Origin of the sequence: Pseudomonas sp. B34(2017) (assembly GCF_002112915.1) — a bacterium.
In the GTDB taxonomy this organism is placed as follows: Bacteria; Pseudomonadota; Gammaproteobacteria; order Pseudomonadales; family Pseudomonadaceae; genus Aquipseudomonas; species Aquipseudomonas pharyngis.
This window is the reverse complement of the sequence record NZ_NEJA01000002.1, coordinates 1-115,343: the sequence shown is the minus strand read 5'-3', so window position 1 is coordinate 115,343 and position 115,343 is coordinate 1. Positions and strand designations below refer to the sequence as shown.

General features: G+C 59.6%; 100 protein-coding genes, 3 tRNA genes, 1 pseudogene and 1 riboswitch (1 of these 105 running past the window's edge). Of the genes and pseudogenes, 58 read left to right on the top strand and 46 right to left on the bottom strand.

Annotation, left to right across the window (positions count from 1 at the left end; genetic code table 11):
- From CAF80_RS06095 to pncA, 4 genes are all read left to right on the top strand, one after another.
- Window positions 1-107, top strand: the 3' end of a protein-coding gene (locus CAF80_RS06095; protein ID WP_085666984.1) for a tetratricopeptide repeat protein. It extends 427 nt beyond the left edge of the window; 107 of the gene's 534 nt are visible here — the last part of the coding sequence; the start codon falls outside the window, past its left edge; the stop codon is at window positions 105-107.
- Window positions 108-169: 62 nt separating this feature from the next.
- Complete coding sequence (locus CAF80_RS06090; protein ID WP_103385203.1) at window positions 170-655, top strand: sigma-70 family RNA polymerase sigma factor; 486 nt, start codon at window positions 170-172, stop codon at window positions 653-655.
- On the top strand, window positions 652-1,410 hold the full coding sequence (locus CAF80_RS06085; RefSeq protein WP_039768675.1) for an anti-sigma factor: 759 nt from the start codon (window positions 652-654) through the stop codon (window positions 1,408-1,410). Before CAF80_RS06090 ends, CAF80_RS06085 begins: the two co-directional genes overlap by 4 nt.
- 50 nt (window positions 1,411-1,460) lie before the next feature.
- The gene (gene pncA, locus CAF80_RS06080; protein WP_039768677.1) at window positions 1,461-2,087 is read left to right on the top strand and encodes a bifunctional nicotinamidase/pyrazinamidase; all 627 of its coding nucleotides are present in this window, start codon (window positions 1,461-1,463) and stop codon (window positions 2,085-2,087) included.
- A 142-nt stretch (window positions 2,088-2,229) separates the two neighbouring features.
- On the opposite strand, the gene CAF80_RS06075 is transcribed toward pncA, so the two are convergent.
- Complete coding sequence (locus CAF80_RS06075; protein ID WP_039768679.1) at window positions 2,230-3,531, bottom strand: ATP-binding protein; 1,302 nt, start codon at window positions 3,529-3,531, stop codon at window positions 2,230-2,232.
- Window positions 3,532-3,535: 4 nt separating this feature from the next.
- Entirely contained in the window at window positions 3,536-4,237 is a 702-nt protein-coding gene (locus CAF80_RS06070) for a response regulator transcription factor (protein ID WP_039768681.1), read from the bottom strand.
- 183 nt (window positions 4,238-4,420) lie between these two features.
- On the opposite strand from CAF80_RS06070, the gene CAF80_RS06065 reads away from it, so the two are divergent.
- The 4 genes from CAF80_RS06065 (at window position 4,421) to CAF80_RS06050 (ending at window position 10,135) form a co-directional block, all read left to right on the top strand.
- Entirely contained in the window at window positions 4,421-5,578 is a 1,158-nt protein-coding gene (locus tag CAF80_RS06065; protein ID WP_039768683.1) for an efflux RND transporter periplasmic adaptor subunit, read from the top strand.
- Between the two features lie 15 nt (window positions 5,579-5,593).
- On the top strand, window positions 5,594-8,692 hold the full coding sequence (locus CAF80_RS06060; protein ID WP_085666983.1) for an efflux RND transporter permease subunit: 3,099 nt from the start codon (window positions 5,594-5,596) through the stop codon (window positions 8,690-8,692).
- Between the two features lie 79 nt (window positions 8,693-8,771).
- Window positions 8,772-9,413 (top strand): DUF1345 domain-containing protein, encoded by a 642-nt coding sequence (locus tag CAF80_RS06055; RefSeq protein WP_039768687.1) that lies wholly within the window; start codon window positions 8,772-8,774, stop codon window positions 9,411-9,413.
- Window positions 9,414-9,706: 293 nt separating this feature from the next.
- Window positions 9,707-10,135, top strand: coding sequence for a hypothetical protein (locus tag CAF80_RS06050; RefSeq protein WP_074690491.1), 429 nt, complete (start codon window positions 9,707-9,709; stop codon window positions 10,133-10,135).
- 66 nt (window positions 10,136-10,201) lie between these two features.
- Here CAF80_RS06050 and CAF80_RS06045 read toward each other — a convergent pair whose 3' ends face one another.
- From CAF80_RS06045 to CAF80_RS06035, 3 genes are all read right to left on the bottom strand, one after another.
- A complete protein-coding gene (locus tag CAF80_RS06045) occupies window positions 10,202-12,748 on the bottom strand; it encodes an autotransporter outer membrane beta-barrel domain-containing protein (protein WP_074690490.1) in 2,547 nt (848 codons plus the stop codon).
- A 254-nt stretch (window positions 12,749-13,002) separates the two neighbouring features.
- Window positions 13,003-15,060 (bottom strand): hypothetical protein, encoded by a 2,058-nt coding sequence (locus tag CAF80_RS06040; RefSeq protein ID WP_085666982.1) that lies wholly within the window; start codon window positions 15,058-15,060, stop codon window positions 13,003-13,005.
- Between the two features lie 220 nt (window positions 15,061-15,280).
- Window positions 15,281-16,102: a hypothetical protein gene (locus tag CAF80_RS06035; RefSeq protein ID WP_074690488.1), complete on the bottom strand. Its 822-nt coding sequence runs from the start codon at window positions 16,100-16,102 to the stop codon at window positions 15,281-15,283.
- Window positions 16,103-16,342: 240 nt separating this feature from the next.
- Here CAF80_RS06035 and CAF80_RS06030 point away from each other — a divergent pair, with 240 nt between their 5' ends.
- The 5 genes from CAF80_RS06030 to CAF80_RS06010 all read left to right on the top strand — a co-directional run bounded on the left by CAF80_RS06030 (window position 16,343) and on the right by CAF80_RS06010 (window position 21,584).
- Complete coding sequence (locus CAF80_RS06030) at window positions 16,343-17,368, top strand: LacI family DNA-binding transcriptional regulator (protein WP_039768692.1); 1,026 nt, start codon at window positions 16,343-16,345, stop codon at window positions 17,366-17,368.
- 64 nt (window positions 17,369-17,432) lie between these two features.
- Window positions 17,433-18,215 (top strand): sugar phosphate isomerase/epimerase, encoded by a 783-nt coding sequence (locus CAF80_RS06025; RefSeq protein WP_085666981.1) that lies wholly within the window; start codon window positions 17,433-17,435, stop codon window positions 18,213-18,215.
- On the top strand, window positions 18,208-19,173 hold the full coding sequence (locus CAF80_RS06020; RefSeq protein WP_039768696.1) for a sugar kinase: 966 nt from the start codon (window positions 18,208-18,210) through the stop codon (window positions 19,171-19,173). The genes CAF80_RS06025 and CAF80_RS06020 overlap by 8 nt, the downstream gene beginning before the upstream one ends.
- A 122-nt stretch (window positions 19,174-19,295) precedes the next feature.
- Entirely contained in the window at window positions 19,296-20,594 is a 1,299-nt protein-coding gene (locus CAF80_RS06015) for an MFS transporter (RefSeq protein ID WP_085666980.1), read from the top strand.
- 21 nt (window positions 20,595-20,615) lie between these two features.
- Window positions 20,616-21,584, top strand: a complete 969-nt coding sequence (locus CAF80_RS06010; RefSeq protein ID WP_085667250.1) for a D-glycerate dehydrogenase — start codon at window positions 20,616-20,618, stop codon at window positions 21,582-21,584.
- Between the two features lie 125 nt (window positions 21,585-21,709).
- On the opposite strand, the gene CAF80_RS06005 is transcribed toward CAF80_RS06010, so the two are convergent.
- The gene (locus CAF80_RS06005) at window positions 21,710-22,897 is read right to left on the bottom strand and encodes a pyridoxal phosphate-dependent aminotransferase (protein ID WP_085666979.1); all 1,188 of its coding nucleotides are present in this window, start codon (window positions 22,895-22,897) and stop codon (window positions 21,710-21,712) included.
- Between the two features lie 241 nt (window positions 22,898-23,138).
- Here CAF80_RS06005 and CAF80_RS28500 point away from each other — a divergent pair, with 241 nt between their 5' ends.
- A complete protein-coding gene (locus tag CAF80_RS28500) occupies window positions 23,139-23,492 on the top strand; it encodes a hypothetical protein (protein WP_139831662.1) in 354 nt (117 codons plus the stop codon).
- A gap of 36 nt (window positions 23,493-23,528) precedes the next feature.
- Here CAF80_RS28500 and CAF80_RS05995 read toward each other — a convergent pair whose 3' ends face one another.
- From CAF80_RS05995 to CAF80_RS05985, 3 genes are all read right to left on the bottom strand, one after another.
- A complete protein-coding gene (locus CAF80_RS05995) occupies window positions 23,529-25,154 on the bottom strand; it encodes a methyl-accepting chemotaxis protein (RefSeq protein ID WP_085666977.1) in 1,626 nt (541 codons plus the stop codon).
- Window positions 25,155-25,376: 222 nt separating this feature from the next.
- Window positions 25,377-26,516 carry a glycerate kinase gene (locus CAF80_RS05990; RefSeq protein ID WP_085666976.1) on the bottom strand — a complete coding sequence of 380 codons (1,140 nt, stop codon included), beginning with the start codon at window positions 26,514-26,516 and terminating at the stop codon, window positions 25,377-25,379.
- 90 nt (window positions 26,517-26,606) lie between these two features.
- Window positions 26,607-27,731 (bottom strand): sugar diacid recognition domain-containing protein, encoded by a 1,125-nt coding sequence (locus CAF80_RS05985; protein WP_039768706.1) that lies wholly within the window; start codon window positions 27,729-27,731, stop codon window positions 26,607-26,609.
- Window positions 27,732-27,902: 171 nt separating this feature from the next.
- Between CAF80_RS05985 and CAF80_RS05980 the strand changes: the two genes are divergently transcribed.
- The gene (locus tag CAF80_RS05980; RefSeq protein WP_074690481.1) at window positions 27,903-29,213 is read left to right on the top strand and encodes an MFS transporter; all 1,311 of its coding nucleotides are present in this window, start codon (window positions 27,903-27,905) and stop codon (window positions 29,211-29,213) included.
- A 191-nt stretch (window positions 29,214-29,404) separates the two neighbouring features.
- On the opposite strand, the gene CAF80_RS05975 is transcribed toward CAF80_RS05980, so the two are convergent.
- Window positions 29,405-29,776, bottom strand: a complete 372-nt coding sequence (locus tag CAF80_RS05975; protein WP_039768710.1) for a DUF6124 family protein — start codon at window positions 29,774-29,776, stop codon at window positions 29,405-29,407.
- A gap of 478 nt (window positions 29,777-30,254) precedes the next feature.
- A complete protein-coding gene (locus tag CAF80_RS05970; protein WP_039768712.1) occupies window positions 30,255-30,617 on the bottom strand; it encodes a hypothetical protein in 363 nt (120 codons plus the stop codon).
- 97 nt (window positions 30,618-30,714) lie between these two features.
- On the opposite strand from CAF80_RS05970, the gene CAF80_RS05965 reads away from it, so the two are divergent.
- The 3 genes from CAF80_RS05965 (at window position 30,715) to rarD (ending at window position 33,718) form a co-directional block, all read left to right on the top strand.
- Window positions 30,715-31,614, top strand: a complete 900-nt coding sequence (locus CAF80_RS05965) for a LysR family transcriptional regulator (protein ID WP_074690480.1) — start codon at window positions 30,715-30,717, stop codon at window positions 31,612-31,614.
- Window positions 31,615-31,683: 69 nt separating this feature from the next.
- A complete protein-coding gene (locus tag CAF80_RS05960; RefSeq protein WP_039768715.1) occupies window positions 31,684-32,697 on the top strand; it encodes an aldo/keto reductase in 1,014 nt (337 codons plus the stop codon).
- 139 nt (window positions 32,698-32,836) lie between these two features.
- Entirely contained in the window at window positions 32,837-33,718 is an 882-nt protein-coding gene (gene rarD, locus CAF80_RS05955) for an EamA family transporter RarD (RefSeq protein ID WP_039768717.1), read from the top strand.
- Window positions 33,719-33,781: 63 nt separating this feature from the next.
- Here rarD and hppD read toward each other — a convergent pair whose 3' ends face one another.
- Window positions 33,782-34,858, bottom strand: coding sequence for a 4-hydroxyphenylpyruvate dioxygenase (gene hppD, locus CAF80_RS05950; RefSeq protein WP_007958955.1), 1,077 nt, complete (start codon window positions 34,856-34,858; stop codon window positions 33,782-33,784).
- 312 nt (window positions 34,859-35,170) lie between these two features.
- Between hppD and CAF80_RS29030 the strand changes: the two are divergent.
- From CAF80_RS29030 to CAF80_RS05935, 3 genes and pseudogenes are all read left to right on the top strand, one after another.
- Window positions 35,171-35,429: pseudogene (locus tag CAF80_RS29030) on the top strand (LysR family transcriptional regulator); the annotation flags it as partial.
- 106 nt (window positions 35,430-35,535) lie between these two features.
- On the top strand, window positions 35,536-37,071 hold the full coding sequence (locus CAF80_RS05940) for an EAL domain-containing protein (RefSeq protein WP_074690479.1): 1,536 nt from the start codon (window positions 35,536-35,538) through the stop codon (window positions 37,069-37,071).
- A 234-nt stretch (window positions 37,072-37,305) separates the two neighbouring features.
- Complete coding sequence (locus tag CAF80_RS05935; protein ID WP_039768722.1) at window positions 37,306-37,671, top strand: histone-like nucleoid-structuring protein, MvaT/MvaU family; 366 nt, start codon at window positions 37,306-37,308, stop codon at window positions 37,669-37,671.
- Between the two features lie 207 nt (window positions 37,672-37,878).
- On the opposite strand, the gene CAF80_RS05930 is transcribed toward CAF80_RS05935, so the two are convergent.
- On the bottom strand, window positions 37,879-38,397 hold the full coding sequence (locus CAF80_RS05930) for a DUF4946 domain-containing protein (RefSeq protein WP_039768724.1): 519 nt from the start codon (window positions 38,395-38,397) through the stop codon (window positions 37,879-37,881).
- A gap of 142 nt (window positions 38,398-38,539) precedes the next feature.
- Here CAF80_RS05930 and gloA point away from each other — a divergent pair, with 142 nt between their 5' ends.
- On the top strand, window positions 38,540-39,061 hold the full coding sequence (gene gloA / locus CAF80_RS05925) for a lactoylglutathione lyase (protein WP_039768726.1): 522 nt from the start codon (window positions 38,540-38,542) through the stop codon (window positions 39,059-39,061).
- A gap of 82 nt (window positions 39,062-39,143) precedes the next feature.
- On the opposite strand, the gene ahpF is transcribed toward gloA, so the two are convergent.
- From ahpF to CAF80_RS05910, 3 genes are all read right to left on the bottom strand, one after another.
- Window positions 39,144-40,706, bottom strand: coding sequence for an alkyl hydroperoxide reductase subunit F (ahpF, locus tag CAF80_RS05920; protein ID WP_039768727.1), 1,563 nt, complete (start codon window positions 40,704-40,706; stop codon window positions 39,144-39,146).
- A 130-nt stretch (window positions 40,707-40,836) separates the two neighbouring features.
- Window positions 40,837-41,400: an alkyl hydroperoxide reductase subunit C gene (gene ahpC / locus CAF80_RS05915; RefSeq protein ID WP_007958941.1), complete on the bottom strand. Its 564-nt coding sequence runs from the start codon at window positions 41,398-41,400 to the stop codon at window positions 40,837-40,839.
- 136 nt (window positions 41,401-41,536) lie between these two features.
- A complete protein-coding gene (locus CAF80_RS05910; protein ID WP_134333546.1) occupies window positions 41,537-42,475 on the bottom strand; it encodes a site-specific integrase in 939 nt (312 codons plus the stop codon).
- Between the two features lie 177 nt (window positions 42,476-42,652).
- Here CAF80_RS05910 and CAF80_RS05905 point away from each other — a divergent pair, with 177 nt between their 5' ends.
- Window positions 42,653-43,657, top strand: a complete 1,005-nt coding sequence (locus CAF80_RS05905) for a DNA-binding protein (RefSeq protein WP_039768731.1) — start codon at window positions 42,653-42,655, stop codon at window positions 43,655-43,657.
- Here CAF80_RS05905 and gorA read toward each other — a convergent pair.
- Window positions 43,654-45,012 carry a glutathione-disulfide reductase gene (gene gorA / locus CAF80_RS05900; RefSeq protein WP_074690474.1) on the bottom strand — a complete coding sequence of 453 codons (1,359 nt, stop codon included), beginning with the start codon at window positions 45,010-45,012 and terminating at the stop codon, window positions 43,654-43,656. The two genes, CAF80_RS05905 and gorA, sit on opposite strands and share 4 nt — an antisense overlap.
- A gap of 129 nt (window positions 45,013-45,141) precedes the next feature.
- On the bottom strand, window positions 45,142-45,981 hold the full coding sequence (gene galU / locus CAF80_RS05895) for a UTP--glucose-1-phosphate uridylyltransferase GalU (protein WP_039768735.1): 840 nt from the start codon (window positions 45,979-45,981) through the stop codon (window positions 45,142-45,144).
- A gap of 247 nt (window positions 45,982-46,228) precedes the next feature.
- On the opposite strand from galU, the gene CAF80_RS05890 reads away from it, so the two are divergent.
- Complete coding sequence (locus CAF80_RS05890) at window positions 46,229-46,417, top strand: hypothetical protein (RefSeq protein ID WP_039768737.1); 189 nt, start codon at window positions 46,229-46,231, stop codon at window positions 46,415-46,417.
- Between the two features lie 139 nt (window positions 46,418-46,556).
- The gene (locus tag CAF80_RS05885) at window positions 46,557-46,853 is read left to right on the top strand and encodes a hypothetical protein (protein ID WP_039768738.1); all 297 of its coding nucleotides are present in this window, start codon (window positions 46,557-46,559) and stop codon (window positions 46,851-46,853) included.
- A gap of 2 nt (window positions 46,854-46,855) precedes the next feature.
- Here the strand turns inward: CAF80_RS05885 and CAF80_RS05880 are convergent, their stop codons facing one another.
- The gene (locus CAF80_RS05880; protein WP_011334337.1) at window positions 46,856-47,086 is read right to left on the bottom strand and encodes a hypothetical protein; all 231 of its coding nucleotides are present in this window, start codon (window positions 47,084-47,086) and stop codon (window positions 46,856-46,858) included.
- 72 nt (window positions 47,087-47,158) lie between these two features.
- The gene (locus CAF80_RS05875; RefSeq protein WP_085667249.1) at window positions 47,159-47,515 is read right to left on the bottom strand and encodes a hypothetical protein; all 357 of its coding nucleotides are present in this window, start codon (window positions 47,513-47,515) and stop codon (window positions 47,159-47,161) included.
- 210 nt (window positions 47,516-47,725) lie between these two features.
- Here CAF80_RS05875 and CAF80_RS05870 point away from each other — a divergent pair, with 210 nt between their 5' ends.
- The 5 genes from CAF80_RS05870 to ada all read left to right on the top strand — a co-directional run bounded on the left by CAF80_RS05870 (window position 47,726) and on the right by ada (window position 50,868).
- A complete protein-coding gene (locus CAF80_RS05870; protein WP_039768744.1) occupies window positions 47,726-48,028 on the top strand; it encodes a DUF1883 domain-containing protein in 303 nt (100 codons plus the stop codon).
- Window positions 48,029-48,062: 34 nt separating this feature from the next.
- Window positions 48,063-48,233 (top strand): hypothetical protein, encoded by a 171-nt coding sequence (locus CAF80_RS28820; protein ID WP_092163880.1) that lies wholly within the window; start codon window positions 48,063-48,065, stop codon window positions 48,231-48,233.
- A 91-nt stretch (window positions 48,234-48,324) separates the two neighbouring features.
- A complete protein-coding gene (locus CAF80_RS05865) occupies window positions 48,325-49,038 on the top strand; it encodes a 2OG-Fe(II) oxygenase (RefSeq protein WP_085666974.1) in 714 nt (237 codons plus the stop codon).
- A gap of 5 nt (window positions 49,039-49,043) precedes the next feature.
- Window positions 49,044-49,706, top strand: coding sequence for a DNA oxidative demethylase AlkB (alkB, locus tag CAF80_RS05860; protein WP_039768748.1), 663 nt, complete (start codon window positions 49,044-49,046; stop codon window positions 49,704-49,706).
- Window positions 49,707-49,794: 88 nt separating this feature from the next.
- Complete coding sequence (gene ada, locus CAF80_RS05855; RefSeq protein WP_039768749.1) at window positions 49,795-50,868, top strand: bifunctional DNA-binding transcriptional regulator/O6-methylguanine-DNA methyltransferase Ada; 1,074 nt, start codon at window positions 49,795-49,797, stop codon at window positions 50,866-50,868.
- Here the strand turns inward: ada and CAF80_RS05850 are convergent, their stop codons facing one another.
- Window positions 50,869-51,852: an MDR family oxidoreductase gene (locus tag CAF80_RS05850; RefSeq protein ID WP_085666973.1), complete on the bottom strand. Its 984-nt coding sequence runs from the start codon at window positions 51,850-51,852 to the stop codon at window positions 50,869-50,871.
- Window positions 51,853-52,066: 214 nt separating this feature from the next.
- Between CAF80_RS05850 and CAF80_RS05845 the strand changes: the two genes are divergently transcribed.
- The 9 genes from CAF80_RS05845 to CAF80_RS05805 all read left to right on the top strand — a co-directional run bounded on the left by CAF80_RS05845 (window position 52,067) and on the right by CAF80_RS05805 (window position 59,723).
- Window positions 52,067-53,128: a nitronate monooxygenase family protein gene (locus tag CAF80_RS05845; protein WP_074690466.1), complete on the top strand. Its 1,062-nt coding sequence runs from the start codon at window positions 52,067-52,069 to the stop codon at window positions 53,126-53,128.
- A 174-nt stretch (window positions 53,129-53,302) separates the two neighbouring features.
- Window positions 53,303-54,058 (top strand): molybdate ABC transporter substrate-binding protein, encoded by a 756-nt coding sequence (gene modA / locus CAF80_RS05840; RefSeq protein ID WP_039768755.1) that lies wholly within the window; start codon window positions 53,303-53,305, stop codon window positions 54,056-54,058.
- On the top strand, window positions 54,059-54,739 hold the full coding sequence (gene modB / locus CAF80_RS05835; protein ID WP_074690464.1) for a molybdate ABC transporter permease subunit: 681 nt from the start codon (window positions 54,059-54,061) through the stop codon (window positions 54,737-54,739).
- A gap of 3 nt (window positions 54,740-54,742) precedes the next feature.
- Window positions 54,743-55,822 carry a molybdenum ABC transporter ATP-binding protein gene (gene modC, locus CAF80_RS05830; protein WP_074690462.1) on the top strand — a complete coding sequence of 360 codons (1,080 nt, stop codon included), beginning with the start codon at window positions 54,743-54,745 and terminating at the stop codon, window positions 55,820-55,822.
- A gap of 73 nt (window positions 55,823-55,895) precedes the next feature.
- Complete coding sequence (locus CAF80_RS05825) at window positions 55,896-56,933, top strand: DNA topoisomerase IB (RefSeq protein WP_085666972.1); 1,038 nt, start codon at window positions 55,896-55,898, stop codon at window positions 56,931-56,933.
- Window positions 56,934-57,078: 145 nt separating this feature from the next.
- Window positions 57,079-58,704: an ABC-F family ATP-binding cassette domain-containing protein gene (locus CAF80_RS05820; protein WP_085666971.1), complete on the top strand. Its 1,626-nt coding sequence runs from the start codon at window positions 57,079-57,081 to the stop codon at window positions 58,702-58,704.
- Window positions 58,705-58,775: 71 nt separating this feature from the next.
- Window positions 58,776-59,006 carry a hypothetical protein gene (locus CAF80_RS05815; RefSeq protein ID WP_039768766.1) on the top strand — a complete coding sequence of 77 codons (231 nt, stop codon included), beginning with the start codon at window positions 58,776-58,778 and terminating at the stop codon, window positions 59,004-59,006.
- A gap of 120 nt (window positions 59,007-59,126) precedes the next feature.
- The gene (locus CAF80_RS05810) at window positions 59,127-59,357 is read left to right on the top strand and encodes a hypothetical protein (RefSeq protein ID WP_039768768.1); all 231 of its coding nucleotides are present in this window, start codon (window positions 59,127-59,129) and stop codon (window positions 59,355-59,357) included.
- Between the two features lie 81 nt (window positions 59,358-59,438).
- Complete coding sequence (locus CAF80_RS05805; protein WP_085610429.1) at window positions 59,439-59,723, top strand: hypothetical protein; 285 nt, start codon at window positions 59,439-59,441, stop codon at window positions 59,721-59,723.
- A gap of 50 nt (window positions 59,724-59,773) precedes the next feature.
- Here CAF80_RS05805 and CAF80_RS05800 read toward each other — a convergent pair.
- From CAF80_RS05800 to CAF80_RS05770, 7 genes are all read right to left on the bottom strand, one after another.
- Window positions 59,774-59,860, bottom strand: a tRNA-Leu gene (locus tag CAF80_RS05800).
- Window positions 59,861-60,055: 195 nt separating this feature from the next.
- Window positions 60,056-60,129 (bottom strand) — tRNA-Cys (locus CAF80_RS05795).
- 47 nt (window positions 60,130-60,176) lie between these two features.
- Window positions 60,177-60,252: transfer RNA gene (locus CAF80_RS05790), tRNA-Gly, on the bottom strand.
- 60 nt (window positions 60,253-60,312) lie between these two features.
- Window positions 60,313-60,873, bottom strand: a complete 561-nt coding sequence (gene pgsA / locus CAF80_RS05785) for a CDP-diacylglycerol--glycerol-3-phosphate 3-phosphatidyltransferase (protein WP_007958898.1) — start codon at window positions 60,871-60,873, stop codon at window positions 60,313-60,315.
- A gap of 32 nt (window positions 60,874-60,905) precedes the next feature.
- Window positions 60,906-62,729, bottom strand: coding sequence for an excinuclease ABC subunit UvrC (uvrC, locus tag CAF80_RS05780; protein ID WP_039768773.1), 1,824 nt, complete (start codon window positions 62,727-62,729; stop codon window positions 60,906-60,908).
- Window positions 62,730-62,731: 2 nt separating this feature from the next.
- The gene (gene uvrY / locus CAF80_RS05775; RefSeq protein WP_032829778.1) at window positions 62,732-63,373 is read right to left on the bottom strand and encodes a UvrY/SirA/GacA family response regulator transcription factor; all 642 of its coding nucleotides are present in this window, start codon (window positions 63,371-63,373) and stop codon (window positions 62,732-62,734) included.
- Between the two features lie 127 nt (window positions 63,374-63,500).
- Window positions 63,501-63,944: an N-acetyltransferase gene (locus CAF80_RS05770; RefSeq protein WP_011334464.1), complete on the bottom strand. Its 444-nt coding sequence runs from the start codon at window positions 63,942-63,944 to the stop codon at window positions 63,501-63,503.
- 615 nt (window positions 63,945-64,559) lie between these two features.
- On the opposite strand from CAF80_RS05770, the gene CAF80_RS05765 reads away from it, so the two are divergent.
- Entirely contained in the window at window positions 64,560-65,636 is a 1,077-nt protein-coding gene (locus CAF80_RS05765; RefSeq protein WP_039768775.1) for a 3-deoxy-7-phosphoheptulonate synthase, read from the top strand.
- Between the two features lie 61 nt (window positions 65,637-65,697).
- Here the strand turns inward: CAF80_RS05765 and CAF80_RS05760 are convergent, their stop codons facing one another.
- Entirely contained in the window at window positions 65,698-66,810 is a 1,113-nt protein-coding gene (locus CAF80_RS05760; protein WP_254778421.1) for a hypothetical protein, read from the bottom strand.
- Window positions 66,811-67,150: 340 nt separating this feature from the next.
- Here CAF80_RS05760 and CAF80_RS05755 point away from each other — a divergent pair, with 340 nt between their 5' ends.
- The 10 genes from CAF80_RS05755 (at window position 67,151) to CAF80_RS05710 (ending at window position 79,993) form a co-directional block, all read left to right on the top strand.
- Window positions 67,151-68,020: a triacylglycerol lipase gene (locus CAF80_RS05755; protein ID WP_039768776.1), complete on the top strand. Its 870-nt coding sequence runs from the start codon at window positions 67,151-67,153 to the stop codon at window positions 68,018-68,020.
- Between the two features lie 96 nt (window positions 68,021-68,116).
- Complete coding sequence (locus CAF80_RS05750; protein ID WP_007952068.1) at window positions 68,117-68,398, top strand: peptidylprolyl isomerase; 282 nt, start codon at window positions 68,117-68,119, stop codon at window positions 68,396-68,398.
- Between the two features lie 134 nt (window positions 68,399-68,532).
- Complete coding sequence (locus CAF80_RS05745; protein WP_074690380.1) at window positions 68,533-70,401, top strand: extracellular solute-binding protein; 1,869 nt, start codon at window positions 68,533-68,535, stop codon at window positions 70,399-70,401.
- Entirely contained in the window at window positions 70,401-71,462 is a 1,062-nt protein-coding gene (locus tag CAF80_RS05740; protein WP_074690379.1) for a microcin C ABC transporter permease YejB, read from the top strand. Before CAF80_RS05745 ends, CAF80_RS05740 begins: the two co-directional genes overlap by 1 nt.
- Window positions 71,462-72,484, top strand: a complete 1,023-nt coding sequence (locus tag CAF80_RS05735) for an ABC transporter permease (protein ID WP_074690378.1) — start codon at window positions 71,462-71,464, stop codon at window positions 72,482-72,484. The genes CAF80_RS05740 and CAF80_RS05735 overlap by 1 nt, the downstream gene beginning before the upstream one ends.
- Before the next feature lie 13 nt (window positions 72,485-72,497).
- A complete protein-coding gene (locus tag CAF80_RS05730; protein WP_074690377.1) occupies window positions 72,498-74,072 on the top strand; it encodes an ABC transporter ATP-binding protein in 1,575 nt (524 codons plus the stop codon).
- A gap of 40 nt (window positions 74,073-74,112) precedes the next feature.
- The gene (locus tag CAF80_RS05725; protein WP_074690676.1) at window positions 74,113-75,528 is read left to right on the top strand and encodes a sigma-54-dependent Fis family transcriptional regulator; all 1,416 of its coding nucleotides are present in this window, start codon (window positions 74,113-74,115) and stop codon (window positions 75,526-75,528) included.
- 273 nt (window positions 75,529-75,801) lie between these two features.
- Window positions 75,802-77,193, top strand: a complete 1,392-nt coding sequence (locus CAF80_RS05720) for a GntP family permease (protein WP_074690376.1) — start codon at window positions 75,802-75,804, stop codon at window positions 77,191-77,193.
- 7 nt (window positions 77,194-77,200) lie between these two features.
- Window positions 77,201-77,974 (top strand): 3-hydroxybutyrate dehydrogenase, encoded by a 774-nt coding sequence (gene hbdH, locus CAF80_RS05715; RefSeq protein WP_007952053.1) that lies wholly within the window; start codon window positions 77,201-77,203, stop codon window positions 77,972-77,974.
- Between the two features lie 63 nt (window positions 77,975-78,037).
- Window positions 78,038-79,993 carry an acetoacetate--CoA ligase gene (locus CAF80_RS05710; RefSeq protein ID WP_074690374.1) on the top strand — a complete coding sequence of 652 codons (1,956 nt, stop codon included), beginning with the start codon at window positions 78,038-78,040 and terminating at the stop codon, window positions 79,991-79,993.
- Between the two features lie 38 nt (window positions 79,994-80,031).
- Here the strand turns inward: CAF80_RS05710 and CAF80_RS05705 are convergent, their stop codons facing one another.
- Window positions 80,032-83,799: a hypothetical protein gene (locus CAF80_RS05705; RefSeq protein WP_074690372.1), complete on the bottom strand. Its 3,768-nt coding sequence runs from the start codon at window positions 83,797-83,799 to the stop codon at window positions 80,032-80,034.
- Window positions 83,800-83,932: 133 nt separating this feature from the next.
- On the bottom strand, window positions 83,933-85,042 hold the full coding sequence (locus CAF80_RS05700; RefSeq protein ID WP_085666970.1) for a PilT/PilU family type 4a pilus ATPase: 1,110 nt from the start codon (window positions 85,040-85,042) through the stop codon (window positions 83,933-83,935).
- A 127-nt stretch (window positions 85,043-85,169) separates the two neighbouring features.
- Between CAF80_RS05700 and CAF80_RS05695 the strand changes: the two genes are divergently transcribed.
- Window positions 85,170-87,707 carry a PAS domain-containing sensor histidine kinase gene (locus tag CAF80_RS05695; RefSeq protein ID WP_074690370.1) on the top strand — a complete coding sequence of 846 codons (2,538 nt, stop codon included), beginning with the start codon at window positions 85,170-85,172 and terminating at the stop codon, window positions 87,705-87,707.
- 50 nt (window positions 87,708-87,757) lie between these two features.
- On the top strand, window positions 87,758-88,033 hold the full coding sequence (locus CAF80_RS05690) for a peptidylprolyl isomerase (protein WP_007952044.1): 276 nt from the start codon (window positions 87,758-87,760) through the stop codon (window positions 88,031-88,033).
- A gap of 49 nt (window positions 88,034-88,082) precedes the next feature.
- Here the strand turns inward: CAF80_RS05690 and CAF80_RS05685 are convergent, their stop codons facing one another.
- The 9 genes from CAF80_RS05685 to CAF80_RS05645 form a co-directional block, all read right to left on the bottom strand.
- Complete coding sequence (locus CAF80_RS05685) at window positions 88,083-89,018, bottom strand: sugar kinase (RefSeq protein WP_074690368.1); 936 nt, start codon at window positions 89,016-89,018, stop codon at window positions 88,083-88,085.
- Complete coding sequence (locus CAF80_RS05680) at window positions 89,018-90,238, bottom strand: amino acid deaminase (RefSeq protein WP_074690366.1); 1,221 nt, start codon at window positions 90,236-90,238, stop codon at window positions 89,018-89,020. Before CAF80_RS05680 ends, CAF80_RS05685 begins: the two co-directional genes overlap by 1 nt.
- A 39-nt stretch (window positions 90,239-90,277) precedes the next feature.
- Window positions 90,278-91,042, bottom strand: a complete 765-nt coding sequence (locus CAF80_RS05675) for an IclR family transcriptional regulator (RefSeq protein WP_039768792.1) — start codon at window positions 91,040-91,042, stop codon at window positions 90,278-90,280.
- 156 nt (window positions 91,043-91,198) lie between these two features.
- Complete coding sequence (locus CAF80_RS05670; protein WP_039768794.1) at window positions 91,199-91,588, bottom strand: RidA family protein; 390 nt, start codon at window positions 91,586-91,588, stop codon at window positions 91,199-91,201.
- 31 nt (window positions 91,589-91,619) lie between these two features.
- On the bottom strand, window positions 91,620-92,417 hold the full coding sequence (locus CAF80_RS05665; protein WP_011334480.1) for an amino acid ABC transporter ATP-binding protein: 798 nt from the start codon (window positions 92,415-92,417) through the stop codon (window positions 91,620-91,622).
- Window positions 92,414-93,076: an amino acid ABC transporter permease gene (locus CAF80_RS05660; protein ID WP_074690364.1), complete on the bottom strand. Its 663-nt coding sequence runs from the start codon at window positions 93,074-93,076 to the stop codon at window positions 92,414-92,416. The genes CAF80_RS05665 and CAF80_RS05660 overlap by 4 nt, the downstream gene beginning before the upstream one ends.
- A gap of 9 nt (window positions 93,077-93,085) precedes the next feature.
- On the bottom strand, window positions 93,086-93,748 hold the full coding sequence (locus CAF80_RS05655) for an amino acid ABC transporter permease (RefSeq protein WP_059405928.1): 663 nt from the start codon (window positions 93,746-93,748) through the stop codon (window positions 93,086-93,088).
- 51 nt (window positions 93,749-93,799) lie between these two features.
- Window positions 93,800-94,648, bottom strand: coding sequence for a transporter substrate-binding domain-containing protein (locus CAF80_RS05650; protein WP_039768800.1), 849 nt, complete (start codon window positions 94,646-94,648; stop codon window positions 93,800-93,802).
- Between the two features lie 273 nt (window positions 94,649-94,921).
- The gene (locus tag CAF80_RS05645) at window positions 94,922-95,068 is read right to left on the bottom strand and encodes a hypothetical protein (protein WP_172829487.1); all 147 of its coding nucleotides are present in this window, start codon (window positions 95,066-95,068) and stop codon (window positions 94,922-94,924) included.
- A 202-nt stretch (window positions 95,069-95,270) separates the two neighbouring features.
- Between CAF80_RS05645 and CAF80_RS05640 the strand changes: the two genes are divergently transcribed.
- The 6 genes from CAF80_RS05640 to CAF80_RS05615 all read left to right on the top strand — a co-directional run bounded on the left by CAF80_RS05640 (window position 95,271) and on the right by CAF80_RS05615 (window position 104,296).
- A complete protein-coding gene (locus tag CAF80_RS05640) occupies window positions 95,271-95,702 on the top strand; it encodes a co-chaperone YbbN (RefSeq protein ID WP_074690362.1) in 432 nt (143 codons plus the stop codon).
- A gap of 175 nt (window positions 95,703-95,877) precedes the next feature.
- Window positions 95,878-97,032 (top strand): non-hydrolyzing UDP-N-acetylglucosamine 2-epimerase, encoded by a 1,155-nt coding sequence (wecB, locus tag CAF80_RS05635; RefSeq protein WP_074690360.1) that lies wholly within the window; start codon window positions 95,878-95,880, stop codon window positions 97,030-97,032.
- Entirely contained in the window at window positions 97,029-99,203 is a 2,175-nt protein-coding gene (nrfB, locus tag CAF80_RS05630) for a cyclic di-3',5'-guanylate-activated glycosyltransferase NrfB (RefSeq protein WP_074690358.1), read from the top strand. The genes wecB and nrfB overlap by 4 nt, the downstream gene beginning before the upstream one ends.
- Window positions 99,200-102,358, top strand: a complete 3,159-nt coding sequence (locus CAF80_RS05625) for a phage receptor (protein WP_074690356.1) — start codon at window positions 99,200-99,202, stop codon at window positions 102,356-102,358. The genes nrfB and CAF80_RS05625 overlap by 4 nt, the downstream gene beginning before the upstream one ends.
- Window positions 102,358-103,236, top strand: coding sequence for a DUF4434 family protein (locus tag CAF80_RS05620; protein ID WP_074690354.1), 879 nt, complete (start codon window positions 102,358-102,360; stop codon window positions 103,234-103,236). The genes CAF80_RS05625 and CAF80_RS05620 overlap by 1 nt, the downstream gene beginning before the upstream one ends.
- Window positions 103,220-104,296 carry a GGDEF domain-containing protein gene (locus tag CAF80_RS05615; RefSeq protein ID WP_039768809.1) on the top strand — a complete coding sequence of 359 codons (1,077 nt, stop codon included), beginning with the start codon at window positions 103,220-103,222 and terminating at the stop codon, window positions 104,294-104,296. The genes CAF80_RS05620 and CAF80_RS05615 overlap by 17 nt, the downstream gene beginning before the upstream one ends.
- A gap of 5 nt (window positions 104,297-104,301) precedes the next feature.
- Here the strand turns inward: CAF80_RS05615 and CAF80_RS05610 are convergent, their stop codons facing one another.
- From CAF80_RS05610 to cobW, 6 genes are all read right to left on the bottom strand, one after another.
- A complete protein-coding gene (locus CAF80_RS05610) occupies window positions 104,302-105,858 on the bottom strand; it encodes a TerC family protein (protein ID WP_074690352.1) in 1,557 nt (518 codons plus the stop codon).
- A gap of 335 nt (window positions 105,859-106,193) precedes the next feature.
- The gene (locus CAF80_RS05605; RefSeq protein WP_085666969.1) at window positions 106,194-107,840 is read right to left on the bottom strand and encodes a phospholipase D-like domain-containing protein; all 1,647 of its coding nucleotides are present in this window, start codon (window positions 107,838-107,840) and stop codon (window positions 106,194-106,196) included.
- Between the two features lie 40 nt (window positions 107,841-107,880).
- Entirely contained in the window at window positions 107,881-108,444 is a 564-nt protein-coding gene (locus CAF80_RS05600) for a VWA domain-containing protein (RefSeq protein WP_085666968.1), read from the bottom strand.
- Between the two features lie 101 nt (window positions 108,445-108,545).
- Window positions 108,546-109,559, bottom strand: a complete 1,014-nt coding sequence (locus tag CAF80_RS05595) for an ATP-binding protein (protein ID WP_085666967.1) — start codon at window positions 109,557-109,559, stop codon at window positions 108,546-108,548.
- An 8-nt stretch (window positions 109,560-109,567) separates the two neighbouring features.
- Entirely contained in the window at window positions 109,568-113,335 is a 3,768-nt protein-coding gene (gene cobN, locus CAF80_RS05590; RefSeq protein ID WP_039768816.1) for a cobaltochelatase subunit CobN, read from the bottom strand.
- Window positions 113,336-113,338: 3 nt separating this feature from the next.
- The gene (cobW, locus tag CAF80_RS05585; protein WP_074690344.1) at window positions 113,339-114,406 is read right to left on the bottom strand and encodes a cobalamin biosynthesis protein CobW; all 1,068 of its coding nucleotides are present in this window, start codon (window positions 114,404-114,406) and stop codon (window positions 113,339-113,341) included.
- Window positions 114,407-114,504: 98 nt separating this feature from the next.
- Window positions 114,505-114,715: riboswitch (cobalamin riboswitch) on the bottom strand.
- Window positions 114,716-115,343 lie beyond the last annotated feature (628 nt).

Here is a 115,343-nt window from a genome sequence, read left to right as displayed (position 1 = left end):
TCGATCTGGCGCAGGAGCAGTTGCAGCACATCCAGAAGATCTGCGGCACGACCTGCGAGGAATACCGGGACCTGGCCGAAGCCATCAACGATTCATCGAAAACCTGACACGACACGCGGAGGCGAACATTTTCAGCGATCAGGCCTTCAGAGCCGAACTCGGGCAACACCTGGCGCGCCTGTGGCGTTACGGCTTGCTGCTGTCGCGCAATCGGCACGTGGCCGAGGATCTGGTGCAAGCCACCTGCGTGCGGGCGCTGGAGCGTTCGGGCCAGTACGTGGCCGGCACGCGCATGGATCGCTGGCTGCTGAGCATCCTGCATTCGATCTGGCTCAACGAAGTGCGCGCCCGCCGGGTGCGCCAGGGCCAAGGCGTGACGGAAGCCGACAGGCAGCTGACCTTCGATGGCGAATACGCCGCGCAGACTCATGTGATGGCCGCGCAGGTGATCCGCCGCGTCGATGCGCTGCCGGAAACTCAGCGTGAAACGGTGTATCTCGCTTACGTTGAAGGCCTGTCCTACCGCGAAGTCGCCGAGATCCTGCAAGTGCCGATCGGCACAGTCATGAGCCGCCTGGCCACCGCGCGCCTGAAACTGGCCGAATACCCGCCGCTGCAAGCGGTACCGAACACCCCCGCAGGAGACCGGCAATGAATACGCCTTCCGACGAGCAACTGGTGGCGTATCTGGACGATGAGCTGGACCGCGAACAGCGCAGTCAACTCGACAGCCTCATTGCCGACGATCCGCTGCTGAGCCTGCGGGTGCAATGGCTGAGCCGCAGCAACCTGCCGTTCAAGGCCGCCTATGACGAACTGGCGCAACAGGCGCCGCTCGACCGTTTGCAGGCCCGGCTCGATGCGGCACCGTCACCGCAGAAACCCGGTTTCAGCCGACGCTGGTTCATCGGCGCGGCGGCAGCGGGCGTGGCACTCGCGGGTGTCGCGGCGGACCGCTTGTTCCTGGCCTGGCAAACGCAGCAATCGCACAACTGGCGCGAGCTGGTGGGCGATTACATGGCGCTGTATGTGCCGCAGACCCTCGAACATCTGCCCACCGATGAAGCCTCGCAACAGGCGCAGTTGCGAGCCGTCGATGCGCGGCTGGGTGTAAGCCTGTCGCCGGCGAAACTCAAACTGCCCGGCGGGCAGTTCAAACGTGCGCAATTGCTTGAGTATGACGGTGTGCCGATTGCGCAGATGACCTGGCTCGATGCCAAACATGGCCCGCTGGCGCTGTGCGTCACGCGCACCAACAGCGGCAGCCAGCCGCTGGCCCATGAACGCCGTCACGGGATGAACGTGGTGTACTGGACCGAACGCGAACACGCCTGGATGCTGATCGGCCATCATCCGGCTTCCGAGCTGGAAGACATGGCGAAAATGTTTAAGACCAGGCTGAACGTTTAAAGAATTTTGTCACTATGCTGCTCGGGTGATTTTCCAGGAAGGATGGATTTATGCCGATTTCGCCACGCACAGCCCTGCTGGTCATCGACGTACAGAACGACTTCATTCCCGGCGGCCAACTGGCCGTGCCTGAAGGCGACCTGATCGTCCCGCTGATCAACCGTCTCGCCGAACACTTCAAGCAAGTGGTCATTGCCCAGGACTGGCACCCGGCCGGCCACACTTCGTTTGCCTCCAGCCATCCCGGCCGTCAGCCCTATGATGTGATTCAACTGCCGTATGGCGAGCAGACTCTTTGGCCGGATCACTGCATTCAGGGTTCACACGGTGCCGAGTTTCATTCAGGACTTGATCTGCCCCACGCACAATTGATCATCCGCAAGGGTTGCAACCCGGACATCGACAGTTATTCGGCGTTTCTGGAAGCGGATCGCGTCACGACTACGGGTCTGGCCGGTTATCTGAAGGAACGCGGGATCGACACGGTGTATATGGTCGGTCTCGCGCTGGATTTCTGTGTGATGTTCTCCGCGCTGGATGCGCGGGCGGCTGGGTTCAATGCGTTTGTGGTGCTGGATGCGTGCCGGGCGATTGATTTGAATGGCTCGCTGGCGACGGCGATCGAGCGGATGCAGGTGGCCGGGGTTGGATTGATCCAGTCCACTGAACTGCTTTGACCGACGTGCTGATCGTTCCCACGCTCCGCGTGGGAATGCATACGGTGACGCTCTGCGTCACAAAGGACGCGGAGCGTCCTGGGCGGCATTCCCACGCAGAGCGTGGGAACGATCAGCGCTCTGGGTGGGAACTCAGCGATCATCAGGTCGGGGTTGGCAGCCAGAGCCTGAACCGCGCCCCACCCAACGGCGAACTTTCCACCGTCAACGTCCCGCCCTGCGCTTCCAGCGCCCGCCGGCTGATCGCCAGTCCCAGGCCAAACCCGCCAGTGGCCCGATCACGGCTGCGGTCCAGTCGATAGAACGGCTCGAAAATCCGCTCCCGCTCATCTTCCGGAATGCCGATCCCATCGTCATCCACCCAGATCTCACAGCCCTTCGGGCAGACCTGCACGCCGATCTGAATGCGTTTTTCGCAGTAGCGCATGGCGTTGCGCAGCAAGTTCTGAATCGCCCGGGCTGTCAGGCGTGGATCGAGGGTGAAGCGCTCCAGCTGATTGTGCAGCAGCACATCGATGACGATTTCCGGGGATTCCAGCTCTTCGTCGACGCTGCCCAGAATGCTGTCGATGAACTCGTCCAGCGACACTTCGACCTGCTCCGGCAACTTCGCCGGATTCTGCAAACGGCTGTAGGACAGCAACTCCAGCACCAGCTCATCGAGTTCGCGGATGTGCGCGACCAGCCCTTGCAGGCGTTCGCGGCTGGCCTGCGGCAAGTCATCGGACAGCGCCAGCGCCAGGCCGAAGTCAAGGCGGGTCAGTGGCGTGCGCAGTTCGTGGGACACGGCGTTGAGCAGGTCCCGCTGCTGGTTGAGCAGGTTTTCGATGTCGCCGGCCATGGTGTCGAACACGTTGGCCAGACTGCCGATGTTGGAGCTCGGGCCGATTTGCGTGCGCTCGCTCAAATGGCCCTTGCCGAACCGTTCGGCCGTGCCTTTGAGGCGTTCCAGATCGCGCCAGTGCGGACGAAACCAGAGCAACAGGCACGCCAGCAGACTCGCGCCGATCAGCACGTTGATGCTCCAGTACAACAGGTTCACGTCCATCGGATCCGGCGGCACCACCATCTGCACCGCCATTTCGTCGTTCAGCGGCGTGACCGCCAGCGTGCGCCAACCCCAGTCGCCCACCCGCACCATGTTCTCACCACGCCGCAGCCGCTCTTGCTCGATGGCGGTGAAGCCAGGGTCATCAATACGGGCGAGCACGATGTGCAGCGGCTGGAAATCCTTGTCCATCGACGCCGCGAGTGCCGGCCACTGGTCCTGCGGCACCGCGCGAAACTGCTTGGTGATCAGCGATTGCAGGCCACGGGAGTAGTCGAGGTTGTAGGTGACGAAACGCTGCTTGAACGCCATCACCACCAGATCCGGCACCAGATAAATCGCCGCACTGTAGGAGACGATCGTCACCAGATAGAGGCGAAACAGGATTCTGAACATCGAATCAGCATTCCCACTCGGAACGGCTGAACAGATAACCCTTGCCCCACACGGTCTTGATCTTGCGCGCCTCGCCGGCGTGGTCGTCGAACTTGCGCCGCAACTTGGAAATCGCCACGTCCACCGAACGGTCGGTGCCGTTGAACTCGATGCCGCGCAGGCGTTGCAGGATCTGGTCGCGACTCAGCACTTCACCGGCATGACGGGCCAACACCACCAGCAGGTTGTATTCGCCGCTGGACAGTTCCACCGGTTGCTCGCGCCAGGTCACCGTGCGTTCCGACAGGTCGATGCACAGGTTGCCCATCAGGATCCGGTCGTTGGCGGTCATCGGTTCGCCGAGGCTGCTGCGGCGCAGCAAGGTGCGCACCCGCGCCAGCAGGACGCGCGGCTCACAGGGTTTGGTGACGTAATCGTCGGCACCCATTTCCAGGCCCAGCACCTGATCGTGGCTGTCGTCGCGGGCGGTGAGCATCAGGATCGGCAGCGTTGCCGAGTCGGCGCGCAGCAGGCGACAGACCTGCAAGCCGTCGAGGCCCGGCAGCATCAGATCGAGGATTACCAGGTCCGGCGGACTCAGCCGCGCCCGTTCGCGCACATGGTCGCCACGGCCGATCACGCTGACGGAGTAACCGTTGCGCTCCAGATAGCTGGAAATCAGTTCGGCGAGGGCGGTGTCGTCTTCGACCAGAAGAATGTTGGGCATTGAGGTGTCCAGAACAGGCGGTGGCGACTGCTATGTCGCAAAAAATTTCAAGGCCTGAAGGATATACGCCCTCGCCCGTCCCTGAGCAAAACCCTTACACAATTTCACACAGCACCTACAAAGCTTCACCGCTACCCTCGGCGACTGTCCGTAGGATGCGCAGATCAATATTGGGGGTTGTACATGTCGAAAAATCTGCTGGCCGGGCTCGGCCTGATCGCATTGGCGCTGATGCTGAGCGCCTGTGATAAATCCTCGAACGCCGAGGAACAGGCGCCGCCGGCCACCGTGCGGATCGAAACCCTTGAGGCGCGCCCCCTGTCGATCAGCAGCGAACTCAGCGGGCGGATTGCCGCGCCGCGCATTGCCGAAGTCCGCGCCCGGGTCGCCGGCGTGGTACTGCAACGTACCTACCGCGAAGGCAGCGACGTTAAAAAAGGCGACGTGCTGTTCCGCATTGATCCGGCGCCGTTCAAGGCTGACCTGGACAGCGCCGAAGCCGCGCTGCGCAAGGCCGAGGCCAACGCGTTCCAGGCAAAACTGCAGGAGCAGCGCTACGCCCAGTTGATCGACGACAAGGCCATCAGCGCTCAGGACTACGACAACGCCCGCGCCAATGCCCGGCAGACGGCCGCCGACGTTGCCGCCAACAAGGCTGCTGTCGAGCGGGCGAAGCTGAATCTGGGCTACGCCACCGTCACCGCGCCGATTTCCGGGCGTGTCGGCCGAGCCCTGGTGACCGAAGGCGCGCTGGTCGGCCAGAACGAAACCACGCCCATGGCACTGATCCAGCAACTGAACCCGATCCACGCCGACCTGACCCAGTCGACCCGCGAATTGAATGAACTGCGCCGGGCCTTCCGTTCCGGCCAGTTGCAGCAGGTTGGCCAGGATCAGGTCAAGGCCACGCTGATCCAGGACGACGGTAGCCTCTATCCGTTGCCGGGCAAACTGCTGTTCAGCGACATCACCGTCGATCCGGGCACCGGTCAGATCATCCTGCGCAGCGAGTTTCCCAACCCGGATCTCGATCTGCTGCCCGGCAGCTACGTTCGCGTGCGCCTGGAACAAGGCGTGATCCAGCACGGTCTCACCGTGCCGCAACGCGCGGTACAGCGTGACAGCGCCGGTGTGGCGCAAGTCCTGACTGTCGACGATCAGATGCGTGTTGCCCAGCAGCCGGTGCAGCTTGGCGCTGTGCAGAACGACCGCTGGATCGTCACCGGTGGCCTGAAGGCCGGCGACCGAATTGTCATCGAAGGCCTGCAACATGCCCGTCCGGGCGAAGTGGTGCAGATCGACGACACCCCTCTTCCACTTGCCCAGACCTCTGGTCAGTAAGCAGGACGCTCTTCTATGCCGCAGTTCTTTATCGACCGCCCGGTGTTCGCCTGGGTCGTCGCGTTGTTCATCCTGTTGGCCGGTGCGCTGGCCATCCCGCAATTGCCGGTGGCGCAATACCCCGACGTGGCTCCGCCGCAGATTGAAATCTATGCCGTATACCCCGGCGCCTCGGCGCAGACCGTCGACGAAAGCGTGGTCAGCCTGATCGAAGAAGAACTCAACGGCGCCGATCACCTGCTGTATTTCGAATCGCAGAGCAGCCTGGGTAGCGCCACGATCAAAGCCACTTTCCAGCCGGGCACCAACCCGGAACTGGCGCAGGTCGATGTGCAAAACCGTCTGAAAGTGGTCGAGTCGCGCCTGCCGCAAGCGGTCAATCAACAAGGCTTGCAGGTGGAAAAAGTCTCCGCCGGTTTCCTGCTGCTGATCACCCTCACCTCCAGCGACGGCAAACTCGACGACGTAGCGCTCAGCGATTACCTGGCGCGCAACGTGATGAACGAGATCAAGCGCATCGACGGCGTCGGCAAGGCCCAGTTGTACGGCGCCGAGCGGGCGATGCGGATCTGGGTCGATCCGCAGAAGCTGATCGGTTTCAACCTGACGCCGGCCGACGTCAACGCCGCCATCGTTGCGCAGAACGCTCAGGTTTCGGCCGGCAGCATCGGCGATCTGCCAAACCCGAGCACTCAGGAAATCACCGCGACGATTCTGGTCAAGGGTCAACTGTCGACGCCGGAAGAGTTTGCCGACATCGTGCTCAAGGCCAATCCGGACGGCTCCACCGTGCGCATCAAGGATGTGGCGCGGGTCGAAATCGGCAGCCAGGAATACCAGTTCGGCACCCGTCTGAACGGTAAACCTTCCACCGCCGTCGGCGTGCAACTGTCGCCGGGCGCCAACGCCCTCAGCACCGCGACCTTGATCCGGGCGAAGATGGATGAACTGTCGCGCTACTTCCCGGCGGGCGTGGAATACAAGATTCCTTACGACACGTCGCCATTCGTGAAGGTCTCGATCACCAAAGTGGTCTACACCCTCGGCGAGGCCATGCTGCTGGTATTTGCGGTGATGTTCCTGTTCCTGCAGAACATCCGCTACACCCTGATCCCGACGCTGGTGGTGCCCGTGGCACTGATGGGCACCTTCGCGACCATGCTTGCGCTGGGTTTCTCGATCAACGTGCTGACCATGTTCGGCATGGTGCTGGCCATCGGTATTCTGGTGGACGACGCCATCGTGGTGGTGGAGAACGTCGAACGGATCATGGCCACCGAAGGCCTGTCGCCGAAAGAAGCAACGCGCAAGGCGATGAGCCAGATCACCGGCGCGATCATCGGCATCACGCTGGTGCTGGTGGCGGTGTTCATTCCGATGGCGTTCATGCAAGGTTCGGTGGGCGTCATCTATCGCCAGTTCTCGTTGTCGATGGCCACCTCGATCCTGTTCTCGGCATTCCTCGCCCTGACCTTGACCCCGGCACTGTGCGCCACCTTGCTCAAGCCGATTGCCAAGGGCGAACACCACGAAAAAACCGGGTTCTTCGGCTGGTTCAACCGCCGTTTCGAGCAACTGACCGATCGCTATCAGGCCTGGGTTGGCTATGCGCTGAAACGCACCGGTCGTTATCTGCTGATCTATGGTGTGCTGCTGGTGGGTCTGGGCCTGTGCTTCGCGCGCCTGCCCTCCTCGTTCCTGCCGGTCGAGGATCAGGGTTACACCATCACCGACATTCAACTGCCACCCGGTGCGAGCAAGAACCGCACGGTGCAGGTGGTTGAGCAGATCGAAGCGCACAACGCCGGCGAACCGGGCGTGGGCGACAGCACTGTGATTCTCGGTTTCAGCTTCTCCGGCAGCGGGCAGAACGCCGCGCTGGCGTTCACCACGCTCAAGGACTGGTCGCAACGCGGCAGCGACGACTCGGCCAGTTCGATTGCCGACCGTGCCAACATCGCCCTCAGCCAGATCAAGGACGCCGTGGCCTTCGCCGTGCTGCCGCCGCCGGTGGATGGTCTCGGCACTTCCAGCGGTTTCGAGTTCCGCCTGCAGGATCGCGGTGGCCTGGGTTATGCGACTTTGATGGAGGCGCGCACCCAGTTGCTGGAAGCCGCCGAGAAAAGCCCGATCCTGATGAACGTGCGTGAAAGCGCACTGGCCGAAGCGCCACAAGTGCAACTGGAAGTGGACCGTAAACAGGCCAACGCGCTGGGCATTTCCTTCGCCGATGTCGGCAACGTGCTGTCCACCGCCATCGGCTCCTCGTACGTCAATGACTTCCCCAATCAGGGGCGGATGCAACGGGTTGTCGTGCAGGCTGAAGGCGATCGCCGTAGTCAGGTCGATGACCTGCTGAAGATGCACGTGCGCAACGACGCCGGGAAAATGGTGCCGCTGTCGGCGTTCGTCCGAGCCACATGGACCCAGGGCCCGGCACAACTGACCCGCTACAACGGCTACCCGGCAATCTCGATTTCCGGTGAGCCGAAACCTGGTCACAGCACCGGCGAAGCCATGGCGGAAATCGAACGTCTGGTGGCCCAGGGGCCGAAAGGTCTGGGTCAGGAATGGACTGGTCTGTCGTTGCAGGAGCGTTTGTCCGGCAGTCAGGCACCGATTCTGCTCGGGCTGTCGCTGCTGATCGTGTTCCTGTGTCTGGCGGCGTTGTACGAGAGCTGGTCGATTCCGACTTCCGTGCTACTCGTCGTACCGCTCGGTGTTCTCGGCGCGGTCCTGGCGGTGACCTTGCGCGGAATGCCCAACGACGTCTTCTTCAAGGTCGGCCTGATCACCATCATCGGCCTGTCGGCGAAGAACGCGATCCTGATCATCGAGTTTGCCAAGAGCCTGTATGACGAAGGTCATGACCTGATTGACGCCACGCTGCAAGCCGCGCGTCTGCGCTTGCGGCCGATTGTCATGACCTCGCTGGCGTTCATTCTGGGCGTGGTACCGCTGGCGATTGCCACGGGCGCAAGTTCGGCAAGTCAGCAGGCGATTGGCACCGGGGTGATTGGCGGGATGATTACCGCAACATTGGCGGTGATTTTCGTGCCGGTGTTTTTCGTGGTCGTGATCAAGCTTGTGCGCCGGTTCACCAAGCCTGATTGATAGAGCGCTCCCGGCGCGGTGGCCAGAGGTCGCCGCGCTGGGCTAAGGTGTCTGAACCGCCCTGGCCCATCGAGTCCCCATGCGCTTCCTCGCCCGCACCCACCCTCGCCTCTCCGCCGCCGCGTTATTCGGTCTTGCCGTCGGCCTGCTGATCCCTGCCGACTCGGTCATCAGCAAAATCCTTATCGGCTGGAACGCCGGCGTCTGGACCTATCTGCTCCTGATGTTCTGGCTGACAGCTCGCGCGAAAGCACCGGACGTCAGACGCATCGCCGAAGTCGAGGATGAAAATGCCGGGCTGGTGTTGTTCGTTGTGTGCATCGCGGCTCTGGCCAGCCTCGCCACCATCACCTTCGAACTGGCCGGCAGCAAGGACCTGGAAACCACTCGCAAACTCCTGCACTACGGATTCACCGCGCTGACGGTGATCGGTTCATGGTTGCTGATCGGGGTTATCTTCAGCGTCCACTACGCCCGGCTGTTTTACACCTGGGACGGCAAGGAGCCGGCGCTGCGCTTTGCCGAAGGCCTGACCACGCCCAACTATTGGGACTTTCTGTACTTCTCGTTCACCATCAGCGTTGCCGTGCAGACGGCGGATGTTGGCGTGGCCACGCGAGAGATACGCAAGATCGTGTTGGCGCAGTCGTTGATCGGGTTTGTATTCAATACGGCGATTCTGGGGTTTTCGATCAATATTGCGGCGGGGTTGTTTGGTTGACAAATTTTCCACGCTCAATCCACATGTGTATCTGGTGCAACTGCGCCTGGCCACGGCAAGGCGGACTCGACATGGGCCGGGGCACTGACCAGCGAACGCTCTTGTATAAAATCGGGGCACTTACCTTTTCTCTAAACCATTCAAAGAACGGAAAACAAGCACACTTTAACTTATCTGTAAACTGTCAACTCTGACAGTTTACAGCGGCGATATGATGAGTTCTGATAACTTATCCATAAACAGGACCCCGATCAGGTCTTTGGATACCTCACCCAGGCATAGAGGATTTTATTATGAGAACAAGTACTCAACTAAAACCCGTCGCACCGTATTTTATCGGCAACATTGACAAGACACCCTTTGAAGCAAACCAAAGGGAGGTAAAGGACGCTAACCTTCCACCTCCATTTGATAATCACCTTATTTTTTCGGCCACTCAGCGCGAAGCCGATTTAAGCTATAGAGAAATCCGGATAATTTTACCGAAAACGCTTGAATACAAGACTTATTCGTTGACTGACTCTGAAACCCCGATTCGCTTTGAATATATCAATGATACTAACGCCGACATCAATGTTTACATAGGGATTGAAGGCACTATCACGCTTTTCGAATCCAGTGAGACCAATGCCGTGGCTGCTCAATTCGAGGTCAAAGTCGAGGATGACAACCACGATACACAATTAGAGACTGATGGTGAATTTGACATGTTGCTTCCATGACTTTTTACATGACAAAAAAACATCCCGACATTAGTCGGGATTTTTTTCGTCAACCAAAAGCGGTGATTAAAAGTTGTAGCTTACGCCTACACTGTAGTTCCAGTTCTGTTCAATGGTATTACCTTTACTTCCTCCCGCCTCGCCATAGACCTGCCAGTTTTTCTGGGCGGGCACCCAGTTCACCCCCACTGTATATTCAAGGCTGGTACTGGAAGGGTCACTGTTAAAGTCATCATTATTGACCTTTACATCGTTACTTTTTACAAATTCGTGCCCCATCGCCAAGCGTACCCTTGGTTGCAGCTTGCTGGCGTTGTCCAGAGTGATCTCACGGCCGATGGTCATCCCCACTTTACCCAACAGCGAGTGCGCCGCACCGGCATCAACTTCCAGACCATTGTCCAACCGGTATTGCTTTGCCTGGACCGCGCCAAGGCCTACCTGAGCAAAGGGTTCAATAAAGTCACCGTTATCAAACCGAATGAGCTTGCCCACTTCCACTGTTGCACTTAAACCCAGATTTTTATAGTTGCCTTTGCTGCGAGTGCCGTCACTCATTGTGACGTTGGCCTGGTTATCAAACTGGTTGACCTTGCCCACCACGTCCACATACATGCCGCTCGCTACATCAAGCAACGTGCCATAGACACCCGCATTGAGGCTGTCGACTGTCGCCGTGGAACCATTTTTGAGGTCTATATCAGTGCGCCCCGACCCTACAAACGCCCCGACAAGCCATTGCTGACCGCCCAGTTGCGCTTGAGTATCGGCACCCAGCGAGAAGCCACGCTGGTTCTGGGTGAAACCTCCACCATAAGCGTTGGAAACGTTGTACTGGCTGCCATAAGTGCGCATCCACACACTATTGCTCAACTTTTTCATCGAGGTATCGCTTCTTGCCAAAGGCGATGTATCTCCACTACTACTGCTCAGACGACGATCGCCCAGACGGCTATTGAGCGAGGTCATCTCTCCATACAGGATGCTTCGTGTACTGCCGGCAATCGCCAATACCGTATTCGTCGAGGTACTGACAGTCTGATTGGGTTTAAGGAACAGCCCTTCACCCTCCCTCAACAATCCATAAGTGCGTGAGCCTGCATCGACCAGCCCATTACCATTCAACGCGAAGCTCGCATCGCCACCTGCAACGTTGCCGATTTTCACCAAATCGGGAGTCGTCGGATTGGTGCCACTCGCTGTCACCTGAAGTTTATGCTCACCGCTGGCACCTTTTGTAACATTCAGGAAATCGGTACGCTCGGTATTCAGGTCGGCGTGCATGACGAAGGTGCCCTTGCCCGACACATTCTCCACATCCAGTTGGTGGAAAGAGCCTGTATCCCCCAGGCGAACAATACCGTCTTCCAGCTCCAGACTTTGCACCGAGCTGTTGCCCGTGGTAACCCATTGGCCGGCATTTCTGATTTGGATATTCGCTGAATTTTCAATTTGGCCAGTCAGCGTTGCGCCATTATCCAGCGCGACCGTGCCAGCGGTATCGGTGACAACATCGCCTGTCATGCTGCCACCATGATTCAGTGACAGACTGATGACGTTGTTCACGTTCCCATTGAGTGCAGCACCATTATCGATCGTGACCGCAGCGCCACTACCGGCTTGGGCAAGTACATCTCCGGTCATGGTGCTTCGAGTATCGAGCGTGACCTGAGCGACATTTTGCAGATTACCGGCCAGTGATGCGCCATTTTGAAAACGGGTCCGAGCGGCGCTGCCGGAGTCGACCACTACATCCCCCACGAGCGCACTGTTATCAACGGTGAGCCCGACGGTTGCCCCGTTTTTTACTTCAAGCACATTGCCGTTGCCCGCCACCAATGTGGAATCATTGAGCACATGAATATCGGCCTTTGCACCTTGCAAATTCAACAAGTCGGTAGAGATCGCGGGGCCCGTTCGACCTTCAATCCGCGAATCATCAAGCACTACCGTTGACGTTTCCCCGCGACTGGGTTCGCTCCCAATGTGCAGACCGACGTCGCCACCGCTGATGAAGCTATTTTTCGCCGAGAGTGAGCCATTCAGGAGTCTGACCCCGTCCGACGTCGTGCCAGTTGCGCTGATGGTGCTTTCAATCAACTCGAGTACGCCAAGACCGTTGACCTGCGCCCCCACACTCGAAGCCGTCACGGTGCTGTCAACCAACTTTACGCTGGAGCCGGATTGATCCTGAATATTGCGTGTCAACATCAACCCCACAGCGTTACTCGTTATAGTGCTGTTCGTGATCTCCGCGCTGCTGCTGGCAAGGTTGATCGCTGCGCCAGTACCCGATGTGTTTGCAACCGTCCCCCCAATCATGTTCATGACCGACAATCGCTCAAGAGCAATCTGTTTGTTACTTCCCCCATTGACTTCCAGCTTCGCTCCAACCGCCCCAATATTATCTGTATCCGCACCGTTGGAAATCAGCTCGGAGCCTGGGTTCAGTGTCCAGGATTCAATCGGGTCGGTGCTATCAATCGTCTCACTTTGTCCAGGATTTAATACACCGGCGTGAGAAACCGAGACAGATAGCATCAGCAGCGCAAAGGAAGGAATTGCCCGGCTATTGCCAAAAATATCGAATTTGAAAGGTGGCGTGGTACGCATGCGAGTAGCCCTTAGTAATATCCTGTGCCAAAGCAGAAGTAGTTCGAATCCGGCGCCGGATAACAAATATGGAAAGCGCGCCGAAGACTACAGATGTAACCGCTACGTCTCTGTAGGACTAATCCTAAAGTGTCGACAGATAAGTCTTCAGAACACTCATCTCTGGTGGTTTTCGTCGCAAGAGCTCGTATGTAAAATCACACCCAATCAACATGAACCTCGTTCGCCATGTTGATTGGGTGTCCAGCCACTAATTAACCGTCACTGCCCGCCCCCAAGTCTTCACAGTATTCGAGACTACTATTACGTACTCTGACCGGATGCATTTCCTTGGGTGACTCAAACGTTGTTTCACCCAGTTTTATCTCGTACCAAATTTGCGCGTAATAAAAGGTGACCGGATTCGTTGCTGGCGTCTCCAGTTGAATCGTCTTGAACAGCTCGTAGTCCATATCGAAGACGAGATCGCCCCCTCCTGCCGGCATATTTTTTGTTTCCTTGAACGTTGCGCCGGTGATCGGCGTTACCGGAACTTTCTCTTTCCAACCCTCCATCCTCATAGTGACAGGCCTGTTTGGTGGTAGATCGCGATGACCGCCCGGCGCCGACACTTTAAGTGGAGGTACGATAGTATTTCCTTCGTCTACAGTTCGAGGCACCATCGTTTTGCAGGTAATATACCGCTCACCACCCAGCTCAATGAATGGACCTTTATGCGGATCCAAGTCGATTTCAAATGTTTCGACCAGCACGTCAGTTCTGGGCAACTGCCGCATAATATTGGGATTGCCAGGGTATTCAATGGTGTAGTGAGCCTTGATGTTTCCTGGCTCGACAGGTGAAATCTCCGAGTAATCAACATCTATAAAGACAGCGGTATCAGTATTTTTCATTAGTATCGATCCTACTGGCTTGTCGTCCCAGTAGTACGTGATTAACGCATCCCTCAGTAGATCCGGCAGACCTGTCCACCTGGTAGCGGTGAAGCGTACAGGATGATTAATATCCTCCGTGGTCAGATGGTTCTTGTTGCCAGCACCCTCGCGCCCATTAACTACGACCGGAAGCAGATTATCGTTGTCCAGTTCGGGTAACGTATCAGGAGGTATTCCCGGGAACACAAAGTAGACGAATATCGACGTTGGCGGCTCATCTATTGGAGTGTTCGCTCCACGTTTCAACGAGTAAGAAATTTCTACAGTCTTCTCATCTGTAGCGCCTTTCGTCACTTCGTCCAGAATATCGTAGGTAAGTTCCATTTTGAACGGACCGGGGCTCGCGCCTAACTCTTCGCTCCCCAGCACTACCTCTTTGTCGCCCTTGACTTTTACGGTGATAAGGTCTTTCGGATCGCCGTTTTCCGGATAATCGATCTCGGCAAAGATTTTTGTGCCGACAGGCAAAAAAGTACCGAGACTGATCGCTTCCGTATGGCTAGGGCCCGCCGCTGGTACCCTGAGTTGCTTGAGCAGTGGGGGCGGCAAAAATGCGATCGGCAGCAAGGGGATGCCTGAGATAACAGAGTCCTGCGATTTGTTCCTCGGTGCGTCATGCCACATATAGCGATGGTATAAGCTTCCGTTTGGAAGTTTCCTCAGCTCATCGAGACTGATCGTGAACTCTCCCAGCAGAGGATCCGACGAGGGTTTGACCACACCTCGGTAAATGGCGGGCATGGTTGTGGTCGTGCCCGATCTGTTATCGACACAAAAGGTAACTTCGTCATTGTCCACACGGTTGGCGTAGTCTATTGCAACGTTAACCACCAGTCCCCTAGGATTTTTGTCGGCCCACTCTTCGTCAATCCTCTCCCCTCCAGCCACATCCAGATTGGCAAATGTCGCGAAAGGCGGTGCGCTTCTGCTGAAGGGTTTTTTTACATAATAGGGAGCATTCTTGTCGACAAAGAACTCAACCGGGGTCGAGCTATCTTCAATGTTAAGCCCATCGATGATATGGAAGCGGGCGTAATACGGCGTTGGCCCAGGAATGTCCGGGTCATCCGGAATCAGGCTATTGGGTACCGGGATATCCACCGGAAAGAAGCCTGCAAAGTCCTCTGGTATATCTATCTTTCCAAGTTCTTTTTCAGGTTGCCCAACCCTATTCCCTTTTACCATTGCTATACCGCCACCAAACAGTCCATCTTTGAGTTCCATTAACCTCATTCGGATAGCGGGTTTATTCAACTCTTCCAACAGGATTCTGCCATCGCCTTCAATCTGACCGACGATTGTCGGCGGGTCAGCAAATGGCCCAGTTCGCGTTGATTTACGAGGCCCGCCATTCTCCGCATTTTCTTTAGCAGTCATTTTAATATTCTCCTCTGTGCATTAAGCCAAATGGCCTGATCTGCTCCATCAGTCTGACAGCTACACAACAACTTCCTGATGAAAAGCAACGTTAAAAGCAGATTGAATCAACAATCATAAACTCGCCCCTTAAGTTATTACCCTTTGTTATTCGAAACACACACCTGCGCCAAAACCTTGCGCCTGCGCGGCCACCCTGAAAATCACTTGGCGAGAGCCGTCATGAATAACAGTACGTACTACCAGAAAGAATTCTATCTATCTTTGCCACGGCAAGACGAGATTTTCCAATCACCCTGCCGGCCCTGGTAATGGTATAGATCGCAACAAGCGAGTCTTCATCAATTAATGGCTTTATGCAGGGAGCAAAAGAAACAGATTGAGAAAATCCGTTTTCAATCTCTTGATCATTCAAAAACCTAGTCAGCGTTTCTGCCGACTCCGGAACGATGTGTTCTCCATTTTCCCCGGGGGATCCGTTAAGTGTTCGATAACCCTGTAATTTGAGGGAAAATTGATCACCGGGACGAGCCCATGGCTGCTTCGGAATATCTATAACGATGCCTGATGTCAATGCAGGATCGGTTTCACAATTGTAGTACCCGTACTTCGTCAGATTGGTAAAAATGGCTTCCGCAAGTATCTTTTCAGGCTCTTGAGTATGATCGATGATCAGTGGTTTGCGGGGTGATGGATCCGGCATACCGAAGGCAGTTATGATGTAATAAAGCAGTGCAGTACCGTTAACTGCCATCCGTGATGGAGGGATTGTTACTTCGATCTCCGGCGGAACGATCCCCGTCGGGAATCGCCGCTCAAACAGGAGTTCCTCATTTCCGTCCTGAAGCCAAAACACTTCAAGATGATCATCAAATGACGTTTCTTCCCAGCGTTGAATTCGGGCTGTGGTGCCGCTAATCAGAAGCGGCAAGGGAATAAATCCATCAGGTTCTGTAACACCATCCACGGTGATCTCAGCCGCCAATGGTGCTTCCGTTTGGGACGCAAGTTTTTCTTCACTCGATTGAGTACTCAAAGACATCTGGAATTCCTCCACACGTTTGAAGTTCTTCGTCCCTCGTTAACGATTAGGCAACGGCGGTCTCTCATTGGCTACTGTCAGATCTAACAGGTTTAGATACCGTTCGTCGGATTATGGTGGCTGTTCAGGCAATTATCGGTTTCCGCCGACTTGACGTAGCGCTTACATTTGACGCTTCATGAAACCGGTTTCAGCACTACATTGCTAACGCTTTAATTCCAATAACAAGGTCGCCATGACGTGAACGATTTCTCCGCCGCCCAGCGCAGCCGCGTCACCATGCTCGATGTCGCCGAATACGCAGGCGTGTCCAAGGCCAGCGTCTCGCGCTTCATTGGTGACGACCGCGCCCTGCTCTCGGATGCCATCGCCCAGCGCATCGAGCAGGCAATTGCCGAACTCGGCTATCGCCCCAATCAAATGGCCCGCGGCCTGAAACGCGGCCGCACGCGCCTGATCGGCATGCTGGTGGCCGATATCCGCAACCCTTATTCGATTGCCGTGATGCACGGCGTGGAAACCGCCTGCCGCCGGCACGGTTACAGCCTGGTGGTGTGCAACACCGACCGCGATGACGAGCAGGAACGTCAGCACCTGGCGCTACTGCGCTCCTACAACATCGAAGGGCTGATCGTGAACACCCTGGGCCATCATCGGGATGAGCTGGATGAGTTGAAGCGGGAAATGCCGCTGGTGCTGGTGGATCGCAAGGTCGACGGGCTCGACAGCGACATGGTTGGGTTGAACAACCCGCAAGCCGTCGAAATGGCGCTCGAACATCTGCAGCAGCGCGGCTATCGCGATGTGCTGCTGGTGACCGAAGCCTATGACGGTACCAGTTCGCGGATCGAGCGGGTCAGCAGTTTTCAGCAGCAGATTGGCCAGCGCAAAGACATGCGAGGCGCGGTACTGGAAACTGATTCGAGCCTTGTGAACGATCTTCAAACCTTTTTGAACACACCTGATAACGGCCCGAAAGCCCTGTTCTGCGCCAATGGCGTGGCGGCGCTGGCTTGCACCCTGGCGCTGCGCGAGATTGGCTGCCGGTTGTTCGAGGATGTCGGGCTGATCGCCCTGGATGATCTGGACTGGTATCCGTTGGTGGGCAGTGGGATTACTGCTCTTGCTCAACCGACGGAGGAGATTGGTGCGCGGGCGTTTGAGTGTTTGCTCAAGCGTTTGCGTGGGGATGATGAAGCGGCGCGTACGCTGGATTTTGCACCGATGCTGATCGAGCGCGGCTCAACGCTCAGCAAGGCGGAATAAGGCCCTGTGGGGCCACCAAAAAATTTTTGAACAAAAATGAAACCGGTTTCAGAGGTAGATAACAATGAATAAACCTGCCGTTTCCATCAGCCTGTCCAGCTACGGCGCCGACCTCGTTCGCCGTCGTGGCCAGGCTTCGTTCCTCGAAGTGCTGGCCGCTGCCGGCGCCAATCGCATCGAATGGCGTGAAGAGCTGCTGACCAACGAAGTCCCGGAACAACTCTCCACCGCCACGCAAGCTCAAGGCCTGCAAAGCATCTATTCCTCGCCGACCGAACTGTGGCTGGCCGGTCAGTCGCGGCCTAATCCCGAACTCATCACCGCGCTGCAGAACGCCGAAGCGTTTGGCTCGAAGTGGCTGAAGGTGTCGCTGGGTTTTTTCACCGACAACAACGATTTGCAGACGCTCGCGCAAATCCTTGCGCAAAGCCCTGTTCAACTGCTGGTAGAGAATGACCAGACCCTGCACGGTGGCCGCATCGAACCGTTCCAGCGCTTCTTCGCCGCCGTCGAGCAACACAACTTGCCAATCAAGATGACCTTCGACATCGGCAACTGGCAGTGGCAGGACCAGTCCGCCACCAGCGCCGCACGCTTGTTGGGCCGTCATGTCGGTTACGTGCATTGCAAAGCCGTGGCCCGCCGCGCCGACGGCAAACTGGTAGCGGTTCCACCTGCCGCCAGCGACCTGCATCTGTGGGAACAACTGCTGCGGCACATGGCCCAAGGGGTCATGCGCGCCGCCGAATACCCGTTGCAGGGCGATGACCTGGTGCAACTCACCACCGAACACGTCGCCGCCCTCTCCCGCCTCGGCCAATCCCGTCTGGAGACTGCTCATGTCTGAGATCGATATTCTGTCGTTCGGCGAAACCATGGCCATGTTTGTCGCCGAACAGAGCGGTGATCTGGCCTCGGTCGAGCAGTTTCACAAACGGATTGCCGGGGCCGACAGCAATGTCGCCATCGGTTTGTCACGGCTGGGTTTCAAGGTGGCCTGGCTGAGCCGGGTCGGTGCCGATTCGCTGGGACGATTTGTCGTCGAAACCCTGGCTCGCGAAGGGCTGGATTGCAGCCATGTCGAAGTGGACAACGCGCACCCGACCGGTTTCCAGCTCAAGTCACGCAACGATGACGGCAGCGATCCGACGGTCGAGTATTTCCGTCGTGGCTCGGCGGCCAGTCATCTGTCATCGCAGTCGATCAACCCGACGTTATTAAGCGCCCGACACCTGCACGCCACTGGCATTCCGCCGGCGCTGTCCGCATCGGCCCAGGAAATGTCCCGTGAACTGATGACCCGCATGCGCAACGCCGGGCGCAGTGTGTCGTTCGACCCGAACCTGCGCCCGAGCCTGTGGGCCAGCGAACGGGAGATGATCACCGAGATCAACCGCCTCGCCGCCCTCGCCCACTGGGTGTTGCCGGGGTTGAGTGAAGGTCGCTTGCTGACCGGTTTTGAAGATCCGGCGGATATCGCGGCGTTTTATCTCGATCAGGGTGCCGAAGCCGTGGCGATCAAGCTCGGGCCGCAGGGTGCGTATTACCGCACGCATCTGGATCAGGGGTTTGTCGCCGGGGTGCCGGTCCAGACCGTGGTCGATACGGTCGGCGCCGGGGATGGTTTTGCGGTCGGGATGATCAGTGCCCTGCTGGAGCACCAGAGTTTTCCCGAGGCCGTCAGACGCGCCAACTGGATTGGCAGTCGCGCGGTGCAGAGCCGTGGCGATATGGAGGGTTTGCCGACCCGATCCGAACTTCTAGCTCATCGTTCCCACGCTCCTGCGTGGGAATGCAGCCCGTGACGCTCTGCGTCACATGGGACGCGGAGCGTCCCCGGAGGCATTCCCACGCAGAGCGTGGGAACGAGCAACATCCAATCAATTGAACCTGCTGCGACAAAAACAACAAGCTCAGGAGCAAGACCATGAAAACCGTAACCCTCGCCACCCGCCGCTGGTGGTACATCATGCCGATCGTGTTCATCACCTACAGCCTGGCGTACCTGGACCGCGCCAATTACGGATTCGCTGCTGCGTCCGGAATGGCTGAGGACCTGATGATCACCCCAGGCCTGTCTTCGATGCTCGGCGCGCTGTTCTTCCTCGGTTACTTTTTCTTCCAGGTGCCCGGCGCGATCTACGCGCAAAAGCACAGCGTGAAGAAGCTGATTTTCGTCAGCCTGATCCTCTGGGGCGGGCTCGCCACGCTGACCGGCGTGGTCTCCAACGCCTATTGGCTGATCGTCATCCGCTTCATGCTCGGTGTGGTCGAAGCGGCGGTGATGCCGGCGATGCTGGTGTACCTGTGCCATTGGTTCACCCGTGCCGAACGCTCGCGGGCCAATACCTTTCTGATCCTCGGCAACCCGGTAACCATGCTGTGGATGTCGGTGGTTTCAGGCTATCTGGTGCAGCATTTCAGCTGGCGCTGGATGTTCATCATCGAAGGTCTGCCGGCGGTGCTTTGGGCATTTATCTGGTGGAAACTGGCCGATGATCGTCCGGCCCAGGCCAAGTGGCTCAACGACCAGGAAAAGCACGATCTGGAAAGCGCACTGGCGGCCGAACAGGTCGGCATCAAAGCCGTTAAGAACTACGCCGAAGCCTTCCGTTCGCCGAAGGTGATCATTCTGGCGCTGCAATTCTTCTGCTGGAGCATCGGCGTCTACGGCTTCGTGCTGTGGCTGCCGTCGATCCTCAAGGCCGGCGCGCAGATGGACATGATCGAGGCCGGATGGCTGTCGGCCCTGCCTTATCTGGCGGCGGTGATCGGCATGCTGCTGGTGTCGTGGGGCTCGGACAAACTGCAAAAGCGCAAACGCTTTGTCTGGCCGCCGCTGCTGATTGCCTCGGTGGCGTTCTACGGCTCCTACGCTTTGGGCGCGGAGCATTTCTGGTGGTCGTACACGCTGCTGGTGATTGCCGGTGCCTGCATGTACGCGCCGTACGGGCCGTTCTTCGCCATCGTCCCGGAGATCCTGCCGGCCAACGTCGCCGGCGGCGCCATGGCGCTGATCAACAGCATGGGCGCCCTCGGTTCGTTCGGCGGATCGTATCTGGTCGGTTACCTGAACAGTTCCACCGGCTCGCCCGGTGCTTCGTACCTGTTGATGAGCGGCGCACTGATGCTCTCGGTGGTGCTGACCATTTTTCTCAAGCCCGGCGCGAGCGACCGGGTGACGGCCAAGCGTGTCGCACCGCGTCCGCTGCCGACCCATTCCTGAATTGAAAGAGAGATGACTGCGATGAAAAAGCAGGTTGTGTTGTACAAGAAACTGTCGCCGGCGCTGATGGCACGCCTTGAGGAACAGGTCGATGTGACGCTGATCGACAGCCTCGACGCCGATGGCCTGATGAAACTGCGCGACGCCCTGCCCGGTGCCCACGGCTTGCTCGGCGCGAGCCTGAAGCTGGACGCGGCCCTGCTCGATCTGGCACCGCAGCTGGAAGCGATTTCCAGCGTCTCGGTGGGCGTCGACAACTACGACATCGACTACCTGACCCGGCGCAAAATCCTGCTGACCAACACCCCGGACGTGCTCACCGAAACCACCGCCGACACCGGTTTCGCCCTGATCCTGGCCACCGCCCGGCGCGTGGTCGAACTGGCGAACATGGTGCGCGGCGGCCACTGGCACCGCAGCATCGGCCCGGCGCATTTCGGCACCGATGTGCATGGCAAGACCCTGGGCATCATCGGCATGGGGCGGATTGGCGAGGCGTTGGCGCAGCGGGGACATTTCGGGTTCGGGATGCCGGTGATCTATCACAGCCAGTCGCGCAAACCGGCGGTTGAAGAACGTTTCGATGCGCAGTACTGCAGTCTGGAGGATCTGTTGCGGCAGGCGGATTTCATCTGCCTGACCCTGCCGCTGACGGCGCAGACTGAAGGTTTGATTGGCGCCGAACAGTTTGCGTTGATGCGCCCGGACAGCATCTTCATCAACATTTCCCGGGGCAAGGTGGTGGATGAGGCCGCGCTGATCGACACCTTGCGCCATAACCGGATTCGCGCGGCGGGGCTGGATGTGTTCGAGCGTGAGCCGCTGAATCATGACTCGCCGTTGTTGCAGTTGAACAATTTGGTGGCGACACCGCACATGGGCTCGGCAACCCACGAAACGCGCGAGGCGATGGCGCGGTGTGCAGTGGAGAATCTGTTGGCGGCGTTGGCTGGGGAAAAACCCGCCAACCTGGTGAATCCTCTCCACTGATGATCGTTCCCACGCTCTGCGTGGGAATGCCTCAAGGGACGCTCCGCGTTCCAGCTCTGGAAGGGACGCGGAGCGTCCCGGGCTGCATTCCCACGCGGAGCGTGGGAACGATCAGGAGGAAACCCTCAGGCACTGCGCACTTGCAGAAGCTGCGCAGCACAAAGGGCAATCCGCGAACACGCATCCGCCAGTTTCACTCTATCCACCACCAGCCCGATGCGAATATGCCCCGCCGCACTGGGCCCGAACGCTTCCCCCGCCAGCACCGAAACCCCATACCCCTCCAGCAGCCGCTCGGCAAAGTCCTGCGCGCCGAGCCCGGTCTGGCGCACGTCGACCATTACAAACATCCCGCCATCCGGCTTGATCGGGTACAACCCCGGACACCCACGCAACCGCTCGCACACCAGATCCCGACGCAAGCGGTATTCCTCTCGCATCTGCGTCACTTCCGGCAGATCTTTCTCCAGCGCTATCTGCGCCGCTTTCTGCACAAAGTCCGGCAGACCAAACAGCATGCTCAGCGACAGATTCACCAGATGCTCGGCCAACGGCTTCGGCCCGATCATCCAGCCGATCCGCCACCCGGTCATCGCATGGGATTTGGATAGGCTGTTAATGGTCGCCGTGCGCTCGGCCATGCCCGGCAGGCTCGCCGGGCTGATGTGCTCGCCTTCGTATAACAATTCGCTGTAGACCTCGTCGCTGATCAACCACAAGTCATGACGAATGCACAGCGCTGCCAGCTCCTGCCAGATCAACAGCGACAGACTGGCGCCGGAAGGATTGTTGGGGCTGTTGAGCAGCATGGCGCGGGTTCGGGGCGTGATTATTGCCGCGACATCCGCCGGATCGACGCGAAAACCATTCTCCGGACGAACCGGCACAGGCACCACGGTTGCGCCGCAGGCACCGAACACGCCTTCGTAGGTCACGTACATCGGTTCGGCAACGATCACTTCATCGCCCGGATCCAGCAGACATTGCGCCACCGAATACACCGCGCATTGCGCGCCGGGCAGTACGATCACATGCTCGGCATTCACATTCTGGCCGCTGTTGCGTCGATGGCGCTCGGCGATCTGCTTGCGCAGCTCCAGCCGGCCGCGCACGTCGGAATAATGGGTATCGCCCGCCAGCAGGCTGTCGATGGCGCCGTGGATGATCGGCAGCGGCGTATCGAAATCCGGATCACCCACGGACAGCAGCAAGACATCAATGCCCTCGGCGCGCAGCTCCAGCGCTCGGTCGTGAATCCGCCAGGCCGCTGCTCCCTCCCCGGCGATTCGTTGGGTCAAGGCTGAATAGCGCATGTACGTCTCCTGATTGCGCGGTCTCCAGCCTTCACCCTAGGTCAAATCACAAAGCGCGCCACCATCGCGCTCCCTCCTTCCAGCCGATGCGATGAAACTCTTGGAAAACTAAACACTTTCGACCTCCGAATGCACTGATGTCTACTGTCAGAGTTGACAGTATCGAGGCACGCGGAAGAGTTTTAGTATCCGTGGCACCTATCTGAATCAAGGCATTTTTGAACGCCAAGGAGAAATTGATATGCAAGCCACCCCGCCAGCGCCAACACTTCCGCCTGATCTGGAAAATGGCCTCGTCGATACAAAGTATCTCGATGAACATAACGGAGAACTTATCGTCACCTTCAAGCATGACGGTACTGCCCCCCCACCCGATATTATCCAAGTTTATCTAGAAGCGACTGCTAACGTACCTTCCACCCCGGTGTACGCCGGTAAATTCAAAGACCCAGAGGAAATCAAGGTCCCTTTTTCAAAGGCTGTATTCAAAGAGAAAGGCAATGGAATTCGCTATTTTTACTACAATTGGATGTTCCCAGACGGGTCTCGAAGCCCGCTATCACGTGCTGCACGGGTAACGGTGCTAATTCCCTAAAACCAATCGTCGGGCTCGATATCCGAGCCCGTCATTTCAAATCACAAAGCGCGCCACCATCGCATTCAAATCCACCGCCAGGCGCGACAGTTCGTGGGTCGCGGCGCTGGTTTGATTCGCGCCGGCGGCCGATTGGGTGGCCAGGTCGCGAATGTTGACCAGGTTGCGATCGACCTCGCGGGACACCTGCGCCTGCTCTTCCGAGGCGCTGGCGATCACCAGGTTGCGCTCGTTGATCTGGTGAATCGATTGGGTGATCTGCTCCAGTGCAACACCGGCGGCGCGGGCCATTTCCAGGGTGGTCTGGGTGCGCTGGTTGCTTTGCTGCATCGACGAAACCGCTTCACCGGTTCCGTTCTGGATGCCGGCGACCATTTTTTCGATTTCCTGGGTCGATTGCGCAGTGCGATGGGCCAGTGCGCGAACTTCGTCCGCTACCACCGCGAATCCGCGCCCGGCTTCACCGGCACGGGCCGCTTCGATGGCGGCGTTGAGCGCCAGCAGGTTGGTCTGTTCGGCGATGGCGCGGATCACGTCCAGCACCTTGCCGATATCGCGGCCCTGTTCGGCCAGGCCTTCGATCATCTGTGCGGTGTTCTGCACGTCGTAGGTCATGGTCTGGATCGCGTCGACGGTTTTCACCACCTGATCGCGACCTTCACGGGCGGCGTGGGTCGACTGGTTCGAGGCTTCGGAGGTCGACACTGCGTTGCGTGCCACCTCTTCCACCGCAGCGGTCATTTCGTTGACGGCGGTGGCGGCCTGTTCGATTTCGTCGTTCTGCTGTTGCAGGCCACGGGACGCTTCTTCGGTCACGGCGCTGAGTTCTTCAGCAGCAGCGCCCAGTTGCGTGGCGGAGCCGGCGATCTGTTCGATGGTTTTGCGCAGGTTGGTCTGCATCGCCGCCAGCGCTTCAAGCAGGCGCGCCGGTTCGTCCTTGCCGTCGATTTCGATGGCTTTGGTCAGGTTGCCGCCAGCGATGGTTTGCGCGGCAGCGACGGCGCGGTTCAGCGGCGTGACGATGCTGCGGGTCAGCAGCCAGGCCAGCAATACGGTCAACAACGCGGCAATCACAGACACGGCGATGATGCCGGTAATGGCACTGTTGTAATACTCACCCGCCTGAGTGGAAGCGGTCTTCGCGTCGGCGGCGTTGATCGCGATCAGCTTGTTGAGTTGTTCGCCCATCTTGTCGGTGCCGTCCTTGATCTTCGTGTTGATCAGGGCGCGCATCTCGTCGAGCTTGTCCTGGCGCGACAGCTCCATCATCTGGTTCTGCGCTTGCACATAGTTGTCGAGAGTCGTCGAAAACTCCTGATATAACGCGCGTTCCTCCGGGCCGGCCGGCAGTACTGCGTAACTGGCCTGGGCAGCGCGCACCTTGTCCACCAGCACACCGATGCGGGTCTGGGCTTCCTGCAAACCGGCCGGTTCGCGGTTGACCAGAATGCGGAACGACAGAATACGCAGACGCAAGACGTTTTCCGTGACCACGGCGAGTTGGGTGACGCTTGGCAACTGCGTCGAGTCCATCTCCAGGGAAGCCTGACGGATGATCGACATGCGGTTGACGGCGAACACGCCAAGCACGATCACCAACAAGGCAATGAAGGCAAAACCGAGGAAGGCACGGGGCGCGATATTCAGATTACGCAGGGACATAGGAGGACTCTCGGATAGTTGAAACTACGAGCGTCCATGCCGTTATCACGGGCCCGTGGGCGGGCTTCGTTCCGGCGTCACTGTTCTGGAAAATCTTGTGTGCGCCTGATTTCTGTATCGGCCAGGCTTGAGGAAGTTTGCGGGGAAAGATGAAATATTTTTCACGGCGCTGCGGGTGTTTCAGCGCTGAAACACCCGTTGTTTCAAATGATGACTGACAGGTCAGGCCGGAGTTGCAATACGCCATACGCGAGCAATATCTGTTGCACGTTCACGCAACAGGCGCGGGGCTTCGGCGCAGGCCTGTTCCAGGGAAATCGGGCCGCTGGTGACCGCGAATGCAGCGTCAATGCCGTGATGGTAGAGCGCTTGATAGCCCTCACCGAGGGTGCCGGCGATGACGATCACGGGGACGCCGTGTTGCTTGGCGATCCGCGCCACGCCAAACGGGGTTTTGCCGCGCAGGGTCTGGGCATCGAAGCGCCCTTCTCCGGTAATCACCAGATCCGCGCCCTTCACAGCGTCGGCCAGACCGACCAGCTCGGCGACCACTTCGACACCGGCCTGGAATCGCGCACCGAGAAACGCCTTGGCGGCAAAGCCCAATCCACCTGCGGCACCGCTGCCCGGTTCATCCCGTACATCCTTGCCCAGCGCTTGCGCGCAGAGTTCGGCGAAGTGACCGAGGGCCTGATCCAGTTGTTGAACTTGCGCCGGTGATGCGCCCTTTTGTGGGCCAAAAATCGCCGAAGCGCCGTGGGGGCCGCACAGTGGATTGTTGACGTCAGCGGCGATGTCGAAACGGACGTGAGCCAGACGTGGGTCAAGTTCGCTCAGGTCCAGACGTGCGAGTTGCGCCAACGCCAGACCTCCCGGCACCAGCGATTGCCCTTGAGCATCCAGCAGTTTCACGCCCAACGCTTGCATGGCGCCGGCGCCACCGTCGTTGGTGGCACTGCCGCCGATGGCCAGAATGACTCGCTGCGCGCCGGCATCCAGCGCGGCGCGGATCAGCTCACCCGTGCCGAAGGTGCTGCTGATGCAGGCATCACGCTGCCCCGGCGGCACCAGTTGCAAGCCGCTGGCCTCGGCCATTTCGATGATTGCGGTGTGGTTATGCGGCAACCAGCCCCACGCAGCTTCAACTGCCGAACCCAACGGGCCACGCACGCGAGTGCGGCGCAATTCGCCTTCGCACGCGGCGAGAATCGATTCCACCGTGCCTTCGCCACCGTCGGCCATCGGGCACTTGACCAGCGTCGCCTGCGGCCAGACCTGCGCCAGGCCCAACGCAATGGCTTCTGCAACGCCTTGGGCACTCAGGCTGTCCTTGAACGAATCGGGGGCGATGACGATTTTCATGCGAATTCTCCAGTTCCAATGCCCTCATGCTGCCAGTCGCTTTGCCCGTTGACGCCTGTCCGCTGCACAAGTCGTGCAGGCGTTTATTGTTCATTTCGACAAATCGTCGGTCTGCGGCAGCAATTGCACACCCAGATACAGCGCCAGCATCCCGTCGAGCTTCAACGGATCGACCCCGCTCAACTCGGCAATCCGCTCCATCCGGTAACGCAGGCTGTTGCGGTGAATGCCCAAGGCATCCGCGCAAGCCTGGCTCTGCCCGTCGTGATCGCACCAGCTGCGCAGGGTCGCGAGCAACTGGCCGTTGCTGTCCTTGGCGATCACCTTGCGCAACGGTTTGAGCAGTTCATCCAGCGCATCATCGTTGCGATGGCGCCAGAGCATCACCGGCAAACGATAGCGATTGAGGGTCAGCAGCCGTGAGCGCGGCAGCACTTCGCGGCCATAGGCGAGCAAGTCGCCGACCCGCCGATAACAGCGGCGCAATCCGGCCAGACCATCGGCCTGCCCGCCCACTGCGATGCGCAGGATGTTCCAGCCCAGGCCATCGAGTTTTTCCAGCAGGCGATCATGCTCAACGTTCTGACTCGCCGGCCGGCACCAGAGCAGCGACGACTTGGCCGAACTCACGCACCAACTGTCCGGATAGCGCGACATCAACCAGGCACTCAGCGCCTCGACGGTTTGCCCCGGCCCGTGTTCCAGACCCAGCTCGAACAGATACGGCACTCGCGTCAGTTGCGGTTTGAGCCCGAGTTGCTGGGCCTCGTCGACCAGCCTTGGCGAATCTCCCGCCTCACTCAACAGCAACGCCAGCAAGTCATCGCAACGTTGCCGCCGCCATTGCTGTTCGGATTGCTGGTTGCGCTGGCCCACCAGCATTTCAGCGGTCATGCGCACCAGCTCGGCGTAAGTACGCAGTTGCTCCGGCTCGCCGGTGATGCCGAGTACGCCGATCAAACGCTGATCGAGCAGCAGCGGCAGATTGATCCCCGGCTGCACGCCTTTGAGATGCACCGCCGTCTGCGCGTCAATCTCCACCACCCGCCCGTTGGCCAGCACCAGTTGCGCGCCCTCGTGGCGGGTGTTGATGCGCTCCGGCTCGCCACTGCCGAGGATCAGCCCCTGGCTGTCCATGACGTTGACGTTGTACGGCAAAATGGCCATGGCCCGGTCGACGATGTCCTGGGCGAGGTCGTGATCGAGTTCGAACATAGGGGCTGGAATCCTTGAAAACAGGCGCGGACGGTTGTTCACCCGCACAGGGTCTGGCGGCAAACCCTGTGCTCAGGCACAAAGACAATCCGGCCAAAGGTGGCCGAGACTCTCAGGGCGATCAACGTTACCCTTTGCATCGCAAAAAATCATAATAAAGAGAGAGCCGCCATGTCGCAGAGCGCCGCTGCCGCCCAGACCATCGTTGACGATAAAAATGCCGTCTACAAACGCATCACCCTGCGTTTGATCCCCTTCATCTTCATCTGCTACCTGTTCAACTACCTCGACCGGGTCAACGTTGGATTTGCCAAACTGCAGATGCTCGACGCGCTGAAATTCAGCGAAACCGTGTACGGCCTCGGTGCCGGTATCTTCTTCATCGGATACGTGCTGTGCGGCGTACCGAGCAACCTGGCGCTGACCAAATTCGGGCCACGGCGCTGGATCGCGCTGATGATGATCACCTGGGGCACGCTGTCGACCTGCCTGCTGTTCGTCACCACGCCAACCCAGTTCTACACCCTGCGCCTGTTCACTGGCGCCGCCGAAGCCGGGTTCTTCCCGGGTGTTGTGCTCTATCTCTCGCAATGGTTCCCGACCTTCCGCCGTGGCCGGATCATGGCGCTGTTCATGTCGGCGATCCCGGTGTCCGGCCTGCTCGGCAGCCCGTTTTCCGGCTGGATCCTCAATCACTTCGCCGCCGGCCAGGGCGGTTTGGCCGGTTGGCAGTGGATGTTCCTGCTGCAAGGCATTCCGACTGTTGTGTTGGGCGCACTCGCCTACTTTCTGCTCAGCGACAACTTCGCCAACGCCAAGTGGCTGACCCCTTACGAGCGTTCGGTGCTGGAAGCGGACCAGGCCGAAGACCTGGCGAACAAACCGAAAACCACCTCCGATTCGCTGATCGCCGTTTTCAAGAACCCGGCCATCTGGGCGTTTGGCTTGATCTACTTCTGCATCCAGAGCGGCGTGTACGCGATCAACTTCTGGCTGCCGTCGATCATCAAGAACCTCGGCTTCAGCGACAACCTGGTGATTGGCTGGTTGAGTGCGATTCCGTATCTGTTGGCCGCCGTGTTCATGCTGGTAGTGGGTCGTTCGGCGGACTTGCGTAAAGAACGTCGCTGGCATTTGGTGGTGCCGATGTTGATGGGCGCTGTCGGCCTGCTGATCGCGGTGAACTTCGCGGCGAATCCGGCGATTGCGATCCTCGGCCTGACCATCGCGACCATGGGCGCGCTGACCGGTCTGCCGATGTTCTGGCCGGTGCCGACTGCCATGTTGAGCGCGGGTGCTGCGGCGGGTGGTCTGGCGTTGATCAACTCGATGGGGCAGATGGCCGGGTTCTTGAGCCCTTACCTTGTGGGTTGGGTCAAGGACAGCACCGGGTCGACGGATGCGGCGTTGTATCTGCTGGCGGGGGTGATTGTTGGCGGGAGTCTGCTGGCGTTGCGGATGACGCGGACGTTGCGGGCCTGATTATTGGCAGGCACACAAAAACGGCCCATCTCGGGCCGTTTCTCGTTTAGATCGTTTCCACGCTCTGCGTGGGAATGCCTCAAGGGACGCTCCGCGTTCCAGCTCTGGAAGGGACGCGGAGCGTCCCGGGCTGCATTCCCACGCGGACGGTTCGACGCCTCGACGTGGGAACGATCAGGCTAAGGATCTGGCTAGAGCGGTGTTTCTGGCTTCAACTCCAGATTATCCAGCGCCCGGTTCACCGCCAGTTCACTCAGCATGATCAGTTGCGAGATGCCCAGCAGCACATGCCGCTGCGAGCCGTCCACCAGCCCGGCGAAGTCAGTGGCCATGGTTTTGGCGCAAGTCAGGGTTTCAGAGGCATCGGCCAGCAGTTCTTCGCTGTCGATGCCGGGGGCGATGAGGTAGCGGGTGTTGGGTTTGAGCAGCGGTTTTCTGGGGAGCAGCGGATTGAGGTAGTGGTCGAGGGCGCGTTCGGCGGCTTCGTGGAATTTCTTGGAGTCGAGGGTTTCGTAGGGTGAGGTTGTATCGGTTTCGGGTGGGTTGGGTGTTGGTTTGATCACGTTTGAATCTCCAAATCAGAAAAATGGAGCCATCAAACTTCGCTACCAAACGAAGAGGTGGTGGCCATACACGGGTTGGTAGACCGGTGACTTGGAGAACCGGCGCGCTCGAAAACGCCCCACGCATGGCCACCATAAAAGCACGGACGGATGAGCGTCCGAATACGGTGAATTGCGCAACAAGTCAGATCCGGGCTACCAAACCCGATCGCTGCATTTCAGCGACGGGACAACGATAAAACCCGGCCCATAAGCGCACAAGCCGGCGGATTCTGGCGCAGTCGTAGGCAACGGCGCAAGGTTGTGTAGCCTGGGGTGCGTGTCTGAACGTGTCCTTTAAACACCCCTCTTAAACACCCCTACTCCGATCGTTCCCACGCTCCGCGTGGGAATGCAGCCCGGGACGCTCCGCGTCCCTTCCAAAGCCGAACGCGGAGCGTCCGTGGAGGCATTCCCACGCAGAGCGTGGGAACGAGCGTCACACACTGTTTTTTGCATCCAGCTCAAGCACCAACCCACCCGGCATCTGCACAAAAATCTGCCAGATCCCATCTTCCGGCACCTGCGCCACCTGATACGGCAACCCACTCCCCTGCACCCGCTTCAAAACCGCCGCCGCGTCTTCATCGGTGCGAAACGCAATATGACTCAACGCCGCCTCATCCAGCGCGGGCTGCTCAATCACATGCACCAACGCCTGCGCATCCTGATACAACCACCGCCCCGGAAACGGAAACGGCGGCCGGCGCCCCGGCGTCAGCCCCAGTAACCCACCAAAAGCGTCCTGCAGCGCCTGACCGTTAGCGGTATTGAAGGCCAGATGATCAAATGTCCACGTCATGTCTGTCTCCTGCGGTTATTCAGGATTCCAGTATCTGCGCTTGCCAATCCCGGAAAAATCCCGCAAAACGCCAAGGATCTTCAACGGATTTTTACTAATGAGCTCAATCCTCGATCTGGAAATCTTCGTCCGCACCGCCGACTCCGGCAGCATTTCCGCCGCCGCCCGGGCTCTGGAACTGACCCCGGCCGCCGCCAGCATCGCGCTGAAACGCCTGGAAACCCGCCTCGGCATCCGCCTGTTCGCCCGCTCGACCCGCAGCATGCGCCTGACCGAAGAGGGCCGACGCTATCTGGAAAGTGTGCGTCTGGCGCTGGCCACCCTGGCCGAAGGCGAGCAAGCGCTGAAGCAGCAAACCGAAGGCCTGAGCGGCGTGCTGCAACTGGCAGCGCCGTCGGATTTCGGGCGCAATGTGCTGTTGCCGTGGCTGGACGATTTCAAGCGCGAGCATCCGCACATTCAGCTGCAATTGCTGCTCAACGACCGGCATGCGGATCTCTTTCGCGAAACGGTGGACGTGGCGCTGCGCTTTGGCGTGCCAAGTGATTCGACGCTGGTGGCGTTGCCGATTCTGCCTGATCATCGCCGTGTGGCTTGCGCCAGCCCTGCGTATCTGGAACGGCACGGCACGCCGCAAAACCCTGCCGAATTGAGCAAGCACAGCGCCCTGCTCTATCTGCGCAACGGCCGGCCTTACAACACCTGGCGCTTCCATCGCGAAGACGAAACCGTCGAGGTCGAAGTACGCGGCGACTACCTCAGCGACGACGGCGAAGTCGCCCGCCGCTGGGCGCTTGCCGGGCACGGAATCGCCTACAAGGCCTGGCTCGACGTCGCCGAAGACGTGCGCGCCGGGCGGCTGCTGACGCTGTTCGATGACTGGCATGGCGAGAGCGTGCCGTTCAATCTGCTGTGCCCGCACCGGGTGCAGGTGTCGGAACGGGTCAAGGTGTTGCAGGCGTTTTTGCGCCAGCGCTGCGAGGCGTTGCGCCGATAAATTCACTTTGCCGCGCCGGGCGCTTCTGGTATTTGATGGAAGCTTTCCCACCGACAAAAGGATTTCGGCATGAGCTATCGCACACTGGGTCACTCGGGGTTGCAGGTTTCCACTCTCACCCTTGGCACGATGATGTTCGGCGAGCAGACCAGCGCGGAAGACTCGCTGCGCATCATCGACAAGGCCTGGGATCAGGGCATCAATTTCATCGACACGGCTGACGTCTACACCAATGGCCGCTCGGAAGAGATCGTCGGCGAGGCCATTGCCCGTCATCGGCATGAATGGGTGCTGGCGACCAAGGTCGGTTTCGGCCCGGTGGACGGCGTGCCGAACCGCAGCGGTCTGAGTCGCAAGCACATTTTCAATGGTCTGGAGGCCAGCCTGACCCGGCTCGGCACCGACTACCTCGACATCTATTACCTGCACCGCGAAGACCACAACACGCCGCTGGAGGTGACGATCTCGGCGATTGGCGATCTGATTCGTCAGGGCAAGATCCGTTATTGGGGCCTGTCGAACTACCGTGGCTGGCGGATTGCCGAGGTGATTCGAGTGGCGGACAAACTCGGCGTTGATCGCCCGATCATCAGCCAGCCGCTGTACAACATCGTCAACCGTCAGGCCGAAACCGAGCAGATCACCGCCGCCCAGACCTACGGCCTCGGCGTGGTGCCTTATAGCCCGCTGGCCCGTGGCGTGCTCAGCGGCAAGTACGCACCGGACGTAACCCCGGACGCCAACAGCCGCGCCGGGCGCCAGGACAAACGGATTCTGGAGACTGAATGGCGGGTGGAGTCGTTGCGCATTGCCCAGCAGATTCAGCAATACACCCAGGAGCGTGGGGTCGGGATTGTCGAGTTTGCGATTGCCTGGGTGCTGAACAACGGCGCGGTGACCTCGGCGATTGTCGGGCCGCGTACTGAAGATCAGTGGGATGCGTATACCAAGGCGCAGGCGGTGAAGATTACGGCCGAGGATGAGGCGTTTATCGACTCGCTGGTGACGCCGGGCCATGCGTCTACGCCGGGGTTTAATGATGTGAGCCATTTTGTGTCGGGGCGTAAACCGCATCAGGCTTAAGCACCTATGCTTCGACACAGGTTCCCGCTCTCACGGGACCTGTGTCGAATGTTGGAAATATTGATCACTCGGCCAATATTCACCACAAAAACCACGTATCCTGCGCGCCCCGTTTCACCATCATCCCCGCGAGGACAGTTTGTCTAAAGGCATCGCTCTATCGGTAACAGCCTCAACGCTGTTTGCCGTCATGTATTACTACACCTCGTTACTCACCCCGTTGAGCGGCGTGGAAATTTTCGGTTGGCGGATGCTGCTGACCGTGCCCTGCATGACCGTGTTCATGCTGGTGTCCGGCGAATGGCGGCGGGTGCTCGAGCTGCTGCGCCGGATCCCTGCGCTGCCGAAGTTGATCGGCAGCCTGATTCTTTCGTCAGCGCTGCTGGGCGTGCAGTTGTGGCTGTTCATGTGGGCGCCGCTCAATGGCTACAGCCTTGATGTGTCGCTGGGTTACTTCCTGCTGCCGTTGTCCATGGTCCTGACCGGACGCATCGCTTATGGCGAAAACCTGTCGTATCTGCAAAAAGTCGCGGTGTTTTTTGCCAGCCTCGGCGTGTTGAACGAGTTGTATCAGGTCGGCGGGTTTTCCTGGGCGACGCTGGTGGTGGTCGTTGGCTACCCCCTGTACTTCGTGCTGCGCAAATACCTCAAGACCGACAACCTTGGCGGCTTGTGGGTCGACATGACCCTGATGCTGCCGGTGGCGTACTGGTTCGTGCGCGGCGGTGAACAGGGTTTCGGCGTGTTCGATCAGTACCCGGCGCTGACGTGGCTGATACCGCTGCTCGGTCTGATCAGTGCCTCGGCGCTGGTGGTCTACATCATCGCCAGCCGTTTGTTGCCGTTCAGTCTGTTTGGTTTGTTGAGTTACGTTGAGCCGGTGTTGCTGCTCGGTGTTGCGCTGCTGCTGGGCGAAAGCATCAAGCCCGGCGAATGGCTGACCTACATCCCGATCTGGCTCGCGGTGGTGGTGCTGGTGTTTGAAGGGTTCAAGCACCTGATGCGCCAACGGCGCCCATAAGACGCGCAATAAAAAGCCCGGCCTGCACAATTGCAGGCCGGGCTTTTTTACATCTGATACGGATTACTCGGTAGCGAGTACGCCACGACGCACCTGGTCACGTTCGATCGATTCGAACAGTGCCTTGAAGTTGCCTTCACCGAAACCATCGTCGCCCTTGCGCTGGATGAATTCGAAGAACACCGGGCCCATCAGGGTTTCCGAGAAGATCTGCAGCAGCAGACGCTTGTCTTCTTTATCCGAGGCGCCGTCGAGCAGAATGCCGCGCGATTGCAACTGATCAACAGGCTCACCGTGGTTCGGCAGGCGGCCTTCGAGCATTTCGTAGTAGGTGTCCGGCGGCGCGGTCATGAAGCGCATGCCGATCTTCTTCAACTGATCCCAGGTCTTGACCAGGTCGTCGGTGAGGAACGCCACGTGCTGGATGCCTTCGCCGTTGAACTGCATCAGGAACTCTTCAATCTGCCCGGCCCCCTTCGACGACTCTTCGTTGAGCGGGATGCGGATCATGCCGTCCGGCGCGGTCATCGCTTTCGAGGTCAGGCCGGTGTATTCGCCCTTGATATCGAAGTAGCGGATTTCGCGGAAGTTGAACAGCTTCTCGTAGAAGTTCGCCCAGTAGGCCATGCGGCCCCGGTACACGTTGTGGGTCAGGTGGTCGATGATCTTCAGGCCGGCACCGACCGGGTTGCGGTCAACGCCTTCCAGAAACACGAAGTCGATGTCATAGATCGAGCTGCCTTCGCCGAAACGGTCGATCAGGTACAGCGGCGCGCCGCCAATGCCTTTGATCGCCGGCAGGTTCAGTTCCATCGGACCGGTTTCGATGTGGATTGGCTGAGCACCGAGTTCCAGAGCGCGGTTGTAGGCCTTCTGCGAATCCTTGACCCGGAACGCCATGCCGCAAACGGACGGGCCGTGTTCGGCCGCGAAGTACGAAGCAACGCTGTGGGGTTCGTTGTTGAGGATCAGGTTGATCGCGCCCTGGCGATACAGGTGCACGTTCTTGGAGCGGTGGGTCGCGACCTTGGTGAAGCCCATGATCTCGAAGATCGGCTCCAGGGTGCCAGGTGTCGGCGATGCGAACTCGATGAACTCGAAGCCCATCAGGCCCATTGGGTTTTCGTATAAATCTGCCATGGTTGGCGCCTCATCATTCTTATCAATTAACCAGAGTTATTTGTCAGTAATGCTGAGACCAGTGGGTGGCGCACAGGAGATGCCACGCACACTGCGGGCGAGGAAGTCACCGTAGATCAGTTGAAACCCGAATATCTTCATTGTCGACCCAAGGCTCTTGCGGGCGAGGCTTCTGCTGCCAGAAGACGATTATTATTGTATGCGTAACCCGATTCTACACAGCGTAAATAGGGTTGTCTGCCCTCTCTATAAAATCCGCTTTTTTCGGCCCGGTGCAAGGGGTTTGTTGCACAGCCAGATGCCCGCCAGAAAGTTCCGCGCCTATTCAACGCCGCCCGGCAGAGCCCGAACATTCGCTATCGCTACGCGCAGTTGCTCACACCCTCGATGCCGTTGGCCGGGGCGATGCGATGACCGTGGTAGCCTAAGGTTCGTTGCCTTCCGACCCAGCAAGCGACTGCTATCCCCTGCAGTCACTCGACAGGTGGGTCTGGCGGTGCTGGATCAACGTCAGGCCTCGCCCGCCACGCTGGCGTTCATTCAACTGGCAACTCGGCTGGATTACCGTTGAGCGGCGCGGGTGCCATTGGCCATCTATCATGGGCTCAGACCTTGGGCTTTGCGCGCACGCTTCTCCTGCAATCAAGAGCCCCACTCCATCGCGACAGGATGCGCCCATGCCACTGACCGTCAGGCCCCGCCGCAAGCGCAGCACCCGGATTATCGTGACATTGCTGTGTGGCCTGCTGCCGATCGTACTCGGCAGCGTCATTCTCTATATGCAGGCTGAACGCGCCCTCCAGCAGAGTTCGCAACACACCGCCGATGAAGCCTTGCGACAGTTCGAACTGATGCTCGACAACACTGCCCAGGCCGCCCGCGAACTGTTGCCTTTGGCCGGCCAGACCTGCGAAACCGTCAAACTGGCCTTGCGCGAACAAGTCACCCGTCGCCCGTTCGTGCGCTCGACCAATCTGGTATGGGACGACAATCTCTATTGCAGTTCGCTGTTCGGCGATTTCAAGGAAGCCGTGAATCCGGGCGACTACGCACAGGGCAAGTTGTGGCTCATGAACGGCAACCCGGTGACGCCCGACACCGCGCTGCTGGTGTATCGCCTGAGCGAGGGCCGCGGTGGCGCGCTGACCACGCTGGACGGCTACCACCTGAGCAACATTCTGCGCCTGATCGGCCGGCATACATTGTTGTTGCTGCAAGTCGGCAACAACTGGCTCTCCGCCGACGGCAAAGTGCATCAAGGCGTCCTGCCTGCATTGCCGGTTGCACAAAGTACCTTGCACTCATCGCACTATGCGTTCACGGTCACCGCCGCGTTTGCGGAAGGCGAGACCTGGCGCTACATGAAAGATGAATATCCGCCGCTGTTCAGCCTGCTGATTTTCTTTGGTGCGGTGTCCGGGGCCATCGGCTACATCGTGCAGAAGCGCTCCACGTCGCCAAGCCACGAAATGCTTCGGGCACTGGAGGCGGGAGAATTCATTCCCTACTTCCAACCGGTGGTGCACGGCGACAGCAAACGCTGGTCAGGTGCGGAAGTGCTGATGCGCTGGAACCATCCCAAGGAAGGGCTGGTGCGTCCGGACCTGTTCATACCCTTTGCCGAACATTCCGGGCTGATCGTGCCAATGACCCGCGCTTTGATGCAGCAAACGGCTGTCATCCTGGGGCCGCAGTCACCGACCTTCAAAGCGCCTTTCCACATTGGCATCAACATCACCGCCAGCCACTGCCACGATCTGGAACTGGTGGAGGATTGCCGTGAATTTTTGTCAGCTTTCCATCCCGGCAGCATCAGCCTGGTCCTGGAGCTGACCGAACGCGAGCTGATCGAACCATCCGACATCACCCAACAACTGTTCGCAGAGTTGCGTGCGATGGGGGTGAAGATCGCGATTGACGACTTTGGCACCGGCCATTCAAGCCTCGGCTACTTGAGAACCTTCAATGTCGACTTCCTCAAGATCGACCAGACATTCGTGGCCATGATCGATAAGGATGCCCTTTCCCGGCACATTCTGGACACCATCATCGAGCTTTCCACCAAGCTGGATCTGGGCATCGTGGCCGAAGGTGTGGAAACGCAAGCCCAATGTGATTATCTGGCCGCCCACCATGTCAACTTTCTGCAGGGCTACCTTTTCGGCAAGCCCATGCCGGCGGCCGACTTCATCGAAGCATTAACTCATCATTAACTTGTCTGGATAAATCCTGTCACGCCGACAGCCCGCACCAAATTGATACAAAACAGCGTTGTTGTTACATGAAGAAAAAGTCAGGATTTACTCTTGTCGCATTAACTACTACAATTTTTCTTACCTGTTGCAAGATGGGCAGGTGAGCCATTATCACCGAGTCGCTTCAAGGCTCTTGGCTTATAGCTTTGTTTGCGGTTGGTATCAGCCAAACACACTATTGGAGTAAAGATATTGTCCAGACTCGCTGAATTTCGTGCAGCTGAAAAGGCCCTTCAGGAACAGCTCAAGCAGCTGGAGTCGCTGAAGAATGATGCCGGGCTCAAGAAAGAAATCGAATTCGAAGAAAAGCTCCAGGGGCTGATGAAAACCTACGGCAAAGGCCTGAAAGACATCATCGCCATTCTCGATCCGAACCCGGCGAAATCCGGTCTGCAACTGACCGCCGCACCTAAAACCCGCCGCGCTCGAGTGGTCAAGGTCTATCAGAACCCGCACACTGGCGAACTGATCGAGACCAAGGGTGGCAACCATCGCGGCTTGAAAGCCTGGAAGGAAAAATACGGTGCAGCTACCGTTGATTCCTGGTTGCGCGGTTAATCTCTCGCAAACATGAAAGCCCTGCATATGCAGGGCTTTTTTTTGGACAATATTTAACAAATGAAACGATTTTTCTGGCGGGAAAGTTGTTTCTCAAACCGCTCCCGCACTGAAACTATGCTTCGGAATGTTGCCCCCAGCACCCAAGATTAACTTTATGTTTAATCAATTCAGGTATCTAACACCACGCCGACCACGAACAGACGACTAAAATTTCAAGCTGTTTCGCGCAGCCACTATGTCGTCGCCGCTGGCTTTATAAACCTCCGCCTGCCCGGCATACGAAAGTACGTACGCTTTATCTGCCTCGACCGCTGCAACCAATGTTTGCGACAACACATGGCGACCGTTTTCAGTCACCGTACAAGTGGTCTCAAGCGCTGTCAGCGAACCGAGCGTACTCGGATGAACCCTGTTGCAGACACTCTGATAACCGCTCTGGAAAAAGTCTTTCTGCACCGACTTGCGCATCTCCAGTAACACGCCCTGCAAGTTGACCTGGTGGCCACTTTCCACACGGGTCATCGTCAACTCCATCACCATCACCTGATTGCCATCGGCGTCAGTCTTCACTGCGCGCTGACGCGAGACCTCAGGCGAGGTTTCGGGCAGCGCCTCGACCTCCCAGCCGGCGGGCCAAGTGATGCTCGGCGCTTCGGCAAAGGCCGGCAGAGCAAGCAGGGAAAAACCCAGGAAAACGAACAGCGATTTGAACGGTCGGATCATTACCAGAGGCACTCGCGGATTGAGCCGTAAAGTCTGAGGCTCGCCCGCTCACAGGGCAAGCCCGCGCTTTCGGTTTGGCGATGCTGCCAGGCATGCGTATCATTGCGCCCATTCACTCGCCCCAATTTGTTACGGAGGGCTCATGAGCCTGCAAGAACTGAACACCTTCCCCGGCGTCACCGCCACCCCGGACAGCGCAACCCGCAACTTCGTGTTCAACCACACCATGCTGCGCGTCAAAGACATCACCAAGTCGCTGGATTTCTACACCCGCGTACTGGGTTTCTCGCTGGTAGAGAAGCGTGATTTCCCGGAAGCGGAATTCAGCCTGTACTTCCTCGCCCTGGTCGACAAATCGCAGATCCCGGCCGACGCCGCTGCCCGCACCGAGTGGATGAAGTCGATTCCCGGCATTCTGGAACTGACCCACAACCATGGCACCGAGAACGACGCAGAGTTCGCCTACCACAACGGCAACACCGACCCACGTGGTTTCGGTCACATCTGCATCTCGGTACCGGACATCGTCGCTGCCTGCGCGCGCTTTGAAGAACTGGGCTGCGACTTCCAGAAGCGCCTGACCGATGGCCGCATGAAGAGCCTGGCGTTCATCAAGGATCCGGATGGCTACTGGGTCGAGATCATTCAGCCGGCACCGCTGTAAAGCTGAAACGGGGTAGAAAGCACCCCACAAAGAAAAAACCCCATCATCGCTGATGGGGTTTTTTCTGTTTCAGGCCCGGGATTTACGCCGGAGCCGAAGTGCGGATCAAGTGATCAAAAGCGCTGAGAGAAGCCTTGGCACCCTCGCCCACCGCAATCACGATTTGCTTGTACGGCACGGTGGTCACGTCACCGGCGGCGAAGATACCGGGGATCGAGGTTTCACCGCGATTGTCGACGATGATCTCGCCGCGCGGCGACAGCTCGATGGTGCCTTTGAGCCAATCGGTGTTGGGCAGCAGACCGATCTGCACGAAGATCCCTTCCAGCTCGACCGTGCGCGACTCGTCAGTATTGCGATCCTTGTAGCGCAGACCGTTGACCTTCTGGCCATCGCCGGTGACTTCAGTGGTCAGCGCACTGGTGATCACGGTGACGTTCGGCAGGCTGTGCAGCTTGCGTTGCAATACGGCGTCGGCGCGCAGCTGTACGTCGAACTCCAGCAAGGTGACGTGAGACACGATACCGGCCAAGTCAATGGCCGCTTCGACGCCGGAGTTACCGCCGCCAATCACCGCCACACGCTTGCCTTTGAACAGCGGACCGTCACAGTGCGGGCAGTACGCCACGCCTTTGTTGCGGTATTCCTGCTCGCCCGGCACGTTCATTTCACGCCACCGCGCGCCGGTCGCCAGAATCACGCTCTTGGCCTTGAGGGTCGCGCCGCTGGCAAAGCGGACTTCATGCAGCTCGCCATTCTTGCCGGGGATCAGCTTGTCGGCGCGTTGCAGGTTCATGATGTCGACGTCGTACTGCTTGACGTGTTCTTCCAGCGCGGTCGCCAGTTTCGGGCCTTCGGTTTCCTGCACGGAAATGAAGTTCTCGATGGCCATGGTGTCCAGCACCTGACCGCCGAAGCGCTCGGCTGCAACACCGGTGCGAATGCCTTTACGTGCGGCGTAGATCGCCGCCGAAGCACCCGCCGGGCCACCGCCGACTACCAGCACATCAAAAGACTCTTTGGCGCTGATTTTCTCGGCCTGACGCACGATGGCGCCGGTGTCGAGTTTGGCGAGGATTTCTTCCAGGCCCATGCGGCCCTGGCCGAAGTTTTCGCCGTTCAGGTAAATGCTCGGCACAGCCATGATCTTGCGATCGTTGACTTCGTCCTGGAACAGCGCACCGTCGATGGCGACGTGGCGGATGTTCGGGTTCAGCACGGCCATCAGGTTCAGTGCCTGAACGACGTCCGGGCAGTTCTGGCAGGACAGCGAAAAATAAGTCTCGAAGTTGAACTCGCCCTTGAGCGAGCGGATCTGTTCGATCACTTCGACACTGGCCTTCGAAGGGTGGCCGCCGACTTGCAGCAGGGCCAGCACCAGCGAAGTGAATTCATGGCCCATCGGAATGCCGGCGAAACGCAGGCTGATGTCGGCACCGGGGCGGTTGATCGAGAACGACGGCTTGCGTGCATCGTCGCCGCTGTCGATCAAGGTAATTTGGTGCGAAAGACTGGCAACATCTTTCAGCAGGTCGAGCATTTCACGGGATTTCGCACCGTCGTCGAGTGAGGCAACGATCTCGATCGGCTGGGTGACCCGTTCCAGGTACGATTTCAACTGGGCTTTAAGATTGGCGTCCAACATACGGGCGATCTCCTGACTTTATTTGAGGCGAAAAAAAGCCCGAGCGAATCTCGCCCGGGCTTTTCTATTGGGCGGTGCAGCTTACTTGAGTAGGTGCGGAATCCCGCCCTGCATTGCGTTTGTCACAGACTTAGATCTTGCCGACCAGGTCCAGGGACGGAGCCAGAGTGGCCTCGCCTTCTTTCCACTTGGCCGGGCAAACTTCGCCTGGGTGAGCAGCGACGTACTGAGCAGCCTTGATTTTGCGCAGCAGCTCGGAAGCGTCACGGCCAACGCCGCCATCGTTCAGTTCAACGATTTTGATCTGGCCTTCAGGGTTGATCACGAAGGTGCCACGGTCAGCCAGACCTGCTTCTTCGATCAGCACGTCGAAGTTGCGGGAGATGACCTGAGTCGGGTCGCCGATCATGGTGTACTGGATTTTGCCGATGGCTGGCGAAGTGTTGTGCCAGGCAGCGTGAGCAAAGTGGGTGTCGGTCGAAACGCTGTAGATCTCTACGCCCAGCTTTTGGAAGGCGGCGTAGTTGTCAGCCAGGTCTTCGAGTTCGGTTGGGCAAACGAAAGTGAAGTCGGCCGGGTAGAAGAACACTACGGACCATTTGCCTTTCAGGTCAGCGTCCGAGACTTGTACGAAGTCGCCGTTTTTGAACGCGGTAGCTTTGAACGGTTTTACTTGGCTGTTGATGATAGGCATTGATGACTCTCCGTCAGGGTTGTGAATTCGATGGGTGAATCCTACCCAGTCACTCGACGGATGGCTCATTGGCAAACCTGATGCTGCTGATTTGTTTTCGCTATTAGCTGAGGATATTAATAGAAGAAAACGATATCTACGGCGACAGCGGCTTATCCGTAATCCGGGCCATCCCGTGAAAGGGGCTCGCTTCAACATAGCGCATGGCGGACTTCATATCCTTCCAGCCCACGTAACTCATCAACGATTTGAGATCCCAGCCGCTTTGATGGGCCCATGTCGCGAAGCCGCGGCGCAGAGAATGGCTGGTGTAGCGCTCGGCAGAGATTCCCGCGCGCTCCAGAGCCTGGCGCAACAAAGGGATCACACTGTTGGCGTGCAAGCCCTCTTCGCTCAGATTGCCCCACCGGTCGACGGCGCGAAACACCGGGCCCCGCACCAGCGCCGCTTCGGTGATCCATTCGATATAAGCCTGCACCGGGCACAACTTCAGCAGCGCCGGGGCCTGATAGGTCTGCCCGAGGTTTTCCCGATCGCCCTTACTGCGCGGCAGGTACAGGGTGATGCCGCTGCCGGCGTGCGCCTGCACGTGCTCGATCTGCACCCGACACAGCTCATCGCTGCGAAAGCCACGCCAGAAGCCCAGCAGGATCAACGCGCGGTCGCGGCAGGCTCGGAGCAGCACCGGCCGGTCCTGTTGCTCCCGGGCGCCTTTCATTTCCTGCTCAAGGCAGGCGACGGTCTGCTCAAGATCGCGCAGCTGGAGTGGCTCGGCCTGTTTTTCCTGCGCGGGATGCAGGGCGCGAATGCCCTTGAACACTTTGCGCACCACCGGCGACCTGGTGGGATCGGCGAAGCCCTGACTGTTATGCCACTGCGCCAACGCCGACAGACGCAACTTCAGCGTGTTGACCGACAGCACGCCGGCATGCGCCACCAGATACCGCGCGATGCTGTCCGCTGTCGCGGGCAGGAATCCGCCCCATACCGTTTCGAAATGCTCGACGGCCGCACGATAGCTGCGGCGAGTGTTGTCACGGGTGGCGGCTTGCAGATAGCGATCGATATCGCTCATGGGCTGATTTTCTCGTGGCGTACTGAGGTTTTTTGCGGAAACCGATTTTATGGGTTTCACATGGGGTAATACCAGTATATCCCGTCCGTTTATCAGCGCTTGTTTCACTTTATTTTCAACATGGTACACTGCGTACTTTAGTGGCATGTACCACAGTACGAAATGGTAGGAGCAGATATGGCCCGTGGCGGCGTTAATAAAGCAGTGGTCCAGATCGCGCGCGCAGCGATCCTCGCCCGTGGCGAACACCCCAGCATCGACGCAGTACGAATCGAACTTGGTAATACGGGTTCAAAAACCACGATTCATCGCTATCTGAAAGAGCTGGATGACGGCAGCGAACCGGCTGATCCTTCGGCAGAACCCATCGATGACGAGCTGCTGGCACTCGTTACGCGCCTTGCCCAACGCCTGAAAGAACAGGCACAGGAACCGATTGACCAGGCGCGCGAGCAGTACGAGCAACAGCGTCAGGCACTGGAGGACGAACTGAATCAGCTTCGTCAGGATCATGTGCAACTGGAGAAGAAGCACGACATTCAGACTGCCGCGCTGGCCAAGGAATCCGAAGCGCTGAGCGATACCCGCTCGATGTTGCAGACCGAACAGACCCGCAATGCCGGACTGAATCAGGCACTGGCAGACTTTGAATTGCGCCTGCAGGACAAGGACGAGCAGATCCGCTCGCTGGAAGAGAAGCACCTGCACGCCCGCGATGCGCTTGAGCACTACCGCAACGCCATCAAGGAACAGCGTGAGCAGGAGCAAAGCCGTCACGAAACTCAGGTTCAGCAGTTGCAGATGGAGTTGCGCCAGGCGCAGCAAAGCGCACTGGTACGCCAGGACGAGATCACTCAGTTGCACCGCGACAACGAACGTCTGCTGACCGAGAATCGCGGCACCGTACGCGAATTGAGCCTGATGCAGGATCAGCTCAAACAAAGCAATCAGCGTCAGGATCAACTGCTGGAGCAAGCGTCACGCGTCGACAGCGAACGCACCCTCCTCCAGGAACGCCTGCGCGTGGCTCTGCTGGAAAGCCAGACGCTCAAGCAGAACGTCGACGAGCAGTCGCAGCTCAATCAGTCATTGGAGAAGGAGTTGACCAAGGTTCAAGCCAGCTTGCGCCTGGCCACTGCCGTTGCGGCAGCGCCAGACGCAGCAGAACCGAAAAAGACTTAAGCGCCGACCGGCGTACGCATGGTGACAAACTCTTCGGCCGCCGTCGGGTGTACCCCGATGGTGTCGTCGAAGTCACGCTTGGTGGCGCCAGCCTTCAACGCGATCGCCAGACCCTGCACGATCTCGCCGGCATCCGGCCCGACCATGTGACAGCCCAGCACCTTGTCGGTTTTGCCATCGACTACCAGCTTCATCAGCGTGCGCTCCTGACTGTCAGTCAGGGTCAGCTTCATTGGCCGGAAGCGGCTTTCGTAGATCACGACGTCGTGACCCGCTTCCCGCGCTTCTTCTTCGGTCAGGCCGACAGTGCCGATGTTCGGCAGACTGAACACTGCCGTCGGGATCATCTTGTAATCCACCGGACGGTATTGCTCAGGCTTGAACAGACGCCGCGCCACCGCCATGCCTTCAGCCAGCGCCACCGGCGTCAATTGCACACGGCCGATGACATCGCCCAGCGCCAGAATCGACGGCTCGGTAGTTTGATATTGCTCGTCGACTTTGATGAAGCCTTTGTCGTCGAGCTGCACATCAGTGTTCTCCAGCCCCAGGTTGTCCAGCATCGGACGTCGGCCGGTGGCGTAGAACACGCAATCCGCTTCCAGTACGCGACCATCCTTCAGGATCGCCTTCAGGCTGCCATCCGGCTGCTTGTCGATGCGCGCAATGTCGGCATTGAATTGCAGATCCATACCGCGCTTGGTCAGCTCTTCTTTCAAATGGTTACGCACTGAACCGTCGAAACCGCGCAGGAACAGATCCCCGCGATACAGCAATGTCGTGTTGGCGCCCAGCCCATGGAAAATCCCGGCAAATTCGACGGCGATGTAGCCGCCGCCGACGACCAGCACGCGCTTGGGCAGTTCTTTGAGGAAGAACGCCTGGTTTGAGCTGATCGCATGTTCATGCCCAGGAATTTCGGGGATCTGCGGCCAGCCACCGGTGGCGATCAGAATATTCTTCGCAGTGTATCGCTCGCCATTGACCTCGACTTCGTGCGGGCCGACGATCTTCGCGTGGGCTTCATGCAGCGTCACGCCGCTGTTGACCAGCAGATTGCGATAAATGCCGTTCAGGCGATTGATCTCGCGATCCTTGTTGGCGATCAGCGTGGCCCAATCGAAATCCGCCTCGCCCAGGCTCCAGCCAAAACCCGAGGACTGTTCGAAGTCTTCGGCGAAATGCGCGCCATACACCAACAGTTTTTTCGGTACGCAACCGACGTTGACGCAGGTGCCGCCCAGATAACGGCTCTCGGCCACCGCCACTTTCGCACCGAACCCGGCAGCAAAACGCGCAGCCCGCACACCGCCGGAACCGGCACCAATCACATAAAGGTCAAAATCGTAGGCCATTTCTATCTCCTCGGCAGGCGATCAGCATACCCGCCGTCGTCCGTTGGGCAAGCACTCCTGCCGATATAGGGGCGGAAAATGAAAAAGCCACCCGAAGGTGGCTTTTTCGTACAGGCAGATCAGGCGCTATCAGTAAGCCTTGCCAGTCTTGTAGAAGTTTTCGAAGCAGAAGTTGGTTGCTTCGATATAGCCTTCAGCACCACCGCAGTCGAAGCGCTTGCCTTTGAACTTGTAAGCCATCACGCAGCCGTTCTGGGCTTGTTTCATCAGGGCGTCGGTGATCTGGATTTCACCGCCCTTGCCTGGCTCGGTCTGTTCGATCAGGTCGAAGATGTCCGGAGTCAGAATGTAACGACCAATGATCGCCAGGTTCGACGGTGCGTCTTCCGGCTTTGGCTTCTCGACCATGCTGTGTACGCGGTAGATGTCGTCGCGGATCATTTCGCCAGCGATCACGCCGTACTTGCTGGTTTCTTGCGGATCGACTTCCTGAATGGCGATGATCGAGCAGCGGAACTGCTTGTACAGCTTGACCATCTGGGTCAGTACGCCGTCACCGTCGAGGTTGACGCACAGGTCGTCCGCCAGCACTACGGCGAACGGTTCGTCGCCGATCAATGGGCGACCGGTCAGGATCGCGTGACCCAGGCCTTTCATTTCGGTCTGGCGGGTGTAGGAGAACGAGCACTCGTCCAGCAGCTTGCGGATACCGACCAGGTATTTTTCCTTGTCGGTGCCCTTGATCTGGTTTTCCAGCTCGTAGCTGATGTCGAAGTGGTCTTCCAGGGCGCGCTTGCCACGGCCGGTCACGATGGAAATTTCGTTCAGGCCAGCATCCAGAGCTTCTTCGACGCCGTACTGGATCAGTGGCTTGTTTACCACCGGCAGCATTTCTTTGGGCATGGCCTTCGTCGCTGGGAGGAAGCGAGTACCGTAACCGGCTGCTGGGAACAAGCATTTCTTGATCATATAAGTCCTTGAAAGGGCTGTGTGTACGAGTTTCGGCGCAGTCTAATCAGGCGGCGCGCACCTTACAATGCCCCGCACTGGCTAACCGATGTCAACATAGAGAAATAATCTGGCGGATAGTTCAATCCGCTCACAGAGGCTGCGCATTCAGCTTAGCCCAAAGATCTCGGAACGCCGCATCGACCTGCGCCCGTTCGCCCATTTACCGTTATCATGGCGCCTTTGAACCAGCCAACGAGGCCGCTAGATGTCCGCAGCAAAAATCATCAACGGGTACACCGTCGCCAAGGCTAAAGATGGCCAGTGGCATATCACTGCCACCAACGGCGAAGACGTGTCCGGCCCGTTGCCCACAGAGGCGATGGCGATTGAAGTCGCCGCGGTGCTCGATTACACGCCCGCAGCTCCGAAACGTCGCGGCAAGGAACAGGACTGATCGGTAACGACGAAGGCCGGCCCTGCCATTGCGCAGGGCTTTTTTTTGGCTGCGCGAAAAGAAGTGGCCAATCGCTATAACCTTTTCCTGCCGGCGCTGTCATAGCGTCTAGCCCCTCCTCCTCGAAGACGACATTGCCATGACCAACCGTTCCCTCATCAGTTTCCTGCCGCTGATTGCACTCGCCGCCCTGACCGGCTGCGCCACTTCACAGACCACTTACCTGAACAATGGCGAACAAGGGTTGAGCATCGATTGCTCCGGCGAGGCCAATTCCTGGGCCACCTGCTATGAAAAGGCTGACGCGTCCTGCGCCGGCACCGGTTATCGCATCGTCGGAACTGACGGCACACCGGCGCCCAAGGAAGACGACAAGACGCTGGGCGTCGACGTCGGCAACTACAAAACCCGCAGCGTGGTAGTGGTCTGCAAATAGCCTTACATGTGAATTTCGGCGAATTTGATCCCCAGCCCGCGCACGACCTCGATCAGGTCGTCGAGCCGGTTGAATGATTCGACTTCGTCGTTATCGTCGACCAGGAAGTAACTGCGCCCGGCGCTTTTCTTGAAAAACACGATCCACTCCCCCGGATTCGCCGGGTTCTGGATCACATGGGTAGCCGCAATGAGCCCCTCCTTGTGTCGCTCCCGCACCTGCTCTCTCTTCATTTACCGCTCCAGAAATGACAATGCCGCCACAGCAACGCTGTGACGGCATCAATGCTGACTGCTGACAGTCTATCAGCCGGAAATACAGGCCGTGGCGGCTTTGCGTACATCCCATGGACGCAGCGGCACGTTGGACATCCGCTCGTGCAGCTTGATGCTGCTGCCACCGGAGCGATCCTCGATGTCAAACACCGCCGCCGGACCCGATCCCAGCTTGCCCGGCACAATGACCCGAACCTCGTCCTTGTCCCGCTCTACCTGCAGGGCACCGCGGCTGCTGGACAGCTTTTCGGCCAGGCATTCAGCATATTCATGGGGCTTCTTGCCGGAAATGACGTTCATGGTCGGCAGTGTTTCATTGATTTCCGAAACACTTGCGCAACCACCCATTGCCAATGCCAACGGCAGAATCACCACACCCCACTTCATACAAAACCTCCAATAAAGACCCTCCGACAGCATGAATGCCGTTTTTCTCCGAGGCTCACTGCATTTAACCCACATCGAATCGTGAATTCTGTTTTTAATTGTCAAAGCGCTGCCCGACGGCCGGATAATAACCTGTCCGGGCTGATAAACTGCGCCAATCGACAATGCTATCGTTTTGATTTTGTAGAAAAAGCCCTTCTGGAGGCGCCCATGAAATTCATTCACCAGCGCGAGCACCTCAACGAAGACGACATCGTCGTCATTCAATGCTCGCAAACCTGCAACATCCGCTTGATGAACGACGCCAACTTCCGCAGCTTCAAAAATGGCGGGCGCCACACCTATCACGGCGGCGCCTTTGACACGTTTCCAGCCCGCATCACCGCACCCAGCACCGGTTTCTGGAACATCACCATCGACACCGTCAGCCGCCGGGCAATCAGCGTGACCCGCAAGCCGACCCTGACGCATTCGATCAAGATCATCCGCCGCTCCAGCTCCAAACTCAGCTGAGCGGTTCCGCCAACGCAGACAGGTAAGCATCAACGTGGCCCAAACGACCAAATACGTAATCAAGTACAAACTCAACGGTGAACGCCGCTTCGAGTTCGCCCAACTGGAAAACGGCACGCCGGAAGAAGCCAAGGCAGCACTGAATGCCCTGCACGGCCAGAGCGACGATGTGATCAGCGACATCAGCGTCAGCAAAGCCCTGTAAGCCCCGGATGACAATTTGACCGCAAGCGGCGGAGTGTTCCGGCCGGGTGGATGGCCCAGACTGATACCTGAATGTACGCCAAGGAATCAGCATGTCACCCTCACCCGCCTCCCCGCTCGATGCGCTCGACTGGATCGCCCTGGAGCGGCAACTGGATCAGGACGGTTGTGCCGTCATCCGCACGCTGCTGCGCCCGGAGACCTGCGATCGATTGAGTGCGCTTTACCCACAAAGCGAACCGTTCCGGTCCCAGGTGATCATGGCCCACCACGGTTTCGGACGCGGGGAATACAAATACCTGCGCTATCCGCTTCCATCCGTGGTGGAACGCCTGCGCAGCGCGCTTTACCCGCGACTCGTGCCTCTGGCCAACCGCTGGCAGGAGCGAATGGGGCTGCTGGAGCGTTTTCCAGCGCAACACAGCGAATTTCTCGAGCGCTGCCACGCCGCCGGTCAACTGCGACCTACCCCGCTCTTGCTGCAATACGGCCCGCAGGACTACAACTGTCTGCATCAGGATCTGTACGGCGAACATGTGTTTCCGCTGCAAGTGGCGATTCTTCTGTCAGAACCTGGCGAAGATTTCACCGGCGGTGAATTTGTCCTGACGGAACAACGTCCGAGAATGCAATCACGCCCTCTGGTGATGGACCTGAGAAAAGGCGACGCGCTGATCTTTGCCGTCAACCAGCGCCCGGTCAAAGGCGTGCGCGGCGACTATCGGGTGACCATGCGCCACGGTGTCAGCCGACTGCACAGCGGAAAACGGCATACTCTGGGCATCATCTTCCACGACGCGACCTGACGATCATGCAAACCACCTTCGATCTGTTCGCCGACACAGAATCCGAGCAGCCCCGGCGCGCCGAACAGATCGGCGAGCAATCCTGGGTGTTGCGCGGCTTTGCATTGCCGCGAATCGAGCAGTTGTTGCCGGCCCTGGAATCGATCATAGCCTGCGCTCCGTTGCGCCACATGATGACGCCCGGGGGCTTCAGCATGTCGGTGGCCACCAGCAGTTGCGGTGCACTGGGCTGGATCACCGATCGCAGCGGTTACCGCTATTCATCCGAAGATCCAGTGAGCCATCGACCCTGGCCGGCAATGCCCGAGGTGTTTCGTGAATTGGCACAGGCGGCGGCGAAAGGCGCCGGATTTTCCGACTTCATGCCGGATTCCTGCCTGATCAATCGTTATGTCCCAGGCGCGAAGATGTCGTTGCATCAGGACAAAGACGAAAATGCCTACGAAGCGCCGATCGTTTCGCTGTCATTGGGCTTGCCCGCGACGTTCCTGTTCGGCGGTTTCACGCGTGGCGACAGGAGCCAGAAAATCCCGCTACTGCACGGCGACATGGTGATCTGGGGCGGCGTCGACCGGCTGCGCTTTCACGGCATCCTGCCAATCAAGCCTGGCCGACACCCGCGCCTGGGAGAACAACGCTTCAACCTCACGTTTCGCGTCGCCGGATAATCCTGCAAAGTTTGACCGCAAGGCTCGGAGTGTTCCGGCCGGTGGCACTGGTTAACCTGAAATTCAACAGGTCAACGGACTCTCCATCATGAAAACGCTTACCACCTCGCTGAACACTGAAGACGATCCACGCTGGGCCGCAGTCGTGGCACGCGACGCTCGGGCGGACGGCCAGTTCGTCTATGCCGTGAAAACCACCGGCATCTATTGCCGCCCCAGCAGCCTGGCGCGCTTGCCGAAACCGCAGAACGTCGAGTTTTTCGACACCGCCGAGGATGCCGAGGCAGCGGGCTATCGTCCCAGCAAACGGGCGAGCAAGGATCAGACCGAAGTCGCCGCGCAACATGCTGCGACCGTCGCGGCAGCCTGTCGCCAGATCGAAGCGTCGGACAGCCTGCCGGCGCTCAACGATCTCGCCGAGACTGCCGGCCTGAGCGCCTTTCATTTTCATCGCGTGTTCAAAGCAGCAACGGGCCTGACGCCCAAAGGCTATGCCGCCGCGCATCGCTCGCGTCGGGTTCGTCAGCGTCTGGCGGACGGCGGCTCGGTGACCGACGCGTTGTATGACGCCGGTTTCAATTCCAACAGCCGTTTCTACGAGGCGGCCGATCAGGTGCTGGGCATGAAACCCGGCGACTTCCGGGCTGCCGGCCAGAACAACGACATCCGCTTCGCCGTCGGCCAATGCTCGCTCGGGGCTATTCTGGTGGCACAGAGTGAGCGCGGGATTTGCGCGATTCTGCTGGGGGACGATCCGCACCAATTGGTGTGCGACCTGCAGGACCAGTTTCGCCGGGCCAACCTGATCGGTGCCGATGCCGAGTTCGAACAACTGATCGCTCGCGTCGTCGGCTTCATCGAAGCGCCTGCCATCGGCCTCGACTTACCGCTGGATGTGCGCGGCACCGCGTTTCAGGAACGGGTGTGGCAGGCGCTGCGGGAAATACCGGTCGGCAGCACCGCCAGCTACGCGGACATCGCCCTGCGGATCGGCTCGCCAAAAGCCGTGCGCGCTGTGGCCCAGGCTTGCGGCGCCAACAGCCTGGCGGTAGCGATCCCCTGTCATCGCGTTGTGCGCAGTGACGGCAATCTGTCGGGCTACCGCTGGGGCGTGGAGCGCAAGCGCGAATTGCTCGAGCGTGAAGGCAAACCCCGACAGTAATCAGCGATTCACATCAACGACAACTCGCCCCCGGAGTTGCCCCGCCAGCAACTTCGGTGCCGCGTCGATAGCTTCGCCGAGGCCGATTTCATGACTGATCAGTGGCAACAGGGCAAAATCCAGGTCCTTCGCCAGACGATCCCAAGCCTCGATGCGGCGGGCCGTGGGCTGGGTCACGCTGTTGATCCCGGCCAGTGTCACGCCACGCAGAATGAACGGCGCCACCGACGCCGGGAAATCCATGCCCTGAGCCAGACCGCATGCAGCCACGGTGCCTTCGGCCCGAGTGCTGGCGCAGGCATTGGCGAGCGTGTGGCTGCCGACCGAATCGATGACGCCCGCCCAGCGCTCCTTGGCCAGCGGCTTGCCGGGTTCGGACAGGGTGGCGCGATCAATGATTTCGCTGGCACCCAGTTGTTTCAGGTATTCGTGTTCCGACACCCGACCGGTCGAAGCGACCACGCGGTAGCCAAGTTTGCTCAGCAACGCAATCGCAAAACTGCCGACGCCACCGTTGGCGCCGGTCACCAGCACTTCGCCCTGTTGCGCTGTCACACCGTTGCGCTCCAGCGCCATGACGCACAGCATCGCCGTATAACCCGCCGTGCCGATGGCCATGGCTTGCGCGGCGGTGAATGCCTTGGGCAGCGGAATCAGCCAGTCACCGTTCAGTCGCGCCTTCTGCGCGAGTCCGCCCCAGTGGCTTTCGCCGACGCCCCAGCCGTTGAGCAGCACCGCGTCGCCGACCTTGTAGTTCGGGTGCGAGCTGACTTCGACGGTGCCCGCCAGATCGATCCCCGGCACCATCGGAAACTTGCGCACCACCGGGCTGCTGCCGGTGATCGCCAGGCCGTCCTTGAAGTTCAGCGTGCTGTACGCGACGCGAACCGTCACATCGCCGTCCGGCAGCTGCTCATCACTGATCTCTTGCAGGTTGGCGCGATAACCGCTGTTGTCTTTATCGATCACAATGCCTTTAAACATGACTGCCTCTTACCGGTGAAATTCAGGATGTCGAGGCATTGGAATAGCACATTGCAACATTTTGCCCCACTCGACCTTTAGCCAATCGCGCCCCAACGCCGAGCCAAAGTCGGCTGTTCAAGCTACAAATCTGTGCTGGTCATGGGGTTGGCTTTGCGTTAAAAAACCGGCTGCTACCGTCCCTGCCCTGTTTTGTCGTCGGAGAAGCTATTCCATGAGCCAATGGCCTGATACCCGCATTCTTGACCTGTTCGGCATCGAACTGCCGATCATCCAGGGCCCCATGGCCGGAGCCACTAATTCATCCATGGTTATCGCAACTTGCAACGCCGGTGGCCTCGGTTCGATGCCGGCCGCGATGCTGACCATCGAGCAACTGCGCGAAGAACTGAAAACCATTCGCCAGGGCACGAACAAGCCGTTCAATGTCAACTTCTTCTGCCATCAGCCTCCGGCCGCCGATGAGCAAAAGGCCCGCGACTGGAAAAACCTGCTGGAACCCTACTATCGCGAACTGGGTGTCGATTTCGATGCGCCGACGCCGGTGTCCAACCGCGCGCCCTTCGATGCAGCCGCCTGCGAGGTGCTGGAAGAGTTTCGCCCTGAAGTGGTGAGCTTCCACTTCGGCCTGCCGGAAAAGTCCTTGCTGGATCGGGTCAAGGCCACTGGTGCGAAAATCATCTCTTCGGCAACCACCGTCGACGAAGCGATCTGGCTGGAGCAGAACGGTTGCGACGCGATCATCGCCATGGGTTACGAGGCCGGTGGCCATCGCGGGATGTTTCTCAGCGATGACCTGAGCAGTCAGGTCGGTACGTTTGCCCTGGTGCCGCAAGTGGTCGACGCGGTGAGCGTCCCGGTGATTGCGGCCGGTGCGATTGCCGATGCGCGCGGTGTGGCGGCAGCGTTCATGCTCGGCGCTTCGGCAGTTCAAGTCGGCACGGCGTATCTGTTTACTCCGGAAGCGAAAGTCAGCGCGTCGCACCACAAGGCTTTGCGTACCGCCAAGGAAAGCGAAACGGCGGTGACCAACCTCTTTACCGGACGCCCGGCGCGGGGGATTCTCAATCGGGTGATGCGCGAACTGGGCCCGATGTCGGACAAGCCCCCCGCTTTTCCGCTGGCTGGCGGTGCCTTGATGCCGCTGCGTGCGAAGGGCGAACCAGATTTCAGCAACCTCTGGGCCGGCCAGGCCTTCACACTCGGGAAAGACCTCGGCAGCGCTGAATTGACCCGACAACTGGCTGAAGGCGCACTGGCAAAACTGACGCGATGATGAACTCGATCGGGGGAGGAAACGTGGAGCCCTCACCCGATTTCAAAGGAGTGCTTTCCGTTTGGCGGCATTTCGCTATATATTTCGATATATAGCGCTTCACCTTTTCGCATCGGCGCAGTCTCTCCTTCGATAACGACTGCCCACTGCATTTGCCACCCACGGAGCCGTTACATGATCAATCGTGCCTCACGTTTTGCCCCTGCCCTGCTCGCGGTATTCGCCATCGGCGCGGCGCAGGCCGACGAAGTGCAAGTTGCCGTCGCGGCCAACTTTACCGCACCGATCCAGGCGATTGCCGCCGATTTCGAAAAAGACACCGGGCACAAACTGGTCGCAGCCTATGGCGCTACTGGCCAGTTCTACACCCAGATCAAGAACGGCGCGCCGTTCGAGGTATTCCTCTCGGCCGACGACACCACACCTGAAAAACTCGAGAAAGAAGGCGAAACCGTCAAAGGTTCGCGCTTCACCTACGCCATCGGCACCCTGGCGCTGTGGTCGGCCAAGGAAGGTTACGTCGACGCCAAAGGCGATGTCCTGAAGAAAAACCAATACCAGCACCTGTCCATCGCCAACCCGAAAGCCGCGCCTTACGGTCTGGCCGCCACCCAGGTGCTGGAAAAGCTGAAACTGACCGACGCCACCAAAGCCAAGATCGTCGAAGGCCAGAACATCACCCAGGCCTACCAGTTCGTGTCCACCGGCAACGCCGAGCTGGGCTTCGTCGCCCTGTCGCAGATCTACAAGGATGGCAAGGTCAGCAGCGGTTCGGCGTGGATCGTTCCGGCGAGCATGCACGACCCGATCAAGCAAGACGCGGTGATCCTCAACAAAGGCAAGGACAACGCCGCTGCCAAGGCGCTGGTTGATTACCTCAAAGGCGCGAAAGCCGCTGCGGTCATCAAGTCCTACGGTTATCAACTGTAAATGGCGCTGACGAGTGCCGATTTCGCGGCGATCTGGCTGACCCTGAAACTGGCGTCCCTGACCACCGCGATCTTGCTGGTCGTCGGTACGCCGATTGCCCTGTGGTTGTCGCGCAGCCGTTCCTGGTTGCGCGGTCCCATCGGCGCGATTGTCGCGCTGCCGTTGGTGCTGCCACCGACGGTCATTGGCTTCTATCTGTTGCTGGCGCTCGGCCCCAATGGCTTCATTGGCCATTTCACCCAGTGGCTGGGGCTTGGCACCTTGACCTTCAGCTTCATCGGCCTTGTGATCGGCTCTGTGCTCTATTCCATGCCGTTCGTGGTGCAGCCGTTGCAAAACGCCTTCTCCGCAATCGGTACTCGTCCTCTGGAAGTGGCGGCGACCTTGCGCGCCAATCCCTGGGACACTTTTTTCAGCGTGATTCTGCCCCTGGCTCGCCCCGGCTTCATCACTGCGGCAATCCTCGGCTTCGCCCACACCGTCGGAGAATTCGGTGTGGTGTTGATGATCGGCGGGAATATTCCCGACAAGACCCGGGTGGTTTCCGTACAGATCTACGACCACGTCGAAGCCATGGAGTACGCGCAGGCGCACTGGCTGGCCGGGGCGATGCTGGTGTTTTCGTTTCTGGTATTGCTGGCGCTGTATTCCAGCCGCAAAACCCGCACGGGCTGGAGCTGATCGATGATTGATGCACGCCTGAAACTGGCCTGGTCGGGCTTCAGCCTCGACGTTGATCTGCAGCTGCCCGGTCGCGGCGTGACGGCGCTGTTCGGTCAGTCCGGCTCGGGCAAGACCACGTGCCTGCGCTGCATTGCCGGGCTCGAACGCGCGCCGCAGGCCGTTATCCGCATCAATGACGAGGTCTGGCAGGACAGCGAAAAAGGCATCTTCGTGCCGCCACACAAACGTGCGGTCGGCTATGTGTTTCAAGAAGCCAGCCTGTTTGCGCATCTGTCGGTGCTGGCCAATCTGCAGTTCGGCCTCAAGCGCATTCCCAAGGCGCAGCGCCGGGTCGACATGACCCAAGCCACCGAATTGCTGGGCATCGGCCATTTGCTGGATCGTCACCCTCAGCATCTGTCCGGCGGTGAGCGTCAGCGTGTCGGCATCGCTCGCGCGCTGTTGACCAGCCCCAAATTGCTGCTGATGGATGAGCCTTTGGCGGCCCTCGACAGTCAGCGCAAAAGCGAAATCCTGCCCTACCTGCAACGCCTGCACGACGAACTGGAAATCCCGGTGCTGTATGTCAGCCACGCGCAGGACGAAGTGGCCAGGCTCGCCGATCATCTGGTGCTGCTCAGCGACGGCAAAGCGCTGGCCAGCGGTCCGATTGGCGAAACCCTGGCACGGCTCGACCTGCCCCTGGCCATGGACAACGACGCCGGCGTGATCATCGAAGGCCAGGTCAGCGACTACGATGCCGACTATCAATTGCTCACCCTGCAATTGCCGGACTCGCCTCTGAGCATTCGCGTGACCCACGCGCCGATGACGACGGGCCAGAGATTGCGCTGCAAGGTGCACGCGCGCGACATCAGCCTGACCCTGCAAAACAGCGAGTTCAGCAGCATCCTCAATCGACTGCCGGTTACAGTCGTCAGCGAGCAGCCGGCCGATAACGCCGCCCACGTGCTCATTCGTCTCGATGCAGGGGGCACACCGCTGCTGGCGCGCATCACACGCTACTCGCGGGACCAACTCGGCGTGCATCCGGGCCAGTCATTGTGGGCCCAGATCAAGGCCGTCGCGGTGCTGGCGTAAACCCGCGGGCACGACCGTCATGGCGTGCGGTCAATGGCTTTAACAGCCTGATTTGCCGCGAAGGAAGTCCGCCATGCCCGATACTGCGCTCACCGAGGTATTGCCTTCGGATCTGCATTACGTCGATGACACCCAGCCCGGTATTACCCGAAAAAAACTGCGCGGGAAATTCGCCTATTTCAATCCCGAGGGCCAGCGCATCACCGATCCCGACGAGATCAAACGCATCAATTCACTGGCCGTTCCACCGGCCTATGTCGACGTGTGGATCTGCGCCGACCCGCGCGGCCATCTGCAAGCCACCGGGCGCGATGCCCGTGGGCGCAAGCAATATCGCTATCACGCGCGCTGGCGCGAGGTGCGCGACGCGGACAAGTATTCGCGACTGCGTGAATTCGGTCTGGCGCTGCCCAAACTACGCAAACAGCTGGAAGCGCTGCTGGCATCGCCGGGCTTCAGCCGAGACAAAGTCATGGCGACCGTCATCACGCTGCTCGACGCCACCCTGATCCGCGTCGGCAACACGCAATACGCGCGGGACAATCGCTCCTATGGCCTGACCACCCTGCGCAGCCGGCATGTCGAGATCAACGGGAGTGCGATCCTGTTCCAGTTTCGCGGCAAGAGTGGCATCGAGCATCAGATCACAGTGAAGGACCGGCGCCTGGCGCGGATCATCAAGCGCTGCCTGGAATTACCGGGGCAGAACCTGTTTCAGTATCTGGATGAAAACGGCGAGCGACACACCGTCAGCTCTTCCGACGTCAACAGCTACCTGCAGACCCTGACCGGGGCGGATTTCACCGCCAAGGATTACCGGACCTGGGCCGGCAGCGCATTGGCGTTGGCAGTCCTGCGGGAGCTGCAATGGGAATCCGAGGCCGAAGCCAAGCGGCATGTGGTCGAGATGGTGAAGGGCGTCGCCCGCCAACTGGGCAACACGCCGGCGGTCTGTCGCAAGTGCTACATCCACCCGGCGGTGGTCGAGCACTTCATGCTCGGGGCCCTGGCCGAGTTGCCGAAACCACGCGTCCGCAAGGGGCTGCGCAAGGAAGAAGTCGCGCTGGCCCTGTTCCTTGAACGGATGGTCGAGAAGGCAGCTGCACCTTGAAGCCTTCGGCCATCTCGAATAGGCTACGCCCTCCTACCTCCCCGGGACGACCGCAGAAGTGAACAACTAAGCCCTCAAAAAAATGTAATCGCGACACGCCGCTCCTGGCGCTTGTCAATGCTCACGACATTTTTTGGAGGTGCCGATGACTCACGTCTCGCGTACGCCTGCTCTCGTCTCCCTGAATCAACTGGGTTTCCAGTTCGCCAATGGCGAGACGATTTTCACTGCACTGAATCTGAAATTCGATCACACCCCGACCGCCATTGTCGGACGCAACGGCGTTGGCAAAAGTGTACTGGCGCGCCTGATCGCCGGATTTTGGCAACCTACAAGCGGCAGCGTGACGCGCGCCGTGGCGACGACCTACGTGGCACAAACCTTTGTCGCGACAGCCGGCGAGACGGTCGCCGAGTCCACCGGCAGCGCCGCGATTCTTCAAGCGCTGGAGCGAATGAACCGGGGCTGCGGATCAGTCGAGGATTTCGACCTCATTGGCGAACAATGGGATCTGGCGGACCGCCTGCGCCGCTTGCTTGATGACGCCGGCCTGGCCGAAGTGGCCTTCACCGATCACACCGGCAACCTCAGTGGCGGCCAGCAAGCGCGCATCGCCCTGATTGGCGCGTTTTTGAGTCAGGCTCCGTTGCTGATCCTCGATGAGCCGACCAACCATCTGGATGCATCGGGACGGCAATGGCTGATGAATTCACTGGAGCGCTGGCACACCGGCTTGATCGTTGCCAGCCATGATCGGCAACTGCTCGACCGGATGCAGCGCATCGTCGAGCTGAGCGCGTCAGGGGCTATCGAATTCGGTGGCAATTACTCGGCGTTTCGTGAGCATCAGCGAATTCATCATGCAGCGGCGCAAGCACGTCTCGACCACGCCAGAAGCGAACGCCAGCGCGAGCGGATTCGATTACAGCGCGAGCACGACACGATACAACGCCACGCCGCCAACTCCCGTCGCAACGCCGAAACCGCCAACATTGCCAGTTTCGAATACGTGGCGATCAAGGGCGCCGCCCGGGAAATCATGGGGCATGTCCGGCAGGGCCATCAGGCCCGCAAGTCCGAACTGGATGCCCAGGTGCGCGAGGCTTACGCCAAGGTGCAACCCCAGGACAGCGTGCTGATCAACCTGCCCGGGAGCGCGGTGCCGAACAACCGCCAGATCTGCACGCTGGTTGATGCTCGGCTGCCCTGGCTGTCAAACGGCGCACTGAGCCTTACGATCCACGGCCCGATGCGGATCGCTGTCAGCGGTCCCAACGGCTGTGGCAAATCAACCTTGCTGAAGGTGCTCGCCGGGGAACTCGCACCCGTCGATGGAATCGCCACAACACACGTGCCCTTAGCATTCCTGGATCAGCGGTTGGCCCAACTGGACGATCAGCGTTCCATCACCGAACAGCTGATGATGCATGGAACTGCGCTGACCGAGGGCACCCTGCGCAGCTATCTCGCCAACTTGCAACTGGATGCGAGCCGCGCTACGGGCCTCTGTGCTTCTTTGAGCGGTGGCGAACGCTTGAAAGCGGCATTGGCAATGGCCTTGTGGCGATCGGATCCTGCGCAGCTATTGTTGCTGGATGAGCCGACCAATCATCTGGATCTGCCTTCCGTGGAAGCATTCGAGCGGGCATTGCAGACATTTCCGGGCGCAATTGTCGCCGTTTCCCACGATCAGGATTTCCTTGAGGCGTTGAATCCGACCCACCACCTGCGCTGGCAGCAGTCAGGCTGGCAACTGCACCCGACGAACTGACTTGTCTATTTTTTGCACGATTGTTCAGGGCTTCTATAGTTGATCTGGTAGGAATCAGCTGCGGTGACGCCATGGAAGACATATTTGTCGTGAAGCGCTGCAACAAGATTGTCATCCACGGCCGGCGCGCCGGAGAAACGCTCCATGAGCCCGCCGAAGCCTTGGGCTGGTATCGCATCTGCGACACGCGAACCGGTGGTTTCATCGGCGATGGTTTCGACCGGGAAGAGGACGCCCGCAAGGAATGTCATCGGCTCAACACCGCCAGCTCGCAAGTGACCGCCCCCGAGTCGTCGGGCTGATAGCTGTCATTTACGGGTCTATACTCAAACCAGCTGAAGGAGCAGCGCCCCAACGGCAGAGAGCTCGCGCTTGGCGAGCTTTTTGCTGCTACCGAGCGGATTAATGAACGGAGGTGTTCCATGTCCGAAAAAGAGTCCATCACCACTCTGCTGACCTTGCTCGAGGCTCGGGAGGCGCGTCTCGCGGCAGCTTGCAAAGAGATCGCCGACTGGGTCGATCATCAAGGCGGACACCCGACCGCTCTGCGCATCCGCGACCGGCTGAACGATATCGACAAGGACACTCCCCTCATTCGCAGTACCTTGTCGTCGCTTAAACCCATTGATCGGCCGCTACCACGCTTCAGATAGCTCTTCGTTCGCCTGGGGCAGGAAAGAACGCCCTTGGTCGTGAGAGGTCAAAACCTTTACACGTCACCAAGGAGACGTCCCATGGTCATTCATTTCAAAGTCGACGGGCATCTGGCCTGTGGGCACAAGGGCAACAACCTCTCCTCCAGCAGCGAACTCAATCGAGTGAAGTGCCGTAGCTGCCGCAATACCGATGCGTACAAGGATGCGCGTAAAAATCAGCGCAATGAGGCGCGGCGCGCGGCTCGCCAATCCTGGGCTGCACACACGGCGTCCGACTGGCGTTCCGAATGGATCGAGCGGTTGACGGCTATGGCCGGGCTTCAGCGTTTGCCTAGAGGATTTAGCGGGCAGGCGTTTGTCTGAGCACGAAAAAGGGCTTGCATGAGGTATGTCATGCAAGCCCTTGATATTCATGGTGCCCGAAGCCGGAATCGAACCGGCACGCCCTTACGAGCGGGGGATTTTAAGTCCCATGCGTCTACCAGTTTCGCCATTCGGGCGGCAGCGCGGTGTAGCTTTACTCTGATGACGATTCACAGTCCTGACAGGAACTGCACGTCGCCGGCAGAGGGGGAAATATATACATCACTTCCCGGTGAAGCAAGTTTGCAGTTGCCGTTTCAAAGACTAAATCTTTCCGTGCAATGCAAATAAAAAAGCTCCGTAAATCATGGATCTACGGAGCTTGTTTATAGTGGAGGCCGAGGTCGGAATCGAACCGGCGTAGGCGGATTTGCAATCCGCTGCATAACCATTTTGCTACTCGGCCTCAAAACATTTGCTGTCAGTAGCGCAACAACAAACGTTGTACAAACTTGGAGCGGGAAACGAGACTCGAACTCGCGACCCCGACCTTGGCAAGGTCGTGCTCTACCAACTGAGCTATTCCCGCTTGGTGTGGCGCATTCTATAGATTCCAGATGCCCCGTCAACCCTTTGATTCAAAAAAGTTTTATTTCTTTTCAACATCGGTCTTCAGATGTGGCCAGGCAGCACGAAGGTATTGAACCATCGACCACAGGGTCAGGCCTGCCGACACCATCAGCAACGCGTAACCGATGACAACCCAGAAACTGAAAACCTTGGGATTGGCCAGGAGAATCACCAGAGCAAGCATCTGCGCAGCAGTTTTCCACTTGCCCAGATTCGACACGGCCACATGGGCCCGGGCACCAAGTTCGGCCATCCACTCACGCAATGCCGAGACCACGATCTCGCGACCGATAATGACAGCTGCCGGCAGTGTGAGCCAAAGGTTGCCATGCTCTTGCACCAGCAAGACCAGTGCGACGGCGACCATGAGCTTGTCGGCTACCGGATCGAGAAACGCACCAAAAGGCGTGCTTTGCTCCAGGCGTCGCGCGAGATAGCCGTCCAGCCAGTCCGTCGCCGCCGCAAAGGCGAATACCGAACTTGAGGCCAGATAGCTCCATTGGTAAGGCAGATAAAACAGCAGAATGAAGATCGGGATGAGCAGGACGCGGAGAACGGTAATCAGATTAGGGATATTCATCGGCACAACTGGCTACGAGGTGAATGGGCATTCTACTCACTATGCAGGTTTGCATAAATCGACTCTGCTAGCTTTTTGCTGATCCCCGGTGCTTTGGCGATCTCTTCGATGCTTGCACGAGACAGCTCCTGCAATCCACCAAAATGTTTCAACAAGTCCCGCCGCCGGGTCGGCCCTACGCCAGCAACGCCTTCCAACGTTGACGTGCGGCGGGTCTTGCCGCGCCGTGCACGGTGGCCGGTGATCGCAAAGCGGTGGGCCTCGTCACGGATTTGCTGGATCAGGTGCAGTGCTGGCGAATCACCCCGCAAGGTGAACTCATGCGCCGCATCATTCAGATACAAAGTCTCGAAGCCCGCCTTGCGCGTGGCACCCTTCGCGACCCCCAGCAGAATCAGATCGGGGACAGCCAGCTCGTTGAGCACATCACGTGCCATCGACAGCTGCCCCTTGCCACCGTCCACCAACAGGATGTCCGGTAACTTGCCCTCGCCTTCCTTAAGTTTGCTGAAGCGTCGGGTCAGGGCCTGATGCATGGCGGCGTAATCGTCGCCAGCGGTCACACCTTCGATGTTGTAGCGGCGATAATCCGACTTGATCGCTCCTTCCGGCCCGAACACCACGCAGGAAGCAACCGTGGCTTCACCGCTGGAGTGGCTGATGTCATAGCACTCCAGCCGTTGTGGCGGCTCATCGAGGTTCAGCACTTCAGCCAATGCTTCGAAGCGTGCGGCAACGTGTTGACGGTTGGCCAACCTTGCGCCAAGCGCCTGCTCGGCATTGGTCACGGCCAACTGCTGCCAGCGAGCCCGTGTTCCCCGCACCCGATGACTGATGGTCAACTCACGTCCGCGTAGCGTGTGAATAGCCTCGATCAACGCAGGAAAGTCTTCGTGAACGACATTGACGATCAACTCGCTCGGCAAGTCGCGCTCCGGGCTGCTGATGAAGTATTGCCCCAGAAACGCAGCCATGACTTCGGCTACGTCCTCTTCGATCCCGACCTGGGGGAAGAAATTCTTGCTGCCAAGCACTCGCCCTCCCCGCACGCTGATCAGGTGAACACAAGCACCGCCCGGATTGACGAACGCGGCGATCACATCGATATCACCCGTTCCGCCTTCCATGCTCTGCTGATCCTGTACCCGACGCAGCAAGGCAATCTGGTCACGCAGTTCGGCGGCGCGTTCGAACTCGAGGTTGATTGCAGCCTCTTCCATCGCCGTAGACAGTTCATTGGTCAACGCATGGCTGCGTCCTTCGAGGAACATTACCGAGTGACGCACGTCCTCGGCGTACACCTCAGGCTCGACCAGCCCGACACAAGGCGCCTTGCAACGCTTGATCTGATATTGCAGGCACGGCCGGGTCCGGTTCTTGTAATAGCTGTCCTCGCACTGACGCACGAAGAACGTCTTCTGCAGAAGGCTGAGGCTTTCGCGAATCGCCCCGGCACTCGGATAGGGACCGAAATACTTGCCCTTGGCCTTCTTGGCCCCGCGATGAATGCTCAGGCGCGGGAATTGCCCGTCAGACAAAAAGACGTAAGGATAGGATTTATCGTCGCGCAACAGGATGTTGTACGGCGGCCTCCACTCCTTGATCAGAGTCTGCTCAAGCAGCAACGCCTCTGTCTCGTTGGACGTGATGGTGGTTTCGACCTGGGCGATACGCCCGACCAGTGCCGCCGTTTTCGGCGCCAGCCCCGTCTTGCGAAAGTAACTCGCCAGGCGTTTCTTCAGGTTCTTGGCTTTGCCTACGTACAACAGACGCGCGTCGCTGTCGAACATGCGATAAACGCCGGGGCGCCCGCTGACGGTCGATAAAAAAGCGCCCGAATCGAATGTTTCAGTCATGGTCAGAGGCTGGCATCAACCATGCCGTGACGGACTGCCAGAAGCGTCAGTTCGACATCGCTGCTGATCGAGAGCTTCTCGAAAATGCGGTAACGGTAGGTATTCACTGTTTTGGGCGACAGGCATAACTTGTCGGAAATGATCTGAACCTTCTGACAGCCGACAATCATCAGCGCAATCTGGATTTCCCGTTCCGACAACGCATCGAACGGTGAATCATTGGTCGGCTGAAAGGATTTGATTGCCAGTTGCTGGGCAATCTGCGGGCTGATATAGCGCTGGCCGGCGAACACCAGGCGAATGGCCTGAACCATTTCCGGCAACCCGGCGCCCTTGGTCAGATACCCCGCCGCACCGGCCTGCAACAAACGTGTAGGAAACGGATCTTCCTCACACACGGTGACTGCAACCACTTTGATGTCGGGATGACTTCGCAACAGTTTGCGCGTAGCTTCGAGGCCGCCGATGCCCGGCATCTTGACGTCCATCAGCACCACGTCGGGCTTCAACTCACGAGCCTTGATGAGGGATTCTTCCCCGGACTCGGCCTGGCCCACCACCTGCAGGCCATCGATGTCGGCCAGCATACGTGTAATGCCTGTACGAACGAGATCATGGTCATCGACCACTAGCACCCTAATCAAGCAGACACCTCGCGATATGGTCTTATTGGGATGCCGGACACCTTAGCAAAAAGTGCGGGGCAGACCTAGCGGCAAGCGACATATTAAAAGTTTCAATTCTTCATCGGGGGCTTGCCGGCTGTGGGTTTCAGAGCACAGGTGTACTGAAATCGAGCTGCATTCGCAGGAAACACTCATCCTCACCCTGCACCAACATTCCTTTTTTTCGATACAGGTTTTGCGCCGGATTGTTTTTGAACACCGTCAGGCGCAACGCCGGGCGACGCTCCAGCCGCGCCATCGCAACAACCTGATCGATCGCCCAGGATCCCGCGCCCTGGCCTTGAGCGCTTTCGACGATCTGCAATTCGCGGATGTACACGGCCCGAGCATCACGACTCAGACTGAAATAACCCGCCAATTCGCCTTCCTGAAGGATCAACCAGTTGTCGCGCCCGGCCCAGGCGACATCGAACGCCTCGTCCTGCCACAGCAAGTCATAGTGAATGTAGTAGCGGAGCATGTTTCGGCAAGTCAGCTCTCGCACAAACGACAGGTCGGCGGCCGTTGCCTGGCGCAATTCAAAACTCATTCCCGCCTCGATACGCGTCAAAAGCAGAGTGTGGCACACCCAGGCGAGCGCTCAACCCATAAAGTCCTTCTTGCTACTCCGATAGCATTTTCTGATTGCTGATGCGCAGCAGCCTCTAGTAAGCTCGGCGCATTCATCGGAGACAGCTCATGTTCAACGCCCTTTCACAGCTCCATACCAGCAGCGCCTCGCGCTCGGTTGCGGCTGCCCGGGTGAACGGTGCCTCGGCTCCAGCAAGCTTTTATTTTGGGTATTGGTTTAGCCACTGGCGCGCCTGATACCCAACCGGCGCCCATTTTAACGGGTCGCCTACCAGAGATTTCTCAACCCCCGGTCGGCCTCCCGACCGGGGGTTTTGTTTTTTCAGGCCCGAACTTTTTTCAGCAACACACCAGACACTTTGAGGATTCAACCAATGAACTACGCCACTTATTACCGTTACGACAGTTTTACCGCCTGGCGATTTACCAGCCTCCGCTCGGGACAGCCTGCCGCCTCCGATCGGTCACCCACAGGTGGCAAGCCAACACACGTAGCCAATCCGGCCAATTGTCGAACACCCCAGTAGGGTCGATTGAGCGGGAAGACCCCGCCGTCCGCCCAGGAATACCGAATATGAACTCGTCCGTTTCTGCTCTGCCACTGTCCACGTTGAACTCTGCCAACGAAGCGCTGACCCTGCGTCTGCCAAGTTCGCTGCAACTCAAGCAGCAATTGCCGCTCAGCAATGCCCTGAACAATCAAGTCGTTGCCCACCGCCAGGCGGTCCGAGCGATTCTCAATGGTGAAGATCAACGCCTTTTGGTGATCGTTGGTCCTTGCTCGATACACGACCCCGAATCCGCACTTGAATACGCCGGAAAACTCGCACAACTGGCCAGCGAAGTCCGTCAGGACATGCAGCTTGTCATGCGCGCCTACGTTGAAAAGCCTCGCACAACCGTCGGCTGGAAAGGTCTGGCATACGACCCTCATCTCGACGGCAGCGACGACATGGCTGCGGGCCTGACGCTATCGCGCGAACTGATGCTGGAAATGATCCGCCTCGGACTGCCGGTTGCCACTGAACTGCTGCAACCCATGGCCGCCGGATACTTCGACGACTTGCTGAGCTGGGTCGCCATCGGCGCCCGCACCACTGAATCTCAGATCCATCGTGAAATGGCCAGCGGGCTTGGCATGCCGGTCGGCTTCAAGAATGGAACCGATGGTGGTGTCGCCATTGCCGTCGATGCAATGCGTTCGGCAGCTCATCCCCACCGCCATTTCGGCGTGGACAGCCAGGGCCATCCGGCAATCATCCCGACTTTGGGCAACCCGGATACGCATCTGGTGTTGCGGGGTGGACATCAGGGGCCGAACTACGACCGTGAAAGCGTTTCCAGGATCAACAGCGAATTGAGCCGACTGAAAATCCCGAGCCGGATAATGGTCGACTGTAGCCACGCGAACAGCGGCAAGGACCCGCTTCGTCAGCCCGAAGTGTTCAATCATGTACTGGAGCAGCGTTTGCAGGGCGACCGCTCGCTGATCGGCATGATGCTTGAATCGCACCTGTTCGAAGGATGCCAGCCCTTGAGCGAGTCGCTTCGCTACGGGGTTTCGGTAACCGATGGCTGCCTCGGGTTCGATGCCACGAGACAATTGCTGCTGGATGCCGCCCACCGTATGCGCAAACAGACTTCGGTCTGATGATGAGCACCGCCCTCCGCCGAATTTCAAGCGGAGGGCGGGCTACGTTCGCAACGCTGGATCAAGCCTGTACGCGGACCAGAGTCACCGCAGACTCCTGACTCACATCATCCAGCCGTTCGACCGAGTAGGACAGTCGCACAACAGTGTTCACATGCTCTCGCCAGAACCGGTAAGGCACGATGAAAACCAACGGCTGCATGGCCATCCCCCCGATGATTTCCCGGTCGTCCCGATGGAAGAACGACTCTCCGTCACACTTGAGATAAACCAGCTCACCCTCCTCCACCTGCGCATCACTTACCATCACGCTGATGCCATCGGTGGCGTCATGCATATCAAGCACGCCGTCTTCCGCTTCAAGCACTCGGGGTGCCGGTAGCTCATCTCGTGCCAATGGGCCAATGCTGATCCGCGTAGCGCCTGACTCGCGAATGGCTCCGCTTTTCTGCTCTACACGGTAGTGAACCAACACCTCGCCCCCCATATGCGGAGCGATGAATTCGGGCGCGACTCCGAACACCAAGGGCTGACCGACAGCAAAGAACTCAACGATAAGAATGTCTCGAAATGATGCCTGCGGCGAAGGCCCCTGCCAGATCAACTCTACCCGGTCGCCTGCACTCATTCCGGCATAGGGTTGAAGGATGGCAGTCGTTCCGTCGGGTACGCGAGCCGGATCGAGACTGCCCCCGACGGCATCCTCCACGAGGACCGGTAACAGACTGTAGCGGACGTCTCCGACGTCCAGCAGCGTACGCATTGAAGAACCAGGCGCCGATCTCGTGACGCTGTTCAATGTCCAGAACACCTCCAGCGTGCCCCCGTCCAATGCTGCGATGTGAACGTCCCGCACGATCAAAACGACATCCTTGCCCAGCTGACTTTCACTGACGGATCTCGCAATGTCGTGCCGATACGGCAGGCCTTCTGTATCGAAACCATGCCAGCTCAACACGACCCTGTCACCGCATGCCATTCCAGGCCAGGGCGCAATCCGCACGACAACCTTGCTCAATGACGGATCAACGACAGCGCCGACAATCGAATCCAGTGTGGGCGCCGGCAACGGCAAAGCCCCTGCGCCCTCCCGACAGGGTCCGAACGACTGAACGCTGCCACCCTCCATCCCTGTCTCCTTTTCTTGCAAGACCGCTGCTTGTAAATCATTCATCAGTTGCCTCTCCATTCCCTGGAAATGACACGTCGCCTGAGCTCTGCGTCGAAGAGCTTCCATTTAAACCGCTTCACCACCGATCGGATGTCAGCTCCTTACTGTTCGAGCCATGGCCAAACGCACTAAAGGAAGTAGGTAAAAAAGGGAAAAGTACATTCGATGAGGCGGGAGCTGTCTGAATGTTCCGAAGCGGAGTTCATGCAGCAGTGAAAATTCATACACGCATTGATCCAGTTTCCAACGCATGACGGCGATTCTTCAGGCATCCCCAGCCTCATGACTGTTTTAGAGTGGCAAGCAGAAAACATCGACGATCATCTGCGATCAAGGACGAAAAATGCTACTAAATGCGACAACCAATCATCCCATTCTTTTGGTGCATGGCCTGTTCGGATTCGAGCGCATTGGCCCGTTCGAACTGTTCCACGACGTAAAACAGGCGCTCAAGGCTGCCGGCGCGCAGGTGTTTGTGCCCCATCTGTCGGTCATCCATGACAATGAAATACGCGGGGAGCAACTGCTCTCGCAAATCAACGCCGTGTTAAGGGGCACAGGCGCGGCCAAAGTCAACCTGATCGGCCACAGTCAAGGCGCACTCACGGCACGCTATGCTGCAGCGCTAGCCCCACACAACGTTGCGTCTGTTACGTCAGTCAGCGGGCCAAACCATGGCTCGGAACTGGCGGACTTCCTGCGCAAGGCGTTGATACCTGGAAGACTTCCGGAGGTCGTGGCACAGAATGTAGCGACCCGGTTTGCCGATTTTCTGTCACTGCTCAGCGGGCAAAAGGCATTGCCGCACAGCGCACTGGCTGCGCTGGGTGCCTTGACGACCGAGGGGGTCGGCAACTTCAACGACAAATACCCGCAGGGTCTGCCCGAGGTCTGGGGCGGTCACGGTGCAGAATGGGTGAATGGCGTTCGCTATTTTTCATGGAGCGGCGTCGTACCCGAACCCGAAGAGCCGTCGCTCGACCCTGTCCAGGACATCTGCTGCGCCCTCTCGGAATACTTCATTACAGAACTCGCCCAGAACGACGGACTTGTCGGTCGCTTCAGCTCTCACCTGGGCACCGTGATCCGCTCCGACTACTCCCTCGATCACCTGCATACTCTGCGGCGGGCAAGCGGGCAACACGCCATGGCTAACGACTCGATACGTCTCTATGTCGAGCACGCCTTGCGCCTTCAAGCCGCTGATCTATAGATGTCTCATCAGACCAGCGAACGGAACTTTGCCGAGAAATCGACCACTGAATCCGGTAGGCTCCACCCTTTATCGATTTGATTGGAGAATTTCCCCATGGCTAAAGCCACTGCCCGCCACATCCTGGTTTCCAGTGAAGCCAAGTGCAACGAACTCAAGGCCCAGATTGAAGGCGGTGCCGACTTCGCCGAAGTAGCCAAGGCCAATTCCACCTGCCCGTCCAGCCGTCAGGGCGGCGACCTGGGTTCGTTCGGTCCTGGCCAGATGGTCAAGGAATTCGACACCGTGGTATTCAGCGCACCGATCAACGTCGTGCAAGGCCCGGTGAAGACCCAGTTTGGCTATCACCTGCTGGAAGTCACCAGCCGTCAGGACTGATTTCAGCCCGACCTGCTGTGCAACGGCCCGCCTGATGGCGGGCCGTTTTGTTTTGGTTACACCGCACCGCTGGCGAACGGCGCGCCGCTCGCGTACAAATTGCGCTTATCGATTACCCGGCTTTAAGGCTGACAATGCGACTGGCTTTCCCGACATTGATGTTCACTGCCCTGATCCTGCTGCTTGGGATCACTGGTGTGGACGCCGCACCGCAGCATGCGATGACCGTCTATGGCGAACCGGCAAAGTACCCGCCCGGTTTCAGTCACTTCGATTACACCAACGCCCAGGCGCCCAAAGGCGGGACGATGCGCCGCTCGGCCATCGAGATAGGCCACTTCGATCATGTCCTGCCGTATATCGATAAAGGCATCGGCGTCAGCCAGATCGACGGCCTGCTGTATTCCCCGTTGGCCCAGCGCTCGCTCGACGAGCCCTACACCGTATACGGCCTCGTGGCGCAGAAAATGGAACGCTCGGATGACGGCCTGTCCCTGCGCTTCTTTATCAATCCAAAAGCCCGCTTCGCCGATGGCAAGCCGATCACCGCCGAAGACGTGCGCTACACCTATGATTTGCTGATGACCCAGGGCAGCCTGCGTTATCGCACCCAGTTCGCCGACGTCAAAGGCGTCGAAGTCGAAGCCCCGCTCACCGTGCGTTTCGACTTCAAGAGCAACGAAAACCGTACCCTGCCGCTGGACATCGCGACCCTGCCGGTATTTCCAGAACATTGGTGGAAGACCCGTGATTTCGCCGGCGGTGGAGGCTATGAGCCACCGCTGGGCAGCGGCCCGTATCGGGTCGGCAAAGTCGACTCCGGGCGCAGCATCACCTTTGAACGCAATCCAGACTGGTGGGGCAAGGACCTGCCGGTCAGCCGTGGCCTGTACAACTTCGATCACTTCAGCATCGAGTACTTCGGCGACACCGACGTTGCCCGCCAGGTCTTGCGCGGTGGCGCCTATGACTACAACCGTGAATTCTCCGCCACCGGCTACTCCATCGGTTACGACAGTCCGGCCCTGAGCGACGGGCGCCTGCAAAAGGCTCATCTGGCCACCGAGGCACCGCAGTCGGCCCAGGGTTTCGTGTTCAACCTGCAAAAGCCGATGTTCCAGGATCGCCGCGTTCGACAGGCCCTGGCCATGCTCTGGGATTTCGAATGGAGCAACCGGCAGATGATGCGCAACATGTACATTCGCCAGCAGAGTTACTTCTCCAACACCGACCTGGCCGCGCGCCAGCTGCCGGATGCCGCAGAGCTGAAGATTCTGGAACCCTTGCGCGGACAGATTCCCGACGAAGTGTTTACCCATGTTTTCGAAGCGCCGAAAACCGATGGCAGCGGCATTATCCGCGACAAACAACTGCAAGCACTGGAGCTACTGGAACAGGCCGGCTGGAAACCCGATGGCGACCAGTTGGTCAACGACCGTGGCGAGCCGTTGAGTTTTACGTTCCTGGTCAGCCAGAACGGCATGGACCGTCTGCTGCTGCCGTACAAGCGCACACTTAAACAGATCGGCATCAACCTCGACATCCGTCGCATCGACTCATCGCAATACGTCAACCGTCTGATGAGCCGCGACTACGACATGATCGTGACCGGTTACCCGGTCACCACCTCCCCCGGCGGCGAACTGTTGAACTACTTCGGTTCGGCATCGGCCAACGACCCGGGCGCCAACAATTACATGGTGCTGAAGAACCCGGCGGTCGACACCTTGATCAACGGCCTGATCCGCGCCTCGACCCAGGCCGACATGCTGCGTTACGCCCATGCACTGGATCGGGTGCTGCAATGGAACTACTACTGGATTCCCAACTACTACCCGCCGGGCACATCGACTGTGTGGTGGAACCGTTTCGGCATTCCCACCGTGCAGGCGAGCAATGACGAAGCGATCGAGAGCTGGTGGGAAATCAGCAGCACGCCGCTGACCAACCAGCAGATGACGGCCGAGAAAATCAGCCGTGGCAGACCCGGAGGGCCGCACTGATGTGGGCTTACATACTGCGGCGCCTGCTGCTGATCATTCCGACGTTGGTGATCATTCTGCTGGTCAACTTCGTGATCATCCAGGCCGCGCCAGGTGGTCCGGTTGAACAAGCCATCGCCCACTTGCAAGGCATTGGCGGCGCCAGCGTCGGCGGCGGGGCGAGCGAGACCATGAACGGCACGTCCCGCGCCAGCCGCGGCCTCGACCCGCAGTTGATCAAGGACATCGAAAAACAGTACGGCTTCGACAAACCGGCCCATGAACGCCTGTGGCTGATGCTCAAGAACTACGCGCAGCTGGATTTCGGCAAGAGCTTCTTCCGTGGTGCCACGGTCACCGACCTGATCCTGCAGAAAATGCCGGTGACCATTTCCCTCGGCCTGTGGGCGACGCTGATCACTTATCTGGTGTCGATCCCGCTGGGCATCCGCAAAGCCGTGCACCACGGCAGCCATTTCGATATCTGGAGCAGCACGGCGATCATCATCGGTTACGCCATGCCGGCGTTCCTGTTCGCGATGTTCCTGATTGTGGTGTTCGCCGGCGGCACCTCGCTGAACTGGTTCCCGGTGCGCGGGCTGGTGTCCGACAACTTCGAATCCCTGTCGACGCTGGGCAAGATCACCGACTACTTCTGGCACCTGGTGTTGCCGGTCACGGCACTGGTGATCGGCGGTTTCGCCACCCTGACCATTCTCACCAAGAACTCGTTCCTCAATGAGATCACCCGGCAATACGTGGTGACCGCGCGCGCCAAAGGCCTGAGCGAAAACCGGGTGCTCTATGGACATGTGTTTCGCAACGCGATGCTACTGGTGGTGTCGGGGATTCCCCAGGCGTTCATCAGCGTGTTCTTCGCCGGTTCGTTGCTGATCGAAGTGATCTTCTCCCTCGACGGCTTGGGGCGCATGAGTTACGAAGCGGCGGTGTCCCGTGATTATCCGGTGGTGTTCGGCTCGCTGTTCATCTTCACCCTGTTCGGCCTCCTGATAAAACTGATCGGCGACCTGTGCTACACGCTGGTCGACCCGCGCATCGACTTCGCCGCGAGGAATGCCTGATGTTCAAGCTCTCGCCTCTGGGCCGTCGCCGCTTCGAACGCTTCAAGAAAAATCGCCGGGGCTGGTGGTCGCTGTGGCTGTTCATCGGCCTGTTCCTGCTCAGCCTTGGCGGCGAACTGATCGCCAACGACAAGCCATTGGTCGTCAGTTATCAGGGCCAATGGTATTTCCCGGTGTTCAAACGCCACACCGAGCAGGAGTTCGGTGGACAACTGCCGTTCCAGGCCGATTACCGCAGCGATTACGTGCAGAAACTGATCCGCAAGGACGGTGGCTGGCTGCTGTTTCCACCAATTCCGTTCAGTGACGACACCCCGAACTACGACCTCAACAAACCGGCACCGAGCCCGCCGACTTCGATCAACTGGCTGGGCACCGACGATCAGGCGCGCGACGTCCTGGCCCGGGTGATCTTCGGTGCACGGGTGTCGATCCTGTTCGCCCTGATGCTGACGTTTGTCAGCGCCCTGATCGGCATCGCGGCCGGCGCCCTGCAGGGCTATTACGGGGGCTGGGTCGATCTGCTCGGCCAGCGTTTGCTGGAGGTCTGGTCGGGCTTGCCGGTGCTTTACCTGCTGATCATCCTTTCGGGATTCGTCGAGCCGAACTTCTGGTGGCTGCTGGGGATCATGGCGCTGTTTTCCTGGCTGGCGCTGGTGGACGTGGTCCGCGCCGAGTTTCTGCGCGGGCGCAACCTGGAGTACGTCAAGGCTGCCCGAGCTTTGGGCTTGAGCGATCGCAAGGTGATTGTCCGGCACATCCTGCCCAACGCGATGAACGCAACCCTGAGCTACCTGCCCTTCATTCTGACCGGGGCGATTTCGACCCTGACTGCGCTGGATTTCCTCGGCTTCGGCATGCCCGCCGGCAGCGCATCGCTGGGCGAGTTGATCGGTCAGGGCAAACAGAACCTGCAAGCGCCTTGGCTCGGGTTGACCGCGTTTTTCACCCTGGCGCTGATTCTTTCCCTGTTGGTATTCATCGGCGAAGCATTGCGCGATGCCTTTGACCCGCGCTCATGAACGGACCCTTGATATGACTGACAACCTGATCGAAATCCGTGATCTCAGCGTCGCCTTCCATGGCCAGACCGTGGTGCGCAACCTGTGCCTGGACATCCGCCCCGGCGAGTGCCTGGCACTGGTCGGCGAGTCGGGCTCGGGCAAGTCTGTGACGGCTCATTCGATCCTGCAATTGCTCCCTGAATGCGATGCCCGGACTACCGGCAGCATCCGTTATCGTGGGCAGGAACTGGTCGGCGCCGACCCAAAGACCCTGCGCGACCTGCGGGGCAACCGCATCGCCATGATTTTCCAGGAGCCGATGACCTCGCTCAATCCGTTGCACACGATTGAAAAGCAGATCGGCGAAACGCTGTTGCTGCACCGTGGCCTCGGTGGCAAAGAGGCTCAGGCACGGATCCTCGAACTGCTCGAACTGGTGGGCATCCAGAAACCGAAAGAACGGCTGAAGGCTTATCCGCATCAGCTGTCCGGTGGTCAACGCCAGCGGGTGATGATCGCGATGGCCCTGGCCTGCGAGCCCGAACTGCTGATCGCCGACGAGCCAACCACAGCCCTCGATGTGACCGTGCAGCGCAAGATCCTGTTGCTGCTCAAGTCCCTGCAACGGCGTCTGGGCATGTCGCTGCTGCTGATCAGCCACGACCTCAATCTGGTGCGCAGCATCGCCCAACGGGTGTGCGTGATGAAGGCCGGGGAAATCGTCGAGCAGGCGCCGTGCGAAACCCTGTTCACCGAACCGAAACACCCTTACAGCTGTGTGTTGCTCAACGCCGAACCGGAAGGCGAAGCGCTCCCGCGGGACGAACGCGAAAACGTGCTCGAAGTCGATAACCTGAGGGTGGATTTCACAGTCGGCGGCGGTTTGTTCCAGCGCAAGCAATACCTGCGCGCGGTGGACGGCATCAGCCTGAACATCCAGCGTGGCAAGACGCTGGGCATCGTCGGCGAGTCCGGTTCGGGCAAGTCGACCCTCGGTCAGGCGATCCTGCGGCTGCTCGACTCCAAGGGCAGCATTCGCTTCCAGGGCACGGCACTCGACGGCCTCGACCAGAAACAGATGCGGCCGTGGCGCCGGCAGATGCAGGTGGTGTTCCAGGATCCGTTCGGCAGCCTCAGCCCGCGCATGTCGGTGGCGCAGATCATCAGCGAAGGGCTGGAGGTGCATTGCCAGTCCACTGCCGACGAGTGCGACGACCAGGTGATCCGCGTGCTCAAGGAAGTGGGCCTCGACCCCGAAAGCCGTCATCGCTATCCCCATGAGTTCTCCGGTGGCCAGCGTCAGCGCATTGCCATCGCCCGGGCGCTGGTGCTCAAACCGGCGCTGATCCTGCTCGACGAGCCGACTTCGGCGCTGGATCGCACCGTGCAAAAACAGGTGGTCGCCCTGCTCCGCCAGCTTCAGGAAAAACATGGCCTGACGTATCTGTTCATCAGTCACGACCTGGCTGTGGTGCGGGCGCTGGCCCACGACATGATCGTGATCAAGGACGGCAAAGTGGTCGAAAGCGGCGCCAGCCATGATGTGTTCGATTCGCCGCAGCATCCCTATACCAAAGAGCTGTTGGCGGCGGCGCATCCTGGATAGGCATAATCGCGCCACCTGACTTCCGCCAATGGACGCCGCCATGAACACCACCGAAAGCCTCAAGGATTACCAACGGGTCCGCACGCTGGCGATCCGTTCGTTGTTCGAGATCATCGAGCAATCCAGTGAAGGCACGGTGATTGTCGATCGCGATGCGAACATCGTCTGGATGAACGAGCGCTACGCCCGGCGCTTCGGGCTCGACTCCGCCGCCGGCGCCATCGGCAAGCCTTGCGAAAGCGTGATCCCCGGCAGCCTGCTGCGCGAAGTGGTACGCACCGGGCGGCCGATTCTGCTGGACATGCAGGACACCCCGAAAGAACCGCTGGTGGTCATGCGCCTGCCGATCCATGACGACGCCGGCGCGGTGATCGGCGCCATCGGTTTTGCCCTGTTCGACGAACTGCGCACGCTGTCGCCGATGCTCAAGCGCTACCTGAGCATGCAGGAAGAACTGGCCTCCACCCGTTCGCTGCTGCGCGCCCGGCAGACCAAATACAACTTCGCCCACTTTATCGGCACCAGCGCTGCCAGTCTGGAAGTCAAACGCCGTGCCCGTCGCAGCGCCAGTGCTGAGTCACCGGTTCTGTTACTGGGCGAGACTGGCAGCGGCAAGGAGTTGCTGGCACAGGCCATCCACGGTGCTTCGCCACGGGCGCACAAGGCCTTCGTCAGCATCAACAGCGCGGCGATTCCCGAGGCACTGCTTGAAGCCGAGTTCTTCGGCACTGCGCCGGGTGCTTTCACCGGAGCCGACCGCAAGGGCCGCACCGGCAAGCTGCAGATCGCTCAGGGCGGGACACTGTTTCTCGACGAAATCGGCGACATGCCGCTGCCCTTGCAAAGCAAATTGCTGCGGGTGTTGCAGGAAAAGGAGTTCGAACCCGTCGGCTCCAACGAAGTGATCCAGAGCGATGTGCGGGTGATTGCCGCGACCTCGACGGATCTGGAAGCGGCAATCAAGCGCGGCGAGTTCCGCGCCGACTTGTATTACCGCCTCAACGTATTGCCGATTCAGGTACCGCCGCTGCGAGAACGGCTGGACGATCTGCCGGCGCTCAGTGAGGCGATTCTTGAGGAGTTGCGCAGTCAGCACGAGTTGAACCGTGAAGCGCTGGAGCTGTTGGGTCAGCATGCCTGGCCGGGGAATATCCGCGAGCTGCGCAACGTGCTGGAGCGGGCGGCGCTGCTCAGTGATGACTTGATGCTGACGGCGGATGACATTCGGGCGGCGATTGGCACGTTTACTCCGGTTGAGCGAACGCTGACGCCTCTGTCAGAGCCGGCAACCAACGAGACTTTCAGTCAGGCCCGCGAGCGGTTTGACCGACAGTTGATTCAATCGACCCTCGCGCAATGCGGGGGCAAGGTGATTGAAGCGGCTGAGCGGCTGGGGCTTGGGCGGTCGACGCTTTACAAGAAAATGATTGCGCTGGGGATCGCAGAGTCTCAATAAGGAGACACAACTCTCCAAATCAAGACAACATCCAAAGCATCGCGGACAAGCCCGCTCCCACAGGGGAATGCGTTCAACTGTGGGAGCGGGCTTGCCCGCGAAAGCGTCCTCTCAGTCATAGAAGTCTCCAAACCGAGACAAAACCCCGAAGACCGCCGCCAAAAACCAAACTAACTCCTTTTATTTCAACAACTTAACCATCTGGCACAAATCTCGCTATAGCACTCCCCACACCCGTTCCACCCACAAAAATAACAATCGAAGGAGCACACCATGAGTGTGATCATCGCCTTGGCGGCCCTCGCGCTGCTGATGCTCGCGGCCTACCGTGGCTACAGCGTTATCCTTTTTGCCCCGATTGCCGCCCTCGGCGCCGTCCTGCTCACCGACCCGTCTGCCGTCGCCCCTGCTTTCACCGGGGTGTTCATGGAGAAGATGGTCGGTTTCATCAAACTCTACTTTCCCGTATTCCTGCTCGGCGCGGTGTTCGGCAAGCTGATCGAACTCTCGGGTTTCTCCCGCTCGATCGTCGTGGCAGCGATTCGTCTGCTCGGCACACGCCAGGCAATGCTGGTGATCGTGCTGGTCTGCGCCCTGCTCACCTACGGCGGCGTTTCGCTGTTCGTCGTGGTGTTCGCGGTCTACCCGTTCGCAGCGGAAATGTTCCGCCAGAGCAACATCCCCAAGCGCCTGATCCCGGCAACCATCGCCCTCGGCGCGTTCTCCTTCACCATGGACGCCCTGCCCGGTACGCCGCAGATCCAGAACATCATTCCCAGCACCTTCTTCAACACCACCGCGTGGGCGGCGCCGTGGCTGGGTGTGATCGGCACGATTTTCGTGTTCTGCGCCGGCATGCTGTTCCTGCAGCGCCAACGCAACAAGGCGCAGCGTGCCGGTGAGGGCTACGGCACCGAACTGCGCAACGAACCGGAAACCGCCGAAGACCTGAAACTACCTAACCCGTGGATTGCCCTGTCGCCGCTGCTGGCGGTGGGGATCATGAACCTGCTGTTCACCCAATGGATTCCGCAGTGGTACGGCAAGACCCACAGCCTCGCGCTGCCTGGCATGACCGCGCCGGTCACCACCGAGATCGCCAAACTCACGGCGATCTGGGCGGTGCAGGCAGCCTTGCTGGTGGGCATTCTGATGGTGCTGGCGTTCGGTTTTAAAGCGATCAAAAGCAAGCTCGCCGAGGGCAGCAAAAGCGCAGTCAGCGGTGCGCTGCTGGCGGCAATGAACACTGCTTCGGAATACGGTTTCGGCGCCGTCATCGCCTCGTTGCCGGGTTTCCTGGTGCTGGCCGACTGGCTCAAGAGCATTCCCAATCCTCTGGTCAACGAAGCGATTACCGTGACCCTGCTGGCCGGCATCACCGGTTCTGCTTCGGGCGGCATGAGCATCGCGCTGGCAGCGATGTCCGAACAATTCATCAGCGCCGCCCACGCCGCCAACATTCCACTGGAAGTGCTGCACCGGGTGGCCGCGATGGCCAGCGGCGGCATGGACACCCTGCCGCACAACGGCGCGGTGATCACCCTGCTCGCCGTCACCGGCCTGACTCACCGTGAGGCCTACAAGGACATTTTCTGTATTACGCTGATCAAGACCCTGGCGGTTTTCGTGGTGATCGGCACTTTCTACGCCACTGGCATTGTGTGAGGTATTGATGACGACTCTTTCTGGCAAGACCGCACTGGTTACCGGTTCCACCAGCGGCATCGGACTGGGCATCGCCCTGACGCTGGCCAAGGCTGGCGCCAACCTGATCCTCAACGGCTTTGGCGACGCGTCGAAGGTGATCGCCGAAGTCGAACAGTTCGGCGGCAAGGTCGGCCATCACCCGGCAGACGTCAGCGACCCTGCGCAGATCGCCGACATGATCGCCTACGCCGAGCGCGAGTTCGGCGGCGTGGACATTCTGGTCAATAACGCCGGTATCCAGCACGTCGCGGCGGTGGAAGAGTTTCCGGTGGAGCGCTGGGATTCGATCATCGCCATCAACCTGTCGTCGGTGTTTCACAGCACCCGCCTCAGTCTGCCGGGCATGCGCGCCAAGGGGTGGGGACGGATCGTCAACATCGCCTCGGTGCACGGTCTGGTCGGGTCCACCGGCAAGGCCGCGTATGTAGCGGCCAAGCATGGCGTGATCGGCCTGACCAAGGTGGTCGGTCTGGAAACCGCCGCCAGCAATGTCACCTGCAACGCCATCTGCCCTGGTTGGGTGCTGACGCCACTGGTGCAAAAGCAGATCGACGATCGCGCGGCCAAAGGTGTCGACCCGCAGCAGGCGCAGCACGATCTGCTGGCCGAGAAACAGCCGTCGCTGGAGTTCGTCACCCCGGCACATCTGGGTGAGCTGGTGCTGTTTCTGTGCAGCGAGGCCGGCAGCCAGGTGCGTGGCGCGGCGTGGAATATCGATGGCGGATGGCTGGCGCAGTAAGCTTGCAACTGATCGCTCCCACATTGCAGTGGGAGCTTTCTGACCAACAATAAGAGGCAAACCATGTCCGACATTCTCTGGCAGCCCGATGCCAAACGCATTGCCCGGTCCCGCATGGACGGCTTTCGGCGCTTCATCAATCAGCGCCACCACCTGAAGCTCGACGACTACCCGGCCCTGCACCAATGGTCCGTCGACCAGCGCGAAGCGTTCTGGCAGGCGATCGTGGATTTCTTCGACATCAGTTTTCACACCCAGCCCGATGCTGTTCTGCGTGGAGGCATGAAAATGCCGGGGGCCGAATGGTTTCCCGGCGCCACGTTGAATTTCGCCGAGCATCTGCTGAGTAGACGCGACGATGCCATCGCCGTGATCGCTATCGGGGAAAATGGCCAGCGAGAACTGCTGACCTGGGGCGAACTGGCCCAGCAAGTCGCCGGGTTCCAGGCCAGCCTGCAAGCCTCTGGCGTTGTCGTTGGCGACCGGGTTGCCGCGTGCATGCCCAACACCTGGCAAACCCTGGTGGCGATGCTCGCGACCACCAGTCTCGGGGCAATCTGGTCATGCTCGTCGCCGGATTTCGGCACCCACGGCGTAATCGACCGCTTTGGCCAGATCGAACCGAAAGTACTCATCACCTGCGCCGGTTACCGTTACGCCGGCAAAGAGATCGACCAGACCGTCAAGATCAACGAAATCCTCGAACAGCTGCCGTCCTTGCAACAGCTGATCATCGTCCCTTACGCGCGCCCCCACGCCCATGTCACGGATTACCGGACGCCCGCCAACGTCACGCTGTGGAACGACTTCTATGAACCGGCCGATGAGCCGCAATTCGTCCCGGTGCCGTTCGATCATCCGCTGTACGTGCTGTATTCCAGCGGCACCACCGGCGTGCCGAAGTGCATCGTGCACAGCACCGGCGGCGTGCTGCTGCAACACGTCAAGGAGCACGGGCTGCATGTCGACCTGGGCCCCGGCGACCGGTTGTTCTACTACACCACCTGCGGCTGGATGATGTGGAACTGGCTGGTCTCGGCACTGGCGGTCGGCAGCGCGGTGGTGCTGTATGACGGTTCACCGTTTTATCCGGACAACGAGCGCTTGCTGGAGTTGCTGGACGACGAGCAGGTCAGCGTGTTCGGCACCAGCCCGAAATTCCTCGCGACTCTGGAAAGCAGCGGCATCAAGCCGCGCGAAAGCTACGACCTGAGCCACCTGAGAACCCTGCTTTGCACCGGCTCCGCGCTGTCGCCGCAGAGTTATGACTTCGTTTATCGCGACTTCAAACCGGACGTGTGCCTGTCATCGATGTCCGGCGGTACGGACATTGTGTCCTGCTTCGTCAACGGCAACCCGATGTCAGTGGTTCGCCGGGGCGAAATCATGGGCAAGAGCCTGGCGATGGCAGTGGAAGTGTGGAATGACGCGGGGCAACCGGTGATTGGCGAAAAGGGTGAGCTGGTGTGCACGCGACCATTCCCGGCGATGCCCATCGGACTCTGGAACGACCCCGATGGCGAGAAGCTGCGCAAATCCTATTTCAGTCAGTTCCCCGGCGTCTGGGCCCAGGGTGACTACGCCGAACAACTGCCTCACGGCGGGATGCTGATTCACGGCCGCTCCGACGCGGTGCTCAACCCCGGCGGCGTACGCATCGGCACGGCGGAAATCTACCGTCAGGTGGAAAAAGTCCCGGAGGTGCTGGACAGCGTCGCCATCGGTCAGCAGTGGCAGGATGATGTGCGTGTGGTGCTGTTCGTGCGCCTCAAGGAAGGCGTAGCGCTGGAGGAAGCGCTGCAACAGCAGATCCGCCAGGTGATCCGTGCCAACACCACACCACGCCATGTGCCGGCGAAGATCGTCGCGGTCACCGACATTCCGCGCACCATCAGCGGGAAAGTGGTTGAGCTGGCGGTTCGCAATGTCGTGCACGGTAAGCCCGTGAAAAACACCGATGCCCTGGCCAATCCCGAAGCGCTGGAGCAGTTTCGGGATCGGCCGGAGTTGACGACCTGACCGGGCGGCGGTTTTGAATCAACCGACAGCCAGCATGCTTACACTGGCTTGTTCAACGTGATGATCACCGGTTCGACAATTGGCTTGCCGCCACTGGTGTCGACCGCGCCGCCAATAATCGCCATATTGTCGTCAAACGTGATCTTGTTGGTGCAAACCTGACTCAGCAGCGACGTCGCCACAGCCAGAGAGTCGGCGTTTGCAAATGCCTTGGACGGAGGATGGCATTCCGTGCCTTCCTCCGATACAGGCAGACAACCCATGGCGATATTCAGCAACGGCGTTATATCGAGTCGCTGCCCCTCGTTACTTTCGAACTCTGCATCAGTGACATAGCCGACATCATCGGTTTGAGCGCTTGCATGGAACAGTTCATGAATCAGGTCATCGGCCACCACATCATGGTTGAAGCCCAGACCTGTGAAGTGACTGTTGAGATTTTTGGTATGGATTTCAACAAATGCAATATTTGATCCGCTACTGGACCCAGAACTTTTCCAGCGTTTGTAATTGTCCACGTCCAATGCGGCGAGCGTGGCGTCTTCCTTAAACCCATCGAGCACAATGTTACTCATCGAAAAACCGGCAAAGTCGAAGCGGATCAAGCGCAGATAGTTCACCAGGCGATCGGTGGCTACCGCTGAGGTGTCACCAAATAATGTCTTCATCACCAGGCTGCAATCTTTTTTGAAGTCATGTTGCTGGATTACATTGATGGCGTTATCTATTTTCGCTCGAGCGCGCGGCAGACTCTGCTCGACGAACTTGCGCGTGTAGCTCTCTGGCAGGGTTTTAGGGGAATAAGGCAACTGCACAGGCGCTCGATACGAAAAACCGTCCAGCGGCTTGCCCCAAAGGTCGCCGCGACGATTCAAGGCATACCATTTGCCATCTCTGCGCGCAGCCAGTACCGAAACGCTGTCGCTCGCGACACCACATGGCCGCCAGCTGCCAACTCCCACTTGCGTACCGGCGCTTTCGATCAGATCAAAGGAATGTCGGCGACCGCTGATCGTGTGAAGCTGCCTGTTCGCTCTCGTGATAATCTCATGCGTATTTTTATTGAATCGCAGCAGGCCTTTATGAACGAGCTTCCCACCGCTCTGCAGGCCCGAAGGCACACCGTCGAACGGATTGAAAAGGGAAATCGCCGAGGTAAAGGCCAACCTGGTGAAACGCGCCGCTTTTGACGTGTTGGAAATGGCCTTGGCTGAAATGCTCACCACTTTCGAAGCGGCTCCCGCCACCGTTCCCACCAGGCCAATGCCATCCATCAAACAACCGTAGATCCCGTCTACTACCTTGTCATGTTCGCCGGATGCAATGTCCTCAATACATTTTTTGAACGGCACCACCAGGTCGATGAAATAAGTGAGCAGTCGCTCACCCTCCTGTCGGGAAAGCTCAAGTGGCGTCGGTATGCGCACCAACTCTCTGAGTTCATGGGCATGCAGGAACGGACGGTGATCGACGATGAACCTGGCAATGCGCGCAACGTTCGGATCGTTGAAGCGCTGGTATAAACCCTGCCTGGGATTTGCAGAGGTATGGGGCTTGGGCAACTTACCAAAGTTATCGAGGATTGCCTGGCTGGTAGTGGTCGCAGGGTCCGGTGCCGCCGCATGGGTATAGCATTTCAAATTGAGTGGCAGTTCTTGCGGGTCAGTCAGCGTCACTTGAGTAGTCAGATCTGCCGGCCAACTCATTCGCGAACGCTGTTCGAGTTTTCGCTCGCGAATGATCCAATTACCCAGCGCGTCGTTTTTGCGGAATTCTCCACGCGAGGTGAACAGCTCATAGCAAATGAAGGCGTTGTCGTGAGAAGCGAACATCACCAAGCCAAAACGTCCGGTCGCAGCGTCTCTGGTTTGCTGGGTTTCTCTATCTTGCTCTATCTCCAAAGGGCCAGGCCCACGACGTTTAACGGTATAGATCGCTGATCCGCGCACCGTCAGAAAGTTTATCTGTGCATTCATGAATACATTCAGATCCGGTTCGGGCATCTGCGCCAACGCCAGTTTCACGGTGGACAACATGGCGCTGTTGAGTTCCGTCCGATACACCGCTAACTGACGATCCATCTCCTCGTCACAGGAAGTGAGCTTCAATAATTGTGGGTAGCGCGTGTACAGGCTGATACCCGAGGGGTTGTAATTGATGGCCGGTTTGGGGATCCCGTTTGTCACCAGACGCACAGTGCGCCTGTCCCACTTGCCAGTGACCAGATCGCCCGATTGATGCAGGTCGACCATGGACATGACTTGCTGCCCTCCCAGCTCGGAGAGGGCATTTTCGTCCAGGGTGTCACAGCCCGGTGCCGCGACTTTCAATGCCGCGCGGGCAATGGCTGCTCTGGAGGGTAATGGGGTCGAGAATGCACGGGCTATCTGGGCGAGTTGCTCCGAGTATTGTTCGAACGCATCGATCGCACGTCGAGTGGTGGCTTCCTCAGCTTGTTCAAGTTCAGTGCCTGTCACTACCTGGTTAAGCAGTGCCCAATCGACGATCGGGTCGATCACAGCCAGATCCCGTAAATGTTTTTGTGCTGCGCTGACCGGTTCGAGATCGGCGTAAGCCATGATCTGCGAATAGCTCAATACTCGCGACGCACCCGTTTTCACCGCCTCCACCAGTGCAACGGCACGACTGAGGTTGAGCCATGCAATCGATCCCAGGGTGACAGAGGACGGTGTATCACTGACCAGAAACTCCGGAGCCGTGCGCGCCAGGAGCAAGTGCGCAGCCAGGGGAGCCACCTGTCGATCTACCCATCCCTTGGCCGAAAGAAAATCGGCGAGTAGCTCACGTATTACCGATGGATGACGATCCATATCGTCCGGTGAATACAGAACAAATCCGCCAATGTTCCTGCGCTGATGGCTGTGGCCTATCGAGGGATCCAGATCAAGCAATATGGCGGTAGTCAAGAACTGCCGGAGAACGGCATCGGAGACAGGCAGTTGTTCGTTCTCGCCCACCCAGCCAAGTTCTTGCAGATACTTCCTGGCAGCAATCTGGGAGACGGGATAACTGACGTACTCGACAATGCGCTGAGCAGCGTTTTCATGGGAGACCTTGGCGCGTCCGGTGACGTTATAAAAAGCGGTCAGTAACTTGCTTTTCGTCATGACTTTGGCTTTGGCCCGGCGAATGGCCGAAAACTGTTCATCTGACAACGTTACCAGTGTCTGGCCTTCAGTTTGAAAATGTTCCCAGTAGTCTGCGGGTTCGTCTACTTGAGGATCAAACTTGAACAACGCAATGAGGTTGCTGACCTGCGCCTTGTTTTTCGGCACGTCGATTTCATGAAACTCAAACCACTGGTCAAGCGTAATAGCGAGATCGGTCCATATATAACCGCCTGCCGCCCGAGCCACATCTGAAATCAGCTTTATTTCTGAACGTACTTCCTCAGTGAATTCAAAGTGCCCTGCTGCAACCAGATCCACCCAACCTCTTTTTCCGACGTAGACTTCCATCTTGCCGTCGGCCGTAACGCGTAACAGACCGTCATGATCGCGAGCGTCCTCCCGAATAAGTGCCCCAAATACCGCACCTAACTCCTCTAGCTTGTTAAGCATGAGCATGCCGGGATTGTAAATCTGGAACAGCGACGAACCATCCTGCAATTCAACTTCATGCGCAAACCAGTCGATGATTTGATCATCGGAATACTTGTCCAGCGCAATTTCCAACTGTTCCAGGACAACGCGACGTTCATCGGCATCAGCCTTGGATGTTTTGTTCCACGCGGCAAGCGTAACGGCCGATGGCCGGAAGAACTTGTTCTTTTTAACGGTATCCAATTTACAACCTCATCAAGTTAAGAGCTTATTCGCTCAGCCGGACGAAGTTGTACTTAAACGAAAAAACAACGTCTAGTTTAAAACCATTAAATTCCGTTACCAACCCCCTTCACAAACTTGCGCACGCAAAAAACTATTCCATCAAATCCCACTTCCCGGACACTGAGCCTTGAGCATCATCCGCACCATCTGAAAGTTTAATTCGCAACTTCAAATTATTAATCGAGTCAGCGTTCTTCAAGGCTTCCCGTTCATTGATCACGCCTTCCGACACCAACGCAAACAACGCTGCGTCAAATGTTTGCATGCCAAGTTCCGTGGACTTTTCCATGATGGGTTTGAGTTTGTCCAACTCGCCGCCCTGTATCAGATCGGCGACGGTAGACGTGCCGAGCAGCACTTCGACCGCTGCTCTTCGCTGCCCCGCCACTGTACGCACCAACCGTTGCGAGATGCAGGCTTTCAAATTATTGCCCAGCGCCTGCAACAGCTGCGGCTTACGCTCTTCGGCAAACATATTGATGATCCGGTCCAGCGCCTGATTGGCGTTGTTGGCGTGCAATGTGGACAGCACCAAATGACCCGTTTCCGCGAACGCCAGTGCATGCTCCATGGTGTCGCGATCGCGGATCTCGCCGATCAGCACCACATCCGGCGCCTGGCGCAGGGTGTTCTTGAGCGCAGCATGAAAGCTGCGGGTGTCGACACCGACCTCACGCTGGTTGATGATCGAACGTTGATGTCGATGGATATATTCAATCGGATCTTCGATAGTGACGATATGCCCGCTGCCATGACGATTGCGATGGTCGATCAGGGCTGCCAGCGAGGTGGATTTGCCGGAGTCAGTAGCGCCGACGAACAGGATCAGCCCCTGCTTGAGCATCACCGTGTCCAGTAACACCGGTGGCAGGTTGAGGTCTTCGAATCGCGGTATATCGAGCTTGACGTTGCGGATCACGATCGACACGTCGTTGCGCTGCTTGAAGATATTGACCCGGAACCGGCCGATGCCAGTGCGGGAAATCGCCAGGTTCATTTCCAAGTCCCGGTCGAACTCCCGGCGCTGCTCGGCGTCCATCAGGGAGGCAGCGACAGTCGCTACTTCGCCGGGTTTGAAGGGCTGATCGCTCAAGGGCGTCAGTACCCCGTCGAACCGTGCACTGGGCGGCGCGCCCGTGGACAGGAACAGATCCGAACCGTGGCGGCTCGCCAGTTGTTTGAGCAATGCGTCGATTTCCATGGCCAAAAGCACCTGCGAAGCTTTCAATGAACTTAAGACCGTGCGTCGTGACGCGACGGGCCTTACAGCGTCTACCGCACTAGGATAGTAGACGCCGCCTCACCGACCGATGCTCAGGATTGATGTGATGAACGCTGTACCGAACACCAACGACGCCCAGGCATTGATTGCCCGAACCGATTGGAGCCGCAGCCCGCTGGGCGCCTCCGGCACCTGGCCACAGAGCTTGCGCACCGCGGTGGACATCGTGATTCACTCGCCGATGCCGATGCTGCTGTTGTGGGGTCCGCAACTGACCCAGATCTACAACAACGGCTTTGCGCTGCTGGCCGGCAGCAAGCATCCGCACGCTTTCGGACAGCCGGCACACCAGATATGGCCGGAACTTCGAGACTTTACCGACCCGATTTACAGCGCAGTCCTACAAGGCCAGGTGCGAACCTACAGCGAACGTCGCTTCACCTTGCAACGGGACGGCAAGGATTCCGACTTCTGGCTGGATTTGACCTACAGCCCGATCCGCGATGAAAGCGCGCAAGTGGCTGGCATTCTGGTCACCGCCATCGAAACCAACGAACGCCGACGCATCGCCCTGGAACTGCAGCAACGTTCCGAAGACAGCCTCAAGGCCCAGCGTCAAAGCGAAGAGCGCCTGCAACTGGCGCTGGCGGCCACCGATGCGGTCGGCACCTGGGATTGGGACATCGGCGAAGACCGCTTCATCGCCGATGCGCATTTCGCCCAGTTGCACGGTGTCGATCCGGCCCTGGCCGGTCAGTTGCCGATCAGCGAGTACCTGCACGGCGTGCACCCCGAAGACCGCGCAATGATCGCCCGCAGTATCAAGCATTGCATTACCCACGGCACCGAATACGCCGAGGAATATCGCCTGCTGCAAGCCAATGGGGAACTGCGCTGGGTGTTCGCGCGCGGGCGCTGCTACAAGGATCATCATGGCCGGCCGATGCGTTTTCTCGGCGCCGCGCTGGACCTGACCGAACGCAAGCACACCGAACAGGCACTGCGGCAAAGCCAGACCGAGCTGCAACTGATCATCAACGCCATGCCGATCCTGATCAGCTATGTCGACCACGAACAACGCTTTCGCCTGAACAACGCCGCGTACCTCGACTGGTACGGGCTCACGCCACAGGAGCTGTACGGTCGCACGATCCGCGAAGTGATCGGCGAAGAGGCTTATTTCCTGCGGGCACCGTACATCGCTGAAGCCCTCGCCGGTCGGCCCTGCTCGTTCAGCCTGTACACGCCACACCGCGACGGCAGCCAGCGGCATGCCTTGATGAATTACCTGCCGCGCCACGGTGCGGACGGTGCGGTGAACGGTTTCTACATCTTCGTGATCGACGAGACCGAACGCAAAAAGACCGAAGAAGCCCTGCGCAACCTCAACGAAACCCTTGAGGAACGTGTGAGCGCGCGCACCGAGCAACTGGCCCAGGCCAACCAGCGTTTGCAGAACGAGATGTTCGAACGCGAACGCGCCGAAGACGCCCTGCGTCACGCACAGAAAATGGAAGCGGTCGGCCAGCTCACCGGCGGCATCGCCCACGACTTCAACAACATGCTGACCGGCATCATCGGCAGCCTCGACCTGATGCAGCGCTACATCGCCAATGGCCGCGCCGATGAGATCGGCCGTTTCACCGACGCGGCGGTGTCCTCGGCCAACCGCGCAGCCGCGCTGACTCACCGCCTGCTGGCGTTCTCCCGACGTCAGTCGCTGGATCGCAAGACCATCGACGTCAATGAACTGATCCACTCGCTGGAAGACCTGATCCGCCGCACCAAGGGTGATCCGATCGAGCTCAAGTTGCGCCTCGCCGACAATGTCTGGTCCGTCAGTACGGATGTCAGCCAACTGGAAAACGCCCTGCTCAACCTGGTGATCAACGCCCGCGACGCCATGCCCGACGGCGGCGAGCTGTTGATCGAAACCGCCAACGTCTACCTCGACGGCAACGACATCACCACCCTCGAACCGGTCAAGGCCGGCGACTACTTGATGCTCGCGGTGAGCGACAACGGCACCGGCATGACGCCTTCGGTGCGCTCCAAGGCGTTCGATCCGTTCTTTACGACCAAACCCATCGGGCAAGGCACCGGGCTCGGGTTATCGATGATTTATGGCTTTGCCCAGCAATCGGGTGGACACGTCAGCCTCGACAGCCTGCCTGGCCAGGGTACCTGCGTGCGGCTGTACTTGCCGCGCCTCCACGCGCCGGAACCTGAGCAGCCATTGGCGGAAACGGTCAGCGAGACACCCACCCCCGCGACCGGCGAAAACGTGGTGGTGGTCGAGGACGATCCGGCGGTGCGCATGCTGGTCATGGATCTGCTCAAGGAGCTGGGTTATCGCGCCCATGAGGCCGAAGACGCCAAGAGTGCCCTGCCGCTGCTGGAGTCGGACATGCGGATTGACCTGCTGGTGACCGACGTCGGCCTGCCGGGCATGAACGGCCGGCAAATGGCTGAGATCGCCCGCCAGCATCGTCCGGGGCTCAAAGTATTGTTCATGACCGGTTACGCGCAGAAAGCCGCCGAACGCCAGGGCTTTCTGGAAGATGGCATGGACATGGTCGCCAAGCCGTTTTCCATCGAACAGCTGGCCGGCAAGATCCGCACGATGATCAGCCAAAATCCGTGACTTGAGGCATAATCCGCGCCCCGCCGTCACCCCGCTACAGGTATTGCACGATGAAAGCCCAAGCCCGCCATATTCTGGTGAAGACCGCCGAAGAGGCTGAAAAACTCAAACAACGCATCGCCAATGGTGAAGCGTTCGATGTGCTGGCGAAGAAGTTTTCGACCTGTCCGTCCGGCAAGCGCGGCGGCGATCTGGGTGAAGTGCGGCCGGGGCAGATGGTCGGTGCGATCGATGCGGTGATCTTCAAAAAGCCGCTGCGCACGGTGCACGGGCCGATCAAGAGCAAATTCGGGTATCACCTGGTGCAGGTGTTTTACCGCGATTGATCCAGTGCCCTGAAGGCGCGGCTTTCGGCAGCGCCTTCAGGAATCGGCATCAATCCCTGGGGATCAGCGCCCCAGGCACTTGAATGACCTGACTGGCCAAACGATGTCCCGCCTCCGCCGCCTGCGCAGGACTTGCGCCCGACAAGCGACTCGCCAGATACGCCGCACTGAACGAATCCCCCGCCGCCGTGGTGTCCACCACCTTTTCGACCTTCTGCGCCGGAACTTCAAACGCTTCCCCGTCGCAACGGATCAGACAGGCTTCAGCGCCGCGCTTGAGCACCACTTCCGGCGTGCCAATCTGCGCGTACGCGTCAAACACCGCGTCACAGTCCTCGAAATGGAACAGCGCCTGCTCGTCGTCCACCGTCAGCAATGCCAGATCGACATGGGGCAACACGCTGCGATACGCCGTCCGCGCCTCCTCCACCGATGCCCACAAACGCGGCCGATAGTTGTTGTCGAAGACGATTCGCGTATCACGCTGACGGGCTTCGATCAAGGTTTGAATCAGCTTTTCCCGACCCTGTGCGCCGAGTACCGCCAGCGTGATACCGCTGAAATACAACACGTCATAATCCGGCAGCGCCGCCAGAATCGGCGCAGCCGCCGGCGTGGTGAAGCAGTCGCGAACGGCGGCTTCGTTGCGCCAGTAAAGGAAGCGGCGCTCCCCGGCAGCGTCGGTCTGGATGCAATACAGGCCCGGCAGGCGACCGGGCAAACGCTGAACCAGATCCAAGCCAATGTTTTCATCGGCCCAACTGCGGCACATCGCATCACTGAAGCTGTCGTCACCCAGCGCCGTGACGTAATCGACCTGCGCCTTGTCGCCCATGGCGCGGGACAGATACACCGCCGTGTTCAGCGTGTCCCCGCCAAAGCTCTGTTGCAGGCTGCCATCGGCACGTTGCTGGAGTTCGATCATGCATTCGCCGATCAGGGCGATGCGCGGGGTGTTCGGACCCAACGGACTGAGCGTGTTCATCAGAAACAGGTTTCCATGGTTTCGATCACCGACAGCTGCTCGTCCACCAGCAGCCCTACGCGCCACTTGTCGAAGGTCAGGCACGGGTGCGAAGTGCCAAAGGAAATGATGTCGCCGACGCGCAATTCCACGCCGGGCGCCACGGTCATGAACGCGTGCTGGTCCATCACTGCCGTCACCTTGCAGGCGCCGACATCGTCGCCCACCGCTGGCAGCACACCGGCCTTGTAACGCAGCAAGGGCACCGGCATCCCGGCATCGAACGCCACGTCACGCTTGCCCAGGGCAATCACGGCAAAGCCAGGCTCGGGCATCGACTGCACGTGGGCCCAGACTTCCAGCGCCGGACGCAGCCCTTCGTGCAGGTCACTGCGACGATCGAGCACGCAGCACTGCGCCTCTTTATAAATGCCATGGTCGTGGGCCACGTAACTGCCGGGACGCAACACGCTGAGGAAACGCCCGCCAGCGTTCTGCGCCTCGAACGATTCGGCGATCAGGTCGTACCAGGCCGAACCCGACGCGGTGATGATCGGCTTGGCGATAGCGAACGCGCCGCTGTCCTGCAACTGCACCGCCAGGCGCACCAGCGAAGCCGCGAATTCACGAATGCCGGTGACAGCGTGATCGCCATGGATCACGCCTTCGTAACCTTCGATGCCGGTCAGGGCCAGCGCCGGTTGTGCAGCAATGGCCTTGGCCAGTTCGATGACTTCCTGCTCGCTGCGGCAACCGCAACGGCCACCGACCACGCCGTACTCGATCATCACGTTCAGCCGCACGCCACGCGACGCGAAGTAAGCGCCCAGATCGGCGACGTTGTCCCGGTGGTCGACCATGCAATAGAAATCGAAGCCCGAATCGGCCGCCAACAGATCGGCAATCAACGCCATGTTCGGCGTACCGACCAATTGGTTGGCCATCAGCACCCGGCGCACGCCGTGGGCGTATGCGGCGCGGGTCTGGGTGGCGCTGGCCAGGGTGATGCCCCACGCGCCGGCGTCGAGCTGACGACGAAACAACGCCGGGGTCATGCTGGTCTTGCCGTGGGGCGCGAGTTCGGCGCCGCTGTCGCTGACGAATTTCTGCATCCAGCGGATGTTGTGCTCCAGCGCTTCGCGGTGCAGCACCAGCGCCGGCAGGCTGATGTCACGCACCAGTTGTGCGCCGATGGCGGCATCGCCCTTTTCCACGGCAGCAGTGTTGTTGGCAGTCGTCATGGTCGAACTCCTCACAGTCGCGCCCGCAGGCAGGCGCGGTTATTCGTTGATTCGCCGGGCGAGGCTGTTGGCGCTCTCGATCAAGACCCGGCGATAGTCGTTGTAATTGTTCTTGGCATCGGCGCGCGGCGCGACGATGCACAGGGTGCAGATGGCCACGCCATTCGGGTCTTTGACCGGGGCGGCGAAGCAGTGGGTGAAGGTGTCGGCGACACTGTCGAAGGAGAAGAAACCGTCGATGCCGGCCTGACGGATTTCCGCCAGAAACGTCTCCATCGGCAGGCGTTCGCCATCCGGCAGGATGAAGTCGTCGGGGTCGATCAAGTCGCTGATCTGCTGGTCACTCAAGTGCGCCAGCAGCAGGCGTCCCGAGGCGGTCCACGGGATTGGCGCGTTTTCGCCAATATCGGAAGAAATGCGGAAATGCCGCTCGCCCTCCTTCATCAGTGCCACCGTGTATTTGCGCCCGTTAAGCAGGCACATCTGCGCGGTTTCCCGGGTCTGGCTGACGATCTCCTGCAGCGCGTGATCGGCCTCGCGACTGAGGTCGAAATGCCGCAAATGCGCCTGCCCGAGGAAGTACAGCTGACGACCGAGATAGACGTGACCATCCTTGCCCACCGGCTCCAGGATCCGCCGCTCGAGCAATGACGCCACCAGTTCGTAGACCGTGGATTTCGGGCTGCCGATGCCGTTGGCGATGTCGTTGGGGCGCAGTGGCTGGCCGATTTCCTTGAGGAAATCGAGGATATCGAACGCCCGGTCCAGACCGCGTGCCCGGCGCTTGATGGTGTCTTCGGTCATTTCTGTGGTTCCCATTCAAAGTGCCGGGAGTTTATCGCGAAAGATCGTTCCCATGCTCCGCGTGGGAATGCAGCCAGGGACGCTCTGCGTCCTTTGGAACGCGGAGCGTTCCTTGAGGCATTCCCACGCAGAGCGTGGGAACGATCCGCGTGCTGATCAGGCCTTTTTCTTGTACGCAATGCAGTCGATCTCGACCTTGCAGTCGACCATCATGCTCGCCTGCACACAGGCCCGGGCCGGTGCGTGTTCGGGCTTGAAGTACTCGCCGAAGACCTTGTTGAAACTGGTGAAATCCCGCGGATCGTCCAGCCACACGCCGGCACGTACCACGTCTTCCAGGCCATAACCGGCCTCTTCGAGAATCGCGATCAGGTTTTTCATGGTCTGGTGCGTCTGCTCGACGATGCCGCCCACAATGATCTCGCCATCCACCGCCGGCACCTGCCCGGAAACATGCAGCCAGCCATCGGCTTCAACGGCGCGGGCGAATGGACGCGGCTGGCCGCCAGCGGCGGTGCTGCCGGTGCCGTAACGAGTAATGCTCATGGGTGTTTCTCCTGATTGAAAAAGTGAAAAGTCAGAACCGCGTGCTTTTGAGAAATTCCGCCAGCCGCGGCGATTGAGGACGCTCGAACAGTTCCTTGGGAGGCCCCTGCTCTTCGATGCGCCCCTGATTCATGAAAACGATCTTGTCCGATACCTCGAAGGCAAAACGCATTTCGTGGGTCACCAGCAACATGGTCATACCGTCCTCGGCCAGGCCTTTGATCACGTTCAGCACTTCGCCGACCAGTTCCGGATCGAGGGCCGAGGTGACTTCGTCGAACAGCATCAGGCTCGGGTTCATCGCAATCGCCCGGGCAATCGCCACGCGCTGCTGCTGACCGCCGGACAACTGGCCGGGAAAGTGATTGCGCCGTTCCAGCAGACCGACCCGCTCCAGCCATTTTTCGGCCAGGGCCACGGCTTCGTCCTTGTGCATCTTTTTGACTTTGAGCAGGCCGAGCGTGACGTTCTGCAACGCGGTCAGGTGCGGGAACAGGTTGAATTGCTGAAACGCCATGCCGGTCATCGCCCGATGACGGGCAATGACTTTTTCCGGGTGGCGCACGCGTTTGCCGTTGAGTTCGTCATAGCCGATGGATTCGCCGTCGAGCAGGATCTGCCCGCCCTGGAATTCCTCAAGCATGTTCACGCAGCGCAACAGCGTGGTCTTGCCCGAGCCACTGGAGCCGATCAGCGTCACCACGTTGCCGCGCTGCATGCTCAGGTCGACGCCCTTGAGCACTTCGACCGCGCCGTATTGTTTGTGCAGGCCACGGATGTCCAGCAGGGGCTGACCGTTCTGGACGTTGGAAACTTGAGCTTGAGTCATGGCAGGGCCACCCGCTTTTCAATGTGCCGGCCGAGTAATTCGATGCCGTAGTTGATGACGAAGAACAGAAAACCGGCGAACAGGTAAAACTCCAGAGTCATGAACGTCCGGGCGATGATCTGCTGAGTGCTGAGCAACAGCTCGGCCACGCCGATCACCGACAGCAAGGTCGAGGCCTTGACGATTTCCGTGGACGAGTTGACCCAGGTCGGCAGGATCTGCCGCAGCGCCTGAGGCAACAGCACGTAGCCGAGGGATTGATAGAACGTCAGGCCGATGGCCTTGCCGGCTTCCATCTGCCCGCGTGGCAACGCCTGCAACGCACCGCGCACGATCTCGGCTACGTGGGAGCCGCAAAACAGCGTCAGCCCGAGGGCGCCGGCCTGAAATGCACTGATCTGCCAACCAAGCGCCGGCGCCATATAGAAGCAGGCCAGCACCAGCACGAACACCGGGGTACCGCGAATCAGGTCGACATAAAAGCGGAACGGCGCGCGCATCCAGAACTTGCCGTAAGTCAGCACCAGCCCGGCAAACACACCGATGACCGTGCCGAACAGAATCGCCAGCGCCGACACCTGCACGCTGGTCAGAAAGCCTTGCCACAAGGCTTCACGGGCAATCCACAACTCATGCAACCAATTGGGGGATTGGTACATCGCAGCCTCCTATCGGCGGATTGCCAGACGCTGCTCGAGATAACGCAGCAGCATGGCTATGAGGTAACAGGCCGCGACATACAACGCCGTGGTTACCAGCCAGGTTTCGATCACCCGGTAGCTCTCGACGTTGATCTTGCGCGCGTAATAGGTCAGCTCCGGCACCGCGATCGCGGCGGCCAGCGAGGTGTCCTTGAACAGCGAAATGAAGTTGTTCGACAGCGCCGGCAGCACGTTGCGCAACATCACCGGCACGGTGACGTAGGCTTTCACCTGCCACTCGCCCAGACCGATGGCCAGCCCGGCTTCGCGCTGGCCTTTGGGGATGCTCAACAAACCGCCGCGGAACACTTCGGTCAAGTACGCCCCGGCATACAGCGACAGCGTGATGATGAACGACGGGATCTTGTCCAGCCGAATCCCCAGGCTCGGCAACGCAAAATAGATCAACAGAATCAACACCAGAATCGGCGTGTTACGGATCACCGTCACATACACCGATGCCAGCACCCGCAAGGCGCGATGCTTGGACAGCAAGGCAAACGCCATCAGCAGGCCGATCACGCAGCCGATGGCGATCGACACCAGCGCCAGTTCGAGGCCCAGACCGAGCCCCGCCAGCAAGGTGTCGAAATCGCGCCACACGGCAGCAAAGTTCAACTGATAGTTCATGGTCGGCAGTACCTTGAGCGGGGCGCGTCAGAGCGCCCCACTCTCACGGGATCATTTGAATTCGACAGGGAAACCGATGGCGGGCGATGGCAGATCGACGCCGAACCATTGCTTGAACGAGGCGGCATAAGTCGGGAACTCGACGCCGGTCATGGCTTCATGCAGCGCGGTGTTGACGAAGTTCAGCCAGTCCTGATCGCCACGTTTGACGGCGCAGGCGTAGGTCTGCGGGCTCCAGGCGTACGTCGGGCTGCGGTAGCGGCCAGGGTTCTGCACCATCAGGTATTTGACCGAAGACTGGTCGGTGGCAGCGGCATCGGCGCGACCGGAGTTCACGGCCTGGTACATCAGATCGACGCTGTCGTACTGATCGACCTTGGCCTTGGGCAGCGCCTGATGCACCAATTCCTCGGCATACACGTTCTGCAATACGGCTACGGTCACGCCATCGCCCCCGGCCTGCAGGTCTTCGATTTCCTTGTACTTGCTGTTGTTCGGCAGCAGCAGGCCGACGCCTTCGCGGTAGTAAGGCAGAGTGAATGCCACTTGCTGCGCACGGCTGGCGGTGACAGTGATGAACTGACAGCTCATGTCGACCTTGTCGGTCAGCAGGTTGGGAATCCGCGCATCGGACGACTGCACCACGAACTCGACCTTGCTCGGGTCATTGAACAGCCCTTTTGCCACCATCCGCGCGATGTCGATATCAAAGCCCTGCAACTTGCCGTCCGCGCCCTGGAAGTGCCACGGCGCGTTGGTACTGCCGGTGCCCACAATCAGTTTTCCACGGGCCAGGACGCTGTCGAGCTTGCTGTCGGCCGCTTCGGCCATACCCATGACAGCGGAAGAAGCCGCGAGAACAAAAACACACGCTTTGAACAAGGAAGGTCGGCGATGCATGGCAAGCACTCCAGAGGATTGTTTATTCCGCTATACCGGAACACGGTTTGTTACTACGGAATAGACAGCAGAAAGTGTGCCACAGGATTCGCGGGGAATCTGCACCCGTTTGAAAATTCACAGGAATCAAAGAGATACGTAAAACGGAAAAATAGAGAAACAGCGAGAGCGCGGAGCGTGCGCTACCGTTGGCTACAACAATGCGGGTAACAGGTTCCCAGTCGGTGCACGGGTGATCGATTCAGGGGCAGCGTTTATCTCCGAGAACCTAGCTCAAAGGTCGTCTATCGAAACTTTTATGGTCGGATCATTTTCCCGCTCCTTGCAGAGAGCTATCAGCTCCAGATCCTCAAGGCGATTCATAAGTGCCTCATCGATTCGTACTACGGAAACTGCTTTCAAACCTGCATCGCTGCCCATCAGGAGCTCCTATGATAAATGCCTGAAAACGATACCAGCTGCCTTGCCTCCGCGGATCTGAGTCTTCTGAGGGAATGCTCTTGCATCAAAGTAGGACGAAATCATCCTTTGCAGGACCTACCTGTAATTTCTGACAGTAGACCGCCGTTTTGCCCTGCTTTAACGTCAAAGGCCTTCCAGATTCATTGTTCAGGAGGCTCCGATGACGACACCGACTCGATATTCAGCGTTGCCCCCGACGTACCGGAAAGTCTTGAAAGCCAGGCGCCTTGTTGTCCTGTATTTCTTCAACGAGCACTGCGGTGCCTGCGTGTCTTCCGGCCCCGTTTTTCTCGAGATCGCCAAGCCCTTTCGGCCCTGGATGGATATCTTCATGCTCGATACCGCACAGTCGTGTCGGCATCCGGATGTCAAGGGCACACCGACGGTGCTGTTCTACAAGGAAGGGGTTCTGGTCAAAATACTGAAAGGCATCGGTACAGAGGAATCCCTGCGTCACAACTTCACCCAACACCTCGGCAAAACCAGGCACTGCGCTGCACCACGCAAACCGAGCCATGACCTGAACTGGCTGCATCACACCCTCCGCACCCTCTGCACCGTCCACCGCGCAAAACGGTGGAACCTTTCCTGAAAGTGCCATCCAAGCGCCATCAGGCAGTTGCACCTTCGCTGCTATTGATCTGTAACAACTAGCCTCGAGACCGGATTGGACAAGCTCCCATCCGGCTGCTTTTCTTTATTTCTCAGAAAGAGAAGAGTGCTGCCGGCCCTCGGGTCGCAGCCTTGCTACGTCCCAGGAGGGGTCAATGTCCTTTAAAGTCATGATGGTTTTCGGCACCCGCCCGGAGGCCATCAAAATGGCTCCGCTGGCCCGGATTCTGCGTCAGGGGCCCGACATCACACTCAACATCTGCTCCACCGGTCAACATCGCGAGATGCTCACTCAAATGCTGGACGCGTTCGAACTGACGGTCGACGAAGACCTGCAAGTCATGACCCAAGGCCAGACCCTGAACGGTCTGTCGCAACATCTGCTCGCCCAGCTCGATCAGGCCTACGAGCGGGTCAAACCGGACATCGTGCTGGTCCACGGCGACACCACTACCAGCTTCATCGCCGCCCTCGCCGCCTTCAATCGTCAGCTGCCCATCGGTCACGTCGAAGCCGGTCTGCGTACCGGCAATCTGCGCGCGCCCTGGCCCGAGGAAGCGAATCGGCGCCTGACCGGCGTGATAACCGACCTGCATTTCCCGCCGACCTCCAAATCCGCTGCCAATCTGCTGCGCGAAGGCGTACCCGAAGACAACATTGAAATCACCGGCAACACTGTGATCGATGCCTTGCTGTGGATGCGCAAGCACCAGCAGGACATCGATTGGCATCCGCCCGCCGATTCGCCTCTGGCGGCAATTGATGACCAGCGCCGGATGATTCTGGTGACCAGCCATCGACGGGAAAATCTCGGCGACGGTTTCCGCAATATCTGCCAGGCCCTGGCCGAACTGGCCGAACAATACCCGGACGTGCAATTCGTTTATCCGGTGCACCTCAATCCGCTGGTGCAGGAGGTGGTGTACGGCATGCTCGCCGACAAACCGAACATCTATCTGGTGCCACCGCAGGACTATCCGAACTTCGTCTGGCTGATGGGCCGCGCGCACTTCATCCTGACCGACTCCGGCGGCGTCCAGGAGGAAGCGCCGGCAATCGGCAAACCGCTGCTGGTACTGCGCGACGTCACCGAACGGCCTTCCGTGCTCGAGAGCGGCACCATGCTGCTGGTGGGCACGGACAAGGCGCGCATCGTCAAGGAAGCCCGCCAACTGCTAGACGACCCGGACACTTACGCCCGCATGAGCCGCGTGCACTTCCCCTATGGCGACGGTCACGCCAGCGAACTGATCGCCACCCGCCTCCACGCCTGGCTGAGCGCACACTCGGCGGTGGGTAAAGGGGTATGAGTCTGGGTTGGGTCGATTTCTTCGCGTATGTGCTGTTCGGTCTCAAATATGTGGCGATTGCCCTCGCCCTGCTGATGTTCATCCTCGGCCTCGATGACCTGTTCATCGACCTCGTGTACTGGAGCCGCAAGTTCATCCGGCGCTGGCGGATCTACGAAAAATTCAAGCGCGCCGACGAGGAGCGCCTGTATTCGATTCCCGAGAAGCCGCTGGCAATCATGGTGCCAGCGTGGAACGAAGTCGGCGTGGTCGGCGAAATGGCGCGTCTGGCCGCCTCGACCATCGACTACGAGAACTATCAGATTTTCGTCGGCACCTACCCTAACGATGCCGACACCCAGGCCGATGTCGACGCGGTGTGCCAGCACTACCCCAACGTGCACAAAGTGGTTTGCGCCCGACCCGGCCCGACCAGCAAGGCCGACTGCCTGAACAACATCATCGACGCGATCCTGCGCTTCGAGAGCGAGGCGAAAATCCAGTTCGCCGGGTTCATCCTGCACGACGCCGAAGACGTGATTTCGCCGATGGAATTGCGCCTCTACAACTATCTGTTGCCGAACAAGGACCTGATCCAGATTCCGGTCTACCCCTACGCGCCGGAGTGGAAAGGCTTCACCGCCGGGCACTACGTCGATGAGTTCGCGGAAAACCACGGCAAAGACGTCATTGTTCGCGAAGCCCTCACCGGTCAAGTGCCCAGCGCCGGCGTCGGCACCTGCTTCAGCCGCAAGGCCATCAGCGCCCTGCTGGAAGACGGCGACGGTATTGCCTTCGATGTGCAGAGTCTCACCGAAGACTACGACATCGGCTTCCGGCTCAAGCAGAAAGGCATGAAATGCATCTTCGCCCGTTATTCGGTCAGCGATCCAAAACTGGCACTGGAGCAACCCTGGGTGTTCGGTATGAACCGCGAGTTCTCCCAGGTGATCTGCGTGCGCGAGCACTTTCCCCGCGACCTTCAACACGCGATCCGGCAGAAATCGCGGTGGATTGTCGGCATCGTGTTCCAGGGCACCAAGAACCTGGGCTGGAGCCGCAAGGGTCTGCTCAATTATTTCCTGTGGCGCGACCGTCGCGGGCTGATCGCCTATTTGCTGAGCTTTCTGGTGAACCTGCTGTTCCTGGTGCTGCTGGCGATGTGGGCGGTCACGATCATTTCCCCGGACTCGTGGCGTTATCCCTCGATCCTCGCGGACAGTTCGCTGCTCTCGGTGCTGCTGTGGCTCAACGGCCTGATGCTGCTCAACCGCCTGTTCCAGCGCGGCTGGTTTGTCACTCGTTACTACGGATTGGTTGAAGGTCTGCTGTCAGCGCCGCGCATGATGTGGAGCAACTTCGTCAACTTCTTCGCCAACCTGCGCGCCCTGCGTCAGGTGATGGAAATGGGCGATTCGCGACGCGTGGCCTGGGACAAGACCACCCACGAATTCCCGGCGCTGACCAAGGCCCAGCGCACTCCACTTGGCCATCGGCTGGTGGAAAAAGGCCTGCTTACCGAAGAGCAACTGGAAGCGGCGATCACCAGCCCGGTACGCCGGCGCCTCGGGCGCGAACTGCTTTTGCGTGAATACATCAACAGCACCCAACTTGTGCAAACCCTGGCCGAACAGCTTGATCTGGAATGGGCGCCACTCAATCCGTTCAAGCTCGACAAACGCCTGATCGATGCCGTACCGCGCCGGGTCGCTTCCCACTACGGCATTTTGCCGGTGGCCGAAGAAGGCGACACCCTGATTCTGGCCTCCGAAGGCCCGGTCAGCCAGGTCTCGCTGGGCGCCATCAGCCGTCAATTGAAACGCCCGGTGCGCAGCCGTCTCGCACCACAGGGCCGCGTCACATTGGGGATTCGCTACTGGTACGCCAGCCCCCGCCAGAATGAGGAAGTGCGTCATATGCTCGAAGTGCTTGAGCGCCATCAGGACGATGAGGCCCTGCTGGAACGGGTCAGTCGCCATCAAGTGCTGCTCGGCAATCTGTTGCAGGTGCGCGGCATGGTGCCGCCCACCCTGTTCAATCAGGCGCTGATCGACTTCGATGCCGAGAAGATGTCACTCGGTGAACACCTGATTTCTCGGGGCATGATTACCCAGGAAGTACTGGAACAGGCGCTGGCTGATCAGACCAGCGAACAGCAAGCTGCCTACCGCATTGTCCGGGAGGTCGCATGAAGCCTGTGCATCGTCAAACCTTGCTGATGGGCAGCCTGCTGCTGGGCCTGAGCACCACGTATCCGCTGCAAGCGGCACCACTGAGCGACTTTGAACAGTTCCGCAGCTATCCCTACATGGACCGCAGCTATCGCGAGGCGAAAAAGGGTAACTGGAAAGAAGTCGAACGCCTGATGCGCCACTTGCTGGAAAAGGTCCCGAAAAATGACGAGGCCCGGGCACTGCTGGTGGAGTCCCTGGCCAAGCAGCGTCGTTACAAGGAAGCGCTGCAAGCCTTGCCGGACAACAGCGAAGCGCTGCTCGACCTGCGCCTGACCTGGATCGAACAGGATCCTCCGACCAGCACGCAAGTGGAAAGCTGGATGGCCACCAGCAACCTGAATGACCGCGTGCGCCTTTGGCAGGCCTACAGCCTGAGCCTGGCCAAGTTCGGCGGCGCGGCCAAGGCCCACGACTGGCTGGCGCAACTGGCGCCCAAGGGCGATGACAATATCCTGCGTCTGGCCCGCGCCAACTGGTCGGAGCAACTGCGCGACTGGAGCGGCACCATCGACCAACTGGCACCGCTGGCCGCACGCAAACAACTGGACGCCGAAGGCTGGCAACGTCTGGCCAATGCCTACGTGCAACGCCTCGATGAAAAGCCGCTGCAGCAACTGCTGCAACAGGCGCCGAGTCCCGAAGCCGCGCGCAACATTCGCCTGGCGATGGTCGATCGCGCCATCGCCATGGGTCACGAGCAACAGGCCCAGCGCTGGATGCAGTCGCTGCCGGCCAGCGACCTCGCCGATCCGGCGCAACGACAGCGTCTGTGGGAACTGGCACGCAAGACCGAAGACGTGCCCACCGTGCAGCGTCTGAGCAACGATCTGCAACGTCCTTGCCTGGAAACCGCCGAATGGCTGTCGCGGCAGGATCCGGAAGCGGCGCTCAAGCAACTGCGCAATTGCACGCCAACGGACGACCCACAAACCTGGCTGGTACTCGCCCAGCGCCTGCAAGCCACGGATCTGTTGCAAAGCACCCGTCTGCCGGAGCCTTGGGACAGCCGTCGGCAAACGCAGGTGCTCGACATCTGGCAGGAGCAAGGTCGCAGCGCCGAGGTCAACGCGTGGCTGGCCGGTCAGCAACAGACGCCCGATATCGTCAAGCGCCGAGCCGAACTGACACAGCGCATGGGGCGAATGATCGAAGCGCAAACCCTGTGGGAACTGCATTACCGGCAAACCGACAATCTGTCCTCGCTGAATCAGGCCACCTATCTGGCAGTGAATGCGGGTGATCGCGCGCATGCCCAACAGTTGCTGGAATCCGCGTTCGATCGTCATGGCGGGCGTTTGCCGGCGACGGCGTTGCAGCGTCTGGCCGGTTTGTATGCCGCAGCGCCCTCCACGACTCCGGAGCAACAGCGACGCATGGCGCTCCTGCTCAACCGGGTGGACGGTGCCACGCGCGGCCAACTGCTCGCGCAACTCGCGGAGACCGGCCAGTGCGACGCCGTGCAGCATGCCATCGGCAGCCACCCGCAAGCGGCTGGCGATTACCGCGCGCTCGGTCGCTGCGCCATGCCTGATCGCCCGGGTGAGGCCGTCGTCTATTACCAGCAGGCTGAAAAACTCGGTGATCGCGGCAGTCGTCTGCCGCTGGCCTATGCCCTGGAAGCGGCCGGTGATTCTGCCGGTGCGCTGGCCATCTGGCGCAGCTTCCCGACCGCCGAACTCAGCGACAACGCGCGTCTGACAGCCAGTCGCAGCGCACTGAATGTCGGCGACAGCCAGACCGCAGAAACCTACTGGCAACAAAGCACCACTCGCGGCGCCAATGAGTGGGCCCTCGGCGCAGCCATCGCCGACGCACGGGGTGATCACGCCCAGGCACTGCAACGTCAGCGGCAGGCCCTGCAACAGGCTCCGGATGCCGGCCACTTCTACGCCGCATCGGTCACAGCGCAAAAGGCCGGGGACTTGCCGCAAAGCACTGCATGGCTGGCCGAAGCGGTACACCACGAGCCGAACAACCCGCGTTATCGCGCCGACTACGGCATGCGTCTGGCCGGTGCCGAAACCCGCGAAGAGCGCGCCACGGCGATTCCGTATCTGCAACAGGCGACCCGGGATTTCCCCGAGGATTACCGCCTCGGCGAAACCCTGGCCTGGCGCTACGACGAAGTGGAAGACAGCGCCTCCGCACGCAAGGAACTGCGCCGGGTGATCGATCTGGAGCAGAACCCGGTGGCGGCGGATGACGAAGACGGCAGCATGGAGGCCCGCCGTTATCGCCAGCGCCGCGCCCATGAAACCTTGTCCCGGCGTGACAGCCGGACGATTGCCAGCACCTGGTCGCCGGCCGGGATCTCCACCAACGACTTCGTGCGACCGGACGACAGCAAAGGTTCACGCCGTCGCTCGGATTCGCAGAATGTGCAACTGGCAATGTGGGACCACGCCCTGGGCGAAGAACCAAGCCGCGCCGGCAGCACGCTGTCGGTGTACGGACGTGTCTTGCTGGGCGGACAAGGTCGCTCCAGTTACGCCGAGTCCCTCGCCGCCGGTGTCGGCCTGCGCTACAAACCGTGGGGCACACAGAACATCAACTTCTACGGCGAGATCTACAAGCAGAGCCAGTTCGACGATGACGACAGTCACAGCCTGAGCCTCGGCCAGATGCTGGTGCCGGAAAAGCTGTTCGATCAGGTCAACGATCACCGCAAGGACGGCCACACCACCACTGATTACCTGCTGCGCGCCACCGCCTCATTCCTCGATCAGGGCCAGTACCGCAACGACTGGCGTGTCGACGAAAACGACTGGGACGAGCGTTTCCTGTACCTCGACGCCGCGTGGTGGACCAAGGCCGGCGATCACCAGTGGCTGTCGCGGTTCCAGCAAGGTCATGCATGGAAACTGCCGTTCAGCGGAGCCCAGACGATCATGCCTTACGGCTTCCTCGAATTTGCCAGCCAGGACCCGAGCAACGACTGGCGCCAGGACCTGCGCACCGGTGTCGGTCTGCGCTGGCAATGGTGGTACGACGAGGATCGCTACAACGCCTACCGTTCGAAACTGACGATTCGCACCGAATATCAACAGTCGCTGGGCGGCAATCTGTATGAAGGCGGCAACGGTGTGCTGCTGGGCGTGGAGTGGAATTTCTGATGGCTCGATGGATGCTGTGTTTGTGTTTGCTGATGAGCGCCACCGTCGCGAAGGCCGATGAGCGGCTGTTCTATCAGCCGCTGAATGTCGATGCCGGCCTGACGCAGGCGCAGTGGCAGAAGGTCTGGCAAGACACCGCGAAACAAGGCACGCGAACCGTGATCGTGCAGTGGACAGCCTATGGCGACTCGGACTTCGGCGGCGCCAATGGCTGGCTCGCCAACAGCTTGAAACTCGCTCAACGACAAGGTCTGCAACTGGTGCTCGGCCTGGCGATGGACCCGGCTTACTACAAGCGCATCGATGAACTGGACAGCGCCGGCCTCGGCGCCTACTGGCAGGCGCAACTGGGCCAGTCGCTCGCCCAGCAGCAGAAGCTGCGGCAGGACTGGAAGCTGCCGGTCAGCGGCTGGTATCTGCCGCTGGAACTGGATGACCTGCACTTTCTGGCGGCAGATCGACGGGCCACGCTTCAGCGTCAGTTGAAGGATTTCGCCACGAAGCTGGATGCGCCGCTGCATGTCAGCGCCTTCAGTGCCGGCAAGCTGGCTCCGGCGGTCAACGGCCAATGGCTGGGCGAATTGACGGCGGCGGGTGCGCAGGTCTGGTGGCAGGACGGCGCGGGCACCGGTCGTTTGTCACCGCTGGTGCGCAACGGTTACGCCAGTGCACTGCCCTGTTCCGTGGGGATCGTGCGCGAAGCCTTCCGGCAGGTCAGCCGCGAGGGCGAGCCCTTCCGTGCCGAACCGGCCAGCCCGGATGCGACCTCGACCGGCTGTCATCAGAACGCGGTGTTTTCCCTGCGCTATCGACCGTGGGGCTCGGTCATCCTCGACAACCAACGCAAGCATCCGGGCAGCAATGTACAAAACCATTGAAGACGAAGTCCTGAAGAAGACCGCACCCGCCGAACTGTGGAGCGAGTTCATCCAGCATGAATTCGAGCGGCTGCATTCGTTCTGCCTGTTGATCTACCTGGCGAGCATCGGCATCTGGCTCGCCTTCGACCTGATCGTCAGCTTCATCGGCAATCAGGGATTCACCTGGCGTTCGATGGTGTTCATCGCGGCCTTTGCGATTCTTGCTGTGGTGTTGATGTTCACCCGCAAGGCTCGACACTTCGACTGGCTGAACCTGACATTCGTGGTGATCATCACACTCGGCATCCGAATGGTGATCGACGGCCTGCCGCCGACCTTTCATGGCATCTGGCTGGTGCTCGCCGCAGCCACTACGTTGTACAGCGCCTCGGTACTGCCGCTCAGCCGCTGGTCGTTCTTCGGTGCCCAGGCCATCACCTGGCTGGTGCTCAATCCGTTCATGAACACCGGCATCGACCTGCTGGAACTCAAAGGCGTGATGACCATCGCCTACAGCGTTTTTCTCTGTGCTTTGACGATCTATACGTTTCTGAAGCTGCGCGAGGCCAAGCTCTACAACTACATCATGTCCAAGCTGTTGCTGGATCAGGCCTACAACGACACCCTCACCGAAATTCCCAACCGTCGCTCGTTCATGAGCCGCGCCGGAAAAACCCTGCAAGCCGTGCCTCGTGAGCACGACCATTACCTCGCGATGATCGACATCGACAACTTCAAGAAAGTGAATGACGTCTACGGCCATGACATCGGCGATGAAGTGCTCAAGCGCATCGCGGCGGACATCAAAACCGTGATGTCACGCTTCGAATACGCCCGACTGGGCGGCGAGGAGTTTGCGATCTACCTGGCCGGTGTGCGCCGCGAGGATGTCGAGGCGCTGGCCGGGGAATTGTGCCGGGTGGTGCGTGAGCAACCGACCCGGCACCCGGTGACCATCAGCATCGGTCTGGCCCGGGTCGAAGATGGCGACACCCTGAACCAGGCGCTGATCAAGGCTGACGAAGCACTGTATGAGTCAAAGCATACCGGCAAGGACCGCTACACTTTTCATCAATGAGCCCGTCAGGCCTCACGCACCAGTAACACCCGTGTCACACGACGTTCTTCGACCGCCATCACGGTCATGCCCCAGCCTTCATGCTCCAGTCGATCGCCCTTCATCGGCAGGCGATCCAGCAGGCTCATCACCAGTCCGGCCAAGGTCTGATAATCCTCGGTCGGCTCGGCGCGAAAACCGGTGTGCTCGCGGATGCGGGTCAGGTTCAGCGCACCATTGACGATAAACCCGCCCTGCTCCTCGACCACGTCGGGGCCGGCGATTTCACTGGCATCCGGCAGTTCACCGGCAATCGATTCGAGAATGTCGGTCATGGTCAACACCCCCACAAAGTCACCGAACTCGTTCACCACAAAGGCAATGTGGGTCGAGGCCGCACGCATTTGTTCCAGTGCGTTGAGGATCGAATAACTGTCCAGCAGATTGACGGTCTTGCGCGCCAGGTGTTCAAGGTTCGGCTCGTTGCCGGCCAGATACTCCTTGAGCAGTTCCTTCTTGTGCACGAAGCCCAGCGGCTCATCCACTGCGCCGTTACGAATCAGCGGCAAGCGCGAGTAGGACGAATGCATCAACCGCGTACGAATAGCCTCGGCGTCGTCCGCCAGATCAATGTGATCGACATCGGCGCGCACTGTCATCAAGGCGCGAATCGGTCGTTCGGCCAGTTGCAGCACACCACTGATCATCACCCGCTCGCGACGGTCGAACAGCTCCGCGCTCGGCGCTTCACCGTTGTCCAGCAAGTCGGAAATCTCCTCGCCGACCTCTTCCTCCGCCAGTTTGCGACCACCCAACAGACGCATCACCGCATGGGCCGTGCGCTCACGCATCGGGCGCAAGCCCTGCATCGAGCGCTTGCGACGAGCGCGGGCGGTCTGGTTGAAGATCTCGATCAGGATCGAGAAACCAATGGCCGCGTACAGATAACCTTTCGGTATGTGGAAACCCAGGCCTTCAGCGGTCAGGGCAAAACCGATCATCATCAGGAAGCCCAGACACAGCATGATCACCGTCGGGTGGGCGTTGACGAAGCGGGTCAGCGGCTTGCTGGCAACGATCATCACACCGATGGACACGACCACCGCGATCATCATCACCGCCAGTTCATCGACCATGCCCACGGCAGTAATCACCGCGTCCAGGGAGAACACCGCGTCGAGCACGACGATCTGCGCCACGATCGGCCAGAACAGCGCATAAGCGGTGTTGGTCGAGCGCTCGCCGATGTGGCCTTCCAGCCGTTCGTGCAATTCCATGGTCGCCTTGAACAACAGGAACACACCACCGAACAGCATGATCAGGTCACGGCCGGAGAAGCTCTTGCCGAACACCTCGAACAACGGTGCCGTGAGGGTGACCAGCCAGGAAATACTCGCCAGCAGGCCAAGACGCATGATCAGCGCCAGGCTCAAACCGATGATGCGTGCGCGGTCGCGCTGATGCGGCGGCAGTTTGTCCGCCAGAATCGCGATGAACACCAGGTTGTCGATACCCAGTACCAGTTCCAGCACGATCAGTGTCAACAAGCCCAGCCACGCCGTGGGATCCGCTAACCATTCCATAATCTGTCTCTATCTCTCGTCAGTGAATTCAGGCGGCCGGACACGGCAAAGTACGACGGGAAAGCTCGAAGGCTGCGCCAACAACGATAGTCGGTAGTCGGTAGACCGGATGTTGCGAGTGCGTCAAGACCGCGCGGTGGCGCGAGGGGAACAGGGTTCTTTGAATAGAACTGGGAGGCTCCGAGAGGGTGTTCATGCAAATCCTGAATGAAAAAAGGCCTTGAAGCGTACAGGCTCTGATGACTTTTCCTACAGCTGGAAATCATTTCAAAATCTGTACGCCGCCTGCCTATCGCCGCTCTCGTCAGCATCGGCAGCCAACGGATGCGCAAGGGCTAACGCCCGGAAAACCGCAGGCGAGACAACTGGCGCAGATCGCCCTCGACGTAGTAGTCGTTGGTCCAGCTGTCATCCGCCGCCAACGGCTGCACCTGCTTCAACGCCAGTTTTTTCGCGAAGTAGCGAAAACGGTAATGCTCGTAGAACCGCAGCAGTTCCAGGCCATAGCGATCCGCCAGATCGGTGTCGCCGCGAATGATCAGGTAGTTTTCGTCATTGCCGTTGCTGGCCGATGAACTGAGGTTGTGGCTGCCGCTGATGATGGTCGGGCTGTCGCTGGTGAAGTCGGTGACCACCGCTTTGGTGTGCACCAGCAGGTTGCCTTTCTGGCCTTTCATGTTTTCCCGCAACCAGCCTTCCAGCCCGGTGTTGAGCAACGCGGTGGCGGCGAATTCGGCAGTTCGGTCGGCGTGAAACCCGGTGATGCGGCTGACCGTGTTTTGCAGGCCGTAACGCAGGATGTCGTCGTGGGGCTGGCCGAGCAACGCGTTGAGAATCGCGTCGGGCAAGGCGAAGGCGGTGACGAACAGCAGGTCTTTTTTCGCCCCCTCGATGATATCGACGAACTCCCGCAGATCCGCGCCGCCGGTACGCGGGGAGAACCCGGCGAACAGGGGCTGCGCCGGGTTCATCGGGTTGTGTTGGGTGATCCAGTCGCGGGTGGCGCCGACGTCCGCTGGCTCGGTCCAGATCTGCTCGAAGGTTTTCAGGTAACTCGCGCTGACCGCCGCATCGTCCAGCACATGCACTACGTTGGCCTGGCGGTACACGCCATTGGCCGTGAAGTTGGTGCTGCCGCACAGCACCGCTTGCGGCTGGCGCTCACCGCCTCCGTCGAGGCGGCTGAGGACGATGAACTTGTTATGGAAAATGTTGTGAGTGACCCGCCCGCGCTTGCTGCTCGCCGGCAGTTTCGCAAGGCTTGCTTCGTTGATCGTCGTGTCTTCGTCGTCGGGCCGGGCGTGATACAGCACACGCACCTGAACACCTCGATCGAACGCCGCGTTCACCGTGTCGACGATGGCTTGCAACTGGTATTCGTAGATCGCGATGTCCAGTGCCCACTGGCCGTCGACTGCACGCTCGATAAAGCCTTGCAGACGCCCGAGCAGACCGTTCTCCAGCCACTGACGCGCCGCATCGGGCCAGGCTTCGATGGGCAGGTTTTTGTTGGCACTGATCTGTGCGTCGAGATCGGGGAATTTGCGCTGAAACGCCTGGCTCGCTGCCACGGCACGGTTGAAGATCACGCCCTGACTGGCAGGATGACCGTCATCAGAACGGATCGTCAGCTCCAGCGCTTCGCCGAGTTGCGGCGCATCCGGCGTGCCATACGCCAGGTGCACGCGATAGTGGATCGTCATGCCTGGATTGACCGCGTAATCGGCCCAGCGAAATTTCTGCAACGGCGCCTTATCGCTCGGCGTGGCGTGGAACTGCGCGAAGGTATGGGCCCTGCCGGGAAAGGTCAGGCTGTTGAACAGGAACAGCCACGGTTTGTCGCCCTGCTGCTTTTCGATGGCAAACCCCAGCAGGCCTTTGCGCCGCGGTTCGGCGAGGTCCATGGCGAGCAGCACGCCGTTGGTGCCGGCGTAGGCCTTGACGCGAAAATCGTCCTGCGGATTGGCGACCAGTACGCGCATGATTCACTCCTTGTGAATTGGCCTGAATGCAGCATAGCCCTCAGACCGACAATAACTCGTCGATATGCCGGTAATCCGCGTCCAGCGCTGTCGCCAATTGCCTTGCGCGCTTCAGGCGGATCGGCCCGCGCTCGATATCGATCAACAGGCCCGGACACGCGAGCGCCGGCAGTTGCGGCCAGTCTTTCAAACGGCCATCGGTGATCACCAGCAACCGTTGCTGTTCAGCGGGGAAACGCTTGCGCCGCACCGTCAGCCAATGCCCGGCTTCCGTCAGCGCTGCCAACAGAGGCGTGCCGCCTCCCGCACCCAATCCATCGAGCCACGCACGCAACCCGCTGGAAGCCTTCAGCCCTTGCACCTGCCATTTCGGCACGGCGCCGCTTGCGGTCAGCAACGCAAGGCGCGCGCGCTGCCGGTAAGCGTCATCGAACAGTTGTGCGAGCACGCCCTTGGCATCGCTCAGCGCCTGATGACGACGGGTCGAGGCCGAGGCATCGACGATCACCAGCCACAGTTCATGGGGCGTGCGGGTGCGCAGTTGAAACAGCAGATCCGCCCGGGTTTTCGGGCGGCCATTGAGCAAGGTTCCGGGCCAGTTCACCGAGCCACTGCGAGCGGCATGACGCTTGCCCTGGCGGCCGTTATCGAGGCGTCCGGCGCGGGGTCTGGCATTCGCCCCCGCGTCGGATCGGGGGCGAATGCCTAACGCTTTTTTTGTAGGTGTGGCGGCCAGGTAGGGACTTCGCGGCGTGCGCCGGTAGCCAGTGCCGGCGCCGGCATTTCTCCCCACTGGCCCTGCCCCTCGCTCGGCTCGGCGTTAGTGCCGGACGGCGATTGCGCCGGTGGCTGCGAGCTGGTCGAAGACTGTTCGCGACGACGATGACGCAATGCGAACTCAGCCACCGCATCGATATCCTGCTCGGCGATGGCGTCCGCACCGCGCCACGCCGCATGCGCCCGCGCGGCACGCAGCCAGACCAGATCGGCGCGCAAACCGTCGACGCCTGCCGCGAAGCAGCGCTCGGTGATCTGTGCCAGCGCCGCGTCATCCAGCGGGATGCCAGGTAAAACCTTGCGGGCGTTCTCGCAGCGCTGACGCAGAGCTTGCTGCTCAACCTCCCACTGCGCACAGAACGCCTGCGGATCGCTGTCGAAATCCAGTCGACGACGAATGATCTGACCGCGCTCGGCCGGCGCCGTGTGACCGCTCAGGGCGACGTTCAAACCAAAGCGATCCAGCAATTGCGGACGCAATTCACCCTCTTCCGGGTTCATCGTGCCGATCAATACGAACTTCGCCGAGTGCCGATGGGAAATGCCATCGCGCTCGATCAGGTTAGTGCCGCTGGCAGCCACATCGAGCAGCAAGTCCACCAGATGATCCGGCAGCAGATTCACTTCATCGACATACAACACGCCGCCGTCAGCCTTCGCCAGAACGCCGGGAGAAAACTGCGCACGACCGTCGCTCAACGCCGCGTCCAGATCCAGTGTGCCGACCAGTCGCTCTTCGGTGGCGCCCAACGGCAAGGTGACAAACTGACCACTGGCCAGCAGATCCGCCAGGCCCCGGGCGAGCGTCGACTTGGCCATGCCGCGCGGGCCTTCGATCAGCACGCCGCCGATCTTCGGGTCGATGGCCGTCAGGTACAGCGCCAGTTTCAGATCATCGGCGCCAACCACGGCGGAGAGCGGGAAATGCGAAATGTCGGTCATGTTCAGTCTTAGCTCTCTTCTTCTATGTCCAGCAGCAGGTTTTCCAGAGCTTCTTTGTAGGCGCCCGGTTCCTGCCACATCCCGCGCTGCTGCGCTTCGAGCATGCGTTCGGTCATGTCGCGCAGTGCGTGGGGATTATGCTCGCGCACGAACTCGCGGGTCGCCGGGTCCAGCAGATACGCATCGGCCAGCAAGGCGTACTGATGGTCGTCGATCAGTTGCGTGGTGGCGTCGAAGGCGAACAGGTTGTCGACCGTCGCCGCCAGTTCGAACGCGCCTTTATAGCCGTGGCGCTTGACCCCGTCGATCCATTTCGGATTCGCCGCCCTCGAGCGGATAACTCGGTTCAGTTCTTCCTTCAAGGTGCGGATCTTCGGCAGGTCCGGCTGACTGTGATCGCCGTGATAACTGGCCGCCGCTTCGCCGCGCAGGCTTTCCACGGCGGCGAGCATGCCGCCCTGGAACTGGTAATAGTCGTTGGAATCGAGCAGGTCATGCTCGCGGTTGTCCTGGTTTTGCAGCACGGCCTGCACCTGGCTCAGGCGCTGGACGAATTGCTCGCGGGCGGCAGTGCCTTCGTCGGAACCACCGTAAGCATAGGCGCCCCAGTTCAGGTAGACCTCGGCCAGATCTTCGCGGGTTTGCCACAGGCGACCATCGATGGCGCCCTGCACGCCCGCGCCATAGGCACCGGGCTTGGCACCGAAGATCCGCCAGCCGGCCTGACGTCGGGCAGCCTCTTCGTCCAGCCCGGACTGACGCAACGCCTCACGTTCGGCACGCACCTTGGCGGCCAACGGGTTGAGGTCGTCCGGCTCGTCCAGTTCGGCCACGGCTTGCACGGCGGCGTCGAACAGGCGGATCAGGTTGGCGAACGCATCGCGGAAAAATCCGGAGACCCGCAGCGTGACATCGACCCGAGGCCGGTCGAGCAGGCTCAGCGGCAGAATCTCGAAATCATCGACCCGCTGACTGCCGGTGGCCCATACCGGGCGCACGCCCATCAGCGCCATGGCCTGGGCGATGTCGTCTCCGCCGGTACGCATGGTCGCGGTGCCCCACACCGACAGGCCGAGCTGGCGCAGGTGATCGCCGTGATCCTGCAGGTGTCGCTCGAGAATCAGGGTCGCGGACTGGAAGCCGATTCGCCACGCCGTGGTAGTCGGCAGGTTGCGCACGTCCACGGAGTAAAAATTGCGACCGGTGGGCAGCACATCGAGGCGACCGCGACTTGGCGCGCCGCTCGGGCCGGCCGGGACGAAGCGGCCGCTCAGGGCATCAAGCAGGCCACGCATTTCGGCCGGGCCGCAGGCGTCGAGGCGTGGGGCGATCACTTCGCGGAGGTTGTCGAGGATTGCACCGACTTCAACCCAGCGCGGCTCGCTCCCACAGGGGGATGGCAGTGACTGGGAGATCAGTTGGGTGGCGAACAGCTCCAGACGTTCGCGAGTATCCCCCGCCGTACGCCAGACTTCATCGCTCAGCGATTGCAATTCCATTGGGCGCGGGCCGGTCCAGGAATCAGCCAGTGCACAATCCAGCGGATCGAACCCCAACTGAAACGCTTTCGCCAACGCCCGCAACAAACTCGATTGCGCGCCTTTGCCATCGCCACGCGGAATCCGCAGCAACGCCAGCAACGTGTCGATGCGCAGCCGACCACTCGGCGACTCTCCAAAGATGTGCAGACCATCGCGGATCTGCGACTCCTTCAAATCACACAGATAAGTATCCAGACGCGGCAGCCAGATCGCCGCATCGGCATCGCTGTCGAGGGCTTCGTCGAGTTGCAGCTCGCGGTCGATCTGCGTGTCACGCACCAGTTGCAGAATATCGCGCTGCAATTCCCGGGCGCGGCGCGGATCGAGCAACTGAGCTTCGTAATACTCGTCTGCCAACAGCTCCAGATTACGCAGCGGACCATAGGTTTCGGCGCGAGTCAGCGGCGGCATCAGGTGGTCGATGATCACCGCCTGAGTGCGACGTTTGGCCTGGGCGCCCTCGCCCGGATCGTTGACGATAAACGGATAGATGTTCGGCAGCGGCCCGAGCAGCGCGTCCGGCCAGCAGTTCTCCGACAGACCCACGCCTTTGCCGGGCAGCCATTCGAGGTTGCCGTGCTTGCCGACGTGGATCACGCCGTGAGCCCCGTAGGTCTGGCGCAGCCAGAAATAGAACGCGAGGTATGCGTGCGGCGGCACCAGATCCGGGTCGTGATACACCGCGCTCGGATCGACCTGATAACCCCGCGCCGGTTGAATGCCGACGAAAGTCAGGCCAAAACGCAGGCCAGCGATCATCATCCGCCCGTCCCGGCACATCGGATCGTTTTGCGGCGAACCCCAGCGCTCCAGCACTGCCGTGCGGTTGGCTTCGGGCAGTGCGTTGAACATCGACAGGTAATCATTCATCGCCAGGCTTTGCTGGCACGGGCGCTGATCGAGGGTGTCGAGGTCATTGCTGACGCCACCCAGCAATTGCCGGATCAGTTCGGTGCCGCTGTCCGGCAGTTCGGCGGGCAGCGGATAACCTTCGGCCCGCAATGCCCGCAGGATATTCAGCGCGGCAGCCGGCGTGTCGAGGCCGACGCCGTTGCCGATGCGCCCGTCCCGGGTCGGATAGTTGGCGAGGATCAGGGCGATGCGCTTTTCAGCGTTCGGCACCCGCGCCAGATCGACCCAGCGTCGCGCCAGTTCGGCGACGAAATCCATGCGCTCGGGTTGGGCCCGATAACACACCACGTCGGACTGACTGCGCTCGCTGCGCCAGGCCAGATCCTTGAAGCTGATCGGCCGACTGATAATCCGGCCGTCCAGTTCCGGCAAGGCGATGTGCATCGCCAGATCCCGGGGGCCGAGGCCCTGCTCGCTCTCGCGCCAGCCAGGCTCGTTGTCTTGGGCGCAAATCGCCTGGATCACCGGAATGTTGCGACGGAACGGCCGCAGATGCGGCGCTTCCGGGCTGGACTGGGCGAAACCAGTGGTGTTCAGAATCACCGAGGCCTCGACTTCATCCAGCCAGCCCTCGACCACCGACAGGCAGCCGGGCTCTTTCAAACTGGCCACGGCGATCGGCAGCGGATTGAGTCCGGCCGCCTGAAGCCGTTGGCAGAACACGTCGATAAACGCCGTGTTCGCCGCTTGCAAATGCGAGCGATAAAACAACACCGCCGACACCGGTTGACCGGGCAGCCAATCGGCTTGCCAGTCACTCAGTGCGGCGGTGTTTTTGTTCGGATGATATATCGCCGTGCGCGGCAGCGTTTGCGGCTCGCCCCACACGTAATCCCGCGCCAGCCAGCGATTGGCCAGGCAACGGAAAAAGTCCAGCGCATTGCCCATGCCGCCCTGACGCAGAAACTGCCAGAGCCGGTCGCGATCCTCGGCGCCCACGGTGCTCAAGTCGCTGAGTTCCGGGTCGGGCCGGTCATCGCCCGGCACCAGAATCACCTGCACGCCACGCTCGGACAACTCGACCAGCCGCTCGACGCCATAACGCCAATAAGCGATGCCGCCGTGCAGCGAAATCAGAATGACCTTGGCGTGGCGCAGTACCTCATCGACATAGAGGTCGACCGACGCATGGTTCTGCACCTGCATCGGGTTGGCCAGCCGCACGCTCGGGTAATCCTCAGGCAGTTGCTGCGCGGCTTCGGCGAGCAGCGCCAGGCTGGAATCGCCGCTGCACAGGATCACCAGCTCGGCGGGGGTTTGTCCAAGGTCGGCAATGTTGTCATCCGACACGAAACCGCCGGGCTGGGTCCTGAGCAGGTGCATGGCTTAAACGCTGAGCGCGGCGCGCAGTTGCGCTTCGAGCTGGGCGGCGTCCAGCTCCTGACCGATCAACACCAGACGCGTCACGCGCGCCTCATCGGCGCCCCACTGACGGTCGAAGTGCTTGTCGAAACGAGTGCCCACACCCTGAACCAACAGACGCATCGGCTTGTTCGGGATCGCCGCGAAGCCTTTGACTCGCAGGATGCCGTGCTGAACCACCAGTTGCGTCAATGCGTCGAGCAGCAGGCTTTCGTCGGCTTGCGGCAGCTCGATGGAAATCGAATCGAAGGCGTCGTGATCGTGGTCATCATGATCGTCATCGTCGTGGTGGTGATCGTGATGGCTGTGCCGGCTGTCGATGTGTTCTTCGGAACCGGCGCCGAGGCCGATCAACACGTCCAGCGGCAGACGACCATTGCTGGCTTCGATGATTTTCACTGCTGGCGGCAGCTCTTCGGCGACTTCCAGACGGACGCGCGCGAGGTCTTCAGGGCTGGTCTGGTCGGCCTTGTTGAGAATCACCAGGTCGGCGCTGGCCAGTTGGTCGGCGAACAGTTCGTGCAGTGGCGATTCGTGATCCAGGTTCGGATCGAGCTTGCGCTGGGCGTCGACCTGATCCGGGAACGCGGCGAAGGTGCCAGCGGCCACGGCCGGGCTGTCGACCACGGTGATCACCGCGTCAACGGTGCAGGCGCTGCGGATTTCCGGCCACTGGAAGGCTTGCACCAGCGGCTTTGGCAGGGCCAGGCCCGAGGTTTCGATCAGGATGTGATCGAGGTCGCCGCGACGGGCCACCAGTTCACGCATCACCGGGAAGAACTCTTCCTGAACCGTGCAGCACAGGCAACCGTTGGCCAGTTCGTAGACGCGGCCGGTGGCTTCTTCTTCGGTGCAGCCGATGGTGCATTGCTTGAGGATTTCACCGTCGATGCCCAGCTCGCCGAACTCGTTGACGATTACCGCGATACGGCGGCCCTGGGCGTTGTCGAGCATGTGCCGCAGCAAGGTGGTTTTGCCCGAGCCGAGGAAGCCAGTGACGATGGTGACGGGGAGTTTGGCCAGTGTTTTCATCGGATGCCCTTTGGCAAGGTGGCGGGCATACGGGACGAGACCGGCAACGCGAGTGCGTGCCTGGAGAGTTCGCCACCGGATCACCCCGCCCGGTTGAAAGTGAGAATCTGTGACGAGGCAGGTCTCCTGGCTGACGGTGTTCGGGCCTTGGCCCGGTATTCGCTGCGCCTTCCCGCTGGCTCTGGATTGAGTTGGCAGTGGCGTGGCAGCGAACAGCACCGTTCACAGTTGCGGGGGCAGCCGCGGCTTGGACCGCGTTCCCTTCTTAGCTTCGGCGTGGGCCGAAGAACCTCGAAAGCGCAAGGCTACGCAGGGTGTGGGGATGGGTCAATGGTTGGTGGATTTTGAGATTGGGGGCATATCCGTTGCTTCGGGTGCTGCCGCTGGCGGTTTCGCTCTTACAGCGAGTCCCTTTTTCAAACGCCAAAAAGGAACCAAAAGGCTTTTGCCCCGGCGTACGGCACTTCGCTTAGGCTCAGTGTTCCCTCGCTACGGTGTCCATCAGGGGGCATCGCCTACGGTTTGCTTCGCTGCACCTCCTCTCGATGTATGCGGCTGCGCCGCACGGCGCTGCGCGCCTACCCCCTGATGGACACCTTCGCTCGGCCTGCCGAAGAGGCAAAAAATCAAAAGCAGATCAAGAGCCAGATCAAGAGCCAGATCAAGAGCCAGATCAAGAGCCCCTCACCCTAGCCCTCCCGAAACGTCGGACCGCCCGTAGGGAGAGGGGACTGACCGAGTGGTTTGGGAGAGGTTCGCCGACGTGCGATACCGCGTTGAACTCAGGCTTTGAAAAGCACAAAAAACGGCTCCCTCTCCTCGGGGAGAGGGCTGGGGTGGGTAAAGACCGGGTACATCCTTTACGTTTGAGACCGGGGACATGGTTTACAGGTATCAATCATGGTCAGGAGGTGCTGACCATGCCCTGGAATCAAGA

Coding starts and splice junctions, on each gene's coding strand:
- CAF80_RS05695 (WP_074690370.1), top strand. CDS start 85,170: ATGAACGCTGTACCGAACACCAACGACGCCCAGGCATTGATTGCCCGA.
- pgsA (WP_007958898.1), bottom strand. CDS start 60,873: ATGAATATCCCTAATCTGATTACCGTTCTCCGCGTCCTGCTCATCCCG.
- CAF80_RS05615 (WP_039768809.1), top strand. CDS start 103,220: ATGTACAAAACCATTGAAGACGAAGTCCTGAAGAAGACCGCACCCGCC.
- CAF80_RS05990 (WP_085666976.1), bottom strand. CDS start 26,516: ATGAAAATCGTCATCGCCCCCGATTCGTTCAAGGACAGCCTGAGTGCC.
- ahpF (WP_039768727.1), bottom strand. CDS start 40,706: ATGTTGGACGCCAATCTTAAAGCCCAGTTGAAATCGTACCTGGAACGG.
- CAF80_RS05940 (WP_074690479.1), top strand. CDS start 35,536: ATGCCACTGACCGTCAGGCCCCGCCGCAAGCGCAGCACCCGGATTATC.
- CAF80_RS05740 (WP_074690379.1), top strand. CDS start 70,401: ATGTGGGCTTACATACTGCGGCGCCTGCTGCTGATCATTCCGACGTTG.
- CAF80_RS05980 (WP_074690481.1), top strand. CDS start 27,903: ATGTCGCAGAGCGCCGCTGCCGCCCAGACCATCGTTGACGATAAAAAT.
- CAF80_RS05655 (WP_059405928.1), bottom strand. CDS start 93,748: ATGAACTATCAGTTGAACTTTGCTGCCGTGTGGCGCGATTTCGACACC.
- CAF80_RS06040 (WP_085666982.1), bottom strand. CDS start 15,060: ATGACTGCTAAAGAAAATGCGGAGAATGGCGGGCCTCGTAAATCAACG.
- CAF80_RS05720 (WP_074690376.1), top strand. CDS start 75,802: ATGAGTGTGATCATCGCCTTGGCGGCCCTCGCGCTGCTGATGCTCGCG.
- CAF80_RS06065 (WP_039768683.1), top strand. CDS start 4,421: ATGTCGAAAAATCTGCTGGCCGGGCTCGGCCTGATCGCATTGGCGCTG.
- CAF80_RS05610 (WP_074690352.1), bottom strand. CDS start 105,858: ATGGAATGGTTAGCGGATCCCACGGCGTGGCTGGGCTTGTTGACACTG.
- CAF80_RS05645 (WP_172829487.1), bottom strand. CDS start 95,068: ATGGGCAGCGATGCAGGTTTGAAAGCAGTTTCCGTAGTACGAATCGAT.
- CAF80_RS06060 (WP_085666983.1), top strand. CDS start 5,594: ATGCCGCAGTTCTTTATCGACCGCCCGGTGTTCGCCTGGGTCGTCGCG.
- CAF80_RS06045 (WP_074690490.1), bottom strand. CDS start 12,748: ATGCGTACCACGCCACCTTTCAAATTCGATATTTTTGGCAATAGCCGG.
- CAF80_RS06025 (WP_085666981.1), top strand. CDS start 17,433: ATGAATAAACCTGCCGTTTCCATCAGCCTGTCCAGCTACGGCGCCGAC.
- cobW (WP_074690344.1), bottom strand. CDS start 114,406: ATGAAAACACTGGCCAAACTCCCCGTCACCATCGTCACTGGCTTCCTC.
- CAF80_RS05620 (WP_074690354.1), top strand. CDS start 102,358: ATGGCTCGATGGATGCTGTGTTTGTGTTTGCTGATGAGCGCCACCGTC.
- gorA (WP_074690474.1), bottom strand. CDS start 45,012: ATGGCCTACGATTTTGACCTTTATGTGATTGGTGCCGGTTCCGGCGGT.
- CAF80_RS05850 (WP_085666973.1), bottom strand. CDS start 51,852: ATGTTTAAAGGCATTGTGATCGATAAAGACAACAGCGGTTATCGCGCC.
- CAF80_RS05825 (WP_085666972.1), top strand. CDS start 55,896: ATGCCCGATACTGCGCTCACCGAGGTATTGCCTTCGGATCTGCATTAC.
- CAF80_RS05665 (WP_011334480.1), bottom strand. CDS start 92,417: ATGACTCAAGCTCAAGTTTCCAACGTCCAGAACGGTCAGCCCCTGCTG.
- CAF80_RS05810 (WP_039768768.1), top strand. CDS start 59,127: ATGTCCGAAAAAGAGTCCATCACCACTCTGCTGACCTTGCTCGAGGCT.
- CAF80_RS05755 (WP_039768776.1), top strand. CDS start 67,151: ATGCTACTAAATGCGACAACCAATCATCCCATTCTTTTGGTGCATGGC.
- CAF80_RS05960 (WP_039768715.1), top strand. CDS start 31,684: ATGAGCTATCGCACACTGGGTCACTCGGGGTTGCAGGTTTCCACTCTC.
- ada (WP_039768749.1), top strand. CDS start 49,795: ATGAAAACGCTTACCACCTCGCTGAACACTGAAGACGATCCACGCTGG.
- CAF80_RS05965 (WP_074690480.1), top strand. CDS start 30,715: ATGAGCTCAATCCTCGATCTGGAAATCTTCGTCCGCACCGCCGACTCC.
- CAF80_RS06015 (WP_085666980.1), top strand. CDS start 19,296: ATGAAAACCGTAACCCTCGCCACCCGCCGCTGGTGGTACATCATGCCG.
- CAF80_RS05910 (WP_134333546.1), bottom strand. CDS start 42,475: ATGAGCGATATCGATCGCTATCTGCAAGCCGCCACCCGTGACAACACT.
- CAF80_RS05725 (WP_074690676.1), top strand. CDS start 74,113: ATGAACACCACCGAAAGCCTCAAGGATTACCAACGGGTCCGCACGCTG.
- CAF80_RS05675 (WP_039768792.1), bottom strand. CDS start 91,042: ATGACCGAAGACACCATCAAGCGCCGGGCACGCGGTCTGGACCGGGCG.
- CAF80_RS05670 (WP_039768794.1), bottom strand. CDS start 91,588: ATGAGCATTACTCGTTACGGCACCGGCAGCACCGCCGCTGGCGGCCAG.
- CAF80_RS05865 (WP_085666974.1), top strand. CDS start 48,325: ATGTCACCCTCACCCGCCTCCCCGCTCGATGCGCTCGACTGGATCGCC.
- uvrC (WP_039768773.1), bottom strand. CDS start 62,729: ATGACTGAAACATTCGATTCGGGCGCTTTTTTATCGACCGTCAGCGGG.
- CAF80_RS05750 (WP_007952068.1), top strand. CDS start 68,117: ATGGCTAAAGCCACTGCCCGCCACATCCTGGTTTCCAGTGAAGCCAAG.
- CAF80_RS05700 (WP_085666970.1), bottom strand. CDS start 85,042: ATGGAAATCGACGCATTGCTCAAACAACTGGCGAGCCGCCACGGTTCG.
- CAF80_RS05770 (WP_011334464.1), bottom strand. CDS start 63,944: ATGAGTTTTGAATTGCGCCAGGCAACGGCCGCCGACCTGTCGTTTGTG.
- CAF80_RS05880 (WP_011334337.1), bottom strand. CDS start 47,086: ATGAAGAGAGAGCAGGTGCGGGAGCGACACAAGGAGGGGCTCATTGCG.
- pncA (WP_039768677.1), top strand. CDS start 1,461: ATGCCGATTTCGCCACGCACAGCCCTGCTGGTCATCGACGTACAGAAC.
- CAF80_RS06055 (WP_039768687.1), top strand. CDS start 8,772: ATGCGCTTCCTCGCCCGCACCCACCCTCGCCTCTCCGCCGCCGCGTTA.
- CAF80_RS05710 (WP_074690374.1), top strand. CDS start 78,038: ATGTCCGACATTCTCTGGCAGCCCGATGCCAAACGCATTGCCCGGTCC.
- CAF80_RS05760 (WP_254778421.1), bottom strand. CDS start 66,810: ATGAATGATTTACAAGCAGCGGTCTTGCAAGAAAAGGAGACAGGGATG.
- CAF80_RS06070 (WP_039768681.1), bottom strand. CDS start 4,237: ATGCCCAACATTCTTCTGGTCGAAGACGACACCGCCCTCGCCGAACTG.
- CAF80_RS05805 (WP_085610429.1), top strand. CDS start 59,439: ATGGTCATTCATTTCAAAGTCGACGGGCATCTGGCCTGTGGGCACAAG.
- CAF80_RS05815 (WP_039768766.1), top strand. CDS start 58,776: ATGGAAGACATATTTGTCGTGAAGCGCTGCAACAAGATTGTCATCCAC.
- ahpC (WP_007958941.1), bottom strand. CDS start 41,400: ATGCCTATCATCAACAGCCAAGTAAAACCGTTCAAAGCTACCGCGTTC.
- CAF80_RS05595 (WP_085666967.1), bottom strand. CDS start 109,559: ATGACCGACATTTCGCATTTCCCGCTCTCCGCCGTGGTTGGCGCCGAT.
- hppD (WP_007958955.1), bottom strand. CDS start 34,858: ATGGCAGATTTATACGAAAACCCAATGGGCCTGATGGGCTTCGAGTTC.
- modC (WP_074690462.1), top strand. CDS start 54,743: ATGATTGATGCACGCCTGAAACTGGCCTGGTCGGGCTTCAGCCTCGAC.
- CAF80_RS05995 (WP_085666977.1), bottom strand. CDS start 25,154: ATGTCCCTGCGTAATCTGAATATCGCGCCCCGTGCCTTCCTCGGTTTT.
- CAF80_RS05625 (WP_074690356.1), top strand. CDS start 99,200: ATGAAGCCTGTGCATCGTCAAACCTTGCTGATGGGCAGCCTGCTGCTG.
- gloA (WP_039768726.1), top strand. CDS start 38,540: ATGAGCCTGCAAGAACTGAACACCTTCCCCGGCGTCACCGCCACCCCG.
- CAF80_RS05605 (WP_085666969.1), bottom strand. CDS start 107,840: ATGCGCGTACTGGTCGCCAATCCGCAGGACGATTTTCGCGTCAAGGCC.
- wecB (WP_074690360.1), top strand. CDS start 95,878: ATGTCCTTTAAAGTCATGATGGTTTTCGGCACCCGCCCGGAGGCCATC.
- CAF80_RS06035 (WP_074690488.1), bottom strand. CDS start 16,102: ATGTCTTTGAGTACTCAATCGAGTGAAGAAAAACTTGCGTCCCAAACG.
- CAF80_RS05660 (WP_074690364.1), bottom strand. CDS start 93,076: ATGTACCAATCCCCCAATTGGTTGCATGAGTTGTGGATTGCCCGTGAA.
- modA (WP_039768755.1), top strand. CDS start 53,303: ATGATCAATCGTGCCTCACGTTTTGCCCCTGCCCTGCTCGCGGTATTC.
- CAF80_RS06075 (WP_039768679.1), bottom strand. CDS start 3,531: ATGTTCAGAATCCTGTTTCGCCTCTATCTGGTGACGATCGTCTCCTAC.
- CAF80_RS05680 (WP_074690366.1), bottom strand. CDS start 90,238: ATGACGACTGCCAACAACACTGCTGCCGTGGAAAAGGGCGATGCCGCC.
- CAF80_RS05685 (WP_074690368.1), bottom strand. CDS start 89,018: ATGAACACGCTCAGTCCGTTGGGTCCGAACACCCCGCGCATCGCCCTG.
- alkB (WP_039768748.1), top strand. CDS start 49,044: ATGCAAACCACCTTCGATCTGTTCGCCGACACAGAATCCGAGCAGCCC.
- CAF80_RS05930 (WP_039768724.1), bottom strand. CDS start 38,397: ATGATCCGACCGTTCAAATCGCTGTTCGTTTTCCTGGGTTTTTCCCTG.
- CAF80_RS05885 (WP_039768738.1), top strand. CDS start 46,557: ATGACCAACCGTTCCCTCATCAGTTTCCTGCCGCTGATTGCACTCGCC.
- CAF80_RS05870 (WP_039768744.1), top strand. CDS start 47,726: ATGAAATTCATTCACCAGCGCGAGCACCTCAACGAAGACGACATCGTC.
- galU (WP_039768735.1), bottom strand. CDS start 45,981: ATGATCAAGAAATGCTTGTTCCCAGCAGCCGGTTACGGTACTCGCTTC.
- cobN (WP_039768816.1), bottom strand. CDS start 113,335: ATGCACCTGCTCAGGACCCAGCCCGGCGGTTTCGTGTCGGATGACAAC.
- nrfB (WP_074690358.1), top strand. CDS start 97,029: ATGAGTCTGGGTTGGGTCGATTTCTTCGCGTATGTGCTGTTCGGTCTC.
- CAF80_RS06050 (WP_074690491.1), top strand. CDS start 9,707: ATGAGAACAAGTACTCAACTAAAACCCGTCGCACCGTATTTTATCGGC.
- CAF80_RS05765 (WP_039768775.1), top strand. CDS start 64,560: ATGAACTCGTCCGTTTCTGCTCTGCCACTGTCCACGTTGAACTCTGCC.
- CAF80_RS05820 (WP_085666971.1), top strand. CDS start 57,079: ATGACTCACGTCTCGCGTACGCCTGCTCTCGTCTCCCTGAATCAACTG.
- CAF80_RS06085 (WP_039768675.1), top strand. CDS start 652: ATGAATACGCCTTCCGACGAGCAACTGGTGGCGTATCTGGACGATGAG.
- CAF80_RS28500 (WP_139831662.1), top strand. CDS start 23,139: ATGCAAGCCACCCCGCCAGCGCCAACACTTCCGCCTGATCTGGAAAAT.
- CAF80_RS05650 (WP_039768800.1), bottom strand. CDS start 94,648: ATGCATCGCCGACCTTCCTTGTTCAAAGCGTGTGTTTTTGTTCTCGCG.
- CAF80_RS05905 (WP_039768731.1), top strand. CDS start 42,653: ATGGCCCGTGGCGGCGTTAATAAAGCAGTGGTCCAGATCGCGCGCGCA.
- CAF80_RS05690 (WP_007952044.1), top strand. CDS start 87,758: ATGAAAGCCCAAGCCCGCCATATTCTGGTGAAGACCGCCGAAGAGGCT.
- CAF80_RS05890 (WP_039768737.1), top strand. CDS start 46,229: ATGTCCGCAGCAAAAATCATCAACGGGTACACCGTCGCCAAGGCTAAA.
- CAF80_RS05875 (WP_085667249.1), bottom strand. CDS start 47,515: ATGAAGTGGGGTGTGGTGATTCTGCCGTTGGCATTGGCAATGGGTGGT.
- CAF80_RS05985 (WP_039768706.1), bottom strand. CDS start 27,731: ATGTTCGAACTCGATCACGACCTCGCCCAGGACATCGTCGACCGGGCC.
- CAF80_RS05970 (WP_039768712.1), bottom strand. CDS start 30,617: ATGACGTGGACATTTGATCATCTGGCCTTCAATACCGCTAACGGTCAG.
- CAF80_RS06005 (WP_085666979.1), bottom strand. CDS start 22,897: ATGCGCTATTCAGCCTTGACCCAACGAATCGCCGGGGAGGGAGCAGCG.
- CAF80_RS06020 (WP_039768696.1), top strand. CDS start 18,208: ATGTCTGAGATCGATATTCTGTCGTTCGGCGAAACCATGGCCATGTTT.
- CAF80_RS06010 (WP_085667250.1), top strand. CDS start 20,616: ATGAAAAAGCAGGTTGTGTTGTACAAGAAACTGTCGCCGGCGCTGATG.
- CAF80_RS05730 (WP_074690377.1), top strand. CDS start 72,498: ATGACTGACAACCTGATCGAAATCCGTGATCTCAGCGTCGCCTTCCAT.
- hbdH (WP_007952053.1), top strand. CDS start 77,201: ATGACGACTCTTTCTGGCAAGACCGCACTGGTTACCGGTTCCACCAGC.
- CAF80_RS05745 (WP_074690380.1), top strand. CDS start 68,533: ATGCGACTGGCTTTCCCGACATTGATGTTCACTGCCCTGATCCTGCTG.
- CAF80_RS05735 (WP_074690378.1), top strand. CDS start 71,462: ATGTTCAAGCTCTCGCCTCTGGGCCGTCGCCGCTTCGAACGCTTCAAG.
- CAF80_RS05845 (WP_074690466.1), top strand. CDS start 52,067: ATGAGCCAATGGCCTGATACCCGCATTCTTGACCTGTTCGGCATCGAA.
- modB (WP_074690464.1), top strand. CDS start 54,059: ATGGCGCTGACGAGTGCCGATTTCGCGGCGATCTGGCTGACCCTGAAA.
- CAF80_RS05640 (WP_074690362.1), top strand. CDS start 95,271: ATGACGACACCGACTCGATATTCAGCGTTGCCCCCGACGTACCGGAAA.